General features: G+C 63.5%; 106 protein-coding genes, 2 tRNA genes and 1 pseudogene (2 of these 109 running past the window's edge). 39 read left to right on the top strand and 70 right to left on the bottom strand.

The features are described from left to right. From C7I36_RS03365 to bioB, 6 genes are all read right to left on the bottom strand, one after another. Window positions 1–541, bottom strand: the 5' portion of a protein-coding gene (locus C7I36_RS03365) for a helix-turn-helix transcriptional regulator (RefSeq protein ID WP_106452316.1). It extends 296 nt beyond the left edge of the window; only the first 541 of its 837 coding nucleotides appear in the window; the start codon lies at window positions 539–541; its stop codon lies beyond the left edge, outside the window. 287 nt (window positions 542–828) lie between these two features. Beyond that, the gene (gene htpX / locus C7I36_RS03360; protein WP_106452315.1) at window positions 829–1704 is read right to left on the bottom strand and encodes a protease HtpX; all 876 of its coding nucleotides are present in this window, start codon (window positions 1702–1704) and stop codon (window positions 829–831) included. Window positions 1705–1780: 76 nt separating this feature from the next. Continuing rightward, on the bottom strand, window positions 1781–2461 hold the full coding sequence (gene bioD / locus C7I36_RS03355) for a dethiobiotin synthase (protein ID WP_106452314.1): 681 nt from the start codon (window positions 2459–2461) through the stop codon (window positions 1781–1783). Continuing rightward, window positions 2454–3209 carry a methyltransferase domain-containing protein gene (locus C7I36_RS03350; RefSeq protein WP_106452313.1) on the bottom strand — a complete coding sequence of 252 codons (756 nt, stop codon included), beginning with the start codon at window positions 3207–3209 and terminating at the stop codon, window positions 2454–2456. The genes bioD and C7I36_RS03350 overlap by 8 nt, the downstream gene beginning before the upstream one ends. 80 nt (window positions 3210–3289) lie before the next feature. Then, window positions 3290–4426, bottom strand: a complete 1137-nt coding sequence (bioF, locus tag C7I36_RS03345) for an 8-amino-7-oxononanoate synthase (protein WP_106452312.1) — start codon at window positions 4424–4426, stop codon at window positions 3290–3292. Between the two features lie 112 nt (window positions 4427–4538). Continuing rightward, window positions 4539–5570 carry a biotin synthase BioB gene (gene bioB, locus C7I36_RS03340; RefSeq protein ID WP_106452311.1) on the bottom strand — a complete coding sequence of 344 codons (1032 nt, stop codon included), beginning with the start codon at window positions 5568–5570 and terminating at the stop codon, window positions 4539–4541. Between the two features lie 108 nt (window positions 5571–5678). Between bioB and bioA the strand changes: the two genes are divergently transcribed. Further along, window positions 5679–6944 (top strand): adenosylmethionine--8-amino-7-oxononanoate transaminase, encoded by a 1266-nt coding sequence (gene bioA / locus C7I36_RS03335; protein ID WP_106452310.1) that lies wholly within the window; start codon window positions 5679–5681, stop codon window positions 6942–6944. A 547-nt stretch (window positions 6945–7491) separates the two neighbouring features. On the opposite strand, the gene C7I36_RS03330 is transcribed toward bioA, so the two are convergent. From C7I36_RS03330 to C7I36_RS03245, 18 genes are all read right to left on the bottom strand, one after another. Continuing rightward, window positions 7492–8433, bottom strand: coding sequence for a tetratricopeptide repeat protein (locus C7I36_RS03330; protein WP_106452309.1), 942 nt, complete (start codon window positions 8431–8433; stop codon window positions 7492–7494). A gap of 109 nt (window positions 8434–8542) precedes the next feature. Continuing rightward, on the bottom strand, window positions 8543–9484 hold the full coding sequence (locus tag C7I36_RS03325) for a type II secretion system F family protein (RefSeq protein ID WP_106452308.1): 942 nt from the start codon (window positions 9482–9484) through the stop codon (window positions 8543–8545). Between the two features lies 1 nt (window position 9485). After that, window positions 9486–10454: a type II secretion system F family protein gene (locus tag C7I36_RS03320; RefSeq protein WP_106452307.1), complete on the bottom strand. Its 969-nt coding sequence runs from the start codon at window positions 10452–10454 to the stop codon at window positions 9486–9488. Between the two features lie 12 nt (window positions 10455–10466). Next, window positions 10467–11774: a TadA family conjugal transfer-associated ATPase gene (locus C7I36_RS03315; RefSeq protein ID WP_106452306.1), complete on the bottom strand. Its 1308-nt coding sequence runs from the start codon at window positions 11772–11774 to the stop codon at window positions 10467–10469. Window positions 11775–11795: 21 nt separating this feature from the next. Further along, the gene (locus C7I36_RS03310) at window positions 11796–13007 is read right to left on the bottom strand and encodes a CpaE/TadZ family protein (protein ID WP_106452305.1); all 1212 of its coding nucleotides are present in this window, start codon (window positions 13005–13007) and stop codon (window positions 11796–11798) included. Beyond that, window positions 13004–13510: a TadE/TadG family type IV pilus assembly protein gene (locus C7I36_RS03305; protein ID WP_106452304.1), complete on the bottom strand. Its 507-nt coding sequence runs from the start codon at window positions 13508–13510 to the stop codon at window positions 13004–13006. The genes C7I36_RS03310 and C7I36_RS03305 overlap by 4 nt, the downstream gene beginning before the upstream one ends. Beyond that, on the bottom strand, window positions 13507–13977 hold the full coding sequence (locus C7I36_RS03300) for a TadE family protein (protein ID WP_106452303.1): 471 nt from the start codon (window positions 13975–13977) through the stop codon (window positions 13507–13509). Before C7I36_RS03300 ends, C7I36_RS03305 begins: the two co-directional genes overlap by 4 nt. Further along, window positions 13977–15278: a pilus assembly protein TadG-related protein gene (locus C7I36_RS03295; RefSeq protein ID WP_106452302.1), complete on the bottom strand. Its 1302-nt coding sequence runs from the start codon at window positions 15276–15278 to the stop codon at window positions 13977–13979. The genes C7I36_RS03300 and C7I36_RS03295 overlap by 1 nt, the downstream gene beginning before the upstream one ends. A gap of 14 nt (window positions 15279–15292) precedes the next feature. Continuing rightward, window positions 15293–15562 (bottom strand): addiction module component, encoded by a 270-nt coding sequence (locus C7I36_RS03290; RefSeq protein WP_106452301.1) that lies wholly within the window; start codon window positions 15560–15562, stop codon window positions 15293–15295. A 10-nt stretch (window positions 15563–15572) separates the two neighbouring features. Beyond that, complete coding sequence (locus tag C7I36_RS03285) at window positions 15573–16976, bottom strand: type II and III secretion system protein family protein (RefSeq protein WP_106452300.1); 1404 nt, start codon at window positions 16974–16976, stop codon at window positions 15573–15575. A 34-nt stretch (window positions 16977–17010) separates the two neighbouring features. Next, a complete protein-coding gene (cpaB, locus tag C7I36_RS03280; protein ID WP_106452299.1) occupies window positions 17011–17829 on the bottom strand; it encodes a Flp pilus assembly protein CpaB in 819 nt (272 codons plus the stop codon). Window positions 17830–17878: 49 nt separating this feature from the next. Continuing rightward, on the bottom strand, window positions 17879–19114 hold the full coding sequence (locus C7I36_RS03275; RefSeq protein WP_106452298.1) for an ATP-binding protein: 1236 nt from the start codon (window positions 19112–19114) through the stop codon (window positions 17879–17881). Between the two features lie 61 nt (window positions 19115–19175). Then, the gene (locus C7I36_RS03270; protein WP_106452297.1) at window positions 19176–19694 is read right to left on the bottom strand and encodes an A24 family peptidase; all 519 of its coding nucleotides are present in this window, start codon (window positions 19692–19694) and stop codon (window positions 19176–19178) included. Between the two features lie 58 nt (window positions 19695–19752). Continuing rightward, on the bottom strand, window positions 19753–19968 hold the full coding sequence (locus tag C7I36_RS03265) for a pilus assembly protein (protein ID WP_106452296.1): 216 nt from the start codon (window positions 19966–19968) through the stop codon (window positions 19753–19755). 437 nt (window positions 19969–20405) lie between these two features. Continuing rightward, the gene (locus tag C7I36_RS03260; RefSeq protein ID WP_106452295.1) at window positions 20406–21722 is read right to left on the bottom strand and encodes a L,D-transpeptidase family protein; all 1317 of its coding nucleotides are present in this window, start codon (window positions 21720–21722) and stop codon (window positions 20406–20408) included. Between the two features lie 69 nt (window positions 21723–21791). Beyond that, the gene (locus C7I36_RS03255) at window positions 21792–22103 is read right to left on the bottom strand and encodes a nucleotidyltransferase family protein (RefSeq protein WP_181256282.1); all 312 of its coding nucleotides are present in this window, start codon (window positions 22101–22103) and stop codon (window positions 21792–21794) included. Continuing rightward, window positions 22090–22479 carry an HI0074 family nucleotidyltransferase substrate-binding subunit gene (locus C7I36_RS03250; protein WP_106452293.1) on the bottom strand — a complete coding sequence of 130 codons (390 nt, stop codon included), beginning with the start codon at window positions 22477–22479 and terminating at the stop codon, window positions 22090–22092. The genes C7I36_RS03255 and C7I36_RS03250 overlap by 14 nt, the downstream gene beginning before the upstream one ends. 68 nt (window positions 22480–22547) lie before the next feature. After that, window positions 22548–22892 carry a hypothetical protein gene (locus C7I36_RS03245; protein WP_106452292.1) on the bottom strand — a complete coding sequence of 115 codons (345 nt, stop codon included), beginning with the start codon at window positions 22890–22892 and terminating at the stop codon, window positions 22548–22550. Between the two features lie 119 nt (window positions 22893–23011). Between C7I36_RS03245 and asnS the strand changes: the two genes are divergently transcribed. From asnS to C7I36_RS03230, 3 genes are all read left to right on the top strand, one after another. Further along, entirely contained in the window at window positions 23012–24412 is a 1401-nt protein-coding gene (gene asnS / locus C7I36_RS03240; protein WP_106452291.1) for an asparagine--tRNA ligase, read from the top strand. Window positions 24413–25447: 1035 nt separating this feature from the next. Continuing rightward, complete coding sequence (locus C7I36_RS03235) at window positions 25448–25768, top strand: type II toxin-antitoxin system RelE/ParE family toxin (protein ID WP_106452290.1); 321 nt, start codon at window positions 25448–25450, stop codon at window positions 25766–25768. Further along, window positions 25761–26048 (top strand): helix-turn-helix domain-containing protein, encoded by a 288-nt coding sequence (locus tag C7I36_RS03230; protein ID WP_106452289.1) that lies wholly within the window; start codon window positions 25761–25763, stop codon window positions 26046–26048. Before C7I36_RS03235 ends, C7I36_RS03230 begins: the two co-directional genes overlap by 8 nt. 200 nt (window positions 26049–26248) lie before the next feature. Here the strand turns inward: C7I36_RS03230 and C7I36_RS03225 are convergent, their stop codons facing one another. Together C7I36_RS03225 and C7I36_RS03220 are read right to left on the bottom strand one after the other, a co-directional pair. Then, window positions 26249–27541 carry an NCS2 family permease gene (locus C7I36_RS03225; RefSeq protein WP_106452288.1) on the bottom strand — a complete coding sequence of 431 codons (1293 nt, stop codon included), beginning with the start codon at window positions 27539–27541 and terminating at the stop codon, window positions 26249–26251. 104 nt (window positions 27542–27645) lie between these two features. Beyond that, on the bottom strand, window positions 27646–28089 hold the full coding sequence (locus C7I36_RS03220) for an urease accessory protein UreE (protein ID WP_106452374.1): 444 nt from the start codon (window positions 28087–28089) through the stop codon (window positions 27646–27648). 481 nt (window positions 28090–28570) lie between these two features. Between C7I36_RS03220 and C7I36_RS03215 the strand changes: the two genes are divergently transcribed. From C7I36_RS03215 to torD, 4 genes are read left to right on the top strand one after another with little or no spacing between them, the layout of a single operon-like run. Beyond that, the gene (locus tag C7I36_RS03215) at window positions 28571–28738 is read left to right on the top strand and encodes a periplasmic nitrate reductase, NapE protein (protein WP_106452287.1); all 168 of its coding nucleotides are present in this window, start codon (window positions 28571–28573) and stop codon (window positions 28736–28738) included. Between the two features lie 51 nt (window positions 28739–28789). Beyond that, complete coding sequence (gene torC, locus C7I36_RS03210) at window positions 28790–29974, top strand: pentaheme c-type cytochrome TorC (protein ID WP_181256281.1); 1185 nt, start codon at window positions 28790–28792, stop codon at window positions 29972–29974. A 12-nt stretch (window positions 29975–29986) separates the two neighbouring features. Continuing rightward, window positions 29987–32458: a trimethylamine-N-oxide reductase TorA gene (gene torA, locus C7I36_RS03205; protein WP_106452285.1), complete on the top strand. Its 2472-nt coding sequence runs from the start codon at window positions 29987–29989 to the stop codon at window positions 32456–32458. Next, window positions 32455–33132, top strand: coding sequence for a molecular chaperone TorD (gene torD / locus C7I36_RS03200; protein WP_106452284.1), 678 nt, complete (start codon window positions 32455–32457; stop codon window positions 33130–33132). Before torA ends, torD begins: the two co-directional genes overlap by 4 nt. A 158-nt stretch (window positions 33133–33290) precedes the next feature. On the opposite strand, the gene C7I36_RS03195 is transcribed toward torD, so the two are convergent. From C7I36_RS03195 to C7I36_RS03160, 8 genes are all read right to left on the bottom strand, one after another. Beyond that, window positions 33291–35270 carry a putative bifunctional diguanylate cyclase/phosphodiesterase gene (locus tag C7I36_RS03195; RefSeq protein ID WP_245880019.1) on the bottom strand — a complete coding sequence of 660 codons (1980 nt, stop codon included), beginning with the start codon at window positions 35268–35270 and terminating at the stop codon, window positions 33291–33293. After that, entirely contained in the window at window positions 35240–35767 is a 528-nt protein-coding gene (locus C7I36_RS03190) for a putative pterin-binding protein (protein WP_219899591.1), read from the bottom strand. The genes C7I36_RS03195 and C7I36_RS03190 overlap by 31 nt, the downstream gene beginning before the upstream one ends. Window positions 35768–35833: 66 nt before the next feature. Beyond that, the gene (locus tag C7I36_RS03185; protein WP_106452283.1) at window positions 35834–35983 is read right to left on the bottom strand and encodes a DUF2256 domain-containing protein; all 150 of its coding nucleotides are present in this window, start codon (window positions 35981–35983) and stop codon (window positions 35834–35836) included. 114 nt (window positions 35984–36097) lie between these two features. Continuing rightward, complete coding sequence (locus C7I36_RS03180) at window positions 36098–38041, bottom strand: bifunctional metallophosphatase/5'-nucleotidase (protein ID WP_106452282.1); 1944 nt, start codon at window positions 38039–38041, stop codon at window positions 36098–36100. Between the two features lie 61 nt (window positions 38042–38102). Next, window positions 38103–38972, bottom strand: a complete 870-nt coding sequence (purU, locus tag C7I36_RS03175; protein ID WP_106452281.1) for a formyltetrahydrofolate deformylase — start codon at window positions 38970–38972, stop codon at window positions 38103–38105. Between the two features lie 86 nt (window positions 38973–39058). Next, the gene (locus C7I36_RS03170; protein ID WP_106452280.1) at window positions 39059–39529 is read right to left on the bottom strand and encodes a GNAT family N-acetyltransferase; all 471 of its coding nucleotides are present in this window, start codon (window positions 39527–39529) and stop codon (window positions 39059–39061) included. Window positions 39530–39573: 44 nt separating this feature from the next. Then, window positions 39574–39888 carry a hypothetical protein gene (locus C7I36_RS03165; protein WP_146137300.1) on the bottom strand — a complete coding sequence of 105 codons (315 nt, stop codon included), beginning with the start codon at window positions 39886–39888 and terminating at the stop codon, window positions 39574–39576. After that, entirely contained in the window at window positions 39885–41516 is a 1632-nt protein-coding gene (locus C7I36_RS03160) for a Na/Pi cotransporter family protein (protein ID WP_106452278.1), read from the bottom strand. Before C7I36_RS03160 ends, C7I36_RS03165 begins: the two co-directional genes overlap by 4 nt. Before the next feature lie 480 nt (window positions 41517–41996). Between C7I36_RS03160 and C7I36_RS03155 the strand changes: the two genes are divergently transcribed. After that, a complete protein-coding gene (locus tag C7I36_RS03155; RefSeq protein WP_106452277.1) occupies window positions 41997–43250 on the top strand; it encodes a lytic murein transglycosylase in 1254 nt (417 codons plus the stop codon). A gap of 25 nt (window positions 43251–43275) precedes the next feature. Here the strand turns inward: C7I36_RS03155 and C7I36_RS03150 are convergent, their stop codons facing one another. Together C7I36_RS03150 and C7I36_RS03145 are read right to left on the bottom strand one after the other, a co-directional pair. Then, window positions 43276–45054: a methyl-accepting chemotaxis protein gene (locus C7I36_RS03150; protein WP_106452276.1), complete on the bottom strand. Its 1779-nt coding sequence runs from the start codon at window positions 45052–45054 to the stop codon at window positions 43276–43278. Window positions 45055–45200: 146 nt separating this feature from the next. Continuing rightward, on the bottom strand, window positions 45201–45812 hold the full coding sequence (locus tag C7I36_RS03145) for a LysE family translocator (RefSeq protein ID WP_106452275.1): 612 nt from the start codon (window positions 45810–45812) through the stop codon (window positions 45201–45203). Window positions 45813–45919: 107 nt separating this feature from the next. Here C7I36_RS03145 and C7I36_RS03140 point away from each other — a divergent pair, with 107 nt between their 5' ends. Next, window positions 45920–46930, top strand: a complete 1011-nt coding sequence (locus tag C7I36_RS03140) for a GlxA family transcriptional regulator (RefSeq protein ID WP_106452274.1) — start codon at window positions 45920–45922, stop codon at window positions 46928–46930. Here C7I36_RS03140 and C7I36_RS03135 read toward each other — a convergent pair. Then, a complete protein-coding gene (locus tag C7I36_RS03135; protein WP_106452273.1) occupies window positions 46839–47192 on the bottom strand; it encodes a cupin domain-containing protein in 354 nt (117 codons plus the stop codon). The two genes, C7I36_RS03140 and C7I36_RS03135, sit on opposite strands and share 92 nt — an antisense overlap. Before the next feature lie 99 nt (window positions 47193–47291). Here C7I36_RS03135 and C7I36_RS03130 point away from each other — a divergent pair, with 99 nt between their 5' ends. The 5 genes from C7I36_RS03130 (at window position 47292) to hepT (ending at window position 50458) form a co-directional block, all read left to right on the top strand. Then, window positions 47292–47483, top strand: a complete 192-nt coding sequence (locus tag C7I36_RS03130) for a hypothetical protein (RefSeq protein ID WP_106452272.1) — start codon at window positions 47292–47294, stop codon at window positions 47481–47483. Between the two features lie 110 nt (window positions 47484–47593). Continuing rightward, on the top strand, window positions 47594–48577 hold the full coding sequence (trhO, locus tag C7I36_RS03125; protein ID WP_106452271.1) for an oxygen-dependent tRNA uridine(34) hydroxylase TrhO: 984 nt from the start codon (window positions 47594–47596) through the stop codon (window positions 48575–48577). 147 nt (window positions 48578–48724) lie between these two features. Further along, window positions 48725–49609 carry a DMT family transporter gene (locus C7I36_RS03120; RefSeq protein ID WP_106452270.1) on the top strand — a complete coding sequence of 295 codons (885 nt, stop codon included), beginning with the start codon at window positions 48725–48727 and terminating at the stop codon, window positions 49607–49609. 44 nt (window positions 49610–49653) lie between these two features. Beyond that, complete coding sequence (gene mntA, locus C7I36_RS03115; RefSeq protein WP_106452371.1) at window positions 49654–50055, top strand: type VII toxin-antitoxin system MntA family adenylyltransferase antitoxin; 402 nt, start codon at window positions 49654–49656, stop codon at window positions 50053–50055. After that, a complete protein-coding gene (hepT, locus tag C7I36_RS03110; protein ID WP_181256280.1) occupies window positions 50042–50458 on the top strand; it encodes a type VII toxin-antitoxin system HepT family RNase toxin in 417 nt (138 codons plus the stop codon). Before mntA ends, hepT begins: the two co-directional genes overlap by 14 nt. Here the strand turns inward: hepT and C7I36_RS03105 are convergent. The 3 genes from C7I36_RS03105 to C7I36_RS03095 form a co-directional block, all read right to left on the bottom strand. Further along, window positions 50455–51318 (bottom strand): oxygenase MpaB family protein, encoded by an 864-nt coding sequence (locus tag C7I36_RS03105; protein WP_106452269.1) that lies wholly within the window; start codon window positions 51316–51318, stop codon window positions 50455–50457. The genes hepT and C7I36_RS03105 overlap by 4 nt on opposite strands. Window position 51319: 1 nt before the next feature. Next, window positions 51320–52210, bottom strand: a complete 891-nt coding sequence (gene rarD / locus C7I36_RS03100) for an EamA family transporter RarD (protein WP_106452268.1) — start codon at window positions 52208–52210, stop codon at window positions 51320–51322. A 147-nt stretch (window positions 52211–52357) separates the two neighbouring features. Beyond that, window positions 52358–52780 carry a VOC family protein gene (locus C7I36_RS03095; RefSeq protein ID WP_106452267.1) on the bottom strand — a complete coding sequence of 141 codons (423 nt, stop codon included), beginning with the start codon at window positions 52778–52780 and terminating at the stop codon, window positions 52358–52360. Window positions 52781–52888: 108 nt separating this feature from the next. Between C7I36_RS03095 and C7I36_RS03090 the strand changes: the two genes are divergently transcribed. The 8 genes from C7I36_RS03090 to C7I36_RS03055 all read left to right on the top strand — a co-directional run bounded on the left by C7I36_RS03090 (window position 52889) and on the right by C7I36_RS03055 (window position 61470). Beyond that, on the top strand, window positions 52889–53737 hold the full coding sequence (locus C7I36_RS03090; protein WP_106452266.1) for a hypothetical protein: 849 nt from the start codon (window positions 52889–52891) through the stop codon (window positions 53735–53737). A gap of 76 nt (window positions 53738–53813) precedes the next feature. Next, window positions 53814–55595, top strand: coding sequence for a bifunctional diguanylate cyclase/phosphodiesterase (locus tag C7I36_RS03085; protein WP_106452265.1), 1782 nt, complete (start codon window positions 53814–53816; stop codon window positions 55593–55595). 203 nt (window positions 55596–55798) lie between these two features. Then, the gene (locus C7I36_RS03080) at window positions 55799–56818 is read left to right on the top strand and encodes an amino acid ABC transporter substrate-binding protein (protein WP_106452264.1); all 1020 of its coding nucleotides are present in this window, start codon (window positions 55799–55801) and stop codon (window positions 56816–56818) included. Window positions 56819–56893: 75 nt separating this feature from the next. Continuing rightward, on the top strand, window positions 56894–58075 hold the full coding sequence (locus tag C7I36_RS03075; RefSeq protein ID WP_106452263.1) for an amino acid ABC transporter permease: 1182 nt from the start codon (window positions 56894–56896) through the stop codon (window positions 58073–58075). Between the two features lies 1 nt (window position 58076). Continuing rightward, window positions 58077–59177, top strand: a complete 1101-nt coding sequence (locus C7I36_RS03070) for an amino acid ABC transporter permease (RefSeq protein WP_106452262.1) — start codon at window positions 58077–58079, stop codon at window positions 59175–59177. Between the two features lie 27 nt (window positions 59178–59204). Then, entirely contained in the window at window positions 59205–59957 is a 753-nt protein-coding gene (locus C7I36_RS03065; protein ID WP_425445025.1) for an amino acid ABC transporter ATP-binding protein, read from the top strand. 244 nt (window positions 59958–60201) lie between these two features. Beyond that, the gene (locus C7I36_RS17385) at window positions 60202–61143 is read left to right on the top strand and encodes a collagen-like domain-containing protein (RefSeq protein ID WP_181256279.1); all 942 of its coding nucleotides are present in this window, start codon (window positions 60202–60204) and stop codon (window positions 61141–61143) included. A gap of 21 nt (window positions 61144–61164) precedes the next feature. After that, window positions 61165–61470 carry a hypothetical protein gene (locus C7I36_RS03055; RefSeq protein ID WP_106452261.1) on the top strand — a complete coding sequence of 102 codons (306 nt, stop codon included), beginning with the start codon at window positions 61165–61167 and terminating at the stop codon, window positions 61468–61470. Between the two features lie 126 nt (window positions 61471–61596). On the opposite strand, the gene yiaY is transcribed toward C7I36_RS03055, so the two are convergent. Then, on the bottom strand, window positions 61597–62748 hold the full coding sequence (yiaY, locus tag C7I36_RS03050; RefSeq protein ID WP_106452260.1) for an L-threonine dehydrogenase: 1152 nt from the start codon (window positions 62746–62748) through the stop codon (window positions 61597–61599). 120 nt (window positions 62749–62868) lie between these two features. Then, window positions 62869–64386 carry an acetaldehyde dehydrogenase ExaC gene (exaC, locus tag C7I36_RS03045; RefSeq protein ID WP_106452368.1) on the bottom strand — a complete coding sequence of 506 codons (1518 nt, stop codon included), beginning with the start codon at window positions 64384–64386 and terminating at the stop codon, window positions 62869–62871. A gap of 240 nt (window positions 64387–64626) precedes the next feature. Between exaC and C7I36_RS03040 the strand changes: the two genes are divergently transcribed. Next, entirely contained in the window at window positions 64627–66318 is a 1692-nt protein-coding gene (locus C7I36_RS03040) for a sigma-54-dependent Fis family transcriptional regulator (RefSeq protein ID WP_106452259.1), read from the top strand. Here C7I36_RS03040 and C7I36_RS17940 read toward each other — a convergent pair. The 17 genes and pseudogenes from C7I36_RS17940 to C7I36_RS02960 all read right to left on the bottom strand — a co-directional run bounded on the left by C7I36_RS17940 (window position 66315) and on the right by C7I36_RS02960 (window position 86571). After that, entirely contained in the window at window positions 66315–66689 is a 375-nt protein-coding gene (locus C7I36_RS17940; RefSeq protein ID WP_425445027.1) for a CZB domain-containing protein, read from the bottom strand. The two genes, C7I36_RS03040 and C7I36_RS17940, sit on opposite strands and share 4 nt — an antisense overlap. Before the next feature lie 30 nt (window positions 66690–66719). Then, a pseudogene (locus C7I36_RS17935) lies at window positions 66720–67028 on the bottom strand (methyl-accepting chemotaxis protein); the annotation flags it as partial. 499 nt (window positions 67029–67527) lie between these two features. Further along, the gene (locus C7I36_RS03030; protein ID WP_245880018.1) at window positions 67528–68139 is read right to left on the bottom strand and encodes a L,D-transpeptidase family protein; all 612 of its coding nucleotides are present in this window, start codon (window positions 68137–68139) and stop codon (window positions 67528–67530) included. Between the two features lie 323 nt (window positions 68140–68462). Further along, a tRNA-Leu gene (locus C7I36_RS03025) sits at window positions 68463–68549 on the bottom strand. Between the two features lie 23 nt (window positions 68550–68572). After that, window positions 68573–68646, bottom strand: a tRNA-Cys gene (locus C7I36_RS03020). A gap of 109 nt (window positions 68647–68755) precedes the next feature. Next, window positions 68756–69310 (bottom strand): CDP-diacylglycerol--glycerol-3-phosphate 3-phosphatidyltransferase, encoded by a 555-nt coding sequence (pgsA, locus tag C7I36_RS03015; RefSeq protein ID WP_106452257.1) that lies wholly within the window; start codon window positions 69308–69310, stop codon window positions 68756–68758. Window positions 69311–69358: 48 nt separating this feature from the next. Further along, a complete protein-coding gene (gene uvrC / locus C7I36_RS03010; protein ID WP_106452256.1) occupies window positions 69359–71188 on the bottom strand; it encodes an excinuclease ABC subunit UvrC in 1830 nt (609 codons plus the stop codon). A 6-nt stretch (window positions 71189–71194) separates the two neighbouring features. Further along, on the bottom strand, window positions 71195–71836 hold the full coding sequence (gene uvrY, locus C7I36_RS03005) for a UvrY/SirA/GacA family response regulator transcription factor (protein ID WP_106452255.1): 642 nt from the start codon (window positions 71834–71836) through the stop codon (window positions 71195–71197). A 210-nt stretch (window positions 71837–72046) separates the two neighbouring features. Next, complete coding sequence (locus C7I36_RS03000) at window positions 72047–73945, bottom strand: SurA N-terminal domain-containing protein (RefSeq protein WP_106452254.1); 1899 nt, start codon at window positions 73943–73945, stop codon at window positions 72047–72049. A gap of 130 nt (window positions 73946–74075) precedes the next feature. Then, window positions 74076–74348, bottom strand: coding sequence for a nucleoid-associated protein HU-beta (gene hupB / locus C7I36_RS02995; protein WP_106452253.1), 273 nt, complete (start codon window positions 74346–74348; stop codon window positions 74076–74078). A 210-nt stretch (window positions 74349–74558) separates the two neighbouring features. Continuing rightward, window positions 74559–76910 carry an endopeptidase La gene (gene lon, locus C7I36_RS02990; protein ID WP_106452252.1) on the bottom strand — a complete coding sequence of 784 codons (2352 nt, stop codon included), beginning with the start codon at window positions 76908–76910 and terminating at the stop codon, window positions 74559–74561. A 137-nt stretch (window positions 76911–77047) separates the two neighbouring features. After that, on the bottom strand, window positions 77048–78328 hold the full coding sequence (gene clpX, locus C7I36_RS02985; protein ID WP_106452251.1) for an ATP-dependent protease ATP-binding subunit ClpX: 1281 nt from the start codon (window positions 78326–78328) through the stop codon (window positions 77048–77050). 79 nt (window positions 78329–78407) lie between these two features. Then, window positions 78408–79031: an ATP-dependent Clp endopeptidase proteolytic subunit ClpP gene (clpP, locus tag C7I36_RS02980; protein WP_106452250.1), complete on the bottom strand. Its 624-nt coding sequence runs from the start codon at window positions 79029–79031 to the stop codon at window positions 78408–78410. A gap of 87 nt (window positions 79032–79118) precedes the next feature. Further along, window positions 79119–80429 carry a trigger factor gene (gene tig / locus C7I36_RS02975; protein WP_106452249.1) on the bottom strand — a complete coding sequence of 437 codons (1311 nt, stop codon included), beginning with the start codon at window positions 80427–80429 and terminating at the stop codon, window positions 79119–79121. Between the two features lie 287 nt (window positions 80430–80716). After that, window positions 80717–83383 (bottom strand): bifunctional acetaldehyde-CoA/alcohol dehydrogenase, encoded by a 2667-nt coding sequence (gene adhE, locus C7I36_RS02970; RefSeq protein ID WP_106452248.1) that lies wholly within the window; start codon window positions 83381–83383, stop codon window positions 80717–80719. A 290-nt stretch (window positions 83384–83673) separates the two neighbouring features. After that, the gene (locus C7I36_RS02965) at window positions 83674–85371 is read right to left on the bottom strand and encodes an NAD-dependent malic enzyme (protein WP_106452247.1); all 1698 of its coding nucleotides are present in this window, start codon (window positions 85369–85371) and stop codon (window positions 83674–83676) included. Window positions 85372–85485: 114 nt separating this feature from the next. Further along, complete coding sequence (locus C7I36_RS02960) at window positions 85486–86571, bottom strand: GGDEF domain-containing protein (protein ID WP_106452246.1); 1086 nt, start codon at window positions 86569–86571, stop codon at window positions 85486–85488. A 269-nt stretch (window positions 86572–86840) separates the two neighbouring features. Between C7I36_RS02960 and C7I36_RS02955 the strand changes: the two genes are divergently transcribed. Genes C7I36_RS02955 through C7I36_RS02940 form a run of 4 tightly spaced genes read left to right on the top strand, consistent with a single transcriptional unit; the run spans window position 86841 to window position 89233 of the window. Then, window positions 86841–87191, top strand: coding sequence for an ArsC family reductase (locus C7I36_RS02955; protein WP_106452245.1), 351 nt, complete (start codon window positions 86841–86843; stop codon window positions 87189–87191). 12 nt (window positions 87192–87203) lie between these two features. Next, window positions 87204–88337 (top strand): succinyl-diaminopimelate desuccinylase, encoded by a 1134-nt coding sequence (gene dapE / locus C7I36_RS02950; RefSeq protein ID WP_106452244.1) that lies wholly within the window; start codon window positions 87204–87206, stop codon window positions 88335–88337. Further along, window positions 88334–89008 carry a M15 family metallopeptidase gene (locus C7I36_RS02945; RefSeq protein ID WP_106452243.1) on the top strand — a complete coding sequence of 225 codons (675 nt, stop codon included), beginning with the start codon at window positions 88334–88336 and terminating at the stop codon, window positions 89006–89008. Before dapE ends, C7I36_RS02945 begins: the two co-directional genes overlap by 4 nt. Window positions 89009–89011: 3 nt before the next feature. Next, window positions 89012–89233 carry a hypothetical protein gene (locus C7I36_RS02940; protein WP_106452242.1) on the top strand — a complete coding sequence of 74 codons (222 nt, stop codon included), beginning with the start codon at window positions 89012–89014 and terminating at the stop codon, window positions 89231–89233. Window positions 89234–89279: 46 nt separating this feature from the next. Here C7I36_RS02940 and C7I36_RS02935 read toward each other — a convergent pair whose 3' ends face one another. The 3 genes from C7I36_RS02935 to dapA all read right to left on the bottom strand — a co-directional run bounded on the left by C7I36_RS02935 (window position 89280) and on the right by dapA (window position 93609). Then, a complete protein-coding gene (locus C7I36_RS02935; protein WP_106452241.1) occupies window positions 89280–91628 on the bottom strand; it encodes a DNA polymerase II in 2349 nt (782 codons plus the stop codon). Between the two features lie 102 nt (window positions 91629–91730). Then, entirely contained in the window at window positions 91731–92717 is a 987-nt protein-coding gene (gene bamC / locus C7I36_RS02930; RefSeq protein WP_245880017.1) for an outer membrane protein assembly factor BamC, read from the bottom strand. A 4-nt stretch (window positions 92718–92721) separates the two neighbouring features. Beyond that, on the bottom strand, window positions 92722–93609 hold the full coding sequence (gene dapA / locus C7I36_RS02925; protein ID WP_106452239.1) for a 4-hydroxy-tetrahydrodipicolinate synthase: 888 nt from the start codon (window positions 93607–93609) through the stop codon (window positions 92722–92724). Window positions 93610–93743: 134 nt separating this feature from the next. Here dapA and C7I36_RS02920 point away from each other — a divergent pair, with 134 nt between their 5' ends. Beyond that, the gene (locus C7I36_RS02920) at window positions 93744–94292 is read left to right on the top strand and encodes a glycine cleavage system transcriptional repressor (RefSeq protein WP_106452238.1); all 549 of its coding nucleotides are present in this window, start codon (window positions 93744–93746) and stop codon (window positions 94290–94292) included. After that, the gene (bcp, locus tag C7I36_RS02915; RefSeq protein WP_106452237.1) at window positions 94289–94756 is read left to right on the top strand and encodes a thioredoxin-dependent thiol peroxidase; all 468 of its coding nucleotides are present in this window, start codon (window positions 94289–94291) and stop codon (window positions 94754–94756) included. Before C7I36_RS02920 ends, bcp begins: the two co-directional genes overlap by 4 nt. Window positions 94757–94863: 107 nt before the next feature. Here bcp and C7I36_RS02910 read toward each other — a convergent pair whose 3' ends face one another. Continuing rightward, on the bottom strand, window positions 94864–95292 hold the full coding sequence (locus tag C7I36_RS02910; protein WP_106452236.1) for a DUF6691 family protein: 429 nt from the start codon (window positions 95290–95292) through the stop codon (window positions 94864–94866). Between the two features lie 2 nt (window positions 95293–95294). Continuing rightward, on the bottom strand, window positions 95295–95714 hold the full coding sequence (locus C7I36_RS02905; protein ID WP_106452235.1) for a YeeE/YedE family protein: 420 nt from the start codon (window positions 95712–95714) through the stop codon (window positions 95295–95297). 171 nt (window positions 95715–95885) lie between these two features. Between C7I36_RS02905 and C7I36_RS02900 the strand changes: the two genes are divergently transcribed. Further along, window positions 95886–98870 carry a sensor domain-containing phosphodiesterase gene (locus C7I36_RS02900; protein ID WP_106452234.1) on the top strand — a complete coding sequence of 995 codons (2985 nt, stop codon included), beginning with the start codon at window positions 95886–95888 and terminating at the stop codon, window positions 98868–98870. A 65-nt stretch (window positions 98871–98935) separates the two neighbouring features. On the opposite strand, the gene tkt is transcribed toward C7I36_RS02900, so the two are convergent. After that, complete coding sequence (tkt, locus tag C7I36_RS02895; protein ID WP_106452233.1) at window positions 98936–100933, bottom strand: transketolase; 1998 nt, start codon at window positions 100931–100933, stop codon at window positions 98936–98938. 242 nt (window positions 100934–101175) lie between these two features. Between tkt and metK the strand changes: the two genes are divergently transcribed. The 8 genes from metK (at window position 101176) to ruvX (ending at window position 106860) form a co-directional block, all read left to right on the top strand. Then, on the top strand, window positions 101176–102333 hold the full coding sequence (gene metK / locus C7I36_RS02890) for a methionine adenosyltransferase (protein WP_106452232.1): 1158 nt from the start codon (window positions 101176–101178) through the stop codon (window positions 102331–102333). 50 nt (window positions 102334–102383) lie between these two features. Then, window positions 102384–102878: a SprT family zinc-dependent metalloprotease gene (locus C7I36_RS02885; RefSeq protein WP_106452231.1), complete on the top strand. Its 495-nt coding sequence runs from the start codon at window positions 102384–102386 to the stop codon at window positions 102876–102878. Window positions 102879–102891: 13 nt separating this feature from the next. Continuing rightward, window positions 102892–103362, top strand: coding sequence for a peroxiredoxin (locus tag C7I36_RS02880; protein ID WP_106452230.1), 471 nt, complete (start codon window positions 102892–102894; stop codon window positions 103360–103362). A gap of 103 nt (window positions 103363–103465) precedes the next feature. Beyond that, entirely contained in the window at window positions 103466–104170 is a 705-nt protein-coding gene (locus tag C7I36_RS02875) for an endonuclease (protein ID WP_106452229.1), read from the top strand. Then, window positions 104148–104879: a 16S rRNA (uracil(1498)-N(3))-methyltransferase gene (gene rsmE, locus C7I36_RS02870; protein WP_106452228.1), complete on the top strand. Its 732-nt coding sequence runs from the start codon at window positions 104148–104150 to the stop codon at window positions 104877–104879. The genes C7I36_RS02875 and rsmE overlap by 23 nt, the downstream gene beginning before the upstream one ends. Further along, window positions 104876–105823: a glutathione synthase gene (gene gshB / locus C7I36_RS02865; protein WP_106452227.1), complete on the top strand. Its 948-nt coding sequence runs from the start codon at window positions 104876–104878 to the stop codon at window positions 105821–105823. The genes rsmE and gshB overlap by 4 nt, the downstream gene beginning before the upstream one ends. A 69-nt stretch (window positions 105824–105892) precedes the next feature. Next, window positions 105893–106447 carry a YqgE/AlgH family protein gene (locus C7I36_RS02860; RefSeq protein WP_106452226.1) on the top strand — a complete coding sequence of 185 codons (555 nt, stop codon included), beginning with the start codon at window positions 105893–105895 and terminating at the stop codon, window positions 106445–106447. Beyond that, a complete protein-coding gene (ruvX, locus tag C7I36_RS02855; protein WP_106452225.1) occupies window positions 106444–106860 on the top strand; it encodes a Holliday junction resolvase RuvX in 417 nt (138 codons plus the stop codon). Before C7I36_RS02860 ends, ruvX begins: the two co-directional genes overlap by 4 nt. A 149-nt stretch (window positions 106861–107009) precedes the next feature. Here ruvX and C7I36_RS02850 read toward each other — a convergent pair whose 3' ends face one another. The 5 genes from C7I36_RS02850 to bamJ all read right to left on the bottom strand — a co-directional run. After that, the gene (locus tag C7I36_RS02850; protein ID WP_094038042.1) at window positions 107010–107213 is read right to left on the bottom strand and encodes a cold-shock protein; all 204 of its coding nucleotides are present in this window, start codon (window positions 107211–107213) and stop codon (window positions 107010–107012) included. 271 nt (window positions 107214–107484) lie between these two features. Beyond that, complete coding sequence (gene carB, locus C7I36_RS02845; protein ID WP_106452224.1) at window positions 107485–110712, bottom strand: carbamoyl-phosphate synthase large subunit; 3228 nt, start codon at window positions 110710–110712, stop codon at window positions 107485–107487. 19 nt (window positions 110713–110731) lie between these two features. Beyond that, window positions 110732–111868 (bottom strand): glutamine-hydrolyzing carbamoyl-phosphate synthase small subunit, encoded by a 1137-nt coding sequence (gene carA, locus C7I36_RS02840; protein ID WP_106452223.1) that lies wholly within the window; start codon window positions 111866–111868, stop codon window positions 110732–110734. Between the two features lie 415 nt (window positions 111869–112283). Then, the gene (dapB, locus tag C7I36_RS02835) at window positions 112284–113096 is read right to left on the bottom strand and encodes a 4-hydroxy-tetrahydrodipicolinate reductase (RefSeq protein ID WP_106452222.1); all 813 of its coding nucleotides are present in this window, start codon (window positions 113094–113096) and stop codon (window positions 112284–112286) included. Between the two features lie 139 nt (window positions 113097–113235). Then, window positions 113236–113426, bottom strand: partial view of a BamJ family beta-barrel-assembly machinery protein gene (gene bamJ, locus C7I36_RS02830; protein ID WP_106452221.1) — the 3' portion only. The gene runs 421 nt beyond the window's last position; the window shows 191 of its 612 coding nt (coding positions 422–612); its start codon lies beyond the right edge, outside the window; the stop codon is at window positions 113236–113238.

Genomic DNA, 113426 nt, shown 5'->3' with positions numbered 1-113426 from the left:
GAAAGCGGCTCAGCACAAAATCCCGGTAGCCCCGGGCCTTTTCGCACCAGGCGCGCAGGTGCCAGCGCCGGCCGGTGTTAACGAAGCGGATCGGCACTATGATGCGGCCATCCCGGTCCGGCTTGCTGACGGCGCCGTAGTCCACCTCCAGCCGGTAGTGATGGCGCAGGGCATGCACCAGTGGCCGTATTACCCTGGGGCTGACGTTGCGCGGTGGCGGCGCCAGAATGGCGTGCTCCAGCCGATAGCCGGGCTCAACAGGCATGGTATGGGCGCGCTGGCCACTCATCCAGTTGAGGTATTCGGTTACGTCGCCGGAAATAAAACCGGGTTTGAAGGCAGGGCTGGGCAAATGCCCTTTGCGTGAGGAACAGTAATAAAACTGCCCGGGATTATCCTGCAGATACTGGTTGATGTCCTTGCTGGCCTGCTGCCGGCTCAGGCCAAAGAACTGCTGCAAATGGTTGGCGGTAAGCCGCCCTTCCCAGTAGGCGATCAGCTCCATCAGCCAGTAACGGCGTTGGGGTTCGGTTTTTATCATGGCGTCCGTGCTTTTTTGTTTTTTGTCATTAAAGCCATAACCCGAATTCAATATCAATCACTAACTGGGCTGGGTGGCCGGCCTTTGATCCCTATCAAAAATAAGCGACCCCGGAGAAATCCGTTTCATTATTGAATTGGCAGGGGCACAGCGTTGCGTCGCGTAAAAAGGCGGGCGGGCCGCCCGCGCCCCAGGGTTATTCTCTCGCGTCCTTCTCACCACCGCTTCGGACATAAAAAAAGCCCCGGCAATGCCGGGGCGAAATAGAGACCAAACTACAAAGGGGATTAACGCAATTCGCGCAGGCTCTGGATGCGCTTTTCAAGGGGCGGGTGGCTCATAAACAGCTCGCTGTGGCGCTTGCCGTTGATGCCGAAGGCGGCCAGCGAGCCTTCCAGCTGGGATTCGGGGCCACGGCGCAGGCGCTCGAGGGCGGCGATCATCTTGTCCTTGCCGACCAGGCGGGCGGAGCCTTCGTCGGCGCGGTATTCGCGCTGGCGGCTGAACCACATGACGATGATGGACGCCAGTATGCCGAACACCAGCTCCAGTACCATCACCACCGCAAAGTAGGCAATACCGCCCAGGCCGCCGCCTTCTTCCTGCTCGCCACGGCTCAGGAAACTGCTGATCAGGTTGGCCACAATGCGGGCAAAAAAGATAACGAAGGTGTTCACCACGCCCTGGATCAGGGTCAGGGTCACCATGTCGCCGTTGGCCACGTGGCTTACCTCGTGGGCCAGCACGGCCTCGGCTTCGTCGCGGCTCATGCCGTACATCAGGCCGGTGGACACGGCCACCAGCGAGTTGTTGCGGCTGGCGCCGGTGGCGAAGGCATTCATGTCGGGCGCGTCGTAAATGCCCACTTCCGGCATACCGATACCGGCCTGCTGGGCCTGGCGGGCCACCGTGGTCATCAGCCAGTGCTCCACTTCGTTGCGGGGCTGGTCGATCACCTGCACGTTGTAGGCGCGCTTGGCCATCCACTTGGACATAAACAGGGAAATGGTGGCGCCACCAAAACCGAACACGGCGGAGAACACCAGCAGTCCGCCCACACTGCCACGGTCTACACCCAGCACCGAGAATACTATGTTGAGCACCACGCCCAGCACCAATACCACGGCCAGGTTGGTGGCAATAAACAGCAGAATGCGTTTCATAACCTTTTCCTTACTTGGGGGTTGTCTGCAGACATAATATGTCCGCAGCGATGAATTTCAAGACGCACATCATGAATTATTTGAGCAAAGGTGCAAGATCAATAAATCCCGCCGCCGTGCCGCCGTCGTCGGGCAGCCAGGGCAGTTCGCCCAGCAGGGGGGCCGAGATCATCGCCTTCAGGGTCTCGGCGTTGTCCTTATAGTGGCTCATTTGCGGATCCACCCGGTTCAGCACCCAGCCGGCCACCACCAGGCCGTCGTGACGGATGGCCTCCAGAGTGAGCAGGGCGTGGTTGATGCAGCCCAGCCGGGCGCCCACCACCAGGATCACCGGCAGGTGCTCCTTCTTCGCCCAGTCCGACAAAAAGTGCCGCTCGTCCAGGGGCAGGCGCCAGCCCCCCGCGCCTTCGGCGAAAATCCAGTCGGCGGCAGTTTCCTTGAGCCGGGCCAGGCCCTCGCCAATGCGCGCAATGGAGATGGGCTCGTTGGCCTCCCGCGCGGCAATATGGGGGGCGATGGCCGGGGCGAAGGCATAGGGGTTGTGCATGGCATAGGGCAGGAGCAGGGAGGATTCGGCCCGCAGGGTCAGGGCATCGCTGTTTTTCAGCTCGCCCTCCACCAGCTCGCAGCCCGAAGCCACCGGCTTGTAACCCAGGACTTTCTTGCCCGCTTCCCGGGCGGCCCGCATCAGGGCTCGGGTCACGAACGTCTTGCCCACTTCGGTGTCGGTGCCGGTAACAAAAAAGGTCTTAGCCATATATCACTCCATAGGCCAGGCGGTAGCTGGCCACACAGTCGCCATGTTGATTTTTAGGATAGGTCAGATTGAGCCGTTGCCAGGCCGCGCGGCCAAGCAGGCCCGGGCGGCGGTTGTCGTTGATGCGGTTGGCGCCGATGCCTTTCAGATCCAGCAGCAGTCCCTTCAGTTCGGGATAGGCCAGGCGGATGTCGGCCTGCTCCAGCCGCCAGCGCCGGCCGGTGGCGGCCAGGTGGGCCGCCAGCGGCTCAGGCTCGATAAACCGGTTGATATGGGCATGCTGGTCCACCTGGCGCCAGGCGGCTTCCAGCTCGTGCAGGCTGCCCGCCAGCAGGGTGGAAAACACCATAACGCCGCCGGGTCTGAGCCGGTCGCTCCACTGGGCAAGCCAGGCGGCGGGGTCGGCGCTCCACTGCAGGCAGAGGTTGGCGAAGATAAAGTCCAGGCTGTGCCCGGGCAGCGGCGGCCGGTCCATGTCGGCGCAGATGGGCTCCACCGCGCCCTTGGTGCAGGCCTGTTGCAGCATGGCCGGCGACAGATCCAGCGCCAGCAGGCGCTCGGCCCGGCGTGCCAGCTCCGGTACAAACCAGCCGCTGCCGCAGCCCAGATCCAGCCCCACACCGGCGCGGGCCGGCAGCCACGGGAGCAATGCCTCGCCGCTTTGGCGCTGCAGGCCGTTGTGGCGTTCATAGCTACGGGCGGCCCGGCCAAACGCCTCGGCCACCTTGAGTTTGTCGACCTGTTGCATGGTGTTCTCCGGATATCAGCTGTCAACCATAAGCTGTCAGCGGTAAGAGGTATCGCCGGCTGGCCCGGCTGAAGCCGGGCTTACAGTACGCGGTGCAACGCCTCGATAAGTTGTTGTACGTCGGCCCGGGTGTGGGCCGCGCTCAGGGTAATGCGCAGCCGGGCCGAGCCTTTGGGCACGGTGGGCGGACGGATAGCGCCCACCCAGATGCCGCGTTCCTTAAGCCGCGCCGACAGGGCCAGGGTGCGGGCCTCATCGCCGATCACCAGGGGCTGGATGGCGGTGGCGGAGGGCAGCAGCTCGAACGGCAAGGATTGCACACCGGCGCGGAACTGTTGCACCAGCTGGTTCAGGTGCATGCGCCGGTCGTCGGCCCGGCGCGCCAGGCGCACGGCGGCCAGCACGGCGGCGGCCTGGGGCGGCGGCAGGTGGGTGCTGTACACATAGCCGCGGCCAACATTGAGCAGGTAGTCCACCAGTTCGCGGCTGCCGCCCACAAAGGCCCCGCCCACCCCCAGCGCCTTGCCGAAGGTGCCCATAAAGATCTGCACCTGTTCCGGTGCCACGCCCAGCTCATCCAGGGTGCCCCGGCCCTCCCGGCCGAGCACGCCCAGGCCGTGGGCGTCGTCTATCATCAGCCAGTTGCCACTCTGCCCGGCCAGGCGTAAAAGCCCCGGCCAGTCGCCCAGATCGCCGTCCATGCTAAATATCCCTTCCGAGACAATCAGGCCCGAGTTGGGCTTGAGCCTGGCTTCCAGCGCGGCCATGTCGTTGTGGGCAAAACGCACCATGCGCGCCGGGCTGAGCAGGCCCGCCTCCTGCAGGGAAGCGTGGTTGAGCCGGTCCTGCCACAGCAGGTGCTCCTTGCCGAGCAGGGCTTTGATCACCGCCTGGTTGGCACAAAAACCGGAGCCAAACAGCAGCACCGCCTCCAGCCCCAGCCAGTCGCACAGCTCCGCTTCCAGCTCCCGGTGCACGGCCTGGTACCCCACCACCAGCGGCGAGGCCACGGCGCCTGCGCCAAACTCCAACGCCGCCCGGTCGGCGGCCAGGCGTAGCTCGGGCGCCTGGCTTAAGCCCAGGTAGTCGTTGCCGGCAAAGTTGAGGTAGCTCTGGCCGGCGGACCACAGCCGCCGGCCCGCCACCTTGTCGATAAGGGGCAGGCTGCGTTTCAGCCCCGCCGCTTCGCGCCCGGCCAGGCTTAAGTGAAAGGGCATGCGGCTCTCCTAAATAAAAAGGGGTCGGAGTCAATTTTTGAAAAAGGGGTCGGAGTCAATTTTCCAGGTGCAATTAAAAAATTGACTCCGACCCCTTTTCCTGAGCTGCGTTTTACGCTTCGTAATACAGCGGCTTGGGCGCGTTCTGGGCGGCCAGTTGCTCGTGCAGTTCGATTTCGGTCATTTCGTCCGGTTTCTGGCTCACACCGCTCGGGCGCAGCCCCAGGCGTTTGAACAGCTGCATGTCGCTGTTTTCGTCCGGGTTGGGGGTGGTGAGCAGCTTGCAGCCGTAGAAGATGGAGTTGGCGCCGGCCATAAAGCACAGGGCCTGCATCTGATCGTTCATCTTTTCCCGCCCGGCGGACAGGCGCACATGGCTTTGGGGCATCAGGATGCGAGCCACGGCGATGGTGCGGATAAAGTCGAAGTCGTCCAGGTCTTCCTGGTTTTCGAGCGGGGTGCCCTTCACCTTTACCAGCATGTTGATGGGCACGCTCTCGGGCTGGCGCGGCAGGTTGGCCAGGGCCAGCAGCAAGCCGGCGCGGTCTTCCGGGCTTTCACCCAGGCCGACGATGCCGCCGGAGCACACCTTCATGCCGGCGCCGCGCACGTTTTCCAGGGTGTTGAGCCGGTCGGCGTAGGTGCGGGTGGTGATGATGTCGCCGTAAAATTCCGGGCTGGTGTCCAGGTTGTGGTTGTAGTAATCCAGCCCCGCCTCGGCCAGGCGGTCGGCCTGGGAGGCATCCAGCATCCCTAAGGTCATGCAGGTTTCCATCCCCAGCGACTTCACCTCCTGCACCATCTTCAGCAGGTAGGGCATGTCCCGTTCCCTGGGGTTGCGCCAGGCGGCGCCCATGCAAAAGCGGCTGGAGCCGTTGGCCTTGGCCTCCCGCGCCCGCTCCAGCACCTTTTCCACTTCCATCAGCCGCTCGGTTTCCAGCCCGGTGTGGTAACGGGCGCTCTGGGGGCAGTACTTGCAGTCTTCCGGGCAGGCGCCGGTCTTGATGGAGAGCAGGGTGCTCACCTGCACCTCGTTGGCGTCGAAGTGGGCCCGGTGCACCTGCTGGGCTTCAAACAGCAGATCGAAAAAGGGGCGTTCAAACAGCGCGAGCACCTGCTCGCGGGTCCAGTTCTGGCGGCTCATGGTCACCCTATGTCCTTAAATTCAAGCGGGGTTTTGCTTGGCTAGTGTAAGGACGGATGCTAGCCTGTCAACCAACAAGATCACCATCAGTTTACGTTTGAACAATTTATGACCAACCAAGAATTCGATCTGCACCACCTCTGGCACCCCTATACCTCCCTCACCCGTCCCCTGCCCTGCTACCGGGTCGAGCGCGCCAGCGGCGTTTACCTGGAACTGGCGGATGGCCGCCGGCTTGTCGACGGCATGTCGTCCTGGTGGGCATGCCTGCACGGCTATAATGTGCCGGAGCTGAACGCCGCCGCCACCGGGCAATTGGAGAAGATGTCCCACGTGATGTTCGGCGGCCTTACCCACGATCCCGCCGTCCAGCTGTGCCGGGCACTGGGCCAGGTGCTGCCGGCGGGGCTGGATCGCTTCTTCCTGGCGGACTCGGGCTCGGTGTCGGTGGAGGTGGCGCTGAAAATGGCCATCCAGTACTGGCACGGCCGGGGCACGCCCAAAACCCGCTTCGCCGCGCTCAGCCACGGCTACCACGGCGACACCTTCGGCGCCATGAGCGTGTGCGACCCCAACGGCGGCATGCACAGCCTGTACCAGGGCTTTTTGCCGGAGCATATTTTCGTGCCCACGCCCCGGAGCCCCTTCGGCGGCGAGCTGGATCCGGCCGATCTGCAGGCGCTGGAGGCGGTGTTGGCCGAACACCACCGGGAGCTGGCGGCGCTTATCCTGGAGCCGGTGGTGCAGGGCGCCGGCGGCATGCGCTTCTATCATCCGGATTATCTGAAAGGCGCGCGGGAGCTGTGCGACCGTTACGAGGTGCTGCTGATCGCCGATGAAATCGCCACCGGCTTCGGCCGCACCGGCAAGCTGTTCGCCTGCGAGTGGGCCGGCATCCGGCCGGACATCATGTGCATCGGCAAGGCGCTCACCGGCGGCTATATGACCATGGCCGCCACCATCACCACGCAAGCGGTGGCCGACACCATCTGCAACGGCCCGGCCGGAGTACTGATGCACGGCCCCACCTTTATGGCCAACCCCCTGGCCTGCGCCGTGGCCCTGGAAAGCCTCAGGCTGCTGCTCGCCTCCCCCTGGCAAGCGCGCATCCTGGCCATCGAGGACCAGCTCAAGCGCGAACTGGCACCGGCGCGGGATCTGCCCCGGGTGGCGGAGGTGCGGGTACTGGGCGCCATCGGCGTGATCGAGATGAAAGAGCCGCTCGCGGTGGCCGAGGTGCAAAAGCAACTGGTGGAGCTGGGCGTGTGGATCCGCCCCTTCGGCAAGCTGTTCTACGTGATGCCGCCCTACATCATAAAACCCGACGAACTCAGCCGGCTGACCAGTGCCATGAAGGTCATCGCCGGGCAGTAGGTGCCGGCGCGCCATCCTGCGGCATGACGGCGAGTACCCATCCCCGGAGCGCAGGCGGCTCGCCTGCATTCCCGCAGAGCGGGAACCTGCGAGATTAAGCGCAGTGCCTTGACCACCGGCGTATCTCCTTTGCGGGCGGGCCGCCCGCGCCCCACACAGTGCCATCCTGCGGCATGACGGCGAGCCCCCACCCCCGGAGCGCAGGCGGCTCGCCTGCATTTCCGCGCAGCGGGAACACGCGAGATTAAGCACTGTGCCTTGACCACCGGCGTTCCCCCCTGCGGGCGGGCCGCCCGCGCCCCACACAGTGCCACCCTGCGGCCTGACGGCGAGTACCCATCCCCGGAGCGCAGGCGGCTCGCCTGCATTCCCGCAGAGCGGGAACCTGCGAGATTAAGCACTGTGCCTTGACCACCGGCGTTCCCCCCTGCGGGCGGGCCGCCCGCGCTCCAAAAAAACCATGCGGGCGGGCCGCCCGCGTCCCACACAGCGCCGCCCGCGCCCCAAAAACGGGTTGTCCGCGCTCCAAAAGCGGCCTGGGGTCGGGTTAGCGTTTGCCCACGGCCGACATGGTTTTGGCCTGGCCGAGGTTTTCCACCGCCTTGGGATAGTAGCGGGGCGAGGCGTCGATGGCGCGCTGGAACAGGCCGGCGGCTTCTTCGTATTCCCCTTCCATCATGGCGATGTATCCCAGGTCGTTGAGCGCCTCGGCCTGGCTCATCACCTTGCGCAGGGCGCTCAGGGCCTCGGACTTGCGCCCCCAGCGGTAATACAGCAGGCCCAGGTTGCTCCAGCCGCGCTGGTATTCCGGGTCCTGGTTTACCGCCCGGGTCAGGGCCCGCTCGGCCTGGGGATATTCGCCGTCCAGGTAATAGGAAAAACCCAGGTTGCCGTGCAGCATGGCAAGCCCGGGCTGGATGGCCAGGGCGCACTGGTAATGCTCCCGGGCCCGGCTGCCCTGCTCCATAATGTCGGCAAGCAGCCCAAGGCCGTTGTAACTGCGCCAGGGCGACTGATTGTCGGTGCGGCACTGGCCCTCGGCGGACGCCCCCAGCCGGGCCTGATCGGCGGCCACCACTTCCTGCAACAGGCTCTCGGCCTCCTGGTGGCGCTTCATGTCCACCAGCAGCAGGGCCAGCCCTTCCTTGGCGTCCTGGCGCTTGCCATCGGCGGCCAGGGCCTCGCGATAGGCCTGCTCGGCCCGGCTGTTGTTGCGCCGCTGCTGCTCCAGCCGGGCAATGGCAAGGTAGAGATCGGCCTTGTTGAACTCGCGAAAGGCCAGCGCCTGGCTGTAGGCGTAGATCATGGCGTCCGGATTGCCGGAGGTTTGCGACTGGGAAATCAGCATGCGGGCTTCGGCCGCGCTGGACGGCTTGATCACCCCGGCGCCGGGCGCGGTGGCGTCGGGCAGGGTTTCCTGGGGAGAATCCGAGGTGGCGGCACAGCCACTGAGCAGCAACAGCACCAGCGGTATGGTGATTTTTTTCATGGTGGTTCCTTAAGCCAGTCCCTGGCTACAGGTTGGAATTGCCCTAAGGCTAGTTCGCGCCCGGCGCACCGGCCAGTGCGGTTGCCCGAAAATTGACTCCGACCCCTTTTTACATGTTGCCGAAAACGCGGAACACCTTGATCAGGGCCGGGCCGATGGCCACGATAAAAAAGGAAGGCCAGATAAACAGCACCAGGGGAAAAATCATCTTGGTGCCCACCTTGGCGGCCAGCTCTTCGGCCTCCTGCTTGCGCTTGATGCGGTATTCGTCCGCGTATACCCGCAGGGTTTCGGCAATGCTGGTACCCAGCTGGATACACTGGTTGATGGCCACGTTGAGGCTGCGAAAATCCTCCAGCCCGGTGCGCAAAATAAACTCGTCAAACGCCTGCTGCATGCTCAGCCCCGCCCGCAGCTTGGCGGAAATCAGCGTCAGCTCGTGGGCCAGCTCCTCGTGGCTCATGGTCACTTCCTGGGCCACCCGCTGCAGGGCGGCCTTAAACCCCAGCCCCGCCTCGGTGCACACCACCAGCAGGTCGAGGGCGTCGGGCATGGCCATTTTCATCCGGGCCATGCGCTTGTTGGCCAGCCGCTCCAGCACGAACACCGGCAGCACATAGGCCACATAGCCAATGGCCACCAGCAGCAGGAAGATAATATTGATGGGCAACTGGGTCAGCAGGCTGAGCGCCACAAAGCCCAGGGTAACCGCCAGCAGGATAACAATGACCCGGATACCGTTGAACACCCGGTAGGCCGACTCCTTGTGAAATCCGGCATGCACCAGCAGGGTACGGATACGGTGGCCGTTAAAGCCGCTGCCGTGCTGGCGAGCCACCACCATGCGCTGCTCCAGGGTCTGTTCGCTGTCGTCCGCTTCCTGCTGGATGTCGCGCAGCTGGCGGCGATAGGGGCTGCGGATACCGCTGGCCACCAGGGTCACGCCCCAGAACAGGGTAATGGCCGACAACCCCACTATGCCGATCAGCAGCCACTGGCGCAGTTGCGGGTCCGACAGCGCCTGCCCCAGCAATTGGTTGAGTGCGTCCATGTCACACCTCTATCTTGATGATTTTGCTGATCCACCAGGTCCCCACCATCATGCCGATACCGCCGAAAATCAGCAGCCGGTTGCCCTCGGGGGTGCTGACCAGCTCGGTGATATAGCTTGGCGTGGTGGCAAAAATCAGTGCAAACAGCACAAAGGGCGTCAGCACCAGTACCCAGCCCGACATCCGGCCCTCCGCCGACAGGGTGCGCAGCTGGCGGTTGAACTTGAAGCGATCGCGGATAATGGTGGCCAGTTTGTCGATATTTTCCACCAGGTTGCCGCCGGTTTCCCGCTGCACCTGCACGGCGCTGACCAGCGCCATGTTGGAAATGCTGGGCACCCGTTCCAGCAGCCCGGTCATGGCCTTGCGCACGTCCTTGCGGTAGTTGATGTCGGCAAACACCAGGGCAAACTCGCGTCCCATGGGGTTGGGCATCTGCTCGCTGATAAGCTTGATGGTGTCGGCAAAGGAATAGCCGGCCTGCAGGCCCCGCTTCATGATGTCGAGCGCCTCCGGCAGTTGCTGCTCATACAGCGCCAGCCGTTGCAGGTAGTTGTGCCTGAGCTTGAAGCGCGCCGCCAGGGTCGGCAGCACCAGCGCCACCAGGGTCAGCAGCAGGTTGTGCAGCACCAGCCAGCACACCAGCACCAGCGCCAGCGTCACCAGCCCCACCAGCAGCACCAGTTGCCAGGCATACAGCCTGGATCCCGCCAGCTCCAGGGAAAAGGCGACCCGCTCGAACAGGGGCAGGGTTTCAATGCGCCGCATCAGCGGCGAAAGGGCGTCCAGCTTCTTGGTGCGATAAATGGAAGCCTGCCCCTGCTCGCGGTTTTCTTCCGCCAGCGCCTTGACCCGGCGTTTGAGCAGGGCCGAATGGTTGAGCCTGGGCTGGGTCACCGGCACAAACAGCGCCATGCTCAAAAACACCACCGCCAGCCCCACCAGGGCCAGAAAAATCACGGTATTCATGGCGACCTCCCGTTAAAAAATCCCTTTGTGCAGGTCTTCGTCCCCGAACAAACTGCGCGGCAGCACCATGCCCCGGCGCGCCAGCCGATCGTAGAAATTGGGCATAACCCCGGTGGGCCGGTGGCGGCCCTGCACATTGCCCTCGGCGTCGATGCCGGTGCGCTCGAAGGTAAAGATTTCCGACATGGTGATGGTCTCGCCCTCCATGCCGTGCACCTCCTGCATGCTCACCAGGCGCCGCTTGCCGTCTTCCTGGCGTTCGAGCTGGATAATCAGGTCGAGCGCCGAGGCCACCTGGGTGCGGATGTTTTTTACCGGCATATCAAAGCCGGTCATCGACACCATGTTCTCCAGCCGGCTCAGGGCGTCGCGCGGGCTGTTGGCGTGCACCGTGGTGAGCGAGCCCTCGTGGCCGGTGTTCATGGCGGTGAGCATGTCGAACGCCTCGGCGCCGCGCACCTCCCCCACCACAATGCGGTCGGGGCGCATACGCAGGGTGTTTTTCACCAGATCCCGCAGGCCCACCTCGCCCCGCCCTTCTATGTTGGCGGGCCGGCTTTCCAGCTGCACCACATGGGGCTGCTGCAACTGCAGCTCGGCGGAGTCTTCCACCGTAATGATGCGCTGGTTGGCGGGAATAAAGCTGGACAGAATGTTGAGGAAGGTGGTTTTACCGGTGCCGGTACCGCCGGAGATAAGAATGTTGAGCTTGCCCTTGACCACCGCCTCCATCACCTGGGCGATGGCCGGGGTAATGGTGCCGAAGTCGATAAGGGTGTCGATGGCCAGTTTTTCCACGGTAAAGCGGCGGATCGACAGGGTGGGCCCGTTCAGCGCCAGCGGCGGGATAATGGCGTTGACCCGGGAGCCGTCCTTCAGGCGGGCGTCCACCATGGGCGAGAGTTCGTCGATACGCCGGCCCACGCTGGATACAATGCGCTCAATCACCCCCATCAGGTGCTCGTCGTCGCGAAAGGTGAGCGGCACCCGCTCAATGCGCCCGCGCCGCTCCACATAAATGCTTTTGGCGCCGTTGACCATGATGTCGGCAATGGTGCTGTCCACCAGCAGCGGCTCCAGCGGCCCCAGGCCCAGCACTTCATCCAGGATCTGGCGCACGATTTTCTGGCGCGACACCATGGACAGCGGCACCGGCGAGTCCTGCATCAGTTGCAGGCAAAGGCGCTCGATTTGTTCGCTGGCCTGGGCCCGGGACACGGTTTGCAGCATGGGCAGGTCCAGCATGTCCATCAGCTTGCCGTGCAGGCGCTGTTTGTGGCCGTCCTCTTCCTGGTTGAGGATATAGTCTTCAAGGTTCATCCATGACCCTCCCGGCCGCGGTTATTTACCGAACAGCCTGCTGAAAAATCCCGGTTTGGTGTCCTGCTGCCCGGGCACCTGGGTAAGCGTGCGGAGCAGTTCGTTAAAGGCGTCCACCAGTTTGTGATGTTTTTTTTCTTCCGCCACCAGCCGGCCCAGGTCGGTGCAGGTTTCCGCCATGGCAAAGTCGTTGGGCAGGGTGATGATGCGGGGAATTTCGGTGGCTTTTTCGATTTCGGCCAGCGACACGTCCTTTTTCTTGTCGTAGCGGTTGACCAGCAGCAGGATGCGATCCTTGCCAATGCCCAGCTCGTGGCGCAGCTGGCGCAGCAGGTAGATGGTTTCGCGCAGGCCGCTCAGGCTTTGCTGCATCACCACCACCACCTGGGCGGCGTTTTCGAGCAGCGGCAGGTTCCAGCCCTCGGGCCCGCGCGACATGTCGACCACCACCCGCTGGTACTGGCCGCGCATCAGGTGCAGCAACTGGGCGCACTGGCGGGCGGTTACGCTTTTTTCATCGTGCAGCGGCTGCACCGAGGCGGGCATCACGTCCAGCCCCTCCCTCGCCCGGCTGACCATGCCGCCCAGGGCCATGGCGTCCAGCTCGCCGGCCCGTTGCAGGGCATCGCTCAGTCCTCCCTGCTTTTCGCGCACATTGAGGTAGTCGGCCAGGGAGCCGTAGCGCATGTTGGCATCGAGCAGCAGCACTTTCTGGTCGTCGCGGCTAAAGGCATGGCCCAGGTTAACGCACACAAAGCTGGCCCCGGAGCCGGCCTTGCCGTTGAGCACCACGGTAACCGGCGCCAGGCTGATGCTGGCGGAAATGTGCGCCGAAATACGCACCAGCGCCGACCACAGTTCGACCGGGTCGCTTTCAAAAGGCAAAAAGTCCGCCGCCCCCATGCGCATGGCGCGGCGCACCAGGGCGGTGTTTTTGGCGTCGCCCACAAAAATCAGGTGGCGCGATTCGTCCTGCTTGCGCTCCAGCTCGTCGTATACCGGCGCCATGATGGGGTGGTCCACCAGCAGCAGCACCTGGCGCTCGCCCTTGGGCAAAAAGTCCTGTTCGCCCAGTTTTTTGAGTTGCAGCTGGTGGCTTGGGTGCAGCCGGACCTTGAGCAAGGGCCACAGCCGCTCTTCCGGATCCATCACATTGAGCTGCAACGGGCAGGACAACGCCGGCAAGGGGTGCATCTTGTCACGCTCCAGTTCAACTACTTTGGCGTCTGTCATAAACTTACTCCTCCCGCCGTATCGCAAATCGCATTTCCCTGGCGGGTTTTACCCAGGCTTTCGGCCCTGACGGTAGAGGCGAAATCCGGTGTAATTCCCGAAAAATCCACAGGCAGTGGCAAAATCATTTGGTAACTGTAGTTAACAATCCGGCTTCTCAGATAACGAATATTATTGAAATTGGTTGTTGCAGGATTGGATAAGGGTATTGAACTGGCACCATCCAGATAATCTATGACTATATTTTCGGGGGTAAAGCCCGGTAAAAAACCACCCAGCTGATTGACCACCGCCGTTGCCACCGTATTATCCAGAACCTGCTCCACCTGACAGACTGTTGCCATTCTCACCGCCCGGCGTGAAACCTCATTAAGCATACCCCATGTATGCATTACTCTGGTGACTTCCATTACGGCAAACAAAACCAAAAAAACCACACTACCTACAATGGCAAACTCAACTGTTGCCGTGCCCCTGTTTCGCCTTTTTACCGATATCTTCATAACAGCACCCTCATGGTCATGCTTGACTCAAGAGGAAAGGTCAGAGAGATGGTATCACCGAAAAAAGTGTTGAAACTATCCCCAAACACCGGCGTCCAGTCATAACTGACATGAATATCAACATACGTTTGGCCATTGATCTCCTTGGTATTGAAGGTAATATCATCGCCTTGCAGCCCGGGCAGTACAGGGGTTGTGCCGGCAACTTCTTGACCATAGAGGATCATATTACGGGTTTTGGCCTGAACCAGCGAAAGATCGAAGGTGCCCGGATTAGGACTGATGCTGGCGGTTCTGGCCCCCGCCCGGACAGCTTTGGTCAAGGTATTGTACTGATAGATCATCCTGCCGAACTCACCGATTGCCAGCAATAACAGCAGGATAACCGGTAGTACAATGGTCGCTTCAACTGCAGCCAGCCCTTTTTGCCTGCCCACCCGGCTATAGAAAGAACGCAACGGGCGCATTATGAATCTCCACTGTTGCTGTCTTTAAATAACACCAGCCGGTAGGGACCATTATTGAGGTTGCTATTGCCCACTCCATCTGCTGTACAGTTTTTTACAAACTCTGCAACAATAAACTGATCATTCCCTTGACCTGTCACCAACTGGCTTAGATACATACAGGCTGTTCCCATAGAAGGAATCGTTGTTTTCCCTTGATTCGTTCCACTACAGTTGCCTACGGGAACCTTGACCATTCTGCGCTTCGGCAGACAATATGCCGTTCCCGGATCCGTAGAATAGAGGCTATCCAGGCTTGCATAATCAGGATAGCTTTGCAGCTGATTCAGCAGTGTGGCATTGGTTAATATGGTGCTCCCAGTAGTTGATGAAAAATCAGAATCTTTAAAAACTACAGGATCAAGACTAGGTACTGCACAGTCAGAGTAAAAAGCATCGGATCCATCATCAGCCGGTGCACTCACTGGTTCTTTCATCGGACTCTTATAGTCGCCAAATCTAGTATTCAGACCAGAGGCTGTAGGTCCTATCATATTACCCGTTTCAGTCGTAATATCTTCACCGGGTGAAATGCACGATGCATCGGTCAACGCTCCAGCAAGACCATCCCGATATCCATCTGCACCAGATACACCAAGATCAACGGCAAGAAAATTTCCAGGACCAACTGGTGTTTTGTTGTTGGGCACTTTTATTACAATGACATCTCCTCTTTCATTTTCATCAGAAGGATTGAAGCCATAGTCATAATCATCAGGAATAGAGTCAAAAGAAGGAGGGTTAGCATCATTAACACACATCATCAGAGGTATTACTTGGCAAGGATCCTGTATCGTAGGGCTGGCACCGGCAACGGCCGATGCTCTCACTTGCCAGGTGTCTACCAACAACTGAGAAAAAAACTGATCCACTGGCACCTGTGTTAGTTCAACCCGGATATATTTGGCGGTTTCATCATTAACAGGCTCAAAAGGAACCGCATTAAAGGAAAACTCCACCGTTACTGCATCGCTGAGTGCGTCCAGATCAATATTGACACGATTGAATCCTTCGCCCTGAAAAATGGACGACAAGGTCGCTTCCACCGCATCCACTGCCTGTTGATGAGTGCCCCCCTTGTCAAGGGTTTCGGCACCACTCAGAGCGGCCGAGTCAACCGCGTCCTGCACCCGGGTTTTGTTAAGCAGCAAATACCCCCCATCCAGGGCCAGGGCGGTAAAGCCAAGCAGGGTAAAAAGCGCGACCGTCACCAAGATCAGCACGGCGCCTTTTTGCTGCTTGCGGTGTGATAGCGCTTTCATGGCGTTAACTCCTGCTAGTCGCCAAAGTTAAGGGTGACCTGGGTTTTCCCTTCGGCCGGGGTTTCGGCGCCGGCCACGTATTTGTTGTGCAGGGAAACACCGTATTCACCGTTGAGTGCCAGGGCGGCAATTTTGCCGTCGTTGCGGGCCGCGGCCCCGGGATCCATGATTTGCAGTTCGTCAAGCTGCTCCACGGTGTCGCCCATGGCAAAGTCGTAATAACGTTCGGTGGCGCAGCCGGCCAGCAGGGATGCGGCCAGCAGGCTCAAGGCCAGTTTGTTCATCTTGCGACTCCTACAATGACTGTCCATAGGTCTGCTCCATGCCGCCCTCGCCCATGGCGGGATTGAGGCCGGTGTTGCCGGAAGGCTGGGCCAGCGGCGTGCTGTCGCCCACCCGGGTGCGCTCGGACATTTTGCCGAGCAGGTAAAACTCCAGGTCGTTGGGCTCGATAAAGCCGTCGGTGGGCAGGGTGACCTGCTGCTTGTCGAAGGGGCGCACCAGCCGGGGGGTGACCATAATCACCAGCTCCGACTCGCCCTTTACATAGCTGCGGCTGCTGAACAGGTTGCCGAGGATGGGAATGTCACCGGCAAAGGGCAACTGGCTCACCGACTCGCGGGTGTTCTCGCTGAGCAGGCCGGCAATGCCGATGGTCTGGCCGTCGCCCAGCTCCACCGTGGTGCCGGCGCTGCGCTTGTTCAGGGCGGTAATGTTGCCAAAAATGGGGATTTCGGCGGTGTTGGCAGTGCTGGGCTCGCTCACCGCCACGTTGAGGTTAAGGTTGATTTTGCCGCTGTTCAGCACCACGGGGGTAAACTTGAGCCCCACCCCGAATTCCTTGAACTCCACCGCGATGCCGTCTTCGTTGGGCACCGGCACCGGGAATTCGCCGCCGGACAAAAACTCGGCGGACTGGCCGCTGATGGCGGTAATGCGCGGCTCGGCCAGCACCCGGGCCAGGCCGCGGGTTTTGGCCAGATCCAGCGCCACCTGGAAGATATTGTCCTTGCTGGTCCAGTTGCCGAGCAGGGTGTTGCTGCCAAAATCCGCCAGCTGCGACACGCTGTCGCGCAGCAGGGTAAAGCTGCCGCCGCGCAGGCTCAGGCCAAAGGCCGACTCCCAGTTGCGCGAGGTATCCCGCGCCACCTCGGCCACGGTGACCTCCAGCATCACCTGCTGGCCGCCGCCCACGCTCATCATGTTCATCACCTCGGAGCGGGCGGTGCCGCCCTCGGCGGCCACCACATAGCCCCGGGCCAGCTCGTAGGCGGCGTTGAGCTTGTCGAGATCCGACACCTCGCCGCTCACCACCAGTTGCCCCTGGGAGGTGTGCACCTGGATAGGCTCGTTGGGCAAAAAGCGATACAGCCGCTCCTTGAGCCCCTGCAGGTCGTGGCTGACTTCAATGTCGTACACCTGCATCAGGGCGTCGTTCATATCCCACACCATCAGGTTGGTGTGGCCGAGGGACTTGCCCACCAGATACAGCTCGCGGTCCTGCAGCACCAGCACGTCGGCGATATCGGGGTTGCCCACCGACACCCGGCTGGCGGGGCGGTCGAGCATCAGCGAGCGGGACTTGTGAATGGGCAGCTGCACCTCGTTGCCCGCCTGGCCGAGGTTGCCGCCGGCCAGCAAGGGCCAGGGCGCCACCAGCAATACCAACCCCATGAATCCGCTTAACAGGGTTTTCATAGCCACCTCCATGTGTGCCATTGTTATGGTCAACTCAGCTTTTTACCGGCACCTGCTGCTGGCTGGTGCCCTTAATCAAATCCACTGTGGTGGCCTGGCGTTCGCGCACCACCCGGGGCTCGGGCGCCGGCGCGGGCTCGGCCACCGGGGCCGGCTGGGGTTCGGCCACCGCCGCGGTCATGTCTTCGGCGGGCTCCAGGGCGAGATCCCGGTCGTCGTTGGGGTTGCGCAGGGCCAGCTGGATGCGGCCGTTGGAGCTGGCGTTAACCAGCCGCTCGGCCTGCTCGGGGTTCACCTCCAGGGTGACGGCGCGCACCAGCTTGGGCCGGTTTTCGTCGGTATGCTGGGTCTGGTCCACCGCCAGCACCTTGAGGTTTTTCAGCACGGTGCGGGTGGCGCTGCCCTCGGTAAACAAAATGTCGACCCGGTTGCCCGGCAGCAAAAAGCCGGCCACGCCGATAACGTCGTTCACCCGCACCGTCACCGCCCGCATGCCCGGCTCGAGCAGCACCGACAGGGTGCTGCCCTCGCCAATGGGCGCCAGCCGCTCCATGCGCAGCACGTCGCCCCGGTAGAGGTTGTTTTTGGCCACCATGTTCTGGGCCTGCTCCAGGCTGGTGAGGGCGCCGGGCGGCACCAGGCGGGTGTCGATGTCCTTGAGCTGGATATGCAGGGGTTCTATGGGCGCGCCGGGCATTAAATCCACCGCCGCCACCACCACCTGGGTGCTTTGGGCCTGGTTTTGGGCGGCCGCCGCGCGGCTTTGCTGGGTAAGCCAGTTGTTCGCCATCCAGGCCGCGGCCAGGCCGAAGACGATGGAAACAACAAACAACAGCAGGGTGCGTGTTTTCATAACCGTATCCTTGGTTTCCCTGTTGGATTAATCCTTTGCCTGAGTATAGTCAGTGCACGCAATACATGTTCCAGGCGCGACGCAAAATTTCCCGGCCAAGGGGTTCGCCGGCGCGGCCGCTGAAATGCATAATATCCCGGGCTATGCCCAGAATATCCCGGGGGTAACAGGCAATCAGCGGTTTGCCGCTGCCTTCGTGCAATTCGTCCACCATAAAGCGAAAGGCGGCGTCGTCCGCCACCAATTGGTATTGTTCCAGGTTCATGTTCCATATTTTCCGGTATAGCGGCTCCGGCATGGCCTGCAGGTGTATTTTATATCCCAGGCGGCGTAAAAAGGCCTCGTCGGCAATGGTTTCCGGGTCCAGGTTGGTGGAAAACACCAATATCTGTTCAAAGGGAATATCAAAGTGCAGGCCGTTGGGCAGGGATAAAAAGTCGCGCCGTTCTTCCATCGGCACTATCCAGCGGTTGAACAGTTCGTCGGCAGAAAAACGCTGGCGGCCCAGGTCGTCGATTAAAAACACGCCGTTATTGGCCTTGAGTTGCAGCGGCGGGCTGTATTGGCGGGACTGATGGTCGAAATGCACTTCCAGCATATCCAGCTTGAGTTCGCCGCCCACCATCACCAGCGGCCGCCGGCAACGCACATAGCGGCCGTCGGTGTCGGTGTCGTCGTCATTGAGCCGCCAGTGATAAAGGGGGTCGAACACCGGAATAATGGTGTTCTGCACCGCAATGGCATAAGGCAGGGCGATGCCCTCGTCGAAAATCCGGTTGAAGCGGCGGCACAAAAAGCTTTTGCCGGTGCCCGCATGGCCGTAAATCAGCAGCGGCCGGCGGGAGTTGAGCGCGGGGCCCAGGGTGTTGATCAGCTCTTCGTCCACCACCATGTCGCCGAGCGCCTTGAGCAGGGGCTCTCGGCGGATGCCGCGCTCGCCAAGGGACTGGCTCAGCACCAGGCGGTTGTAGTCGGCCAGGGGCACCGGGGCCGGGCCCAGGTAGCCGTCGCGGGCGGCAATATCCTGAGCCTCGGCCTGGCCCTTTTGGGTCAGGGCGTAGCGAATGGCGTCGTCCACCCGGCCGGAGGCGCGCACCTCCACCAGTTGCAGGGTTTTCAGCTCCTGCAGCAGCGGTTCGATAATGCTGCCGCGCAGGCACAGGCGATCGGCCAGGGCGGGCAGGGCCAGGGAGCCTTCTTCCTGGATATGGCGCAGCAGCAAACGGCCCAGCAGCTCGCGGGACAGGCCGGTTTCGGCCAGGGTTTTGGGTTTGGGCAGGTACATCCTTGTGACCTCCTTTTGCGCTGTAAGCTGTAAGCCGTCAGTCAAAGACCTCGTCTGACAGCTAGGATACCAGGGTAAAGATCTGGTACTTGTTCAGCACCACCGCCAGGGCGGCGCCCAGGGCCAGGGCCGGGCCGTAGGGCACCCTGAGCCCGGCCATTTCGCCGGGCACCGGCGCCAGGTAGCGGCGGGTGCCCAGTATGAGTCCGTAGCGGGTAAAGGTGGTTTTAAAGCCCTGCCAGCCCACCCGCCGCCAGGCCAGCACCAGCACCAGGGGCAGGCCCAGCATCAGGCCATAGAGCAGGGACTCCAGAAACACCTGCCAGCCCACAAAGGTGGCAATGGCCAGCCCCAGCTTGATATCGCCGCCGGCCATAAAGCGAAAGATAAAAAAGGGAAACAGCACAATAAAGGCATACACCAGGCCGGTAAGGGCAAAGGGAAAACCCTGGCCAAAATAGGAATGAAACAGCAGCGCCAGGGGAATAAAGCTTAAGGTCAGCCAGTTGGGGATTTTATGGCTGGTCAAGTCCATCCAGACCGCAGCCATTAAAAATAAGAGTAATGGTAGCTGTTCCATAGCGTCACCATTTAAAAATAAAAAAAGGGCGTCAAAAAACAGACGCCCTAAACCATAATTATGGTGTGGTTCTATCACATGTTACGCTAGCGTCAGAAACACCAGTACTAGCAGCATCACACAAACGTTCAACCTGAGCACCTACAGAATTACCAAGCTGAGTAAATGCAGTAACTACGGCAGCTGCAACAAGAGCCCCAGCAATTGCATATTCAACGGTAGTCAAACCTTCTTCATCATTAACCAGGCGAAGCAGTTCTTTTGCAATATTCATAAAAATACCCTCTATCCATGTTTGTATTTTCAGTTCCGTTACGGGAAACCTCTTAAGGTGTTGCCTGGCACCCGGGGTGCCTGTTGTGCATATAGTCGCGCCGCCTCCTTTCCGCTCGATTATATGTTCCGGCGGGTGCCGGGCCTTAAGCTGAATCGCTTGTAGTTAGTTATAGCCCAGCGGCGTGTATTTAAGAAAGGCGAAAAAGCGGACTTTTTCAGAAGGGTTGGCGCCCGGGCGGGGCACAACCTTTCTGTTTTTTCGACCATTGCTCAAAACCCCGCCAATAGCGGGATAAAAGGTTGCCAAATGAAAACTGACTCAAGCATTCACTCTTATCACCGGCGCCATATGGCCGCCATAAAAAACCCCGGCGCCGGCCGGGGTGGGGCAATAACACCGGCAAACATGCCGCCGGGCACCTTGCCGGGCCGGGCTCAGCCTGTTTCCCGTTCGTTTTTGCGGTAAATATCCCGGGCGAACACCAGCCGCCCCTGCTCCACCCAGGCGGTAAAATACACCAGATACACCGGCAGGCGCTCGGGCGCGGGCAGCAGCCGGGTGGCCTGGCCCTCGCCGGGCTGCCAGCCCAGGCCCCGGGCCAGGCGGGCGGGCTCGGCCAGGCGCACGCAGCCGTGGCTCAGGGCGCGCATCGGCTCGGCAAACAGGGCTTTGTCGGGGGTGTCGTGCAGGTAAACGTCGAACCGGTTGTGCATTTCAAACTTGAGCCGGCCCAGGGCGTTGCCCGGGCCCGGCGCCTGCACCAGGCGCACGCCCGGCGGCGGGGCCGACCAGTCGATGGCGGACGGCGACAGTTCGCCCTGATCCAGCCGGGCCGAAAAGCCGTTGCGGGCCAAAAAGCCCGGGCTGCGGCGCTCGGCGGGCAGCAAGTCTTCACGCACTATGTTGGCGGTGGGGGTCCAGTCGGGATTGACCTTGAGCGCGTGAATATGGGTGGCCAGCTCGGGGGTGGGCCAGTCGGGGCGGCCCACTATTACCTTCATGGCCAGGCTCGGCCGGCCCTGGCGCACCAGGGTGAGGCGGTAGGAGGGAATATTGACCAGCACATAGTCGCGGCTGGCGGGGGGCAGCAGCAGCCAGCGGCGCAGGTTGGCCCTGAGTTCGGCGCGCAGGGCGCCGGGCGGGCGGTCCAGCAGGGCGCGGGTGGCGGCGTCCAGCCGGCCGTGCTCCGGCAGGCCGGCGGCCTGTTGCAGGGCGCGCAGTTCGGCGCTCAGGGCGGGGTCGAGGGCGTCGGCCCGGCCGGCGGGCGCCGGGGCCGGGCGGCCCAGCTCGGCCAGGCGGCGGCGCAGGGCGGGAATGGCGGCGTCGCGCTCGCCGGGGCGCACCTCGGGCCCGGGAGGCAGCGGGGCCGGCTCGGGCCGCTCGCCCAGTTGCCGGTAATGCCGGTGCAGTTGCCGGTAGCCTTCGTAGTCGGGCACCTGGCCGGCCAGGTAGCCGGCCTGGCGGCCCTCGCGCAGGGCCTGTTCAAAGGCCGGGGCGCGCCAGTGGGCGGGCAGGGTGTATTGGGCAAAGCGCTCGCGCCCGGCCAGCACCCGGCGCCATTCGCGGGTTAGCCAGGCGTCCCGCCCGGCCGGGCCCAGGGCGGCAAAGGCGGCGGGCTCGGGCAGCAGCAAATCGTGCAGCACCCGCCCCGCCTCGTTCAGGCTGTCGCCCCGGTGCCAGTAAAGGGGCTCGCTCGCCGGCACCGCGGTGCTCAGCATCAATCCCCACAATAACCCCACTATACGCAGCATCGGTCTCCCTCCCGGCATCGGCTATTGCCTCAGTATATGCCCTGGCGGTCGTTCGGGCCGGACTGCCGGTTATTTCAGTTCCAGCGGGACAAGATCGGGGGCTATCGCCTGCCTGAATTCATCACTGACGGCGTTCAAGTCAATGACATCCACCCTGTAGGGCAAGTCCGACTCGCTCAGGGCGGATTGAAGCTGAAACAGGAGGCCGGGCGGCAGGGGGTGACTCGGATGTTCCAGTGCCAGATCCAGATCGGAATAAGGGCGAGCCTTGTAGGTGGCCCGGGAGCCGAACACATAAACACGAATGCCCTCTTGCACCGGCAGGGTGTGCCGAAGGCAGTGGAGCAGCAAGGTCAGATCGTCTGCATCAATCTGTGCCATTGCGTCGCTCCAGCTCGGCCAGCAGGGCCATGGCATCGTCATAAAAGGCAACAGCGACCTGATACACCTGCTCCGCTACCGCCTCATCATAGGTATGGGAAGTGATGTTGCGGGCATGGTGATAATCAAACCAGGGCAAGGGGCTTACGATAAGCCGCTTGTCGGCGGCGAGGCGGAACAGATCCTTGCGACTCAGGGGGGCCAGGGTTTCGGCCCCTACATCCTCAGCCAGATAGCGGCGCAATAGTTTCCACGCCAGCTCATAGCTGTATTCAAAACGCAGGATAACGGCGTCGCGGATAAACTCGTCCTTGGGCTGGTCAAGCGCCAGATGCAGGGTTGCCAGGGCTTTTTGTAGTGGACTTAGCAAAATCACGTTGTTCTCCGGCTGTTTTGCGCCAGTGTATTACGGCCCAAAGGTCATCCCAAGCCGCCCGGCTTTGGCTATTCGGGGTAGAAGTAATACAGCAGCAGGGTGAACACGGCGGCCGAGGCCAGCATGACCAGGTAGACCTTGAGGTACTGGCTGTGGCGGCGGCCCTTGAGGTGCACCAGGGTAAAGGTGGTCACCGCCAGCCCCAGGGCGCCCCAGATACCGAGGTGGAACCACAGGGTGGGCAGGGTCAGCCAGTGGGTGCGGACCTCCACTTCCAGGTAGCTGAGGTAGCCGAAACGGCGCTCCGGGCGGCCGTAGTGAAAGAGGATCAGCAGCAGCACATAGAGGGTCCAGCCGCCTATGGTGAGCCCGGCCAGCAGCCTGCCGAGCCAGTCCTTGCGCCTTGTTGCCATCGCCAACCTCCTCGCCATCTTTTGCTTGAGTCCTGAGACTACACGGGTAACATTAGCCCTCTTGTACAGAGTCTATCGGCCCCGGGCCGATTTTGTTTAACGCTGGAGAGCGACCCAAGATGACCCACGCATCCGTTACCGATGTGCTGGCGGGCAAGTATCCCGTTGGCACCACCCTGACCGTGAAGGGGTGGATTCGTACCCGCCGCGATTCCAAGGCGGGCATTTCGTTTTTGGCAATACACGACGGCAGCTGTTTCAATCCGGTACAGGCAGTGGTGCCCAGCGAAGTGGCGAATTATCAGTCTGAAGTGGTGCGTCTGACAACCGGCTGCTCGGTGGAAGTGACCGGCACCGTCACCGCCTCCCAGGGCCAGGGCCAGGATTTTGAGCTGCAGGCCACCGGGGTCAGGGTGGTGGGCTGGGTGGACGACCCGGATACCTACCCCATGGCCGCCAAGCGCCATTCCATTGAATACCTGCGCGAATACGCCCACCTGCGCCCGCGCACCAACCTGATTGGCGCCGTGGCCCGGGTACGCAACTGCCTGTCCCAGGCGCTGCACCGTTTCTTCCACGAACACGGCTATATGTGGGTCGCTACCCCCATCGTTACCGCCTCCGACTGCGAAGGCGCCGGGGAGATGTTCCGGGTGTCTACCCTGGATCTGCACAACCTGCCGCACACCGACAAGGGCGACATCGACTTTGGCGAGGATTTCTTCGGCAAGGAAGCCTTCCTTACCGTGTCCGGCCAGCTCAACGCCGAAACCTACGCCTGCGCCCTTAGCAAAATCTATACCTTCGGCCCCACTTTCCGCGCCGAAAACTCCAACACCAGCCGCCATTTGGCCGAGTTCTGGATGGTGGAGCCCGAACTGGCCTTTGCCGACCTGGACGACGCCGCCCGCCTGGCCGAGCAGATGCTCAAGTATGTGTTCAAGGCGGTGCTGGCCGAGCGCATGGACGATATGGCCTTTTTTGCCGAGCGGGTCGACAAGGACGCGGTGCGCCGGCTGCAGGAGTTTGTGGACACCGACTTCGCCCAGGTGGATTACACGGACGCGGTGCGTATTTTGCAAGAAAGCGGCCGGAGCTTTGAGTTCCCGGTGGAATGGGGCATAGACCTGTCTTCCGAGCACGAGCGCTACCTGGCCGAGGAGCACTTTAAGGCGCCGGTGGTGGTGAAAAACTATCCCAAGGACATCAAGGCCTTTTATATGCGCCTCAACGCCGACGGCAAAACCGTGGCGGCGATGGACGTGCTGGCCCCCGGCATCGGCGAGATCATCGGCGGCTCCCAGCGGGAAGAGCGGCTGGAGGTGCTGGACCAGCGGCTGGAGGAGATGGGCCTGAACAAGGAAGATTACTGGTGGTACCGGGATCTGCGCCGCTACGGCACCGTGCCCCACGCCGGCTTTGGCCTGGGGTTTGAGCGGCTGGTGGCCTATGTGACCGGCATGGGTAACGTGCGCGACGTTATCCCCTTCCCCCGTACCCCGCGCAACGCCGAGTTCTAACCTCCAGGGCCGCCTGCCTCCCCGGAGCGCAGGCGGCTCGCTCCTTATGCCAAAGCGGAGCGCCAAACCGGAGCGCAGGCGGCTCGCCTGCATTGGCGCAGAGCGCCAACCTGCTGCCCCGCCCCCGCCACGGCATGACCCCCTTGCGGGCGGGCCGCCCGCGCCCCATCAAGACCGGACACCATGCGCCCCATCAAGACCCAACCGGAGCGCAGGCGGCTCGCCTGCATTGGCGCAGAGCGCCAACCTGCTGCCCCATCCCCGCCAGGGCATGACCCCTTTGCGGGCGGGCCGCCCGCGCCCCATCAGGGCCGGGCACCATGCGCCCCATCAAGACCCAACCGGAGCGCAGGCGGCTCGCCTGCTTTGGCGCAGAGCGCCAACCTGCTGCCCCGCCCCCGCCACGGCATGACCCCTTGCGGGCGGGCCGCCCGCGCCCCATCGAGGCCGCACCCGGCTCGCCTGCATTGGCGCAGAGCGCCAACCTGGTGTCCTGCCCCCACCACGGCATGACCCCCTTGCGGGCGGGCCGCCCGCGCCCCATTAAGACCGGACACCATGCGCCCCATCGAGGCCGCAGCCGGAGCGCAGGCGGCTCGCCTGCATTGGCGCAAAGCGCCAACCCTGGTGCCCTGACCCCGCCACGGCATGACCCCTTTGCGGGCGGGCCGCCCGCGCCCCATTAAGACCGGACACCATGCGCCCCATCAAGACCCAACCGGAGCGCAGGCGGCTCGCCTGCTTTGGCGCAAAGCGCCAACCCTGATGCCCTGACCCAGCCAGGGCATGACCCCCTTGCGGGCGGGCCGCCCGCGCCCCATCAAGGCCGGACACCATGCGCCCCATCAGGGCCGCACCCGGAGCGCAGGCACGAGCCACCACACAAAAAGCCCCGGATTTCCGGGGCTTTTTTGTTGTCCGGGTGTGGAGAAAACGGCACCCACAGGAGCCGTACAACCATTGGGCAAAACACGCCTTGTGTTATGCGGAAGAAAAATACACAATTAGTATCAAAGTACGCCAATGACGTAGCCAATGATTTTTATCGAAACCCCGATCTTTACCGCCGATGTGAAGGAGCTGCTCCCTGATGACGAGTACCGTGCCTTGCAGGAACACCTGGCCAGTAACCCGCAAGCCGGGCCGGTGATCCAGGATACAGGCGGACTCAGAAAGGTGCGCTGGAGCGCGCAGGGCAAGGGCAAACGAGGTGGAGTAAGGGTGATCTACTACCACCTCAGCGCCGACAGCCAGATCAGGATGATATTCATCTACAAGAAAGGTATACAAGACGATTTAACGCCTGAGCAGAAGAAGGTTCTACGTACTATCAATGAGGGATGGAGTCATGGATAAAGCACTGTTTGACCGTCTGGTCGAGAGCATGACCCAGATGGATGAAATTGTTAAAGGGGAACGACAGCCTTCCCGCGAGGTGGTAATAGACGCCGTCAAGGTCAAGGCTATTCGCAAAAATACCGGCCTGACTCAGCAGCGTTTTGCCAAGTTGATCGATGTGAACGTGGGCACGCTGCGTAACTGGGAGCAGGGGCGGCGTGAGCCCACGGGTCCCGCCAAAGCCCTGCTGCGCGCCATTGAGCGTGACCCCAAGCATGTGCTTGCCGCCCTTTCGTAGAAGCACCGGCCAAAGCGCAAAAAGCCCCGGATTTCCGGGGCTTTTTTGTTTTCGCCTGGGGCTGTGAGAGCCGTAGGGTCGAATTTATTCGACCGAACCCGGCACCGGTGGTGGGAGGTCCATTGAAATGGACCCTACAGCCTCCTCCCACAGCGCCGGCCCGTAGGGTCGACTTCAGTCGACCAGGCCCCCGGCACAGGTTACAGGCCTACCGCAAACTTCACCACAAAGAGTGCCGCCAGCACCCAGACGGTGGTGCTTATCTCGGCCGCCCGGCCGGACAGCAGCTTGACCCCGACGTAACTGATAAAGCCGAGCGCAATGCCGTGGGCGATGGAGAAGGTAAAGGGCATCATGGCCACCACCACCACGGCGGGCACCGCTTCGGTGATGTCGTCCCAGTGCAGGTGGCTGAGCTGGGCCATCATCAGCACCGCCACGTATACCAGGGCGCCGGCGGTGGCGTAGGCCGGCACCATGCCCGCCAGGGGCGAGAACAGCAAGGCCAGCACAAACATCAGGCCGGTGACCACGGCGGTGAGGCCGCTGCGTCCGCCCACCGCCACCCCGGCGGCGCTTTCCACGTAGGAGGTGGTGGTGGAAGTCCCCAGCATGGAGCCGGTGATGGAGGCGGTGCTATCGGCCAGCAGGGCGCGGCCCAGGCGCGGCAGCCGGCCCTGTTCGTCCAGCAGTTTGGCGCGCTGGGCCACGGCAATCAGGGTGCCGGAAGTGTCGAACAGGTCTACAAACAGGAAGGCGAAGATCACCGACAGCATGCCCACGTTAAAGGCGCCGGCGATGTCCAGCTGCATAAAGGTGGGCAGGATGGAGGGCGGGGCCGACATGATGCCCGCGTATTGCACGTCGCCAAAGGCGATGCCGAGGCCGGTGATCACCAGGATGCCGATCATCACGGCCCCGCGCATGCCCCGTGCCGCCATGCCGATGATCAGGAAAAAGCCCAGCGCCGCCAGGCCCACGGGCAGGCTGGTAACGTCGCCTATGGTCACCAGGGTGGCCGGGTGATCGACAATGATGCCGGCGTTTTTCAGGCCGATCAGTGCCAGGAACAGGCCGATACCCGCGGCGATGCCGATTTTGAGCGGTTGCGGAATGGAGTTGATGATCCACTCCCGCACCTTGAACAGGCTGAGCAGCACAAAGATGCAGCCGGAGAAGAACACCGCCCCCAGGGCGGTTTGCCAGCTGTAGCCCTCGGTCAGCACCACCGTATAGGTAAAGAAGGCGTTAAGCCCCATGCCCGGCGCCAGGGCGATGGGGTAGTTGGCCAGCAGGCCCATGATGAAACAGCCGATGGCCGCGGCCAGGCAGGTGGCCACGAACACGGCTCCCCTGTCCATGCCCGCATCGGCCAGGATGGCCGGGTTGACGAAGATGATGTAGGCCATGGTCAGGAAGGTGGTGATACCGGCCACCACCTCGCGACGGACGTCGGTATTCAGTTCCTTTAAATGAAAGTATTTTTCAAGCATGGGGGATTGCTCTGAACAGGTTGTAGGAACCGGAAATTATCGACTCAAAAGGCGCCTTTGGCAATGAGAGGACCGGCCAGTTGACCGCCGGGACAGGGCTGGCGTCAGGGGTGTTCGTCTTCTTCCTCGTCCGGCGCCCGGCCTTCCGGATGAAAGGCCGCCCGGCCCCGCTCCAGCCGCAGGCCCAGTTGCTCGGCCTGGCGCTCCAGCGCATGGTCGGGGGCAAAGCGCAGCCAGAGCGGCCCCAGCTCCAGGCCGGCGTGGCGGTTGCCCAGGTGGTAGCAGGCGCGGGCAAAACTCGGCCAGTCCGGGGCATGGGCGGTCACCACCGGCTCCAGCCCGGCACGCACCCCGAACACCCGGCCGCACTCGCTTTTGAGCCGGTCGCCTTCGGCCAGCCATGGGCCGTGTTGCAAAAACAGCGCTACCTCGGCGCCGCTGTCGCTGAAAATACGCAGCCGCCCCTTGCGACGCAGCTCAAAAGGCAGGGTCAGGGTATCGTGCACCTTGTCCTGGGTCCGGCCCAGGTAATGGGTGATTTTCAGCATGGGATCGCTCCGGGTGGCCATCATGATGGTGTACATGCCGGGGAGAACGGCCCAGGGAGGTAAACAGGATCCGTGCCAATTATTTAAATCATAATAAAAACAACTGGTTGAAAACTTACGAAAGCAACGATAACAAGTATACCCCGGCCAGCCTCACCAAAGTGGTGCAAACCCGGGTGCAAGGGCGCCATTCTGGTGCAGTCCCGGGACTGTGCCAGGCGCTTCGCGCCCCCTGGCGCGAAGGGTCTGCTTAGCAGCCCCCGGTCGCTGTCGGCAGTGATCGACTATTCGGAACAGCTATTTATAAATTGGTAAAAAAACACCATTCAAGCTCCTGCCGCCACCCGGACTTGATAAAGATCAACTACTACTTGTTGGGTAGTCCTATACTGGAACTATTCCTTGTCCAACGGGCGCATCCCTCCGGTGCCCCACCGATGGCGGTTGCCATGCCGCCTTCCCTGCTTGTAAAGGTGCCCATATGAATAACCGGACCTCCACCAGCACTGCCAGCCGAAGCCGGGAGTGGCTGTCGTTGCTGTTTATTACCCTGGTGTTCTTCCCCCTGCTCAGCGTCGTCTTCGTCGGCGGTTACGGCTTTGTGGTGTGGATGCTGCAACTGGTGTTCGGCCCGCCGGGCCACGGCTGACGCCGGCTCCTTCCCTTTTTTCCAGTTTGTCGACCCTGAGCGAGCATCATCATGAACCTTATCCGTAAACTCTGGCATATCCTCAAGCGGCCTCCGGTCCACCTCAGCCTGGGCGCCGTTACCCTGGTCAGCTTTTTGGCAGGCATCATCTTCTGGGGCGGTTTCAACACCGCGCTGGAGGTCACCAATACCGAGCAGTTCTGTATCAGCTGCCACGAAATGGAAAACAACGTTTACCAGGAGCTGCAGGGCACGGTGCACTGGTCCAACCGTTCCGGGGTGCGCGCCACCTGCCCCGACTGCCACGTCCCCCACGACTGGACCGACAAGATCGCCCGCAAGATGCAGGCCAGCAAGGAGGTCTGGGGCAAGGTGTTCGGCACCATAGACACCCGCGAAAAATTCCTCGAAAAACGGCTGGAGCTGGCCCAGCACGAGTGGGCCCGGCTGTCCGCCAACGGCTCCCTCGAATGCCGCAACTGCCACGACTACAACAGCATGAACTGGGACAAAATGTCCGACAACGCCCGCCGCTTTATGCTGCCGGCGGCCGAGCGCAACCAGAGCTGCATCGACTGCCACAAGGGCATCGCCCACCACCTGCCCGAGCAGATGACCTTCAAGGATCCGGCCCTCGACCAGCTTGAGCAGCGGGCCCAAAGCCTGAACGCCGGTGCCGGCGAAGACTATTACACCGTCAAGGCCATTACCCTGTATCTGGATCAGAGTCTGACCCAGCGCGCCGGCGAACTGGAAGCCGCCACCCCGGTGCAGGTGCTGGAAACCCGTGGCGACAGCGTCAAGCTGTCCATCCCCTCCTGGCGCAAGACCCGCGGCTTTGGCCGGGTGCTGTATGAAGACTTCGGCATGAACATCACCAACCTGGTGCTGGAAAAAGAGGTTTCCCAGGACGCAAGCCTGGTCAGCGTGATCGGCGAGGCCAAGGTGGACGAAATGACCGGCCTGCCCTGGGAGCAGGTGGATATCGCCCTGTGGGCGGAAAAAGGCGCCCTGCTGCCGGAGGCGGACGATGTGTGGAACTATGCCCGGGAAACCTACCGCACCGCCTGCAGCGTCTGCCACTCGCAACCCGCCGAGGCCCACTTCGACGCCAATACCTGGCCGGGCATGTTCGCCGGCATGGTGGGCTTTACCAATATGGATGCCGCCACCCAGGCGCTGGTGCTCAAATATCTGCAAAAACATTCGTCCGACTTTGTCGACGGCGCGCATTAACAGGGGGAATTTATGGCACTCACTCGTAGACGTTTTCTGCAGGGCCTGGCGGCCGGCTCCGCCGCCGCCCTGATCGGCCCCGGCCTGCTGGTGCGCACCGCCCAGGCGGCGGTGTCCGCCGAGGGCAGCTGGAAAATGGCCGGCTCCCACTGGGGCGCCTTCAAGGCCCTGGTCAAGGGCGGCGTGGTCACCGAGGTCAAGCCCTTCGAGCTGGACCAGCACCCCACCGACATGCTCAACGGCATCAAGGGGCTTATCTACAATCCGTCCCGCATCCGCTATCCCATGGTGCGGCTGGACTGGCTGAAAAACCGCCACCGGAGCGATACGACCCAGCGCGGCGACAACCGCTTTGTGCGCGTGACCTGGGACGAGGCGCTGGACTTGTTTTACCAGGAGCTGGAGCGGGTACAAACCGAGCACGGCCCCTGGGCGCTCTACCCGGGCGCCACCGGCTGGCGCCAGACCGGCCAGCTGCACACCTGCGGCAACCATATGCAGCGGGCAGTGGGCATGCACGGCAACTTCGTGGACAAGGTGGGCGACTATTCCACCGGCGCCGGCCAGGTCATCATGCCCTATGTGCTGGGCTCGACCGAGGTGTACGACCAGGGCACTTCCTGGCCGCTGATCCTGGAGCACACCAAAACCCTGATCCTGTGGGCCAACGACCCCTATAAAAACCTGCAGGTGGGCTGGAACTGCGAAACCCACCAGGCCTACGGCTACCTGGCCGAGCTGAAGGAAAAAATCGCCGCCGGCGGCATCCGGGTGATCTGCATCGATCCGGTGCGCTCCAAAACCCAGCAATACCTGGGCTGCGAGCACCTGTACATTCATCCCCAGACCGACGTGGCCTTTATGCTGGCCATTGCCCATACCCTGTACAGCGAGGGGCTGCACGACGAAACCTTCCTCAATACCTACACCCTGGGGTTCGAGCCCTTTATCGACTATGTGCTGGGCAAAACCGAGGACCAGGTGGAGAAAACCCCCGAATGGGCGGCGGCCCTGTGCGGCATCGAGGCCGAGGACATCCGCGAGTTCGCCCGCCTGCTGGCGGCGGATCGCACCCAGCTGATTTTCGGCTGGGCCATCCAGCGCCAGCAGCACGGCGAGCAGCCCTACTGGGCCGGTGCCGTGGTGGCGGCCATGCTGGGACAAATCGGCCTGCCCGGCGGCGGCATCAGCTATGCCCACCACTACAGCTCCATCGGGGTGCCGGCCACCAATGCCAGCGCGCCGGGCGCCTTTCCCCGCAACCCGGACACCGGCAAGGCACCCAAGCACGACAACAACGACTACCGGGGCGCCAGCCGCATTATTCCGGTGGCCCGCTGGATCGACTGCCTGCTCAATCCGGGCGGCAAAATCCAGTACAACGGCAGCGAGGTGACCTTCCCCGACATCCGCATGTGCATCTTCAGCGGCTGCAACCCCTGGCACCACCACCAGGATCACAACCGCATGAAGCAGGCGTTTCGCAAGCTCGAAACCGTGGTCACCATCGATTACTCCTGGAACGCCACCTGCCGCTTTTCCGACCTGGTGCTGCCCGCCTGCACCCAGTTCGAGCGCAACGACATCGATATCTACGGCTCCTACGCCAAGCGCGGCCTGCTGGCCATGCACAAGCTGGTGGACCCCCTGTTCCATTCGCGCAGCGATTTCGACATTTTCACCGATCTGTGCCGCCGCTTCGGCCGCCACGAGGAATACACCCAGGGCAAGGACGAGCGCCAGTGGCTGGAGCAGTTGTATAACGACTGCAAGGCCGCCAACGAGGGCAGCTATGCCATGCCCTCTTTCGAGGAGTTCTGGGAAGCCGGCTATGTGGACTTTGGCGACGGGGAAAACTGGGTGCGCCACGCCGCCTTCCGGGAAGATCCCGAGGTCAACGCCGTGGGCACGCCTTCCGGCTTTATCGAGATCACCAGCCGCAAGATAGGCAACTACGGCTACGACGACTGCAAGGCCCACCCGGTGTGGATGGAAAAGGCCGAACGCTCCCACGGCGGCCCGGGCTCCGACAAGTACCCGCTGTGGCTGCAGTCGGTGCACCCGGATCAACGGCTGCACTCCCAGATGTGCGAGTCGGACGAATACCGGGCCACCTATGCGGTGCAGGGCCGCGAGCCGGTGTTCCTGAGCCCGGCGGATGCCGCCGCCCGGGGCATTGCCGACGGCGACCTGGTGCGGGTATACAACGACCGGGGCCAGCTGCTGGCCGGCGCCCGGGTGTCGGACCGCTTCCCGTCCGGGGTGATCCGCATCCACGAAGGTGCCTGGTACGGCCCGGTGGACGCCAGTATCGGCGCCCTCGACACCTATGGCGATCCCAACACCCTGACCCTGGATGTCGGCACCTCCAAGCTGGCCCAGGCCACCAGTGCCAACACCTGCCTGGTGGAGATTGAAAAATTCAGCGGCGAGGCGCCGGCGGTCACCGCCTTCGGCGGCCCCGAGATAGTGGAGGTGGGATGATGCACACGACAGCGGCGGGCACCTGCCCGCCCCTTTCAGCCGAGCACTTTCAGCGCCAGGCCCTGCTCTGCCAGTGGCTGGCCACCCTGCTGGCCCGGGAGCTGGACGAGCCGACCCTGCAGGCCTACCTGGCCGGCGACGCCGCCCCCCTGCTCGACTGGCTGGCCGAGGACGGGCTGGCCGCCGAGGCCCGGCGCCTGCGCCAGGCCCTGGCCACCCTGTCCCTGCTGGCCCAGCCCCGGCTGGAGCTGGCAGCGGACTTCGCCACCCTGTTTCTGGGCGATGCCCGCCACTGCGCCGCGCCCTATGCCTCCTGCTATCTGTCGGAGCGGGGCGGCTTTATGGCCGAGCCCGCCCAGCGCATGGCCGAGCGCCTGGCGGATGCCGGCGTGGCCCCGGCCGAGGACTTTAACGAGCCGGCGGACCACCTGGCGGTGATGCTCGACTACCTGGCCGGCGGCTATCGCCAGCTGGCGGAAACCCGGACTCCCGCCGAGCGGGACTCCGCCCTTGCGGGCATCGGCCAGTTTTTACGCCAGGAGCTGTGCTCCTGGTTGCCCGCCTTCAGCCAGCGGGCCGCCCGGCTTGCCCCCGCCAGCGCCTTCTATCCCGCCCTGGCGGCGCTGACCGAGGCCTTTTGCCGGCACCGGCTGGCGGAAGCAGAAACAACGTAAATAAAAATGGGATATTTGTTGTTGATTTAAAATTGTGATCTTTATCTCAATTTGAAAGGGAGCAACGGCAGGGCTGGCCGGGAACAAACCGGCCTGAAACACAGGGGTTGAGGATGGGCGCCCCGGCGCGTTGCCGGGGCAGACCGGGACGGCGCGGTTCAGCCGTCCCGGCCGGCCCCCGGCGGGCGGGCGCCGGCGACCAGCAGCGAGGGCAGTTCGGCCAGGGCCGGCGGGTATTCGAGCAGACGGCGGATTTCAATGATGCCGGCCGGGCGGGCCAGGTAATATCCCTGGAACAGATCGCACCCCAGGCTTTGCAGCATGGCCAGTTGGGCGGGTTCCTCCACGCCCTCGGCGGTTACCCTCATGTCCAGATGGTGGGCCAGGGCGATGATGGTACTGACCATGTTGACCGCCCGGGTGTCCCCCGGCAGATCCTGGATAAAGGACTTGTCTATCTTGAGCTTGTTCACCGGCAACTGGCGCAGGTGGCTGAAGGAGGAATAGCCGGTGCCGAAGTCGTCGAGGGCGATGCCCACCCCCATGCGCCGCAGCTCGGCCAGGGTGTCGACGGATGCCGCAGTGTCCCACAGGCTGGTGTCCTCGGTGATTTCCAGCACCAGGCAGTGGCAATCGATGCCCGTTTGCGCCAGGGTCTCGGACACCACCCGGGCCAGCCGTCCCCGGGCGAAGATATTGGGGCTGATATTGACGTTGACCTTGAGCCCCTCGAACCCTTCCCGGTGCCAGTCCCGCAACTGGCGGCAGGCACCGCGCAGCACCCATTCGTTGAGCGCCTCGGCCAGGCCGTGCTGCTCGGCCACCGCCACGATTTCGAGCGGCGGCACCTGGCCGTATTCCGGGTGCTGCCAGCGCAGCAGGGCCTCCACCGCCTCGACCCGCAGCGGCCCCAGGATGAAAATCGGCTGATAGTGGAAATACAGCTCGTTGCGCTCCATGGCGCCCTTGAGCTCCACCGCCAGCCGGCGGGCACGGATGCGCTGCTCGTTCATGCTCGGCTCGAATTCGCGGAAGGTGCCGCCCGCCTGGCCCTTGGCGTAATACATGGCGGTGTCGGCATGGCTGAGCAGCTCCGCCACCTTGCGGCCGTGCTCCGGATAGAGGCAACTGCCGATACTGGCCCGGGGCAGCAACTGGCCCGCCGGCAGGGTAATGGCCTCCCGCAGCAGGTGCCACATGCGCCGGGCCAGGGCCCGGGCGTCCCCTTCCCGGCGCAGCCCGGTCTGGATCACCACGAACTCGTCGCCGCCGATGCGCGCAACCAGCCCCTGCCCGGCCAGGCCGCGCTGCAGCCGTTCCGCCATGGCGCACAGCAGTTGGTCTCCCGCCTCGTGGCCCAGGCTGTCGTTGATTTCCTTGAAGTTGTCGAGATCGATCATGTGCAGGGCAAAGCGCCCCGGCTCCCTGCCCTGGCGCGCCAGCAATTGCTCCATGTACTGGTAGAAGCGGGCCCGGTTGGGCAGGCCGGTAAGGTTGTCGTGGTAGGCCAGGTAGTGGTTGCGCCGGTTTTCCCGCAACAGCAGCAACAGCAGCAGGCCCCCGCTCAGCAACAGGCCGCCCAGGTAGAACAGGGAACGCCGGCGGATGTCGTCGATCATGTCCAGCTGCTGCACCGAGCTGGTGGCGGAAAAATTGATGACGTTGAAATCGCGCGCCAGCTGGCGGACATGGTCCAGCTCCCGCTGCAGGGCCCGCACCGGCTCCGCCTGGCCGGCGGCCAGCCCGGCCACCGTCTCGTCGATGTCCGCCAGCCACTGCTGGATATGCTGCAACAGCGGCAGGGTGCCGGGCTGGGCCCGCAGGGGGGCGTTTTCGGCGCCGTGGAGCAGCACATCGATCCGGCTCCACAGCAGGTCGAAGCGCAGCTGCAGCTGGTCCGCCGGCAGCCGCCCGGTCGCCAGCCGGTCCAGCGCCTGGTCGAACTTGAGCAGCTCCATTTCCAGCTCGGAGCTGGCCCAGCCGATGGACTTGATGGTGGACGACACATAGCCGACCACCTCCAGATCCCGGTTGTAGCTGTATACCGAACTCAGCAGGAACAGCAGGCTGATCAGGGTGAGGATAAGCAGTTTGAAGCGCGCCACCGTCAGTACACTTCCATCCGGTTGATCTGCCACACCATCACCTCGTGGTACTGCTTGGTGTCCAGTTCGGGCACGTCCTTCAGGGGCAACAGCAGCCACAGCGGCCCCTTGTCGCGCACCCGCATCCGGATGCCGTCCTGATGGGTGGCCAGCAGCACCGGAAAGCGCTCGGCCAGGGCCACCGGCAGGTTGGCATGGAAGTCGTTGAGGGCGGTAATGCGTACCTGCCGGCCGCCGGCCTGCACCAGGGCGAGCAAATCCCGCACCAGCAGGCCCCGGTAATGGTGTTCGCCCCGGGTCCAGGGGGTATGGGTGGTGAACTCATGGCGGGGCAGCGCCTCCAGCATGGCCTGGTCGAATTCGGCGACGCCGGGGCTGTTGGTGTTGCCGATAAGGCCCGACACCCGCAGCACCACAGGGCCTTCGGCCGGCGGCAGCGCACCGGCCCAGGCGGGCAACAGCAGGCACCACAAGAGTCCCACCAGCCAGCGCCGGGCGGGCAGCAACGAAAAGGCGGCCTGGACGGACATGGGATCTCCTCTCTCGGGCGGTAACTGCCTAAAGTGTATATAGGGCCACCGTTTTTTGCCCGGAAATCACCTACCCGGCCGTCGCCGCGAACGGTTGCGCCGGCAGCGCTCGGAGCAGTAGCGTACCTGCTCCCAGTCCCGCGCCCATTTTCGGCGCCAATCGAAGGGCCGCCCGCACAGGGCGCAGAGTTTCGACGGCAGCGGCCTGTTGCCCATGCAATTTACTCCTTGGGAGATTTCGGCATCAGACCGCCCGCCGATCTGCCGGCTTGCACTAAAAAAAACGGGCCCGGCCGTGCAACGGCCGGGCCCGGGCACAAACACCCCGGCTCAGAGCCGGTTCAGGACCACCCCGGACTCGGGCAGGGCGGTCAGCACCGGTCGCTGCTCGCGGACATAGTCCACAAAGGCCTGGGCATCGGTGTTGCAGCGCACGCCGTCGGCCTGGCAGTCGAGCGGCTGGTTGATGTAGTGCACCTGAACGCCGCCGCCCTGGGTCCGGCTCAGCCTGGCCACCGGAAAGGCCGCCAGCTTGCCGTTGACCCAGGCCAGGTCGATGCGGTCGGTCAGCACCTGCTGGGCCTCGAACAGGGTGTTCCAGCCGTCGTTGCCGGAGGCGTGGTAGCCGTTGATGACCACCTGGTAGCTGGCATCCGGATCGAGCCGCTGCCACTGGCCCTGGTTGAAATACTCGATGCGCCGCAAAAAGCCCCTGTCCCTGCCGGTTTCGTCGAACTGGTAGCGCAGTCCGGCCACATAGGGGAATTTGCCGGTGTGGGCGCCCTCGGGCAGGGAGGCATTGATGGTTTCCAGCAGCAGGCCCGCCACCTGGCGCCCGGTGAGGGACACCAGGCTGAGGGCGTTGGCAAAGGGCAGCATATCCAGGGTGACGTCGCCTTCCTTGATCTCGCCGGGCGCAAGATCGGTGCGCACGCCGCCCGCGCCCAGCAGGGCGAAGTCGGCACGCCGTCCGGTCACCGCCTGCACCGCCGGGGTATTGACCCAGTACAGCTGGCTGGCGGCCACCAGCGGGGCGACGTCTGATCCCTGGCCGTCCACCGGCAGCCGGCGATGGCGCAGCAGCCCGGGCACATGGCCGATCACCTGGCCGTAAGCCTGCAGCAGGGCCGGCCGGTACTGTTCGTCGATATGGGCGCGCAGCGCCGGATCCTCTTCCACCAGGGCGATATTGGGCGCGGCCGCCACCGCCTCGGCCAGCCGCTGCTGGGTGGCGTCGTCAAACCGGTGTTGCTCCCCCCGGCGGATGTCCCGGTAGAATACCCGGTCCGCCAGCAGGGTGTTGCCGCCCTCGCAGCGGCTGACCCGGCCGTCGGGGGTGAAGGTCACCTGCACCCGGCCCATGGCCTGGGCATGCTGGCCGGCCTGCACCACACAGGTACGGCCCCGGCCGTCCTGGTTGGTGAACAGCCGGGCATAGGGTTCGCCCTCGCCCAAGCCCAGGTTGCTGAAATCCCCCAGCAGGCTGTGGGAATGGCCGCCGACGATGACGTCGATGCCGTTGACTTCCCGGGCCAGGCGCTGGTCCCGCTCCAGGCCGAGGTGGGTCACGGCAACGATGTGCTTGACGCCCTGCTCGCGCAGCGCCCTGACGGTGCGCTGGGCGGCCTCGACTTCCCGTTCGAACACCAGCTCGCCCACCGTGGCGGCTATCTCGGGCATGTCTTCCAGCACCAGGCCGATCACCGCCACCACGGGATCGCGGCCGGCGTCCTTCACCCGCTCGATGCGCTCCTTGTCGTGGCCGTCGAAGGCATAAAGTACATAGGGCCTGAGGTTGTCGAGTTCCGCCAGGTGCGGATCCCGGCCGGCATCCAGGTTGGCGGCCAGCACCGGGAAATCGACACCGGCGATAAAGGCCGCCAGCCGTTCGTTGTCGAGATCGAATTCGTGGTTGCCGAGCGCCATGGCGTCGAACTGCAGCCGGCTCAGCACATCGGCGTTCATGGCGCCCTGGTTGAGCCGGAAGTAGCCGCTGCCCTGCCAGGCATCGCCGCCGTGCAGCAGCAACAGCGGCTGGTCCGCTTCCCGGGCCTGGCGGCGCAGCTCGCCGGCGTATTGCTGCAGCCGGGGGTGGCCGCCCAGCCGGGTATAGACCTCGGTGCCGTCGAGCCGGAGCCGGGCGTCGCTGGGGTCGAAATGGGAGTGGGTGTCGTTGACATGGGCCAGGGTCAGGGTGAAGGGCTGGTCCGGCTGCTGACTGGCGCAACCGGTCAGCGCCAGGGCCAGTACCCCGGCCAGGATGGATTTGTTCATGAAAGCATAGGCTCCGTTGATTGAATCTTGCCGGGGCCGGGACGCGCGCCCCGGCGCCGGCTCAGCTGGTGAAGACCACCGTTTTGCCGTTGTGCAGGAACACCCGTCGTTCGATATGGTACTGCACCGCCCGGGCCAGGGTGATGCACTCTATGTCCCGTCCCTTGGCGATCAGCTGTTCCGGGTAGTGGCTGTGATCCACCATTTCCACCCCCTGGGTGATGATGGGGCCTTCGTCCAGATCATTGTTGATGTAGTGTGCTGTAGCCCCCACCAGCTTGACCCCCTTGTGATAGGCCTGGTGGTAGGGCTTGGCGCCCTTGAAGCCGGGCAGCAGGGAATGGTGGATATTGATGGCCCGGCCGCTGAGCTGCTCGCACAGGGCCGGGCTCAGCACCTGCATGTAGCGCGCCAGCACCACCAGGTCCGCCTCGCACTCGCGCACTATGCCGAGTACCTGGGCTTCCTGCTGCTCCCGGTTGGCCTCGCTCACCGGCAGGTGGTAATAGGGAATATGGTGCCAGTCGGCCAGCCGCTGCAGATCCGGGTGGTTGGAGATGATGGCCGGGATCTCGATGGCCAGCTGGCCAGTGCGGTAGCGGTACAGCAAATCGTTCAGGCAGTGATCGAATTTGGACACCAGGATCACCACATTGGGCCGGTAGCTGCTGGCCACCAGCTCCCACTGCATGCCGAACTGTTCGGCCCGGGGCAGGAAACCGGCGCGAAAGCCGTCTTCGTCGAAGGCGGTGTCCCGGGGCGGGCGGAACTCGGCGCGGATGAAAAAGTGCTCGCTGAGCACGTCGTCGAAGGTCTGCATTTCGACCACGTAACAGCCTTGCTCGCGCAGGTAGCGGGTCACCACATCCACGGTGCCCAGGCTGCCCGGGCAATGGGCGGTGAGGTAATAGGTGTCTTTCGGCTTGGCCACGACGGCTCTCCCTGTTGCTCGAATCACGTTGGCGGCGGGCCGCTATTGTGCGGTAAAGCGCCGCGTTTCGCCAGCCGCCAAGGGCACTAATCCAGGGCTTTTTCCATCAGGAAACGGGTGAAGGCCTGGCCGCCGCGGATCGCCTCCTGCTGGCTTACAAGGCGAAAACCGCGCTGCTCGAACACCGGCCGCGACAGCACGCTGGCGTCGGTGCCGAGCCGACTCACGCCGCGCCGCCGGGCCTCCTGCTCCAGTTCGTCGCACAACCGCCCGGCCAGGCCGCGCCCGGCATGATCGGCCAGCACATACAGCAGGGCCAGGTGGTGGTCCGGGTTCAGGGTGGCGAAGGCCACGGGGATATGGTGCAGCGTCATCACCCGGGTATAGCCGTGGCGCACCAGTCGGCTGAAATCCTCCGGGTACAGGTAGGGGTAGGATGCCCAAACCGATACCTGCTGGTCGCTGTAACCACGCCGTCCCTGTCCCATGACGGCGTCGTGATAGATAAGCTCCAGGCTGCTGTAGTCGGTTTCCTGATAGTCTCTGCTCAGGTACATGGCGGCGGTATGGCTCCGTGTCGGGAATATAAGAGTGGGCTGGGTTAATTCTTGCGTTTTGCCGCGGGCTTGTCCAACCATTGCAGCCGCAGTTCCCGGCGGCGGGCGCTGAAAGCCAGCACGCCGCCCGCCAGGCACACCATGAGGCCGAAGATCCAGGCCGGCGCCGGCCCCCACAGCATGACGCCGGAGCCGGACAACAGCAGCACAAAGCCCATCAGCTTGGCGCGGGTGGCCCGGCCGTTGACGCCCAGCCGGGCCTGGCAGTGGGGGCAGCGAAAATGCACATCGAGCCCCCGGCTTTCCCGTTCGGTTACCTGGGCGGGGCGGATCATTTGCTCACAACGGGGACATTTCACGCGGTTTCCTCATCGGCTAGGGGGTCGGGGCCGGCCTCGACCAGGCTGCCCGGGGGGATTTTGTCCTCACCGGCCAGGCCCTGCAAGTAAAACAGACAACGTTCGCCATGGTAACTGAGCCGCTCGCAGCTGCGGGCCAGGGTCAGCCCCTCCAGGGTGGCCTCCATCGCCCGCCGGCGGGTGGCCGAGGCCTGCAAAATGGACAAGCGGATATCCTGGTTGTGGCCGCGCAGGGCCTGCAGGGCCGGTTCTATTTCCTCTTCCTGCCGGTGGTCGGTCAGGGCCTGGGCGGCGTTGAGCAGCAAGCTGGCCAGCTCCCGGGCGTGCTGGCTGAGCGGGATGATGGCCTCGACCTCGGGCTGCCAGCGGATCTTGAGCGCCTCGTGGGCGCTCTGGCGCACATGATCGAGCAGGTGCAGGCAGGCGTTGAGCCGGTTCAGCACCTCCCCTTCCGCCTCCGGCAGCCGGGCCAGGTAGCGGGCCACCACCTCGGCGGCGTCCCGGGCCTCGTCCAGGTTGGCCACCACGAAACCGGCCTCCTCGTTGCGCAGCCGGGCGGCGGCGTTTTGCAGCACCACCTGGGCGCACTGGCGCAGGGTGCCGTGGGCCGCCTCCACCGCCAGGGAGGGCACCACCTGCATGCTGGCATCGAGGTGGCGGGTCAGGGCGGGCCGAGGCTCCGGCAACAGCCGTTCGGCCAGGGCCGCCAGCTGGGCGGTAAAGGGCAGGAACAACGCCGCCCCCAGCAGGTTGAACAGGGTATGGAAGGCGGCCAGGGTCAGGGCCTGGTGATCGCCCAGGCCGTCGCCGGTGAGCCAGTCGGCCAGCCAGATAAGCAGCGGCAGAATAAAGAAGGCCAGGGTGCCGGCCCCGATATTGAACAGGATATGGATAAGGGCGGTGCGCTTGGCGGCGACGGTGGCGCCGATGGCGGCCAGGGCGGCGGTGAAGGTGGAGCCCAGGTTCTGGCCGATCACCATGGCCCCGGCCTGCTCCAAAGACAGGGTGCCCGTGGCCAGGGCGGTCAGGGTGATGGCGAGGGCGGCGCTGGAGGACTGCATCAGCAGCGTCATCACCAGTCCCACCAGCAGCAGCATAAAGCGCGCCCCCAGGGTGGCGGCGCCGAACCGGCTGAGATCGATGCGCTCCGCCAGCCCGCCCATGCCGCCCTGCAGCAGGTCCAGCCCCACGAACAGCACCCCGAAGCCGGCCAGGGCGATACCGGCCGAGGCGAGCCGCCCCCGGCCCAGCAGCCGCAACAGCACGCCGACGCCGACCAGGGGCAGCAGCAGGCTGCCGATGGACAGCTTGAGCCCGAGCAGGGACACCAGCCAGCCGGTGCTGGTGGTGCCCAGGTTGGCGCCGATCACCACGCCGATGGCCTGGCTCAGGGACAGCAGGCCGGCGGACACGAAACCGATGGTGGCCAGGGTGGTGGCATGGGAAGACTGCACCAGGGCGGTGATGGCCGCCCCGCTCAGCACCGCCTTGAGCCTGGAGCCGGTGAGCCGGCCCAGGGTGGTGCGCAGCCGGTCCCCGGCCAGGGCGGTCAGCCCCTCGGTCAGCAGTATCATGCCCAGCAAAAACAGGCCGATGCCGCCGAGCAGGGTGCCGATGATGGTGAACATGGTGAAACAGCTCCACTGCCAATGATGCCCACGAACCGCCGCGGGCCCGACAAAACCGCGATGATAACAAAGCCTTGCCGGACTGGCTGCCGGGACGGGCGGATTTTGCCGTTTTTTTGCTAGGGTTAAGACAGGAGTCGGCACAGGAACCCGCCATGATCCCCTTTCGCCATCGACGCGCCGCCGGGGCGGCCCTGGCCAGGGCACTGCGCCATTACCGGGGCCGGCGCGGCTGGTGGTGGCGGTGCCGGTCGGTTCAACCGAGGCGGCGGCCCGGATCCGGGCCCTGGCGGACGAATTCGTCGCCCTGCGGGTGAGCCCGGCATTCGGCTCGGTCGGCCAGTATTATCTCGACTTCGGCTAGACCGAAGACCAGGAGGTCCGGGACCTGCTGGCTGAGGCGGCCACCCGCAATCCCCTTTAATTTTTTCCGGCTTGGGATATGCTGCGGGCAGTCAAGCCAACAGACGGGATAACAATGTGAAGCCTACCTACCTCAGTGCCCTGGTGATCGGCGCCGTGCTCAGCGGTTGCGCCGGCCAGGCCGAAACCTCCCAGCCCGCCGCGGCCACCGCCCCGGTCCCGGCCGCGCAGCCGACACTCGGCGCCGACAGCTACCGCGCCTTCGCCGACTGGCGCCGCGATTTTCGCCGCCGGGCCCTGGCCGAGGGGATCCGCCCCCAGGTGTTCGATCTCGCCTTTCGCGACGTCACCCTGAACCAGGAGGTAATGCGCCTGGACGGCCGCCAGGCCGAGTTTACCAAGCCGATCTGGGAATACCTGGACACCGCCGCCTCCGCCAGCCGGGTCGACACCGGTCGCCGGCAGTGGCAACGGCTGGCCGACACCCTCGACGCCATCACGGCCCGCTACGGGGTGGACGCCCAGGTGGTGCTGGCCGTCTGGGGCATGGAAACCAACTATGGCTCCTACCGGGGCAATACCTCCACCATAGAGGGGCTGGCCACCCTGGCCTACGAGGGACGCCGGCGCAGTTTCGCCGAAACCCAGCTGCTGGCGGCGCTGCGGATCCTGCAGTCGGGCGACACCGGCCCCGAGCAGATGCGCGGCTCCTGGGCCGGCGCCATGGGCCATACCCAGTTCATGCCCACCAGTTATCTGGAATACGCCCAGGACTTCGACGGCGACGGCAGGCGCGATATCTGGGGCGAGGATCCCACCGATGCCCTGGCCTCCACCGCCTATTACCTGAGCCGTTTCGGCTGGCGGCAGGGCGCGCCCTGGGGCCTGGAGGTGGTGTTGCCGGCGGGCTTCGACTACGCCCAGGCGGATCCCGATCGCCGCCGCCCGGTGGCCGACTGGCGCGCCCTCGGCCTGACCACCGCCGACGGCCGGCCGCTGCCGGATCACGGCCCGGCCTCCCTGCTGGTGCCGGCCGGCGCCCAGGGCCCGGCCTTTGTGCTGTTCGACAACTTCCGGGTGATCCGCCGCTACAACAACGCCACCGCCTACGCCCTGGGCGTGGGCCACCTGGCCGACAAGCTGGCGGGCGGCGGCGAGTTCCGCGCCGCCTGGCCGCGCCACGAGCGCACCCTGAGCCGGGCCGAAAAACAGGAGCTGCAACAGCGGCTGACCGCCCTCGGCTTCGATACCCGGGGCGCGGACGGCGTGATCGGTCCCAATACCATGAGCGCCATCCGCGCCTTCCAGCAGTCCGCCGGCCTGGTGGCCGACGGCTACGCCAGCGAGTCGCTGCTCAAGCAACTGCGCTGAGAAAGCCCGCAGGCGGCCCTGTTGTTCAGGCCGCCTTGTCCGCCAGCAGCAGGCCGGCTTCAAATCCGATGATGAGCGAACCCCAGTGGCGCCCGTCCACATAGAGGGGGATCGACAGATCGTTGAGCACCTCGCCGGTATTGCGGATATAGGTTTGCAGCAGGAAGGGCTTCTGGTGGTTGCAGCGCCGCCGTTCCTGGCGGCTGACGTTGAACATCCGCCGGTTGCGGCAGCGCAGGTTGTCCTGCTCGGGATCGCCGCCGGGCGGCTGGGAGCAGTGGCTGTGGTGCACCGGAATATAGCCCCGGGTGTCGACCGCCACCGCATAGATGAACTCGGGATGCTCGCGGATAAAGCTGTCGTACAGCGCCTGCAGGGTGGCTTCCACCCGATCCACGTACCCGGTGGTGAACTGGGCCGGCTGCCGCCCCGGGTTGAGGGGGCGGTATTGCTGGTCGAACAGGTTGACGCCGCCTTGCTGGAACTGCTCCATGGCGCGGCCGACCTGCTGCGCCCACCGCCGCCCGAGCCCGGTGATCCGCTCAAAATCCCCCTGGCCGACGATAAACTGGGACAACAGCTCCATGGTCGCCTCGGTCGAGCTTTCGAGCGCGTCGGAAAAGTCCCGGGAGTGGCTCATGCTGTCCTTCATGGTGCTCGACAGGCCGGCAATGGACTCCACGTGCTGGTGCGATTCCCGGTTGGTATAGGACAGCTCGTCGAGGGCGGCGGAAATGGTGGTGAGCTGCTGGTTCATCTGTTCGAAATCCAGCACCATGGCGCCGAACTGGCGCTGGTTGCGGTTCATGAAGGCGCCGGTCTCGCGGATATGCTCGCGGATCACCTCGGCGCCGTCCCGGGTCGACTGCACCAGGTCGGTCATCTCGCCGATGTTACGGTGGATTTCCTGGGTCGCCTCGCCCACCTTCCGGGCCAGGTTGCGCACCTCGTCGGCCACCACCGCAAACCCCCGGCCCGCCTCCCCGGCCCGCGCCGCCTCTATGCTGGCATTGAGCGCCAGCAGGTTGGTCTGCTCGGAAAAATCCCGCACCAGGCCGAGGATGCTCTCGATATTGCTGGAATTCTGGCTGAGGGTGGCCACGGTGCGGCCGAAGGCCTCGGTGAGTTCCTCCACCGAGCGGATTTTGTCGGTAGCCAGGCTGAGTTCTTCGCTCGACTGGCGCACCTCTTCCAGGTTGTGGGTGGTCTGCTGGCTGATCTGCACCGTGTTGGTGGCGATCTCCTCCACCGCCGCCGTGGCCTGGCGGCTGGACTCGAAGATGTGGCGGGCCATCTGCTCCTGCTCGGCGGACGAGCCCCCGGCCTGGGCGATCAGTTGCTGCAGCCGGGTGGCATTGACCGCCACGCTGACCGAGTTGCGCCTGGCCTCGCTGATCATGGCCCTCAGCTTGTCGGCAAACTCGTTGTAACTGCGCGCCATGGTGGAAATTTCGTCAAAGGTGTAATCGGGCAGGGTGGCGGAAATGTCGCCGTTCTGATCCTGAACCGCCTGCAGGGCGGCGGTGATATCCTTGATCGGGCGCACGAAAATCTCGCGCATGAACCAGATGATAAAACCGGCCAGCAGCAGGCCGGCGGCCAGCCCGGCCCAGATCCAGCCGCGCAGCTGGCCGATGAGCGGGGCCATCTCGGCGCCGGGCGCCAGCTGTTGCAGGCGGTCGAGGTAGAACAGGGTCAGTCCGGCCAGCAACAGCAGGGGCAGCTGCAAGGCCACCACATTGCCCACGATTTTGCGGGTCAGGGTATACCAGAAGGTTTTTTCTATGGTGCGGTAGAGGTTCATCCTGAGGCTCTCGTTGTCGGTCGTTCCTGGAAGAAGACGTAATTTTCCATTTCAATCGCAACATTCTATGCCATCCCCACGACCGCACCAGCTGCGATGGATCAAACTTTGACGCGGCTCCCGTCCCGCCGCCCGGGCCCCTGACCTCAGCGACTCAGGGGCAGCCAGGCACCGAGCAGCACGAACACGCCGCCGCAGGTGCGGTTGAACCCCCGTCCGGCCCGGGCCAGCCAGCCCGAAACCCGGCCGGCGCAGCCGGCAATCAGCCCTTCGGTCAGCGCCTCCACCAGCGCAAAGGTCAGCGCCATGATCAGGAACTGTCGCCACAGGCCGGCGGCGGGATCGATGAACTGGGGCAGAAAGGCGGCGAAAAACAGCAGCGCCTTGGGATTGGCCAGGGCCGACAGCAGTCCCTGGCGGGCCAGGGCCCAGCCGGTAGCCACGCCTGCCGGGGCGCCGAAACCGCCGCCCGGCGCCGGCGAACGCCAGACCTGGATGCCGAGCCACACCAGGTAAAGACCGCCCACCACCTTCATCACCAGCAGCAGCTCCGCCGCCAGGCTCAGCAGGGAAGCGATGCCGAACATGGACAGGCCGATCACCCCGATAAAACCGACAGCGCCGCCGGCGATGGTGGCCAGGGTACGACCCGGGCCGTAGAGGGCGCCATGGGTCAGGGCCAGCAGGCTGTTGGGGCCAGGGGTGAGGGACAGGCCGATGCTGGCGGCAAGATAGAGGAGCCAGGTGTCGAGGGTCATGAGGATTCTCCGTAACAGGTCAGGGCGCCATTATCCGCTTCGCTCGCTCTTGAAATACCAGCCAAAAAAGACATAAATAAGGCTTTTTTGGACATAACGGAGCGCCCATGGCCCCCGATGTTGGCTTTTTGCTGCTGCCCCTGCCCGGCTTTGCCCTGCTGCCCTTTGGCGGCTTTCTCGACAAGCTGCGCTTTTCCGCCGACGACGAGGACAACAGCCGCCAGCGCCACTGCCGCTGGCGGATCCTGGGCCTGACGGAAGGCGAAACGGTCACCGCCAGTTGCGGGGTGCAGGTGCTCACCCAGGCCGGCGCCCGGGAGGTGGACTGGTCCCGCTACCAGTACCTGGTGATCTTCGGCGGCCGGGAGGCCGAGTCGACCCGCCGCCTGGCTCCCCGCTACCGGGGCCTGCTGCGCCTGGCCCGGGCCCACGGCCTCAGCCTGGCAAGCATCGACAACGCCTGCTTCCTGCTGGCCGAGGCGGGGCTGCTGGCGGGCCACCGGGTGGCGGTGCACTGGCGCCATGCGCGGGAGTTCGCCACCGCCTTTGCCGACATTCCCATGGCGCGGGATCGCCTCTATCTGCTCGACGGCCGGCGCATCAGCTGTGCCGGCGGCACCGCCGCCATCGAGCTGGCCACCGAACTGCTGGCCCGCCACTGCGGCCGGGAGCGGGCGCTCAAGGGGCTGGCGGACATGCTGGTGGACGAAACCCGGGATCGGGGCCACCGGCTGCGCTCCCTCACCGCCGAGGCCGGCACCGATCGCCACCTGGTCTGCGCCCTGGCGCTGATGCGCCAGTACCTGGGCTCGGCCATGACGGTCGCGGCCCTGGCCGAGGAGGTGGGCGTGGGCCGGCGCCAGCTCGACCGGCTGTTTGTGGCCCGTTTCGGCCACCCGGCCCGGGCCCACTGGCAGGAGCTGCGCCTGCGTCACCTGGCCTGGCGACTGCTGCACAGCCCCCTGCCCCTGGCCCGCCTGGCCGAGGAGGTCGGCATGGGGGACGCCAATCACCTGGCCCGGCGGTTCAAGGACCGCTTTGGCCTGACGCCGGCCCGCTATCGCCGGCAAAAAACACCGCCAGCCACAGGGTATCCCGCTGGGGATGCGTCCAGTTGACCCGGTGCCGGCGATGGGCGGCGATGGTCAGCCAGTCGCCGGGGCCCAGGCGGCGGCGTTCGGCGGGTGCCTGCAGCTCCAGCTCCGCCTCCCCCGACAACAGCAGCACGAACTCGTGCTCGTCCTGGTCGTACCAGAATCCCTCGGGGGAGCCATGGCCCCGGGAGAGGATGCGCTCGATACGACAGCCGGCGCCGCCCGCCAGGACCTGGATCAGTTCCTCGGGCAACTCGGCGGGGATGTCCTTAAACACATTGTTCATAGGTCGCCTTTCAATGATCACAAAAATGAAACCTACGTTCGACACCGGGGCGCCGGACGTGCTCTACTGGCCACGATTCTGACCCGGGGAGGCCCTGCCATGAAAGAAAAGGATTTGCTGTTTTTCCAACCCCTGTGGCGGCGCCTGGCCGTTACCCTGTTCTGCGCCGGCTGGGCGAGCTGGGAATGGCTCAATGGCCAGACGCTGTGGGGCCTTATCGTCAGCGGCATCACCCTGTACTGCTACTGGACCCTGTTCCACACCTTTGAGCCACGGCGGGAACCGGACTAGCCCGCGGCGGGTGCCGCCCGCCGCCGCGCTCTGGTATGATGGCGCCGCCCGGGCCCGGCCGTCCGGCATCCCCCCACTGACGCGCCTGGCCGGCGCCGGAGAACTCGCCCATGCCCCAGATCGTGGTTTGCGCCCTGTACAAATTCGTTAGCCTGAACGACCACGAGGCGCTGCGCGAGCCGCTGCTCGCCCTGCTCGACGCCGAGCGGATCCGCGGCACCCTGCTGCTGGCGGCCGAGGGCATCAACGGCACCGTGGCCGGCTCCCGCGCCGCCATCGACCGGCTCCAGGCCTGGTTCGCCGCCGATCCGCGCTTTGCCGGCATCGACTACAAGGAATCCCTGAGCGAAACGCAGCCCTTCTACCGCACCAAGGTCAAGCTGAAGCAGGAAATCGTGACCCTGGGGGTCGAGGGCATAGATCCCCGCCGGGTGGTGGGTACCTATGTGGAGCCCAAGGACTGGAACGCGCTGATTTCCGACCCGGAGGTGGTGGTGATCGACACCCGCAACGACTACGAGGTGGAGATCGGCACCTTCAAGGGCGCCGTCAATCCCCATACCGAGAGCTTTCGCGAGTTTCCGGACTATGTGAAAAACAACCTGGATCCGGCCAAACACAAAAAGGTCGCCATGTTCTGCACCGGCGGCATCCGCTGCGAGAAGAGCACCGCCTACCTCAAGGAGCAGGGCTTCGACGAGGTCTATCACCTGCACGGCGGCATCCTCAAGTACCTGGAGGAAGTGCCCGAGGAAGACTCCCTGTGGCAGGGCGAGTGCTTCGTGTTCGACAACAGGGTGACGGTGGATCACCGGCTGCAGCCGGGCCATTACCAGCTGTGCTCCGCCTGCCGGGCGCCGTTGTCCCGGGACGACCTGCAAAGCCCCCATTATGAGCACGGCGTCAGCTGCCCCCGTTGCCACGACCGGCAGACCCCGGAGCAGCGCCGCCGCTACGCCGAGCGCGAGCACCAGCTGCAACTGGCGCAAGCGCGGGGCGAGGCCCATATCGGCAGCGACGCGGTCGAGGCCGCCGAGCGGCACCGGGCGGAAAAACTCGCCCGCAAGCGGCAGCAGCAGGCCCGCAAGGGCTGAGCACGGCGGTATTTTTCCTCGACGGAAAGAGCGAGTGTCAGCTATTGCGGCGTGTCGGCAGAGTTGGCCCTTTGGCCGACTTGCCTGGAAGATCAGGACATTGTCAATAAACAAAAGAATCAGAAATCACTAAATCAGAGCCCATTGATGTTGTGGATCCCCTTTACCCTGTTCGCCGCCCTGATGCAGGCCTGGCGCAACGCCTTCCAGAAACAGCTGAGCCAGGAGGCCGGCGCCACCGCCGTGACCCTGGCGCGCTTCGTGCTGGCCGGGCCCATCGCCGCCCTCTACCTGTGGCTGCTCTACCGCTGGCAGCCCCAGCAGCCGCTGCCCGATATCAGCCTCCCTTTCGTCGCCTACATAGTGGCGGCGGCGCTGAGCCAGATCCTGGCCACCGCCCTGATGGTGCGGCTGTTCCAGCTGCGCAACTACGCGGTGGGGGTGGGGCTGGCCAAGAGCGAGGCGATACTGGCGGCGGCCCTGGGGGTGTTCTTCTTCAGCGCCCCGCTCACGCCCCTGGGCTGGCTGGGGGTGCTGGTAGGCGGCCTGGCGGTGTGGCTGCTGAGCGGCCTGCGCCGGGCCGTGGGCGGCCCCGTCCCGCCGGCCACCCTGCTGATGGGCCTGGGCAGCGGCCTGGCCTTCGCCCTCACCTCCCTGTGGGTGCGGGAAGCCAGCCTGGTGCTGGGCCTGCCCTTTCCCTTCGGCGCCGCCTGGGTATTGCTGCTGGTGATTTCCCTGCAGACCCTGGTGCTGCTGCTCTGGCTGGGGCTGCGCGATCCCGCCGGCCTCACCGCCCTCTGGCGCCGGCCGGGGCTGACCTTGCTGATCAGCCTCAGCAGTTGCCTGGGCTCCATCGGCTGGTTCAGCGCCATGAGCCTGGAAAGCGTGGCCCTGGTCAAGACCCTGGGCCAGATAGAGGTGCTGTTCACCCTGATGATCTCGGCCTGGTACTTCCGGGAGAAGCTGGGCCGACAGGATCACTGGGGCCTGGCGCTTATCGTGCTGGCCGCCCTGTGCGTGATGTGGGCCTGAGCCGGTGCTAAGCTAAGCCCATTCGGAGCAAGGGGAGTACGATGATGTCATTTTCCTGTGAGCAACTGGCAGCACGGCTGGAGCAGCTCTGCCCCAGCCTGTCGTTCGCCTACCTGTTCGGCTCCCAGGCCAGCGGCCGGCAAAGGGAAGACAGCGACATCGACATCGCCATCTTTACCACCGAGCCCCTGTCGGCCCAGGCGCGTTGGCAACTGGCCCAGCAACTGGCCCGGGAGTGGAACCGGGAGGTGGATATCGTCGATCTGCGCCGTTGCTCCACCGTGCTGCGCCTGCAGATCGTCACCGAAGGCCGGGTCATCATCGACAAATACCGGCAAACCCCGGCATTCGACACCACCACCATCAGTATGTATCAGCACCTGCAGGAATCCCGTGCCGGGCTGATTGAAGACTTTGTGAAAAAGGCCACCCATGACCGCCATTGACGACGTCCTGCTCAACAAGGCCGCCACCATCAAGCGCTGCCTGCAACGTATCCAGGAAGAGTACCGGCAGGAGCCGCAGGCCCTGAAGCAGGACTTTACCCGCCAGGATTCGGTGATCCTGAACCTGCAGCGGGCCTGCGAAGCCGCCATCGACATGGCCAACCGCTACCTGCGCCTGCATCAGGCCGGCATTCCCCAGAGCGCCCGGGACGCCTTCCGGCTGCTGCATGAACAGGGGGTGATAGACGAAAACCTGAGCCACAGCCTGCAGGCCATGGTAGGCCTGAGAAACATAGCGGTGCATGACTACCAGGAGCTGAACCTGGATATCCTGATCAGCGTGCTGGACCACCACCTGGGCGATTTCGAGTCCTATCTTGCCGCCGTGCTGGGCCACGCCTAGCCCATCCGCCGCCATGCCCGGTGGGAGGCGCCGTTGCGTACCGCCCAACGCAGCACCAGGGCCAGGGCGTGCACGCCAAGGCGCACGCCGCGTCGCTCCAGCCCGCCCAGTTGCCGCCCGCTCATCGCCAGCGCCCAGGGCGGCAGCAGATCCATACCCGCCTTCATCAGGAGCCCCACCAGGGGCCGGGCCACCGGACTGGGCGCCGGTGCCGCCAGCAGCAGCCGGAAGATCTCGGCGGTGCGTTCATCGAACCGCAGCTCGGGACTCATCCGCTGCAGGTACAGCTCGATATCATGCCGGGTTTTGGGTACGCCTTGCGCCCCCAGGGCCTCGGCCACCCGGGCGGCCTCGGCGAAGTAGCGGTCCTGCCCGGCGATGCTCAGGCCGGGATTGCAGTAGCGCAGGTGGGCCGCCATAAAGCAGCTCACCTCCGCCACGTGCACCCAGGTCAGCAGGGCCGGATCGTCCGCCGCATAGGGCCGGCCGTCCGCCGCCACCCCCGTTACCCGGCGGTGGATGCCCTTCACCCGTTCGATCAGTCGCTCGGCGTCTGCCCGGGGGGCGAAGGTGGTGGCGGCGATAAACTGGCTGGTGCGGCGCAGCCGGCCCGGCATGTCTTCCCGGAAACGGGAGTGATCCCAGACCCCGGCCAGGGCCAGGGGATGCAGCATCTGCAGCATCAGGGCGCCGATGCCGCCGCACAGCATGGCGGTAAAGTCGCCGTGCACCCGCCAGATCACCGACGCCGGGCCGAACAGGCCCGGATCTCCCCTGGGGTGCTCGTAGTCGATGTCACCCAGCGCCAGCCCGGTCACTCCCATTACCTGGCGCTCAAGGCGTTGTCGCAGCCGTTCCATGTCAGCGGAAGGGATAGCGGCGGAAGGACCATACCCGGCGTACACCTTCCAGGATCAACAACCCCACCGCGAACCAGATGGCGATATAGGTCGGCCACTCCTCGGCGGCGATGCTCTCCCCCAGCAGCAGGGACACGAACACCAGCAGTATCGGCTCCACATAGCCGAGCAGGCCGAACAGGCTGAAGGGCAGGTAGCGGGTGGCGATAAGATAGCTGACCAGGGCCAGGGCGCTGAGCATGCCCAGCCCGATCACCAGCCAGATCAGGGCCGGCCGCTCGGCGAACAGGGCGAGCGGCTCGCCGCCCGCCAGCACGAACGCGCTGGCCGCCGGCAGCAGCAGCGTCATGTCGAGCCAGAGCCCGCCCAGGTTGTCGGAGCCCAGAAAGCGGCGCCAGACGAAATAGAACGGGTAGCCGATGGCCACCACCAGGGTCTCCCAGGACACGCCCCCCGCCTGCCACAGCTCATTGGCCACACCGACGGCGGCGCAGGCCACCGCCAGCCATTGCAGCCGGCTCGGCCGCTCCTTGTAGAGAAACCGGCCGAGCAGCACCAGTACCAGGGGCATCATAAAATAACCGAGCGACACCGGCAGGCCGCGGCCGTTGAGCGGCGCCCACATAAACAGCCACAGCTGCACCCCCACCAGGGCGGCGGACAGCGGCAGCCCGGCCAGCAGCCAGGGCCGCCGCCGGACCTTGTGCCACAGCGCCGGCAGCAGCCGCCAGTCGCCGCTCAGCCACAGGAACAGGCTGACACAGGGCAGGGTCAGCAACATGCGCCAGCCGAAAATCTGCTCGCCGCTCAGCGGCCACAGCAGGCTGGCATAGTAATACAGCACCGCAAACAACACCGACGACAGCACCGACAGCCCGACCCCTTTGCTCACCCTTTTCTCCCGCCTTGTGATAATTATTCTAAACGGGGCGCATGCTACCAGTTTTGTCGTAAAAGATTGAGCCGGCGCCAAAAATAAAGCCGGGTACGGAACCAAAACACAGCGGATATGGCTGGCCGGTGCGGCAACCGCAGCGCTTTAGTCGGTGGCGAACAGGCTGGCCGGATCGCGAAATGCCTTGAATTCCAGGGCATTGCCGCTGAAATCATGGAAAAACATGGTTTTTTGCTCGCCGGGCTGGCCGGCAAAACGCAGATAGGGCTCGATAACAAAGGGAACGCCGGCGGCGCGCACCCGCCCGGCCAGCTCATCGAAGGCCTGCCACGCCAGCACCACTCCAAAATGGGGCACCGGCACCTGCTGCCCGTCGACCGGATTATGGTGGGCCGTTTCCGGGGCCGGCGCGAGATGGGCCACTATCTGGTGGCCGAACAGGTTGAAGTCGATCCACTGCTCGCTGCTGCGGCCCTCGGCACAGCCAAGGATGTCGCCATAAAACCGGCGTGCCGCCGCCAGATCGTGCACCGGAAACGCCAGGTGGAAGGGGGATAATGTGGACATGCTGCCTCCTCGGTGAGGGTATGGGTGAATTTTCGGTTGAATCCCGCTACAACATAGCGCATATCTTCCTCATCCGGGTCTCGCCGGCAATGTTCAGGAAAGCCGACCATGCGTTTTTTTGCCTTTTTACTGCCCGCCCTGCTCGCCGGCTGCGCTGTCGCCGGGGCGCCCGTGCTGTCCCTGGTCCCTTTGGCGGAGTTTCCGCCCGCCCTGAGCGAAAGCTCCGGCCTGGCGCCCTGGGGTGATGGCTTTGTCAGCCACAACGACAGCGGCAACACCGCCGAGCTGGTGTTGTTCGACACCACCGGCGGTGGCCTCCGCCGGCTACCGGTCCCCGTCCCCAACCGGGACTGGGAAGACATTGCCCGGGCCGGTCCTCACCTTTACCTGGCCGATACCGGCAACAACGGCGGCCGGCGCCGGGACCTGCGGCTGTACCGGCTGAGCCTGGCCGAGCAGGGCGTGACCCGGGTCGACATCCTGCCCCTGCGCTATGAGGAGCAGCGCCATTTCGCCCCGCCCCGCCACCAGCACAATTTCGACGCCGAAGCTCTGGCCTGGGTGGAAGGCGAGCTGTGGCTGCTGACCAAGCGCTGGCTGGATCAATACAGCAGCCTCTATGTGGTGCCCGCCGGCAAGGATGAAGGGGCGCTGGCCGAACGACAGCGGTTCAACCCGCGCATGCTGGTCACCGGAGCCGACTACGACGCGGCCAGCCACACCCTGCTGCTGGTCGGCTACGAGCGCCGCTGGCTCGGGCGCCGGGCCTTCGTCTGGCTGTATCCGGTGCGCGACGGGCGCATCGACGAAAGCGCCGGGCAACGATGGGGACTGGAGTGGACCGGCCAGTTCGAGGCCATCGCCCTGGGGGCGGACGGCCACCTCTACCTGACCCGGGAAGGACGCGGGCCCCAGCTGTTTCGCAGCCAGGCCGCCCTGGCCGAGCTGTTGCCCTGAACCACCGCCGGATTGTCATATTGCCTTCATCCAACTGCCATATAGTGCCGCCCATAGTGTGGTAACTGGTGTGAATATGACGGTGTTGACCTGTGTGAGCGATTCCCTGCCCTCCCTGATAGCCCAGCGGCGGTTGCGGCCCCTGTTCCAGCCCATAGTGGACACCCGGGCCGGACGCATCCTCGGCCACGAGGCCCTGATCCGCGGTCCGGCCGGGCACCGGCTGGAGTTTCCCGGCGAGCTGTTCGCCGAGGCGCGCCACTGCGGCCTGCTGTCGGAGCTGGATCTGGCCTGTCGCGAGGCGGCGCTGCAGCGCTATCACGAGCAGGGCATGGAGGGGCTGTTGTTCGTCAACGTCAACCCCAATGTGCTGCTCGACAAACATCATCCCAGGGGCTCCACCCGCCGCCTGTCCCAGGCGCTCGGCATCGCCCCGGACCGCATTGTGATCGAGTTGTCGGAACAGTATCCGGTGCAGGACACCGAGGGGCTCAAGGCGGCGGTGCGCCGCTATCGGGAGCTGGGCCTGCGGATTGCCATCGACGACCTCGGGGCCGGTTATTCGGGCCTGCGGCTGTGGTCGGAAATCAAGCCCGACTATGTCAAGATCGACCGCTATTTCATCCAGCACATCCACCAGGATCCGATCAAACGGGAATTTGTGCAGAGCATCATCACCCTGGCCCGGGGCATGCAGTCGAAGGTGATCGCCGAGGGCATAGAAACCCGGGAAGAGCTGGAGCAGCTGCAGGCCATGGGCGTGGACTACTGCCAGGGCTACCTGCTCGGCCGCCCCGCCGCCGAGCCGGCCCGGCCACCCCGGGCGCTCGCCGCCGTACGCGACGACCGGGGCCTGAGCCGGCACCGGGAAACCGTGGCCATGCTGGCTCGCCCGGCCCTGGCGATGGGAGTGGACGACACCCTGCACCAGGCCTTTGAGCTGTTGCTGGCGGACGACCGGCTGCATTCGATTCCGGTGCTGGACGCGGGCCGTCCGGTGGGCATGCTGCGCCGGGCCAAGATCATGGAGCTGTTTTCCGCCCCCTTCGGCCGCGCCCTCTACGCGGGCAAGCCCCTGCGCCTGGCGATGGACGCCCAGCCCGTGGTGGTCGACTGGCAAACCTCCCTGGAGCAGGCCAGCGGCCTGATCACCGACGACGACGACGTCGCCGCCCAGCATTTTATCGTGACCCGGGACGGCGCCTATTACGGCCTGGGCTCGGTGCGCGGCCTGCTGCGCAACATTACCGAGCAGCGGCTGCTGCACGCCCGCTACGCCAACCCGCTCACCCTGTTGCCGGGCAACGTGCCCATCTACCGGGAAATCGACGATGCCCTGCAACAGGAGCGGGATTTTTATGTGGCCTATTTCGATCTCAACCATTTCAAGCCCTACAACGACGTTTATGGTTACGCCCAGGGCGACAGGGTGATCCAGTGGGTAGCCCGCCTGTTGCAGGAGATGATCGTCGGCGCCGGCCAGTTTCTCGGCCATGTGGGCGGCGACGACTTTGTGGCGGTCTTTGACGGCCAGTGCGGCTGGCAGACACTGTGCCGGCGCATCATCGAGCGTTTTGGCGAGGAAATCGGCCAGTTTTACCGGGCCGAAGACCGGCTGCGCCAGGGGATAGTGGCGCACGCCCGCAGCGGCGAGCCGCAATGTTTCCCGCTGCTCGGCATCGCCATCGGCGTGGTGCACCCGGATCCCCGCCGTTGCCAGTCCCACCACGACGTGGCGGCCCTGGCCTCGGCCGCCAAGCAGGCGGCCAAGCGCCATCCTCACAGCAGTTGTTGCTTCAGCGCCGAACGCTTCCCCTCTCCCGGTTACCGAAACACCATGATCAACGCCGTCCGCTGATAAAACCGCAACAACAGATTACTTTTTAACCAAAAAACTGACCAATCCGCCTGCCCGGGCGGATTTAACCAGATCCCCTTCTAATTTTTACCTAATTTTAACAACTTGTTGATACCGTTGTGCTAAAACTCTAGGCAGGCATCGGAGTGTTATGCCTTTAACGAATAAAGCTATCTGCCAACGCCATTCAAGAGGAAGTGACTATGACAGGCAAAGGAAAAACGGCTCTTTTTGTAGCGACCACCCTGGCCCTGGGACTGTCCCAGGCACAGGCCGCCACCCTCGACTCGGTCAAGGAAAGGGGCGTGCTCAAGTGTGGCGTCAACAGTGGCCTGCCCGGCTTTTCCAACCCGGACGACAAGGGCGCCTGGAAGGGACTGGACGTGGATCTGTGCCGGGGCATCTCCGCCGCCGTGTTCAATGACCCGGACAAGGTGCAGTACATTCCGCTCAATGCCAAGGAACGCCTCACCGCCCTGCAGTCCGGCGAAATCGACGTACTCTCCCGCAACACCACCTGGACCTCCAGCCGCGACACCGATCTCGGCGTCAACTTTACCGGGGTCAACTATTACGACGGCCAGGGCTTCCTCATCAACAAGAACCTGGGGGTGAGCAGCGCCAAGGAGCTGGACGGCGCCGCCATCTGCATCCAGTCGGGCACCACCACCGAGCTGAACGTGGCCGACTATTTCCGCCGCAACGGCATCGGCTATACCGCGGTCGTGTTCGATACCTCGGAACAAACGGTACAGGGGCTGGAAGCGGGCCGCTGTGACGTGCTGACCTCGGATCTGTCCCAGCTCTACGCCCTGCGCATCAAGCTGTCCAAGCCCGACGAGGCCGTGGCCCTGCCGGAAGTGATTTCCAAGGAGCCCCTGGGCCCGGCGGTACGCCAGGGCGATGACCAGTGGTTCAACGTGGTCAAGTGGGTGCATTTCGCCATGGTCAACGCCGAAGAGCTGGGCGTGACCCGCGCCAACGTGGACGAGATGCTCGCCAGCGACAACCCCGACATCCGCCGCCTGCTGGGCCAGGACGCCGACTTCGGCAAGGGCATGGGACTGTCCAAGGACTGGGCCTATCGCATCATCAAGCAGGTCGGCAACTATGGCGAGGTGTTCGAGGCCAACGTCGGCCAGGGCTCGCCGCTGAAGATAGAGCGCGGCCTCAACGCCCTGTGGACCGACGGCGGCCTGCAGTACGCACCGCCGGTACGCTGACGATCCGGTCTCTCCCGTCATGGGCCGTTCCGGTGGAGCGGCCCCTTTTGCCGACTTATGCGAGGACAGAGGCCTATGCCTGCACCGGCGACAACTCCCCCCCAGGTCAAGTTCTGGCGGGATCCGGCCAAACGGGCCCTGCTGTTCCAGGTACTGCTGGTCACCGTGGTGGCCGGCATCATCTGGTACATCGTTGACAACACCCTGACCAACCTCAGTACCCGCGGCATCACCACCGGCTTTGGCTTTCTCGACGATCCGGCCGGCTTTGCCATCGCCCAGTCGCTTATCCCCTATGCGGAAACCGACACCTATGGCCGTACCTTTGTGGTGGGCCTGCTCAATACCCTGCTGGTGTCCTTTCTCGGTATTCTCGGGGCGACGATACTCGGCTTTATCATCGGCGTGGCCCGGCTTTCCCCCAACTGGCTGATCAGAAAGCTGGCTTCGGCCTATGTGGAGGTTTTCCGCAACCTGCCGCTGCTGCTGCAGATGTTTTTCTGGTACTTCGCGGTGCTGCGCACCCTGCCCGGCCCCCGGGACAGCCTGAACATCAACGACACCCTGTTTCTCAACGTGCGCGGCCTCTACCTGCCCGAACCGGTGCCCGGCGAGGGGTTCGGCCTGGTCTGGCTGGCCCTGGCCGCGGCCCTGACGCTGTCGGTCTGGCTGCTGCGCTTCAACCGCCGCCGCCAGGAAGCCACCGGCCGGCGACTGCCCGCCTGGTGGATATCCCTCGGCCTGGTGCTGATCCTGCCCGCCCTTGCCTTTATGCTGCAGGGTTCGCCCCTGAGCTGGAACTATCCCGAGCTGCGCGGCTTCAACTTCCGCGGCGGCATGACCATCATCCCCGAGTTCCTGGCGCTGTGGCTGTCGCTGACCATTTACACCGCCGCCTTTATCGCCGAAATCGTGCGCTCCGGCATCCAGGCCGTGTCCCACGGTCAGACCGAGGCGGCCCATGCCCTGGGCATCAAGGACAGCCTGACCCTGCGGCTGGTGATCATCCCCCAGGCGATGCGGGTAATCATACCGCCGCTGACCAGCCAGTATCTCAACCTGACCAAGAACTCGTCCCTGGCCACCGCCATCGGCTATCCGGACCTGGTCTCGGTGTTCGCCGGCACCACCCTCAACCAGACCGGCCAGGCGATTGAGGTCATCGCCATCACCATGCTGGTGTACCTGACCATCAGCCTGTCGGTCTCCCTGTTCATGAACTGGTTCAACAGCCGTATGGCGCTGGTGGAGAGATAAGATGTACAAGGACACCCTGACCCCGGAGCGTCCCGCTCCGTCATCCAGCACCGGGCTGGTGGGCTGGCTGCGCGCCAACCTGTTTTCCGGCCCGGTCAACAGCCTGGTGACCCTGGCCGGGCTCTACGGCCTGTATCTGCTGCTGGTGCCGATTATCGACTGGGCCTTTGTCCGCGCCGACTGGTTCGGCGCCAGCCGCGAGGCCTGCGTCAGCGGCGGCGCCTGCTGGGTATTCATCACCAACCGGCTGCAGCAGTTCACCTACGGTTTTTACCCCACCGCCGAGCTGTGGCGCATCAACCTCACCTTTGTGCTGTTCGTGGCCCAGTTGCTGTGGCTGGCCCTGCCCCGGCTGCCGGGCAAGATGTGGCTGGCGCCCTTTATGGTGCTGGGCTTTCCCTTTGTCGCCTATGTGCTGCTGTACGGCGGCTGGTTCGGCCTGACTGTGGTGCCCACCCATCAGTGGGGCGGCCTGACCCTGACCCTGATCCTCGCCGTGGTCGGCATTACCGCCGCCCTGCCCATCGGTACCCTGCTGGCCCTGGGCCGGCGCTCCCGGATGCCGATAGTGCGCAGCCTGTCGGTGGTGTTCATCGAGTTCTGGCGGGGGGTGCCGCTGATCACCGTGCTGTTTATGTCGTCGGTCATGCTGCCGCTGTTCGTGCCCCAGGAACTGACCCTCGACAAGCTGATCCGCGCCATGATCGGCATCATCTTCTTCCAGTCAGCCTACATGGCGGAGGTGGTGCGCGGCGGCCTGCAGGCCATCCCCAAGGGGCAGTACGAAGCCGCCGAGGCCCTTGGCCTGAACTACTGGAAAATGATGGTGCTGGTGGTGCTGCCCCAGGCCCTCAAGCTGATGATCCCCGGCATCGTCAACACCTTTATTGCCCTGTTCAAGGACACCAGCCTGGTGCTGATCATCGGCCTGTTCGACCTGCTCGCCATCGTCCAGGCGGGGCTGGCCGATCCCAACTGGCTGGGCTATTCCACCGAAGGTTATGTGTTCGCCGGCCTGGTGTTCTGGATTTTCTGCTACGGCATGTCCAAATACAGCCAATACCTGGAGCGCAAACTGCATACCGGCCACAAAAAGCGCTAGCCGTTAATCCGTATCTGGAGTTGATGAATGGAACCACACAACAATGAAGCCATGGTCACCCTCAAGGGGGTCAACAAGTGGTATGGCGACTTTCACGTTCTGCGCGACATCGACCTGACCGTGACCAAAGGCGAACGCATCGTCATCTGCGGCCCCTCGGGCTCGGGCAAGTCCACCCTGATCCGCTGCATCAACCGGCTGGAGGAACACCAGCAGGGCGACATCACAGTGCGCGGCACCCCCCTGACCAATGACGTGAAAAACATCGAAACCATCCGCCGGGAAGTCGGCATGGTGTTCCAGCACTTCAACCTGTTTCCCCATCTGACGGTGCTGGAAAACTGCACCCTGGCGCTGATCTGGGTACGCAAGATGCCCAAGCGCGAGGCGGAAGAGGTTGCCATGAAACTGCTGGCACGGGTCAAGATCCAGGATCAGGCAAAAAAATACCCGGGCCAGCTCTCCGGCGGCCAGCAGCAACGGGTGGCCATCGCCCGCAGCTTGTGCATGAACCCGGAAGTCATGCTGTTTGACGAACCCACCTCGGCGCTCGACCCCGAGATGATCAAGGAAGTGCTGGACGTGATGATCGAACTGGCGGAAGAAGGCATGACCATGATGTGCGTGACCCACGAAATGGGCTTTGCCCGCACCGTGGCGGACCGGGTGATCTTTATGGACGCGGGCCAGATTATCGAGGAAAACGATCCGGAGACCTTCTTCCACCACCCCCAGTCGGAACGCACCAAGCTGTTCCTCAGCCAGATACTGGGGCATTGAGCAAGGCAACAGCGTCGAAAGGAAAACCGGCCGTACAAGAATCCATTCCTGTTGGCCGGTTTAACCGAAAAAACCAAAAATAAGAGCCAATTGAAGCAATAAGCCGGTTATTAACACGCACCTCCCCTCTCTTTTAGTGATTTCGTCCTGCCACTTTTTATCCTTTGGTCAATACTGATCTTCAAGCATGGCCAGGCTCATGCGTTAACCACCAACAATTCCATGCATATTAAGGATGATAGTGATGGATAAGTACCATGGACGTGATCTGCCCCCGCGGGCAAGCCAGGCAGCCCTGCCTGCACAACGCTCAATGTTTGCCACCCGGCTCCCCTCCGCTTACGGTTTTGCTGCTACCGCCCTGCTGTCCGTGGCCTTGATGAGCCACAGCACACCGGTATTGGCCGACCATGACACCGAGCACATGGTAGCCAACCTGAAAGGCGGGCTTGGTGCCTTGGAACAAAGGGTTTGGGACTGCGAAAACGGCCGGAATGGCTGTCAGGGCATAGTGGGCGAGCAAGGACCCCAGGGCGAACAGGGGCCCCAGGGTGAACAGGGACCCCAGGGCGAGCAAGGGCCCCAGGGTGAACAGGGGCCCCAGGGCGAGCAAGGCCCCCAGGGCGAACAGGGACCCCAGGGTGAACAGGGGCCCCAGGGTGAACAGGGGCCCCAGGGCGAACAAGGACCCCAGGGTGAACAGGGACCCCAGGGTGAACAGGGGCCCCAGGGTGAACAGGGGTCCCAGGGCGAGCAAGGACCCCAGGGTGAGCAGGGGCCCCAGGGTGAACAGGGGCCCCAGGGTGAACAGGGGCCCCAGGGCGAACAGGGGCCCCAGGGTGAACAGGGACCCCAGGGCGAACAAGGACCCCAGGGCGAACAGGGGCCCCAGGGCGAACAGGGACCCCAGGGCGAACAGGGACCCCAGGGTGAAACCGGGCTGACCGCTTGGGAAATGGTGTCAAATACCTGCACAACGACAGCCGCTAATATCAGCTGTACTGCAACATGCAGTAATGAGGAGAAAAGAGTGCTGGGTGGCGGGGTTGAAAACAGCAACAGCGCCTGGCGGGTAGTGCAGGGCTACCCAGGGACGGCCAGCAGCTGGAGTGTCTCACTGACACGGCAAACCGGCGGTGGCGGGCTCACTGTTACTGTGTACGCCATCTGCGCCTATACCAACTAAGCCGGAGCAAGGAGACGGGTTATGACCAACTATAGACTTCTGGCCTGCGCTTGCACGGCCTTGCTGCTGGCCTCACCGGCCAGTGCCAACCACTGCGACAACGATATGATTGAAGTGCAGTGGTTACTGGACGGCAGTGGCAATCTCGAGCCCAATCGGGTCGACGCCGCCGAACAGCTGCTGGTGCGCGCCGCTCAGGCCTGCCTGCAGGAAAACGAGCAGATAATGAGTGCCGAGCCGGATTCTCCCCTGCTGGAGCCGGGCTATGTGACCCTGGGCCAATCCATGCTGATCAATGCCAGGGAGCTGCTGAGCGACCAGCACTGAGCAATAAACTGCCGCTGTTCTGCTCTACCTCGAAACAAAGCCGCCGGTATTGCCGGCGGCTTTTTATATTCACCCCAGAAGATTCAGTGGCCGCCTCCTTTCCACTGGCAAGAGGCAGACCTCACCTCAGTAGGCGGCGCGGAAGATGGCGACCACTTCCTCATGGCTGGGTTGTATCGGGTTGGTCAGGCCGCAGGCGTCCTTCATGGCGTTGCCAGCCAGCACCGGGAAGTCCTCCTCCTTCACCCCGAGGCCGGCCAGGCCGGCGGGAATGCCCACCTGCTCCGCCAGGGCCACTATGGCCTGGATGGCGCGGTCGGCACCTTCCTCATCGGTCAGGTAATCCACGTCCTGGCCCAGGGCGGCGGCGATGTCCTTCAGCCGGGCGCCGGCGGCGCGGCTGTTGAAACGCTGCACATGGGGCAGCAGTATGGCGTTGCAGACCCCGTGGGGCAGGTCGTAGAAACCGCCCAGCTGGTGCGCCATGGCGTGCACATAGCCCAGCGAAGCATTGTTGAAGGCCATGCCCGCCAGCAGCTGGGCGTAGGCCATCTGGTTGCGGGCCGCCATGTCGCTGCCGTCCGCCACCGCCCGGGCCAGGTTTTGGCTGATCAGGGTCACCGCCTTCAGCGCGCAGGCGTCGGTGATGGGGTTGGCGGCGGTGGACACATAGGCCTCCACCGCATGGGTGAGGGCGTCCATGCCGGTGGCCGCGGTCAGCGACTTGGGCATCTTCTTCATCAGTTCGGGATCGTTGACCGACATGACGGGGGTGACGTGCTTGTCGACGATGGCCATCTTGATGTGGGTGTGCTCGTCGGTAATGATGCAGAAGCGGGTGATTTCCGAGGCGGTGCCGGCGGTGGTGTTGATGGCCACCAGCGGCAGTTGCGGCTTGGCGGACTTGTCCACCCCTTCGTAGTCGCGGATGTCGCCGCCATTGCTGGCCACCAGGGCGATGGCCTTGGCGCAGTCGTGGGGCGAGCCGCCGCCGAGGGAGATCACCGAGTCGCAGCCTTTCTGCCGCAGCAGTTCGAGCCCCGCCTCCACGTTGCCGGTGGTGGGGTTGGCCTGTACCTGGTCGAAGACGCTGGCCTGGATATCCTGGGCCGCCAGGGCCTGCTGCAGCTGGCCGGCATAGCCCAGTTCCACCAGGGGCTTGTCGGTGACGATCAGGGCGTGGCGGAATCCGGACTGGCTCAGTTTGGTGACCGCCTGTTCCACCGCGCCGGCGCCGATCAGGTTGACGGAGGGCATATAGAAAGTTGCTGTAGTCATGATGCTTCCCTATGAGTTATTCCAGGTTGAGTGTGTGGCCGCCTCTCCCCTGCGACCGGATAAAAACCGTGCTCTTGAAATGGGTCCGGCACCGCCGACCGACGGCGCCGGCATTTGTTATCAGAAGAAACCGAGCGGGTTGCTGTCGTAGCTCACCAGCAGGTTCTTGGTCAGCTGGTAGTGATCCAGCATCATCTTGTGGGTTTCCCGGCCGATGCCGGACTTCTTGTAACCGCCGAAGGCGGCGTGGGCCGGATAGGCGTGGTAGCAGTTCATCCAGATCCGCCCGGCCTGGATGCCCCGGGCCATGCGGTAGGCGCGGTTCACGTCCCGGGTCCAGACGCCGGCGCCCAGGCCGAACTCGGTGTCGTTGGCGATGGCCAGGGCCTCGGCCTCGTCCTTGAAGCGGGTCACCCCCACCGCCGGACCGAAGATCTCTTCCTGGAACACCCGCATCTTGTTGTCGCCCTGGAAGATGGTGGGCTGGATATAGAAGCCGTTTTCCAGGCCGCTGATGCGGTTGGCCTGGCCGCCGAGCAGCATCTGGGCGCCTTCGTCCCGGCCGATCTGCATGTAGCTCAGGATTTTTTCGAACTGTTCCTGGGACGCCTGGGCGCCGACCTGGGTCTCGGTATCCAGGGGGTTGCCCTGCTTGATCTGGCGACCGCGCACCAGCACCCGCTCCATAAAGTCGTCGAAGATGCTGTCCTGCACCAGGGCCCGGGACGGGCAGGTGCAGACCTCGCCCTGGTTGAAGAAGGTGAGCAGCATGCCCTCGATGCACTTGTCGACGAACTCCGGCTCGTAGCGCATCACGTCTTCGAAGAAGATGTTGGGGGACTTGCCGCCCAGCTCCACGGTGGAGGGGATCAGCCGCTCGGCCGCCGCCTTGAGAATATGCAGGCCGACCGGGGTGGAGCCGGTAAAGGCCAGCTTGCTGATGCCCGGATGGCGCAGTATGGCCTCGCCCGCCTCGGGACCCAGGCCATTGACCACGTTGATCACGCCGGGGGGCAGCAGGTCGCCAATCAGCTCCATCATCACCAGGATGGAGGCCGGGGTCTGCTCGGCGGGCTTCAACACGGTGCAGCAGCCCGAGGCCAGCACCGGCGCCAGTTTCCAGGCCGCCATCAACAACGGGAAGTTCCAGGGGATGATCTGCCCCACCACGCCCACCGGCTCGCGGAAATGGTAGCTGGCGGTATTGGCATCCAGCTCGGCGGCGGTGCCTTCCTGGGCGCGGATGGCACCGGCGAAGTAGCGGAAGTGATCCACCACCAGCGGGATGTCGGCGGCCAGGGTCTCGCGCACCGCCTTGCCGTTGTCCCAGGTTTCCGCCACCGCCAGCCGCTCGCGGTTCTGCTCGATACGATCGGCGATGCGCAGCATGATGTTGGCCCGCTCCGCCACGGCGGTCTTGCTCCAGGTCGCGAAGGCCTGCTGGGCCGCCTGCACCGCCAGATCGATATCCTCGGCATCGGAGCGGGGCACTTCGCAGAACACGGCGCCGTTCACCGGCGAGACGTTTTCCATGTAACGACCGTTGACCGGCGCCTTCCACTCGCCACCGATAAAGTTCTGATAGCGGGATTTGAAATGGACGATGGCACCGGCCTGGCCGGGTTGTTGATAAATCATCATGGCTCTCCTTGCAGCGAATGTTCCGGTTGACGTTGACGCCAGCCGGCGTTGGCAACAGAATGAAGTGCAAAGTCGGTGCCAGTTGCCGCAGAGCACACAGAAAAGGTTAAAAAGTCGTTACAACAACATCCCCGAAGGCTAGGCTAGGATAACGAGCTCCCGATGGGCGGGGCCGCCTGTCCGTTAACCGGACAGGTTGTTCAGTACAGGTGTTCAGTTTCTTAACAGGCAGGGATCATGACCATCAGCACACTGCTTATTCAGCCTCAGGATCCGGTATTACTTGAACGTTCATGGCAGCGTTGCCACGATTACGGACTGCGGCGGGACCAGCGCTCGGATCCCGGCTGCCTGGCCGACACCGAATTGCAGCAACGCCGGCAACAACACCAGGCATTGCTGCACAGCCTGCGCCACAGCCTGCCGTTGTTCGAGCAATTGCAGCAGGGGCGCCACTGCCGGCTGATCTTCGCCGACGCCGAGGGCACCATCCTCTTTACCGCCGGCGATCCCCACTTTGGTGATCGGGCGCAGAAGCTGGCCCTGGCCAGCGGCGCCAGCTGGCATGAGCAGAGCATGGGCACCAACGCCATCGGCACCGCCCTGAGTGAACGCCGGGAAGTCTGCGTGCTTGGCGGCCAGCATTACCTTGCCGCCAACCGGGACATCAGTTGCAGCGCCAGCCCGGTATTCGGCCCCGACGGCCAGCTGCTCGGCGTCATCGACATTTCCAGCGAAGCCGGCGGGCACAACACCGACATGCTGCTCACCGCCCGGCTGATGGCCCTGTCGGTGGAGAATGCCCTGGTGATGAACCACAGCGACGGCCACTGGCTGCTGAGCCTGGCCCCGGACGCGGGCAGCCTGCAACAACCCTGGACGGGGCTTATCGCGCTGGGGGAAGACGGCGAGCTGCTGGCCGCCAACCGCAGCGCCCGCCACTGGCTGGGCGAGCTGGATTTGCCGGCCATGGTGCGGCGCCTGCGCCAGGGTGAACTGACTCCCCTGGGCTCGGGGCTGGCCCTGCTGAGTCGCCGACCGGGACGACAAGCCGCTCCCCGACGCGCACCCGGCCTGGATGACACCGCCCTCAAATTGCTGAACCGCAATATTCCCCTGCTGATCCAGGGGGAAACGGGCACCGGCAAGGATCACCTGGTGCGCCGCCTGCACCGACAGAGCGGCCGGGTCCAGGGTCCGCTGGTGGCGGTAAACTGCGGTGCCCTGCCCGCCGAGCTGCTCGAAGCCGAGCTGTTCGGCTACCTGCCCGGCGCCTTTACCGGCGGCAGCCGTCAGGGCCGCCCCGGCTATATCCGCGCCGCCCAGGGCGGCATCCTGTTCCTGGACGAGATCGGCGAACTGCCGCTGGCGGCCCAGACCCGTCTGCTGCGGGTATTGCAGGAAAAAACCGTGACGCCCCTTGGCAGCCACCGGCCGGAAGCGGTGGATTTTGCCCTGGTAGCCGCCAGCCACCGGGATCTGGCGGCCATGGTGGCGGCAGGCGAGTTTCGCCAGGATTTGTTTTTCCGGCTCAATGGCTACCGGCTGATCCTGCCGCCCCTGCGGGACTATCCGCGGGCGGAACTGGTCCGCCTGCTGCAAGACTTGCTGGGGGAAGAGGCCGATGAGCGCCTGTCATCCGAGGCGCAGGAGCAACTGCTGGCCTATGATTGGCCGGGTAATGTACGCCAGCTCAAGCAGGTGCTGGAGGTGGCCGACGTACTGGCGGACGGTGGACCTATTGGTCCCGAACACCTGCCGGATCTGCCCCGTTTCCGGGACGAACCGCCGTCCGGGGCCGATCTGAAGTCCGCCGCCGACCGCCAGATCCGCGAGGTGCTGGCCGCCTGCGGCGGCAACGTGAGCGAGGCGGCGCGCCGGCTGGGCATCAGCCGGACCACCCTCTACGCCCGCCTGCGCCAGGGCTAGCGGGTCACTTCATATTCCAGGGCCGCCAGCACCCGGGTCACTTCCAGGCTGGCCGCTTCCATCGCCCGCAGGCTTTCCAGCCCCTGTTGATGCTGGCCGGCGGCAAAGGCCTGCAGCGCCCGCGCGCCCTCGCCATGTACCCGTTTGTGGCAGGCCTCCAAGTTGCGGAAGGTTGTGAGGTGACTGTAAAGCTGGGCACCCCGCCCCTGGTAATACCATTTGCCGAGCCGGCATTCGGTGTGGCTGCTGACCGGCTGCTCGAATCGCTGCTGTTCTATGCGCTGGTACACATCGGTTTTCCATACCGCATGATCCAGCTTTACCGCCTCCAGGAAGGAAACGGCGGCATTACGCTGGATCACCTGGCGCATTTCCTGAGCGTGGTTGACCACCTCCCGGGTGACTTCATCGATTTGCTGGGCGGAAGCGGCGATTTCGTCGGTACTTTCCACCGACTGGCTGACCATGACGTTAATGGCCTTGCTCTGCTCCAGCACCTGCTGCACCAGGACGTTGATTTTGCCGCTCGCCTCATGGGCCTTGCCCGCCAGGGTGCGCACCTCGTCCGCCACCACCGCGAAGCCCCGCCCCTGCTCGCCGGCCCGGGCCGCCTCTATGGCCGCATTAAGCGCCAACAGGTTGGTCTGCTCGGAAATCTCCTGGATCACCGACACAAAATTACTGATTTTGCCGGCGGTGTCGGTCAGCACGGCGGCACTTTGGGCGCTGCGCCCCACCTCGCTGTTGATCGTGGTAGAACGCTGCTTGAGCACGTCCGTAGCCTGGTAGGTGTGGGCAAACACACTTTCCATTTCGGTCAGTTTCTCCCGCTCCTCCAGCAGCGCCTCGGCATTGGACACCATGCCCTCGCGGATGGCGGACAGCATGTCCGAGCCCTGCAGCACTACCTGCACCAGGTTGTGGGACTGATCCGTACGGGCCCGCAAGACCTCCAGTTCCTGCTTCATTTCCGCCAGCTGGCTTTCCTTGGCCGCCAGCCGGGTTTCGTAATCGGCGATCCGAGCCGCCAGTTGTTGTTCCAGCTCCTGAACCCGCTTTTTGATTTTGGTACCGAACATGCTCCCCCCTGATACTGCTGTAATGCCTCCATTAAGCACCACTTAAGTAGTAACCACAATATGGAAAACCCGGCAAAGCCGGGTTTTTAGCAGTTCTGTGAAGCGGGAAGCCGTTGTCGGCCAGGGGCGTTCAGATATCACCTTCCCTGGGATACTTGGCGAACTCCCGGGAAATATCGGCATACAGCTCGACCGCCCACAAGGGCAGATGGGCGGCAAAGCCATCCAGCGGCCGGACCCGGGGATCATGGGGCGCGATCACCACGGAAACCCGTTCGGTGCCTATGGTGTTGACCAGCACGAACAACTCCTCGATGGCGATATCGCCGATAGCCAGGCAACCGGTGGACTCGGCCTTGCCGTGGATATAAATATCGCCACCCGGGTTATGCCGGCCCTCCTTGCGGGCCCGCATCAGATCATAGCTGTTGGGGTAATCGAGGCGCATCGACAGGTGAAACTGGCTGTTGGGATTGAGGTGGGTGATGCGGTAGATCCCCTCGGGCACCTGTTTATCCCCCTCCCGCAGCTTGGGGCCGGGTCCGCCGCTGGCCTTGCGAATCGGATAGCTGCGGATAAATCTGAACTCCCCCTCGTTGCGGGCCCACAGCTCCAGTGCCTTTTCCTCCTTGGTGGCCAGCAGCACGATATCACGCGGCGGATAGGTCACCTCGGCCCGCATAAAATAGGGCTTCATCCGTATCTCGGCCAGGGGGCCGTAGGCAGAAAGCACATTATCCATGGTGCCGTGGTAGGGGTTGGCCGAAAGCGAGGGGGCCGCGGCCAAAAGAGTAAAAAACAGGGCTGTGACAGAAAATCCGTTTAAAAGGCGCATAACGTTAAATAATGAGAGCGGGAACCGATAGGGAAATAATAGCCCGGGGCGGTTGCGGAAGGAATCGGCACCGGTAAATAAATACGGACGCAAGGCAACGCCCGATACCATGACCGGATCGGCCAGACTGCGCCGATATGGTTAGCGACAACAACCGGTGGACATATTCACCGGTTATTCCCCACCACAAAACCCGTTAGTGACTGTTTACCGCTGAAGCTTGTGTCATATGGTGCCCGGAGCCGGACTTGAACCGGCACGCTGTTACCAGCGAGGGATTTTAAATCCCTTGTGTCTACCGATTTCACCATCCGGGCAGTAGACGAACTCGAGGAGAAGATGGAGGCGCGTAGCGGAGTCGAACCGCTCTAAACGGATTTGCAATCCGCTGCATAACCGCTTTGCTAACGCGCCGAAAGAGGTGTTTCAGATGCAGTGCATTCTAACGGCCAAGGCCGGTCAGTCAACTGTAATCTGTGGTTCCGGGTCCGTTCGAACATTTTTTGTCCGGCCCCGCTACGGCTCAGGACGGCGTTGCCCGGGTCAGGTCGCCCCAGGCGGCACGCAGGTAATCGTAGGCCGAAAACAGGGTCAGGCCGGTGGCCACATAGAGCAACAGATAGCTGCCCCAGATCATATAGATGCTGTGCTGCCAGATAAGGCCGATCAGGGCCAGCATCTGGATGGTGGTCTTCCACTTGCCAATCCAGCTCACCGCCACCCGGGAGCGCTGGCCGATTTCCGCCATCCATTCGCGCAGGGCGGAAATGATGATTTCCCGTCCAATCATAAACATGGCCGGAATGGTCACCAGGGGGCTGCTGTAATCCTCCACGATCAACACCAGGGCGGCGGCGACCATCACCTTGTCGGCCACGGGATCGAGGAAGGCGCCAAAGGGGGTGCTCTGCTCCAGCTGGCGGGCCAGGAAGCCGTCGAACCAGTCGGTCACCGCCGCCAGGGTAAACACCGCCGCCGCCCAGAAATAGGCCCAGTCAAACGGCAGATAGAACAGCACTATAAATACCGGGATCAGCAGCAGTCGAAAAAAAGTCAGGGAATTAGGGACGTTTATCATTGTTATTCAAGCCGTGGAGTGACGCTGTTACATGGTGCATGATGCGCTTCAGTGATGCAACGCATCATGTATCTTTTCTGCCAGTGCCTGGCTGATGCCCGGTACCTTGGCCAGCTCGTCCACGCTGGCCCGTTTGACTTCCTGCAAACCGCCCAGGTATTTGAGCAGCGCCTGCCGGCGCTTGGCGCCGACCCCGGGAATGGTTTCCAGGCTGCTGGTGGTGCGCGCCTTGCCCCGCTGGGCGCGGTGGCCGGTGATAGCGAAGCGGTGGGACTCGTCCCGGATATGCTGGATAAGATGCAGCGCCGGCAGATCGGCGGGCAGGTGCCGCTCTTCGTGGCTGCCGCCCATCACGAGCGTTTCCAGTCCCGGCTTGCGGGTCACCCCTTTAGCCACGCCCACCAACAGGGGCTGTTTCGGGCTGTCGGCCAGCAGCCGTGCCAGTACGTCCTCGGCCCGGCTCAGTTGGCCCAGACCGCCATCGATAAAGAGCACGTCTGGCAGCTTGTCCGGCTCGGCCTGCTGAAACCGCCGCTCCAGCGCCTGGCCCATGGCGGCGTAGTCATCACCGGGGGTGATGCCGGCGATATTGAATCGGCGATACTCGCTTTTCAATGGCCCCTCCTGGCCGAACACCACGCAGGAGGCCACCGTTTTTTCACCCATGGTGTGGGAAATGTCAAAACACTCCAGGCGGGTGATATCGGCCAGCTCCAGGATCTCTTCCAACTGCCTGAGCCGCTGGCGCTGGGTGCTCTTGTGGGCCAGGCGGCTGGCGAGCGCGGTGTGGGCATTGGTTTGCGCCAGCCGGACAAAGCGCGCCCGCTCGGTGCGCAGACGGCTGCGTAGCCGGATGCGGCGGCCGAAGTGCTGGCTCAGAGTATCGCTCAGCAGGGGTTCGTCGGGCAGGGTGCGGTCAAGCAGGATCTCGGCGGGGGCTTCCCGGCCATTGATGCCGGAAAGATAAAACTGCAGCAGGAAGCTTTGCAGTATTTCTTCCGCCTCCGTGTCGGCCGGCATGGTGGGAAAATAACTGCGCCCGCCGAGCACCTTGCCCTGACGGATGAAAAGTACCTGCACGCAGGCCTGGCTGCGCTCCACCGCCAGGCCGATCACGTCCAGGTCGTCCAGGATGTTGCCGCTAACGAACTGCTGTTCCTGCACCCGGCGAAGGGCCTGCAGTTGATCCCGGAAGCGGGCCGCATCCTCGAAACGCAGCTCCCGGCTGGCCTGCTCCATGCTGTCGGCCAGATCGGTCAGTACCTGCTGGTTCTTGCCCTGCAGGAACAACCGTGCCAGTTGCAGCTGATGGGCATACTCCTCGTCGCTGACCAGGCCGGGCACACAGGGGCCGGCGCAGCGCTTGAGCTGATACTGCAGGCAGGGCCGGCTGCGATTGGCATAGACACTGTCTTCGCACTGGCGCACCGGGAACAGTTTCTGCATCAGGTGCAGGCTCTCGCGCACCGCATTGCCATTGGGATAGGGACCGAAATACTCCCCCCGTTTCTTGCGCGGTCCCCGGTGGATGCCAAGGCGCGGGTGACGGTGTTCGGTAATGAGGATATAGGGGTAGGATTTGTCGTCCCGCAGCAGCACGTTGTAGCGGGGCAGGTGCTGCTTGATCAGATTGTGTTCAAGGATCAGCGCTTCGGTCTCGGTGTGCGTCACCGTCACCTGCACGTCGGCAATCTGGCGCACCAGGGTCCGGGTTTTTTCGCTGCTGACGCTGGCCCTGAAATAGGAGGACAGCCGCTTGCGCAGATTCTTGGCCTTTCCCACATAAAGGATGGTGCCGGTGTCGTCGAACATCAGGTAGACACCGGGCTGCTCGGTCACCGCGCGCAGAAAGGCTTTGGCATCGAAGGCCTGGCTCATGACCCCTTAAATCTTCTCCGCGTCCAGCATGCCGTAGCGGATGGCCAGGTGGGTCAGCTCCACGTCGCCGTTGATATTGAGCTTGCTGAACAGGCGATAACGGTAGCTGTTGACCGTTTTCGGGCTCAGGTTAAGCTGCTCTGAAATATCGGTGACCCGCTGCCCCTTGGTGATCATCAGCATGATTTGCAGCTCCCGCTCGGACAACTGCTTGAAGGGGTTTTCATCGTTGGAAAACTGGCTCAGCGCCATGCGCTGGGCAATTTCCGGCGAAAGGTAGCGCTGGCCGCTATTGACCAGGCGGATGGCGTTGATCATCTCTTCCGGCCCTGCGCCCTTGGTCAGGTAACCGGCGGCGCCCGCCTGCATCACCTTGGTGGGAAAGGGGTTTTCGGTATGGATGGTCAATACGATAATTTTGGCGTCCGGGTTGAAACGCAAAATCTTGCGGGTGGCCTCCAGGCCGCCTATGCCCGGCATGTTCATGTCCATCAGGACAACATCGGGGTGATGTTCACGGCACCATTGCACGGCCTCTTCGCCGCTCTTGGCCTCCCCCACCACCTTCATTCCCTTGACGTCTTCTAGAATGCGTCGGATCCCTGTGCGCACTAACTCATGGTCATCAACCAGGAATACGTTAATCAAAGTTGTTCTCCGACTGCTGCAGCCTGCTTAGCATATAACACTTTGCCCAAGGTTGGCATCATAGCGGAAGATGCAGGCCGATAAAACCGCGGGCCAATCGGGCACATTTTAGTATCAAATAAGAAACAGCTTGGCAACAGGGAGGCAGGGCCAAGCCGGGGAGATCTTTCAAAAATGGGAGCGGGCGCCAGGGCGCCCGCTCGGAGGGTATCAGAAGAAACTGTCGCCCTGGTTTTCCAGGTTACGGTATTCGATCTTGGCTGCCGCCCTGAGGGCACCGATCAGGCTCTGATATTCCCGTTGGCCCTGCATGCCGCTCTGGCCCTGACGGATTTGCGCCAGCAGCTCGGAAGCCTGCTCGGGAGTGCTGACGGCAATCAGCCGCAGCACCGCCAGATCACCGTTGGCAAGGCTCACGGTTTTCAGGCTGGGCGCCTGTTGCGGCGCCGGCATGGCAAACAGGGCGTCGAGGATGGCCGGCTCTTGCTCACTCTCGCGGGTGACGCCGTCGAGCTCGCTCAACGTCATGCCGTGCTGATCCAGCCAGGCATCCTGCTCCCCCCGGCTCCAGGCCTGCTGCAGCTCGGCGGCGGCCTGGCGGGCCAGCTCGGCGGCCTTGTCCTGCAGGGCCCATTGCCGGGCCAGCTCGGCCACCTCGTCCAGTTCACGCACCGCCGCCGGGCGGTACTCGGCGACATGGATGACCACGGCCCTGTTGCTGCCCAGCTCAATCAGATCCGAGTTGACCCTCTGCTCCCGCAGCCGCTCGGAAAAGGCCTCGCTCAGAATGCGGGGATCGTTGATGTCTGCGGGCAGTTCGCCGGCCGCCACAAAATCGGTGCTGCGCACCTCCAGCCCCAGTTCCCGGGCTGCCATGTCGAGGGAGTCGGGAAACTCGAACGCCAGCTCTGCCAGCCGCTGTTCCTGGGCATAGAAGGCGTTGGCTGCCTGTTCGTCGGCCAGGCGCTGGGCGATGACATCGCGAACCTCGGCAAGGGGCTTGACCCGGGCCGGGCGCAACTCAAGCAGGGTGATGAGATGCAGGCCAAACTCGCTTTCCACCACCTCGGACACCTCACCCACCTGCTGCAGGGCAAAAGCCGCAGAGTCGAACGCCGGATCCATGGTACCGGCTTGCATCCACTCGAGTTCACCGCCGTTGCGGCCGGAAAACACGTCGTCGGACTCGGTTTTGGCCAGCTCGGCAAAATCCTCGCCGTTCGCCAGACGCTCGGCCAGGGCGGCGATCCGCTCAGGGGCCCCCTCGCCCTTGTTGACCATGATATGGGCCACCTTGCGGCTTTCGGGCTGGCCATAGGTCGCCTGGTTGGCCAGGTAGTAATCCTCGATGGCCTGGGGCTCCACCTCGGCGGCCGAGCCGGTGCCGCCATCCAGCAGCAGATAGTTGAGGCGAACCTGCTCGGGCCGCTGGAAGCGCTCCGGATGCTGGCGGTAATAGTCCTCGACCTCCTGCTCGCTGACGTCGGCCTGTGCGGCGAAAGTCGCCAAAGGCAGGGTAACATGCTGGGCATGCCGCTGCTGGCGGCTCAGCCGATCGAGCAGGCCGGCCTCATTGTTCAGGCTGAAGCTAGAGCCTATCAGCGCTTCCAGCAACAGCTGACGGTTAAGATCCTGGCGCACGCTGTCGCGCAGTTGTTCGGGGCTAAGCCCGCTGCGGGCCAGCAACTGCAAATAACGATCATTGTTGAAACGGCCGTCCTGCTGGAATTCGGGCATGGCGCGGATGGCGTTGCGCACCTGGTCATCGCTGACCCTGAGTTCCAGCTGGGCCACTTTTTGGTCGATCAGCCGCTGCTCCACCATCTGTTCCAGCACGGAGCGGCGGATTTGCTGCACATAGGCCGGATCGCCCAGCAACTGACTGAACTGGGCACCCAGCTGGCTTTCAAGCCGGGCGCGCTCGTTGCGGTAGGCATTTTCCAGCGCCTGGGCGCTGATTTCGTCGCCATTGACCACGGCCGCCACTTCCTGCACCGGGCGGGTGACATAGCTGCCAACCCCGGCCAGGGCAAAGGAAAGGATGATCAGGACCAGTATCACCTTGGAGACGGTACTCTGGGCTCCCGCCCTCAACTTGTCAAAAAACATAAATCGTCATTACTCCCGGTAGACGGCATCCGCCGCCCTGTCCGAAAAAAAAAGCGCACCTTGGGATGCGCCTTGTTCGGATACTTGACCAGCCGGACCGGACAGGACCGGCATACAGGGTCGCTTAGTCTCAGTTGACGGCGTCTTTCAGCGCCTTGCCGGCCTTGAAGGCAGGCGTCTTGGCGGCGGCGATTTCGATGGTGGCGCCGGTTTGCGGGTTGCGGCCGGTGCGGGCGGCGCGCTCGCGAACTTCAAAGGTACCAAAACCAACCAGCGACACGGATTCGCCCTCTTTCAGGGACTCGGTCACCGCATCCACAAAGGCATCCAGAGCACGACCGGCGGCAGCCTTGGTGATGTCGGCGCCGTCGGCAATCTTGTCAATCAGTTGAGATTTATTCACTGTCATTCCCCTTGTCTTATTTTTGCGTTGGTCAGATGACGCAACCCTGATGTTCGTTGTTGGCGTTATGGCCGGAGTCCCGGACCTGTCGCTCCAGCGACGGACCGCCGGCAGCATCCTCGCCGGCCGGCCCCCCGATAAAATCCACCCAAGGCTACTGCGAGTCATGGCCGCTGACAAGCCTCAAACCATGACTTGGCACGAAAAAGCTCACGCCGATGCGACGGAAAAGCCCTCGGGCGGCTGCTCCAGCGCCAGCTCCAGCACGTCCTCTATCCTGCGTACCGGGTGGATCTCCAGATCCTGCTTCACATTTTCCGGAATTTCTTCCAGATCCCGCTCGTTTTCCTTGGGGATCAGCACCCGCTTGATACCTCCCCGGTGGGCCGCCAGCAGCTTTTCCTTGAGGCCACCGATGGGCAGCACTTCGCCGCGCAGGGTGATCTCGCCGGTCATGGCGACATCGGCCCGCACCGGATTGCCGGTGAGGCTGGACACCAAGGCGGTGCACATGGCGATGCCGGCGCTGGGACCGTCCTTGGGCGTGGCGCCTTCCGGCACGTGTACATGGATATCGCGCTTCTCGTGGAAGTCGGCATTGATGCGCCATTTTTCGGCCCGGGAGCGCACCACCGTCATCGCCGCCTGAATGGATTCCTGCATCACGTCGCCCAGGGAGCCGGTGTAGCTCAGCTTGCCCTTGCCGGGGACATTGGCCACTTCTATGGTCAGCAGATCGCCGCCCACCTCGGTCCAGGCCAGGCCGGTCACCTGCCCCACCTGGTTGTGCTCCTCCGCCTTGCCGTAGTCGAAGCGGTGCACACCCAGGTAGTTCTTCAGGTTGTCGCCACTGATAACGACCTGCTTGATGTCCTTGTTGAGCAGGATTTCCTTCACCGCCTTGCGGCACAGCTTGGAAATTTCCCGCTCCAGGCTGCGCACCCCGGCCTCCCGGGTGTAGTAGCGGATAATGCCGATAATGGCGGAATCCTCTACCACCAGCTCGCCGTCCTTCAGGCCGTTACGGCTGATTTGTTTCTCCAGCAGGTGACGCTTGGCAATGTTGAGCTTTTCGTCTTCGGTATAACCCGACAGCCGGATCACTTCCATCCGATCCAGCAAGGGGCCGGGAATGTGCATGGAGTTGGAGGTGGCCACGAACATCACATCGGACAGATCGTAATCCACTTCCAGGTAGTGGTCGTTGAAGCTGTGGTTCTGCTCCGGATCCAATACCTCGAGCAGCGCCGAGGCCGGGTCGCCGCGCATGTCGGAGGACATCTTGTCAATCTCGTCCAGCAGGAACAGCGGGTTGCGTACGCCCACCTTGGCCATTTTCTGGATCAGCTTGCCGGGCATGGAGCCGATATAGGTGCGGCGGTGGCCGCGGATTTCCGCCTCGTCGCGCACCCCGCCGAGCGCCATGCGCACATACTTGCGCCCGGTGGCCTTGGCAATGGACTGGCCCAGCGAGGTCTTGCCCACCCCGGGCGGTCCCACCAGGCACAGGATGGGGCCTTTCAGCTTGTTGATCCGGCTCTGCACCGCCAGGTATTCGATAATGCGTTCCTTGACCTTTTCCAGGCCATAGTGGTCGGCATCGAGGATTTCCTCGGCCTTGGCCAGGTCCTTCTTTACCTTGGAGCGTTTTTTCCAGGGCACCGACACCATCCAGTCGATGTAGCCGCGCACCACGGTGGCCTCCGCCGACATGGGCGACATCATTTTCAGCTTGGCCAGCTCCGCCTCGGCCTTTTTACGGGCTTCCTCGGTCATGCCGGCGTCTTCGATTTTCTGCTGCAGCGCCTCAAACTCGTCGGGCACATCGTCCAGCTCGCCCAATTCCTTCTGGATGGCCTTCATCTGCTCGTTGAGATAGTACTCGCGCTGGCTCTTTTCCATCTGCTTCTTGACGCGGGCGCGGATACGGCGCTCCACCTGCAGCAGATCCATTTCCGATTCCATCATCGCCATCAGGAACTCGAGGCGCTCGCCCACCTGGGCAATTTCCAGCACCTTCTGCTTGTCTTCCAGCTTGAGCGGCATGTGCGCCGCCATGGTGTCGGCCAGGCGGGCCGCGTCCTCGATGGCGGACAGGGAGGTCAGCACCTCGGGCGGGATCTTCTTGTTGAGCTTGATGTAGCCTTCAAACTGGGTGATGGCGGAGCGCACCAGCACTTCCTGCTCGCGCTCGTCCAGCGGATCGGTGGCCAGATACTGGGCCTCGGCCACGAAATAACCGTCCTGCTCGCGCAGCTGCTCCAGCCGGGCCCGCTGGCCCCCTTCAACCAGCACCTTGACGGTACCGTCGGGCAGCTTGAGCAGCTGCAGCACATTGGCCACGGTACCGACCCGGTAGAGGTCGTCTGCCCCGGGATCATCGGTAGACGCATCTTTCTGGGCGATCAGCAGCACCTTTTTGTCCTGCTCCATGGCCGCTTCCAGGCAGCGGATGGATTTTTCCCGGCCTACGAACAGCGGGATCACCATATGGGGATACACAACCACGTCACGGAGAGGCAGGACGGGGGTTTCGATGCGTTCGGAACGCTCTAGGGTCATAGTGTCCTCTCGGCTTGAATGCAATTTGTTAGCGCTTGGGCAGTATATGGGGGCGGGATCGCAAGATTCAATCGCCACGGCGGGCAAAAACGGCAAAAGGGGCCAAAGGCCCCCTTATTCGGTCAAAAATACCCCATTCAGTCGCCGGAAGCGGCCTGGGCCTCGCCTTTCTGGTAGATGAGGATAGGCGCGGATTCGCCCTTGATCACGGTTTCGTCGATCACCACCTTGGCCACGTCCGTCATGGACGGCAGGTCGTACATGGTGTCGAGCAGCACCGCTTCCACAATGGAGCGCAGGCCCCGGGCGCCGGTCTTGCGTTCCATGGCCTTGCGGGCAATGGCGCGCAGGGCATCGTCACGAAATTCCAGTTCCACCTCTTCCAGGGAAAACAGGGCCCCATACTGCTTGGTGAGGGCGTTCTTGGGCTCGGACAGGATCTGCACCAGGGCATCTTCGTCCAGCTCGGTGAGGGTCGCCACCACCGGCAGACGACCGATGAACTCGGGGATCAGGCCGTATTTGACCAGATCCTCGGGCTCCACCCGGGTAAAGATGTCGCTCAGGCTGGCCTGCCGGCTCTTGGTCTTGACCTCGGCGCCAAAGCCGATGCCGGTGCCCTTGTCCATGCGCTGTTCAATCACCTTGTCCAGGCCGGCAAAGGCGCCGCCGCAGATAAACAGGATCTTGGAGGTGTCCACCTGCAGGAATTCCTGCTGGGGATGCTTGCGCCCGCCCTGGGGCGGTACCGAGGCAACAGTGCCTTCAATCAGCTTCAGCAGGGCCTGCTGCACCCCTTCGCCGGACACATCCCGGGTGATGGAGGGATTGTCGGACTTGCGGGAAATCTTGTCGATTTCATCGATGTAGACGATGCCGCGCTGGGCTTTTTCGACGTCGTAGTCGCACTTTTGCAGCAGCTTCTGGATGATGTTCTCCACGTCCTCGCCCACGTAACCGGCTTCGGTCAGGGTGGTGGCGTCGGCCATGGTGAAGGGGACGTCCAGCAGCCGGGCCAGGGTTTCGGCCAGCAGGGTCTTGCCCGAGCCGGTGGGGCCAATCAGCAGGATGTTGGACTTGCCCAGCTCGACGCCGTCGGTGGAGCCGGCGTTGCGCAGCCGCTTGTAGTGGTTGTACACCGCCACCGCCAGCACTTTCTTGGCATGCTCCTGACCGATGACATAGTCATCCAGGTGGGCGCGGATTTCGTGGGGCGTAGGCAGGGCACTGCCTTCCCGCTTGGGGGAAATGTCCTTGATCTCTTCGCGGATGATGTCTTCGCACAGCTCGACACATTCGTCACAAATATAGACGGAAGGGCCGGCGATCAGCTTGCGTACTTCATGTTGGCTTTTACCGCAAAAAGAACAGTACAGCAGTTTGCCGCCATCCCCTTCGCCCTTGCGTTTATCTGTCATTCAGTCACCTCGTATGCCTGCAGGACGGGAGCGCTGCCGACGCTTGAATAAAAGTGTACAGCAGCCCGTCCCGCTTTGCTCAGTCGCGCTTGAACAGCACCTCGTCGACCAGGCCGTATTCCTTGGCCTGGGCCGCCGACATGAAGTTGTCACGGTCGGTATCGCGCTCGATCACCGCCAGTTCCTGGCCGGTGTGTTCCGCCAGCAGGCGATTGAGCTTTTCTTTAATGTAGAGAATTTCCTTGGCATGGATCTGGATGTCCGATGCCTGGCCCTGGAAGCCGCCCAGGGGCTGGTGGATCATCACCCGGCTGTTGGGCAGCGCAAACCGCTTGCCCGCAGCCCCGCCCGCCAGCAGGAAGGCACCCATGGAGCAGGCCTGGCCCATGCACACCGTGCTGATGTCCGGCTTGATGAACTGCATGGTGTCGTAGATGGACATGCCCGCGGTCACCGAACCGCCCGGGGAGTTGATATACAGATAGATGTCCTTTTCCGGATTCTCGGACTCCAGGAACAGCAACTGGGCACAGATCAGGTTGGCCATGTGGTCTTCGACCTGGCCGGTCAGAAAGATCACCCGCTCTTTCAGCAGGCGCGAATAGATATCGTAGGAACGCTCTCCCTTGGCAGTCTGCTCCACCACCATGGGGATCAGGGCGGCCAGGGGCCCGTCCATCATCGGATTCTGATTGTTCGACATAAGATATTGTCCCTAAAACAAAATGGCCCAAGTGCACTCACACTGGGGCCATTATACGCAAGAGCTTATCGCTTAAGTCAAATCTTCTTAAGCGCCAACGCCCGGCTTGTTCATCACGTCATCGAAGCCGACCTGCTTCTCGGTGACCTGGGCCTGGGCCAGTACGAACTCGATGGCCTGATCTTCGATGGCCAGGTTGCGCACGCTCTCGAGCAGTTGCTGGTTCTCGTTGTAGTAGGCGACCACTTCGGCCGGATCTTCGTAGGCAGACGCCATGGAGGCGATGATTTCCTGCACCTTGGTGTCGTCGGCCTTGATCTCGTTTTGCTTGATCACTTCACCCAGCAGCAGGCCCACACGCACACGGCGCTCGGCCTGTTCCTGGAACAGCTCGGCCGGCAGTTGCGGGGCGTTTTTGGGGTCCATGCCGCCAAAACGCTGCAGCGCCTGCTTGCGCAGGTTGTCGATTTCGCCGTCGATCAGGGACTTGGGTACATCCACCGGGTTCTGGGCCAGCAGACCGTCGATCACCTGCTCCTTGACGGACGCCTTCAGTGCCTGGGCCAGCTCGCGCTCCATGTTTTTGCGCACTTCGGCCTTGAGGCCCTCGACGGAGCCGTCGGCGATGCCGAAGCGCTGCACGAATTCCTCGGTCAGTTCGGGCAGTTGCTGGGCCTCGACCTTGGTCAGGGCGATGGCAAACTGGGCCGGCTTGCCCTTCAGGTTTTCGGCGTGGTATTCCTCGGGGAAGGTCACTTCGATGGTGAAGTCGTCACCGACCTTCTTGCCCAGCAGGCCGTCCTCGAAACCCGGGATCATGCGGCCGGAACCCAGCACCAGCACGAAATCCTCGGCCTTGCCGCCTTCGAATTCCTCGCCGTCCACGGATCCCACGAAGTTCATGGTTACCCGGTCGCCATCGGCGGCCTCGCGCTCAACGGCAACCCAATCGGCGTGCTGCTTGCGCAGGGTGTCAATCATCTTGTCCAGATCGGCCTCGGTCACTTCGGCCTGGGGCTTTTCAACAGACACGGCGTCCAGTCCCTTCACTTCCACTTCGGGGTACACTTCAAAAATGGCGGTAAAGGTGAAGTCCTCGCCGGCCTTGATGGGCGCGGGCTCCATGGTGGGCATGCCGGCCGGGTTCAGCTTTTCGCTGATCACGGCTTCGAAGAAATTGCGCTGCATCAGGTCGCCGGCCACGTCGGCTTCGACGGAGGGACCGAACATTTTCTTGACGATGGCCAGCGGAGCCTTACCAGGACGGAAACCGTCGATACGACGGGTTTTGGCCAGCTGACGCAGGCGGCTGTTGACTTCGCCGGTCACTTTCTCAGCCGGAACGGTAATGGTCAGACGGCGCTCCAGGCCTTGGGTCGTCTCTACAGAAACTTGCATTCTTCTACCTCAATTTTCTTCAGCACCGTGGTGCTGACCCTGTGATTGGTTTTAAAACAGCCCGGGCTGCTTCCTTGAATCCTGGTGAAGACATAAGGTCTTCGCGGCAAATCAGACGCGGCATTATAGCGGGGCAACCCAGCAGCGTCGAGCGCCAGTAAGGCCGGTATTGGCCAATATGGGGACCAAATCGCGCTTTTCAGGCCCGCCGCCGCCCTAGCCCCACCAACGGCAAACCGCCGATCCAGGGACCGGCGGTTTGCCATGATAAGGCCAGGCTCCCGGGGTCAGTTTGCCCTGGCCTTAGGTTTTTTCACCTTGCCCTTGCGCTCTTCCGATGGCCCCCTGTCGTCCTCGCAAAAGGCCCGGCCATAAAAACTGTCTTCCAGCAGTTGCCTGAGTTCCGCAATCAGCGGGTAACGCGGGTTGGCGCCGGTGCACTGATCGTCGAAGGCGGCGATGGCCAGTTCATCGAGTTTGGCCAGGAAGTCGGCCTCGTTGACCCCGGCGTCGCGGATGGAAGCCGGCACCCCCAGCTCGACCTTGAGCCCGTCCAGCCAGGCCACCAGTTGCTCCACCTTGGTGTCGTTGCTGTCGTTCACCGCGGCCAGGCCCAGGTGCACCGCCACCTCGCCGTAGCGGCACTTGGCCTGGGGCCGGTCGTACTGGCTGAAGGCGGTCTGCTTGGTCGGGTTGTCATTGGCGTTGTAGCGAATGACGTTGCTGATCAGCAGGGCGTTGGCCAGGCCGTGGGGCAGGTGGAACTCGGCGCCGAGCTTGTGGGCCATGGAGTGGCAGACCCCGAGGAAGGACTGGGCGAAAGCCACCCCGGCCAGGGTGGCGCCATTGTGCACCTTCTCCCGCGCCAGCGGATCCCGGGCTCCCTTGTGGTAGGCCGCCGGCAGATGGTTCTTCAGCAGGGTCAGGGCCTGCAGCGCCTGGCCGTCGGCGTATTCGTTGGCCAGCACCGACACATAGGCTTCCAGGGCGTGGGTGACCGCATCCAGGCCGCCGAAGGCGGTCAGGGACTTGGGCAGGTTCATCACCAGATCCGCATCGATAATGGCCATGTCCGGGGTCAGCTCGTAGTCCGCCAGCGGGTACTTGATGCCGGTCTGGTCGTCGGTCACCACCGCGAAGGGGGTCACTTCCGAGCCGGTGCCCGAGGTGGTGGGGATGCACACCATGGCCGCCTTGCCTCCCATTTTCGGGAAGCGGTAGATGCGCTTGCGGATATCCATAAAGCGCATGGACAGCTCTTCGAAGTGGGTGTCGGGATGCTCGTACATCACCCACATGATCTTGGCCGCGTCCATGGGGGAACCCCCGCCCAGGGCGACGATGACGTCGGGCTGGAAGCGCAGCATGCGCTCGGCCCCCTGCCGTACCGTGGCCAGGGTCGGATCCGCTTCCACCTCATGAAACACCTCCACCTCCATGCCCTGCTGCTTCAGCAAGCGGCCGACCTTGTCGGCGTAACCGCTGTTGAACAGGAAGGCGTCGGTCACCACCATGGCCCGGCGCTTGCCGCCCAGGTCGGTCAAGGCCTCGGCCAGGCAGCCCCGGCGGAAGTAGATGGACTTGGGAAGCTTGTGCCACAGCATGTTTTCCGCCCTCTTGGCCACGACTTTACGGTTGATCAGGTGCTTGGGTCCCACGTTTTCGGAGATGGAGTTTCCGCCCCAGGAGCCGCAGCCCAGGGTCAGGGACGGCGCCAGCTTGAAGTTGTACAGGTCGCCGATGCCCCCGTGGGAAGCCGGGGTATTGACCAGGATGCGGGCGGTCTTCATCCGATCGCCGAACTGGCGGATGCGCTCGGCGTTGAGATCCTGGTCGGTATAGAGGGTGGAGGTGTGGCCGATGCCACCCAGGATCACCATCTGCTCCGCCATGTCCAGGGCCTGGGCGAAGTCCCGGGCGCGGAACATGCCGAGCGTCGGCGACAGTTTTTCATGGGCGAAAGGCTCATCGTGGCCGATGGCCAGCCCTTCGCCGATCAGGATACGGGTGCCGGCCGGCACCTCCACCCCTGCCATGGCGGCGATGGCCTGGGCCGGCTGGCCGACGATATCGGCGTTGAGGGCACCGTTTTTGAGGATCACCGCCCGTACCTTGTCGGCGTCGGCGGCAGGCAGCACATGGCCGCCGTGGCTCTGGAAGCGGGCCTTGACCTGGTCGTAGACCTGGTCCAGCACGATCACCGCCTGCTCGGAGGCGCAGACCACGCCGTTGTCGAAGGTCTTGGACATGACGATGGACGCCACCGCCCGCTTGATGTCGGCGGACTCGTCGATCACCACGGGGGTATTGCCCGCGCCCACGCCGATGGCCGGCTTGCCGGAGGAATAGGCCGCCTTTACCATGCCGGGCCCGCCGGTGGCCAGGATCAGGTTGATGTCCGGGTGCTGCATCAGGTGGTTGGACAGGGCCACCGAGGGGGTGTCAATCCAGCCGATGATGTCGCGCGGCGCGCCGGCCTCGACCGCCGCCTGCAGTACCAGGCGGGCGGCTTCGCAGGTGGCGCCCTTGGCCCGCGGGTGGGGCGAGAAGATGATGCCGTTGCGGGTCTTGAGCGCGATCAGTGCCTTGAAGATGGCGGTGGAAGTCGGGTTGGTGGTGGGTACTATGCCGCAGATCAGGCCCACCGGCTCGGCGATGGTGATGGTGCCAAAGTCACTGTCCTCCTCCAGCACGCCACAGGTGCGCTCGTCCTTGTACTTGTTATAGATGTACTCGGAGGCGAAGTGGTTTTTGATCACCTTGTCTTCCACCAGGCCCATGCCGGTCTCGGCCACCGCCTGCTGGGCCAGCGGAATACGGGCGTTGTTGGCGGCCAGGGCCGCGGCGCGGAAGATCTTGTCCACCTGCTCCTGGCTGAAGCCGGCATAACGGTGCTGGGCTGCCTTGACGCGGGCCACCAGGGTGTCCAGCTCTTGCAGGGTTGAAACGGCCATAGGGATACTCCTCACTCTAACGTAAAAACCTTGGCGAAACCCTGGCCCGCAGGGCTTGCCCAAGGATTTGATAGCAGTGTAGGAGATACCCTTTAATGGGTATTGATCCGGATCAGAATATCACCCTTAAACGTAATTTAATTACATAAGAGTAAATTCAGAAAGGGCAGGCAATTTATCGGGATTTAATGTAGTAAAATAACGAAAAGTATCTTCAGCGCACGTTGTCAGCCAAAACCAGGTATCAAGGCATGCCGGGGCATGCCTTGTGTTATCAAAGCCCCGGAGCCTTAGAAGGACACCCGGCGGTATTTGCGGTATTCCGCACTCCAGAAGTTGGCATCAATCGCCTGCTCGAGCACCTCGTCCGAGGTCTGCAGCGCCTGCCCCTGCAACTGGGCGGTTTTGGCTACCATTTTGGCAATCTGCCGGCTGACCAACTGGATATCCGACAGCGGCGGCAACAGCGCGCCCTCGCCGTCCTGGGCCAGGGGGGAACAGGCCGCCAGTGCCCGGCTCGACGCCATCAGCATGGCGTCGGTGACCCGACGGGCGCCGGCTGCCAGCACACCCAGGCCGATGCCGGGGAAAATATAGGAGTTGTTGCACTGGGCGATTTCATACAGCTTGCCCTTGTACTCCACCGGCGCAAAGGGGCTGCCGGTGGCCACCAGGGCCTGGCCGTCGGTCCAGTTGATGATGTCTTCGGGCGTCGCCTCCACCCGGGAAGTGGGGTTGGACAGGGGGAAGACGATGGGCCGCGGACAGTGGGCGTGCATGGTTTTGATCACCTCCTCGGTGAACAGGCCCGGCTGGCCGGACACCCCGATCAGGATGTCGGGCCTGGCATTTTGCATCACCTCCAGCAGGGAGATGTTCTCCCCCGCCACCTGCCAGTCCCGGATATTGTCGAGGGACTGGGCCAGGGGGCGCTGGAAGTCCACCAGGTTGGGCATGTTGTCGGTAATAAGGCCGAAGCGATCCACCATGAACACCCGCTCCCGGGCCTTGGTATCGCTCAGGCCCTCGGCCTTCATCTGCGCCACGATTTGCTCGGCGATACCACAGCCGGCGGAGCCCGAGCCGAGGAAGGCCACCCGCTTTTCGGACAGCTTGCTGCCGCTGGCCTGACAGGCGGCAATCAGCGATCCCAGGGTCACGGCGGCGGTCCCCTGGATGTCGTCGTTGAAGCAGCACAGCTCGTCCTTGTAGCGGTTGAGCAGGGGCATGGCGTTCTTCTGGGCGAAATCCTCGAACTGCAGCAGCACATTGGGCCAGCGGCGCTTTACCGCCTTGATGAAGGCGTCCACGAACTGCTCGTACTCCTCGCCGGTCACCCTGGGGTTGCGCCAGCCCATGTACATGGGGTCCTTCAGCAATTGCGGGTTGTTGGTGCCCGCATCCAGCACCACCGGCAGGGTATAGGCCGGCGAAATGCCGCCGCAGGCGGTGTACAGAGACAGCTTGCCGATGGGAATGCCCATGCCGCCGATGCCCTGGTCGCCCAGCCCCAGGATACGTTCGCCGTCGGTCACGACGATGACTTTGACGTTGCGCTTGGTGGCGTTTTGCAGGATATCGTCGATACGGTCCCGGTCCGGGTAGGAGATGAACAGGCCCCGGGCCCGACGGTAGATGTTGGAAAACTCCTCACAGGCCTGGCCCACAGTCGGGGTGTAGATGATGGGCATCATCTCGCTCAGGTGGTTCTGCACCAGGCGGTAGAACAGGGTTTCGTTGGTATCCTGGATATTGCGCAGGTAGATGTGCTTGTCGAGATCGTTCTGGAAGGAGGTGTACTGCTTGTAGGCACGGGACGCCTGCTCCTCGATGGTTTCGATATTGTGGGGCAGCAGGCCGTCCAGGTTGAAGGAAATCCGCTCTTCCTTGTTAAAGGCGCTGCCTTTGTTCAGCAGGGGGGTTTCCAGCAGGGCCGGCCCCGCATAGGGTACGTAGAGGGCACGTTTTTCCTGATGTGCTTTGGGCATAAGACATCTCGCTTTTTATTGTGGTCCCGGAGGGGGGATGATGGTGTTGTGGGGGCTTGGGCCGCAGTATAAGCCAAGGGCTGCCCCCAAACCACCACCGCCGGGACGGTTCGTTCACGCTTGCGCCACCACACAGTTTCGGCCCCGGCTCTTGGCCGCGTAGAGGGCTTCGTCGGCCCGCCTGAGCAGGCCCTGAGTCTCGCTGTCGGGCCTGCCCTCGACCACGCCGGCACTGATGGTGACCATCACCTCCCCCTCGCCGAGGGGATTTTCCACCGGCTGGGATTCCACCGCCAGGCGCAGGGTTTCGGCCTGCCGCTGTCCCTGTTCGAGCGGGGTATCGGGCAGCAACACCATGAATTCCTCGCCGCCGTAGCGGGCCACTATGGCCTCGCTCCCGAAAATGTCCATGATGGTATTGGCCACGCTCACCAGCACCTCGTCCCCCATCAGGTGGCCGTGATCGTCGTTGATGCGTTTGAACCTGTCCATGTCCATCAGGATCAGGGTGTAGGGCCGGTCGGGAGCGCTGTGGTAGCGCACATCTTCCAGCTGGCGCACAAACAACCGGCGGTTCATCAACCGGGTCAGAGGATCCCGGGTCGACTCTCGGTAGAGATCGAGCAGCATGCGCAACTGCCCCACCTGCACCCAGATCATGGTCAGGCTGAAGGCCAGCAGCAGCCAGATACGGTCGAGCAGGGCGCCGTTATCGAGGCTGCGGGAATCGAGCCAATAATCGGTGGCCAGCACCGACAGGGTGACCAGGATGGCCACCCGCAACCCCGACTTCACCGGCAGTGGCAACACGCTCAGCAGCGCCAGCAGAAAATAGGGAAAGGCGATATAGCCGACGGGAATGGGGGTGCCGTCGCGAAAGCTCCACAGGCTGACCAGGTTGAACACCAGCAGGATGCCGAGCAGGCAGTAAAGCGAGGCGAACATCCAGCGCCGGTTGAGCTTGCACAGGTAGCTTAACGGCAATAAAGGGGTGAGCATGACGCCAGTGATCAGACGGATTTTCCAGATCAGCTTGAAATGGGCCGGATCCAGCACCCACCAGTCTACCGCTATCCAGCCGGCAATGCCGATAATCAGCAGGGTAACCAGCCAGCGGAAACGAATGGCCACAAAACCGATGCGGGTGAGTTTAAAATCGCTGGAGTGACAGCGGTCGCTCCAGTACTCCTTGAGTTCCAAACCTTTCCCCTTTTCTCTTTAATCGTTGAACGGCGAACTGAATAAAGTGCCGCGACGAACAACGGACACGCACCGGGGTACGGACCTGTTTGCGGCTGCGACGGGAATTTTAAAAACGCTAACACTACCCAAAGCCCCGAGGATGCGCCAGTGTATTTTGGTATGACGGGGAAATCCTTGACCTGGCGCCATTTTGCGGCCGGGCGGGCCGGTTGCAGGCCCGGGGCTTAAGTGCCAAAATCCCGGCCAGGCTTTTACAGGACACACTCATGACCATTACCCTCTACGGCATCAAGAACTGCGATACCGTCAAAAAAGCCCGCAAATGGCTGGAACAGCAGGGCATCGACTACCGCTTCGTCGACCACAGGACAGACGGCCTGGAACCGGCGGAGCTGGACCTCTGGCTAACGGCACTCGGCTGGGAAGCGCTGGTCAATACACGGGGCACCACTTACCGCGCCCTGCCGGAAGCCGACAAGGCCGCCCTGGGCCCGGACACCGCCGCCGCCCTGCTGCTGGCCCATCCGGCCATGATCAAGCGCCCGCTGCTCAATCTCGACGGCGAGCTCCATCTGGGCTTCAAGCCCGAGCTTTACTCCCGCCTGTTCAACCGATAATCAAGGACTAGAATGACTGACTCCGCCGTGCTGGCCCTGGCCAGGGATCTGATCAACCGCCCCTCGGTCACCCCCGAAGACGAAGGCTGCCAGGAGCTGATGGGCGCACGCCTGCAAGCCCTCGGCTTCCGGCTCGAAACCATGGTGTTCGAGGACACCACCAACCTCTGGGCCCGCAAGGGTAGCGAGGGTCCGGTATTCTGTTTTGCCGGCCACACCGACGTGGTGCCGCCCGGCCCGCTCGACAAGTGGCACACCCCGCCCTTCGAGGCCACCGAGATCGACGGCTACCTGCACGGCCGGGGCGCGGCCGACATGAAGGGCTCGCTCGCCGCCATGGTGGTGGCCACCGAGCGCTTCGTCGCCGAGCACCCGGATCACCAGGGCTCCATTGCCTTCCTGATCACCAGCGACGAGGAAGGCCCCTTCATCAACGGCACCACCCGGGTGGTCGACACCCTGGAAGCGCGCAACGAGAAGATCACCTGGTGCCTGGTGGGCGAGCCCTCCTCCACCAGCGAGGTGGGCGACGTGGTCAAGAACGGCCGCCGTGGCTCGCTCACCGGCTCTCTCACCGTCAAGGGCGTGCAGGGCCACGTGGCCTATCCGCACCTGGCGGACAACCCGGTGCACAAGGCCGCGCCGGCCCTGGCGGAACTGGCCAACACCGTCTGGGACAAGGGCAACGAGTTCTTCCCGCCCACCAGCTTCCAGATCGCCAACATCCAGGCCGGCACCGGCGCCTCCAACGTCATTCCCGGCGAGCTGCAGGTGCAGTTCAACTTCCGTTTCAGCACCGAGCTGGACCAGGCCAAGATCCAGGCCAGGGTGCACAGCGTGCTCGACGCCCACGGCCTGGACTACGACATCAGTTGGCTGCTCAACGGCAAGCCCTTCCTCACCGACCAGGGCGATCTGCTGGCGGCCACGGTGGCGGCGGTGCAGGCGGTGCGCCACCAGGCGCCGGCGCTGCTCACCACCGGCGGCACCTCCGACGGCCGTTTCATCGCCCAGACCGGCGCCCAGGTGATCGAGCTCGGCCCGGTCAACGCCACCATCCACAAGCTCAACGAGTGCGTGAAAATAGCCGATCTGGAGCAACTCACCGACATGTATCAGGGCATACTGGAGCGCCTGCTGGCATGACCCCCGAGGCCCTGCTCGGCCTGACCGACGGCCACCTGGTGCCCCTGGCCGAGCCGGGCCACCGGCTGCAGCCGGAAGCGGCGGCGGCCTTCGCCGCCCTGCAGGCGGCCGCGGCCCGGGCCGGCTTTACCCTGGCTCCGGCTTCGAGCTTTCGCAGTTTCGAGCGACAGCTGGCCATCTGGAACGGCAAGTTCGAGGGCAGCCGCCCGCTGCTGGACGCGGACAGCCGGCCGCTGGACGCCCTCGCCCTGCCCGAGCCGGAACGCATCCTGGCCATCTTGCGCTGGAGTGCCCTGCCCGGCACCAGCCGCCACCATTGGGGCACGGATCTGGACGTCTACGATCCAACCCTGCTGCCGCCGGGGAAAAGGCTGCGGCTGGAGCCCTGGGAGTACCAGGAGGAGGGCTATTTTTACCCCCTCAGCCGGTGGCTGCAGGCCAATATGGGCCGCTTTGGCTTCTATCTGCCCTTTGCCCGGGACGGCGGCGGCGTGGCGATGGAGCCCTGGCACCTGAGCTACCGGCCCCTGGCCGACGCTTGCGCCGCCGCCCTGACCCCGGCCCTGGTGGCCGAGGCTATCCGCACCCGGCCGGTGGCCGGAAAAACGCATATTCTTAAGTTACTGGACGATATTTTCGCCCGCTTTATCCGCCCCACCACCGAGGATTAGACCATGAGCATCTGGCTCTGGATCGCCCTGCCCCTGTTGTTCGTCATCGGCCTGTTCGTCAGCGCCCTCAAGGACAGCAAGCGGGTTGAACAGCAGGTGATGAAAAACCGCGACAAAATGAAACTGCGCAACTGGGATGAGGAAGACGCGCGCAAGAAGGACGACGACTGGGGCGTGCCCCCGGGCAGTTACCACCCGGACGACAAGGATAGCGATAAAAAATAACAAAAACCCGGGGATTATCCGATCCCCGGCAGCCCTTTCCGGCGCGTTAGAACAACCCCAGTTGCTGCCCGCTCAGGGCATCGAAACTCAGGCCCGCGAAGGGCAGAATGGCATCGGCCACCGGTTTCAGCTGGCGGTCGATATAGTGCTGGTAGTCGATGGCCGACTGGCGGTATTCCTCGGGCTCTGGCCCGTTCACCGTCACGACATAACGGATAGCGCCCTTGTGCTGATAACGCAGGGGCAGCCCCCGCCGGGCGTTGTGCTCGTCGGCCAGGCGTGCCGCCCTCACCTGGGGCGGCTGGGATTTTACATACTGGGCCAGGGGCCGGCGCAACCGCTTTTGGTACACCAGATCCGCGTCCCGCTCCCCGGCCAGGATCTGGGCCAGGGTCCGGCGGATAAAGTCGCTGGGATCCCGGTCTGCGAACACCCGCCGGTACAGCTCGGTCTGGAACTGCCGGGCCAGGGGCGTCCAGTCGGAGCGCACCGTTTCCATGCCCTTGAACACCAGCTCACCGGCGCCGTTTTTCAGCTGCAGCCCCGCGTAGCGTTTCTTCGAGCCCTGCTCCCGGCCCCGGATGGTGGGCATCAGGAAGCGGGCGTAATAGCTCTCGAACTGCAGTTCGAGAAAGCTCTCCAGTTGCAGCTCCGCGGCCAGTTTCTCCCGCCAGCGGCCGCTGACCAGGGCCGCCAGCCGCCGTCCCTCGCGGCTGGCCGAAGCCTCGTCGTGATCGCCTTCCAGCAGCACGAACACCGAGTCGGTATCGCCGTAGATCACCTCGTGACCCTCGGCTTCGATCCAGCGCGCGCTCTGCTGCATGATCTCGTGGCCGCGCAGGGTGATGGACGATGCCAGCCGGGTGTCGAAAAAGCGGCAGCCCCCCGAGCCCAGCACCCCGTAGAAGGAGTTCATCAGGATCTTGATGGCCTGGGAGCGGGGTCCGTCCCGCTCCCGCTTGGCCTGGTCCCGCGCCTGCCATAGCCCCTCGATGATGGCCGGCAAAAAATGGTGGCGGCGGGAAAAGCGCCCGCCGCGAAAACCGGGAATGGCGTCCTCTTCCTCAAGGCCAAGCACCAGACCGAGGGGATCGATGCGGAAGGTGCGGATAATGGAGGGATAGAGGCTTTTGAAATCCAGCACCAGCACATGGCGATAGAGGCCGGGCCGGGAGTCCATCACATAGCCGCCGGGGCTGGCCAGGCCGCCGCCCGCCGGCAGGTTGGGGGCCACGAAGCCGGCCCGGTGCAGGTGGGGCAGGTAGACCTGGGTGAAGGCCGCCACCGAGCCGCCGACCCGGTCCAGCTCCAGGCCGGTAAGCTGGCTGCGCAGGCACAGGAAATCGAGCAGCCGGGTGTGCTCGAAGATGTCCCACACCAGGCGGCAGTCCTCCAGGTTGTAGGCGGCGAGTTTCGGCTTGTTGTGGCGAAAATCCCGGCTGATGGCCGCCAGCCGGTTGGCCACGTCCTCGGTCTGCTTGCCCCGGCCCAGCAGCCGTTGGGCCACCGATTCCAGGCTGAAGCTGTCGAACGGGTAGCAGGCGGTCTTGAGCGCCTCTATGCCGTCGATGGCCACCCGCCCGGGCAGGGTGAGGAACACCTGGCCGGTGAGTCGTTGCTCGCGCAGGTGCGCGACCTCGCCGCCCCGCCCCAGGCGCAGCGTCAGGCGGTGGCAGGCCGCCCGCGCCAGCAGGGTGCGGAAGTCGAAACCCACCAGGTTCCAGCCGATGAGGATGTCCGGATCATGGGCATGGATCTCCTGCTCCAGCGCCCGCAGCAGGGCCGGCTCGTCGGCCAGCCAGCGGATGTCGGTGGCGGCGGGCTCGGGCTCGCCTATCATCAGCACCCGGGCAAGCTCCTCGCCGTAGAGGCCGATGGAATAGAGCTCGCCCCGGGCGGAGCATTCGATGTCCAGGGACAGCACCCGAAAGCGCGGGCGCCAGTCGGCCGCCTTGAGCCGGGCACCGACCAACCGGCGGTAGCCGTCCCGCCGTTGCTCCTGGCCGGTGAAGGCCAGGCTGCCGCGGATAAAGCGGCTGATCAGAAAACGCTCATGCAGGCGGATGTCGTCCTCGTAGACCGCCACCCCTTCCCGGCTCAGCCACTGGGCCGCCGTCCGGTGCAGAGCCAGGGTGGGAAAGTAGAGCACCGCCACCGGTTGCTGCTCGAAGCTCTGCAGCCCGGGCTCGGCCCAGCAATAATCGATACCCGCCGCCGCCAGCAGCCGCGTCACCCGCTCCCGCTCCGCCACCGGCACCATAAACAGCGGCCGTTCGCCGGTCAGCAGCAGCTGCACCGGGCCCCGTTCGGTGCAGAGCCAGTAGCAGATTTCGGTGCGTCCCTGAAGGTCCCGGCTGTGGCGGCTGAGGATAAACCCCTGCTCTATCTGGTTCATGGACCCATTATAAGGAAGAACAAGGAGGAATCGCCTGGTGACGGGCGTGATAATAGCAAAGGGCCTGCCGGCCCTTTGCTATCCGGTGGCAACAGGTTCGCCTTAACGGATGAGATCGGTACGCTGGAAGGCCTCGCCCAGGGTGAGGGCGACCTTGCCCAACACCTCGGCCGACACCGGGATCCGGTCCTTGTCGCTCAGGGTGATGCTGCTCTGGTTGCCCAGATCGCCCAGCTGGATGCGGTATTCCTGCTCGGGAATATCCAGTACCGGCAATCCGAGATCACGCCATTTGCCGCTGCCCAGGCCGTCGAACTCCACGTCCACGTAACCCAGGGCCTGCTGACGGTTGGTCAGCTCAAAGCCCAGCTGGGGCAGCAGGGTGACCAGCCGTTTCCAGGTGCGGTCATAGCCCTCGGCGGCCAGCAGGCGACCCTGCTCACCATCCAGCTGCAAGCCGATAGGGCTGCGATCGAGCAGCTCCTGCTGGCGGCTCAGCGCCCGCTGGTAGGACAGGGAGAAGGCATTGAGCATGGACGCCTCGGCCCGCTGGCCGTCCTGGACCAGGCTGCCGGCCCGGTCGAGGGCACTCACCTGCACCGCCACCGCGCGGCGTCCGGCATCCAAAAGCAACTGCCAGCGAAAACGCTGCTCGGCGGCGCCAATAGCCCGGCCGTTGCTGACCCAGCTTCCAGCCTCGCGATTCGCAGCCGCCTCGTGCTGCTCGAAAAAGCGTTGAAGCGCCTCGGTCAGCTCCTGTTCCAGGGGCTGACCCAGCCGCTGCTGGTAAAACCACAGGCCACTGCCCTGCTCCATCAGCTCTGAACCACGCACCAGCGGCAACACCTGGGTAGGCGGACGGATATCCAGCGCCTTGCCGGTCACGCCCTTATCCTGTCCCTGGGGAATGACAAATTCGTTATTGAAAGCCGGCGCTTCCAGCCCGGCCGGGATCAGCAGCGGTGTGGTACGCAGGGTGGCGTCTTCGTAATCGAAGCCGCGGTTGGCCTGGCTGCGGGTTTCCAGATTGCTGCACCCGGCGAGTACACTGACGGCCAGCAGGCCCATTAGCATTTTTTTCGTTTTCAAAGGTTTATCCACGCCCTGTTAACTCCGCTTTGATTAACGCTGCCCTGACCCTTTCCTGCCCGTCGGGAGCAAGGGGAATCAAGGGCAAACGCGGCATAGGTGAGGCAATGAGCCCGAGTTCGGCACAGGCCCATTTCACCGGTATGGGGTTGGTATCACAAAACAAGGCCCTGTGCAGCGCCAGCAGCCGCTGCTGGCCCGCCTGGGCTTCGGCCGTGCGTCCGGCCAGGGCCGCCCTGAACAACTCCGCCATCTCGGCCGCCGCCACATTGGCGGTGACCGAGATCACGCCCTGGCCGCCCAGGCGCACAAAATCGAGCGCCAGGTCGTCGTCGCCGCTGAACAGCAGGAACTCATCGCCACAGCAGGCCCTGAGCTGGCTGACGCGCTCAAGCCGCGCGCTGGCCTCTTTGATACCGATGATGCCGGCAAGTTCCGCCAGCCGGCCCACGGTTTCCGGCAGCAAATCGCAACCGGTGCGCCCGGGCACGTTGTAGAGGATCTGGGGCAGGCCGGTGGCGTCGGCGATGGCGCTGTAATGGGCCACCAGCGCCGCCTGGGAGGGCTTGTTGTAGTAGGGGGTCACCGACAACCCCGCCGTTACGCCCATCTGCTCCATGGCCCGGCTCAGGCGGATGGCCTGGCGGGTATTGTTGGAGCCGCAACCGCCGATCACCGGCAGGCGGCCGTTGGCGTATTCCACCACCGCCCGCACCACCTCCAGGTGTTCGGCGGTGCTCAGGGTCGGCGATTCACCGGTGGTGCCCATGGCGGCGATGGCGCTGGTGCCCGCCGCCACATGGTAGTCCACCAGCCGGCGCAGGCTGGCGAAGTCGACTTCGCCGTCCCGGTCCATCGGGGTGATCAGTGCCACTATGCTGCCGCTGAACATGGGCAAATTCCGTTAAGTATCAAGTGTTCGCCATGGTAATGGCGGCGTGGGCGGAATACAAGAGAGGCGCTGGAGCCGCCGGGGTTTTGTGCTAACATGGCCGCTCTTTTCCACAGCATCTTTTCGGACCGCCGATGACCCATCATCTTGTGGTGACCGCCATAGGCGAGAACAGAGCCGGCATAGTGAACGAGGTGGCACGCCACGTCACCGACTGCGGCTGCAATATCGTCGACAGCCGGCTCGGTATCTTCGGCAACGAGTTCACCTTCATCCTGCTGCTGTCCGGCAGCTGGAACCAGATCACCCGGCTCGAAACTACCTTGCCCCTGTTCGGCCAGAGCCAGGAACTCATCACCATGATGAAGCGTACCCAGGTACTGAGCCAGCCCAGCTACGCCCTCAGTGCCGACGTGGCCATGGTGCTGGCCGACCGGCCCGGCATCGTCAACCGCTGCACCCAGTTTTTCAGCGACCGGGGCTGGGATATCCAGGCGATGCAGAGCCAGACCCTGTCCGGCGACGAAACCGGCAAGTTTCAGGCCCATTTCCAGCTCAACCTGCCCGAGCAACTGAGCGACGAGGAAGCCGGGGACACCTTCGACCGGCTGTGCCGCGAACTGGAGTGTGAACGGCACAGCTTTCGCCTTAAACGCAAACAACCTACGGAAAACAGCAGATGAGCTATCTGAAAGAAGGAAACCAGGCTCCGGCCTTTACCCTGTGCGATCAGAACGGCCAGTCGGTCAGCCTGAGCGACTTTGCCGGCCGCAGGGTGCTGGTATATTTCTATCCCAAGGCGATGACGCCCGGCTGCAAGGTGCAGGCCTGCGGCCTGCGCGACAGCCGGGCCGAACTTGACGCCCTGGGCGTGGCGGTGCTTGGCATCAGCCCGGATCCGGTGGCCCGGCTCAAGAAATTCGAGGAAAAGGACGGGCTTAACTTCACCCTGCTGTCCGACGAGGATCACGCCGTGGCCGACGCCTTCGGGGTCTGGGGACCGAAAAAATTCATGGGTAAAGAATACGATGGCATCCACCGCATCAGCTTTCTCCTCGACGAGGCAGGCAAGGTGGTCAGGGTGTTCGACAAATTCAAGACCAAGGATCACCACCAGGTAGTGCTGGATTACCTGAACCAGGCGTAAGCTGGAAGGACATGATAAAGGCTGCAGATCCCTTGCCAAGGGTTAGCAGCCTTTTCAGTTGATTGATTCCTTAACAGCATCCACCAATGGCGCGATCGGCTTCAAGCTTATGACTTCCCGCTTCCAGCTGATTGAAGGCGCCCCGCCAGCCAGAGGCCGGCCACCATGGCGGCGATAAACACCCCGGCCTGCCACTGCAGGCTGCCCGCCAGGCCGATGGCCGGCCCCGGACAGATCCCCGCCAGGCCCCAGCCGATGCCGAAGATCAGCGCCCCGCCGACCAAGCGCGCGTCTATGGTCGCCGCCGGCACTCTGGGCAGCTCGGAGCCCAGCACACAGCGACTGTGGCCCTTACGCCAGAGGAAATAGCCCGGTGCAAACACCGCCAGGGCCCCGCCCATCACCACTACCAGGCTGGGATCCCAGGCTCCGAACAGGTTGAGGAAGCCCAATACCTTGGCCGGGTCTATCATGCCCGAGACCACCAGGCCAAGCCCGAACAGGGCACCGGACAACAGCGCAATCAGCGTCAGCATGATCAACCTCCCAAACCAAGCAGGGTGACGGTGGCGATACCCGCGGCGATAAACACCAGGGTCGCGACCATGGAACGGGGTGACAGGCGCCCCATGCCGCAAATCCCGTGGCCACTGGTACAGCCGTTGCCAAGGCGGGTGCCGATGCCCACCAGCAGGCCGGCCAGCGCCAGCCTGAATACCGGTATGCCGGCCAGGGACGGCGCCTCGGACAACCGGGTCGAAAACAGCATAAAGGGAACGGCCACCAGGCCGATAACAAAGGCGATACGCCAGCCCTTGTCGGGCTGGCTGCCGATACCGGCCAGAATACCGCTGATACCGGCAATGCGTCCGCCGACAATCAGCAACAACAGGGCGCCGCCGCCGATCAGCATGCCGCCGAGCAACGCGCTCCAGGGAGTGAAATTAACGATGGTCATGGCATCACCTCTATCGAGTCAAGCTTCAGCCATAATACACAACAACAATTAATTAGAAAACACTAATATATAAAATCCCGGCTGGATCCCGCCCCGGTTTACAACCACGGCGGCAACCGTCAATATGTGACGCTCCCGCCGGCACCGACCAGAACAAGGACAGAAGCCATCATGCAGTTGCCTGCGCTCAACCAAGCCCAGCACCGTTTGTGTTTTTTCAGGCTGGATCCCCAGTTTCGACTCGCCCCGCTTACGCCGTTGCCGATCGACAGCCTGCCCCTGCCCGACCCGGCCATTTCCCTGCTCGATCAGTTGCCCGATGCCGATCGCCTGCGCCTGGAACAGGCCTGTGCCCGGGGCCAGGCTAGCCGCCTGGGACTGACCCTGGCGGGACATCGCTGGCAGTGTCATCTGGCCCCTGCCGATCGGGGCCACTGGCTGCTCAGCGCCGATATGGGCTATCCCACTCGGGCCGACGAACTGGGCCTGCTGGAATGGCAACTGCAGCAGGAGTGGGACCGCCAGCCCGGGCCCCTGCTCGATCGCCTGCCGGCGCTGATGGATACCCTGCTCGGCCAGTTACAGGCCGACCGGGTCATTCTCTGGCGTTATTATGACACCGAGGAACTGCTGCGCCCGCTCTACAGCCAGGGCTTGCCCTTCGTCCTGCGTCCGGTGCGCGGCGAGCGTCGCTACCTGCGCACCCTGCAGCAACGGGGCGGGCTCAGTTACAGCCATTGCGCCCAGCAGCCCCTGCTCAGCGCCTTTGACTACCTCGCCGCCGACGGCATCCAGCACCGCCTCGACGTCCCCCTACCCGCGGGCAGCGGACAAACCGGGCTGCTCAGCCTGGAATACAGTCATCCGCGCAGCCCGGTGACTCCCGCCGACCTGCAGTTCGTCGCCACCATCGCCGCCCGGGTTGCCACCCTGCTCGACTCGGCGCCGGCCGGCGACCCCCTTCCTCTCGACGGCGAGGGCCTGCTGGCCAGGCTCACGCCCCTGCTGTGCCGCCATACCGGCCAGGATTTTTTCAACCAGCTGATGGTGCAGCTGGCCGGGCTCACTGGTGCCGCCATGGCCCTGGTCGGGCTGCAGCACAGCCGCACCGATCAGATACGGGTACTGACCTGCTACCGGGACGGCCAGTTGCAGGCCCCCTTCAGCTACCGGCTGGCGGGCACGCCCTGCTCCTTCAGCCACAGCGGCAGCAGCCAGGTTTGCGTCTACCCCTCGGGCATCGCCGCGCGCTTCCCCGAGGATACCCTGCTGGCCGAACAGGGTTTCGAATCCTATATCGGCCTGTCCCTGAAGGACGAAACGGGTCTGCCCATGGGCATTATGGCGCTGCTGTTCCGCCATTCCCTGGCCGAGCCGGCCCCCCTACGCCAATTGCTGGAGCAGCTTGAACCCAGGGTCAGGGCGGAGTTGCTGCGCCGGCGGGATCAGGAAGCGTTGATGGTGGCAGCAGCGGCATTTGAAACCCAGGAAGGTATCTTCATTACCGATGGCCGGCTCCATATCCAGCGGGTCAACCAGGCCTTCGCCCGCATGAGCGGATACCAGCCGGAAAGCCTGATCGGCGAGTCCGCCCTTGCCCTGCGCATCGACTGTCCCCATACCGCGGGCGTCGAGACCATCACCCAGGCCATAGAGCACAAAGGGTGGTGGCAGGGCGAGCAACGCCTGCTGCGTGCCGACGGGGTCGAGCTGCCGGTCAGCGTTCGCTTCAGCCAGATGCGCGACGGCCTGGGCGTGGTGCATCACGTGGGCTGCGTCGAGGACATCTCGGGCCAGAAAGCCGATAAACAGCGTATCGAACAGATGGCCTATTTCGATGAGCTGACCGGCCTGCACAACCGTCGCTTTATGGTCGAGCATATCGCCCACACCGTGGCCCTGGCCGAGCATGAGTCCAGCCGCGGCGCCTTACTGCTGATCGACCTGGATGACTTTAAAAACATCAATGATTCCCTGGGTTACGCCAGCGGAGACAGCTTGCTCGGCCAGGTTGCCGAACGGCTCGGCGCCTTTTGCCGGCAGCAGGAGGGCAGTAGCCTGGCCCGAATTGGTAGCGACGAGTTCCTGCTGCTCTGCCCCAACCTCGGCCACGGCTTTACCGCCGCCAAGACCCGTGCCGAACAGCTGGCCAACGCCCTGCGCGAACAGTTTTTGCTGCCTTTTCAGCTCGACGGTCTGCGCCTGCACCTGAGCGCCAGCCTGGGAGTCAGCCTGTTTCCGGTGGCCGGGCTGGAGCTGGAGGAGTACATGCGCCAGGCCGATACCGCCAACCACATGGCCAAGCGTATTGCCCCGGGCAGCCATGTATTCTTCAGCCAGGAAATGGCCGACGAGGTGCAGGAACGTCTGCGCCTGTCCAACGCCCTGCAGCAGGCGCTCAAGGATCAGGAACTCGAGCTGCATTTTCAGCCCCAGTTCGGGGTCAGCGACAACCGCCGGCTCGGGGTCGAAGCCCTGCTGCGCTGGCAGCCTCCCGGCCGCAAGGCCGTGCCGCCCGGGCACTTTATCCCGGTGGCGGAAGAAACCTCGCTGATCTGCGACATCGGCGACTGGGTGCTGCGCCAGGCCTGCGCCCGCATCCAGGACTGGCAGCGCGAGGGCGTGGACGCGGGCCGGGTATCGGTCAATATCAGCGCCCGCCACTTCCACAGCCAGGATTTCGTCTCCCGCCTGGCCCTGTTGCTGCAACAGTTTCCCGCCAGCCCGGGCCGGCTGACCCTGGAAGTCACCGAAGGAGTGATCCTCGAAAACCTGCAGGAAAGCCGGGCCCGCATGTCCCAGATCAAGGCTCTGGGGGTGGGGTTGTCCATCGACGACTTCGGCACCGGTTATTCCTCCTTCGCCTACCTGCGCGAATTGCCGGTGGACGAAATCAAACTGGATCGATCCTTTATCCAGCACATCGACCAGCGTCCCCAGGACAAGGCCATTATCGCCTGCCTGCTGGAGCTGGCGGCCATCCTCCAGTTGACAGTGGTGGCGGAAGGGGTGGAAACCGAACAGCAACTGGCCAGTCTGGCCGAGCTCGGTTGTCCCGCCTACCAGGGCTTTCTGCGCGCCCGTCCCATGACCGAGCCCCAGCTGAGATCCTGGCTGGCACAACAGAAAAATGAAAAAGGGGTCGGAGTCAATTAATAATTGACTCCGACCCCTTTTTATCAAAAACCGGCGCGGACGCCGGTTTTATATCATCCTTTTGCTCAGCCCAGCAGGGCTTCGGCCTTCTCTACCACGTTGTCGGTGGTAAAACCAAACAGCTTGAACAGCTCGCCGGCCGGAGCAGACTCACCGAAGCTGGTCATGCCGATGATGTCGCCGCCAAAACCCACATACTTGAACCAGTAGTCGCGAATGCCGGCTTCCACCGCCAGCCGCTTGGTGACGGCGGCGGGCAGCACGCTTTCACGGTATTCGGCAGACTGGGCATCAAACACATCGGTACAGGGCATAGACACCACGCGCACGGCGCGGCCCTTGGCGCTCAGTTGCTCGGCGGCGGCCATGGCCAGCTCCACCTCGGAGCCGGTGGCGATGATGATGAGCTCAGGAGTGCCGGCGCAATCCTTCAGCACATAGCCGCCCTTGGCCACGTCGGCCAGCTGGGCGTCGGTGCGCTCCATCTGTCCCAGGTTCTGGCGGGAGAAGATAAGGGCGGTCGGACCGTCCTGGCGCTCGATGGCGTGTTTCCAGGCCACGGCGGACTCGACCTGGTCACAGGGGCGCCAGGTGCTCATGTTGGGGGTCAGGCGCAGAGAGGCGATTTGCTCCACCGGCTGGTGGGTGGGGCCGTCTTCGCCCAGGCCGATAGAATCGTGGGTATAGACGAAGATGGAGCGCTGCTTCATCAGGGCCGCCATGCGTACCGCGTTGCGGGCATATTCCACGAACATCAGGAAGGTGCCGCCGTAGGGCACGAAGCCGCCGTGCAGGGCAATGCCGTTCATGATGGCGCTCATGCCGAACTCGCGCACCCCGTAGTGCAGGTAGTTGCCGGAAGCGTCTTCGGCGCTGATCGGCTGGGAGCCCTTGTGCATGGTCAGGTTGGACGGCGCCAGGTCGGCGCTGCCGCCGAGCAGTTCGGGCAGGATGGCACCAAAGGCGTCCAGGGCGTTCTGGGAGGCCTTGCGGGTGGCAATCTTGGCCGGGTTGGCCTGCAGGGTGTTGATGAAGTCAGCGCTCTGGGCGGCCCAGTCGGCGGGCAGTTCGCCGTTCAGGCGGCGCTGCAACTCGGCAGCCAGCGCAGGATGGGCGGCGGCGTAGGCGGCGAATTTTTCGTTCCAGGCGGCTTCGGCGGCCTGGCCCTTGGCCTTGGCATCCCACTCGCCGTACACCTCGGCGGGGATCTCGAAGGGGGCATGGCTCCAGCCCAGCTGTTCGCGGGTGGCGGCGATCTCGGCATCGCCCAGGGGCGCGCCGTGGCAGTCGTGGCTGCCGGCCTTGTTGGGTGAGCCGAAACCGATCACGGTGCGGCAGCAGATCAGGGTCGGACGCGCGGTGTCGGCACGGGCGGCCTCGATGGCGGCGGCCACGGCGGCGCTGTCATGGCCGTCAACGGCGGGGATCACCTGCCAGCCGTAGGCTTCAAAGCGCTTGGGGGTGTCGTCGCTGAACCAGCCGTCGACGTGACCGTCGATGGAGATGCCATTGTCATCCCAGAAGGCGATGAGCTTGCCCAGCCCCAGGGTACCCGCCAGGGAGCAGGCTTCGTGAGAGATGCCTTCCATCAGGCAGCCGTCGCCGAGGAAGGTATAGGTGTAGTGATCGACCACTTCATGGCCGGGCTGGTTGAACTGGGCGGCCAGCGCCTTTTCGGCAATGGCCATGCCCACGGCATTGGTGATGCCCTGGCCCAGGGGGCCTGTGGTGGTTTCCACGCCCGGCGCATAGCCGTACTCGGGGTGGCCCGGGGTCTTGGAGTGCAATTGGCGAAATTGCTTGAGATCGTCGATGGACAGCTCGTAACCGGTCAGGTGCAGCAGGGAGTACAGCAGCATGGAGCCGTGGCCGTTGGACAGGATGAAACGGTCGCGGTCGGCCCAGTTGGGGTTGGCGGGGTTGTGCTTCAAGTAATCGCGCCACAACACCTCGGCGATATCCGCCATGCCCATGGGGGCTCCGGGGTGACCGGAATTGGCTTTCTGCACCGCATCCATACTCAATGCGCGCACGGCATTGGCCAGCACTTTACGAGAAGGCATCGACATCTCCTGAGAACATTCACATGTAGGGTTAAATAGACGGCGGTATTGTCCCAAAGACTGCCAATGGGCGCAAATCTATTATCCCGGCGGGGCCATGGCCAAACCGCGCGCCGGACACGACTTTTTACTGGCATTCATGCTGGGGCCTCTCTAGAATAGCCATCCAGATGTTAATACCGCCGTGCGCTCCGACGGGGTGGCAACACACCAGATTAATTCAAGTTAGGAACCCAAGCATAATGGCCAGACTGTTTACCTCCGAGTCCGTATCCGAAGGTCATCCGGACAAGATTGCCGACCAAATTTCCGACGCCGTGCTGGACGCCATCCTCAAGCAGGATCCCAAGGCCCGGGTGGCCTGCGAAAGCTACGTCAAAACCGGCATGGTGATTGTCGGCGGCGAAATCTCCACCAGCGCCTGGGTCGATATCGAAGAGCTGGCCCGCCGTACCGTACGCGACATCGGCTACACCAGCTCCGACATGGGCTTCGACGGCGACAGCTGCGCCGTGCTCAACGCCATCGGCAAACAGTCCCCCGACATCGCCATGGGCGTGGATCGCAAGGACGAAGATCCCTACGCCCAGGGCGCCGGTGACCAGGGCCTGATGTTCGGCTACGCCTCCAACGAAACCGACGTGCTGATGCCCGCCCCCATTACCTACGCCCACCGCCTGGTCAAGCGCCAGGCCCATGTGCGCAAGGCCAAGGAGCTGCCCTGGCTGCGCCCGGACGCCAAGTCCCAGGTGACCTTCGTTTATGACGACGGCAAACCGGTGGCGATCGACGCCGTGGTGCTGTCCACCCAGCACGGTCCCGACATCGACCAGGCCACCCTGCGTGAAGCGGTGATGGAACTGATCATCAAGCCAGTCCTGCCCGCCGAGTGGCTGACCAGCAAGACCAAGTACTTCATCAACCCCACCGGCCAGTTCATCATCGGCGGCCCCATGGGCGACTGCGGCCTGACCGGGCGCAAGATCATCGTCGATACCTACGGCGGCATGGCCCGCCACGGTGGCGGTGCCTTCTCCGGCAAGGATCCGTCCAAGGTGGACCGCTCCGCCGCCTACGCCGCCCGCTACGTGGCCAAGAACATCGTCGCCGCCGGCCTGGCCGAGCGCTGCGAGATCCAGGTGTCCTACGCCATCGGCGTGGCCGAGCCCACTTCCATCAGCGTGGAAACCTTCGGCACCGGCAAGGTCTCCGAGGAACTGATTGACGCCCTGGTGCGCGAACACTTCGATCTGCGCCCCTATGGCCTCATTCAGATGCTGGATCTGAACCGGCCCATCTACCAGGCCACCGCCGCCTACGGCCACTTCGGCCGGGACGAGTTCCCCTGGGAAGCCACCGACAAGGCCGAGCTGCTGCGCGACGCCGCCGGCCTCAAGTAACCATCAAGGGGAAGCGCGAGCTTCCCCTTCGTTTATCCGCCTCCATCGCCATGAGCCAACCCACCGACGCCCTGTGCCAGCAGGTGCAAGACAGAGTCGACCAGTGCCTGGCCCTGGCCGGGCAACGGCTGGGGCGGGATTTCCCCGCCCCCCGGGTACGCTTCGATCAGCGCGGCCGCATCGCCGGTTCCGCCTGGCTGGAACGCGGCGAATTGCGCTTCAACCCGGTACTGCTGGCCGACAACGCCGCCGAGTTTCTCACCGAAATCGTGCCCCACGAAGTGGCCCATCTGGTGGTGTTCTACTGCCATGGCAAGGTCCGCCCCCACGGCGCCGAGTGGCAGACGGTGATGCGTGACATTTTCGGGCTCGAACCGCGCACCCGCCACCGCTTGAATACCGCCAAGGTTGCCCCCACTTTTAGCTACGACTGCGGCTGCCGCCTGCACCGGCTGAGCCTGCGCCGTCACAACAGCATCCGGCGCGGCAAGCAGCGCTATCAGTGCCTGCACTGCGGCCGACTGCTCAAACCCCACACTCCATGACAAGGAAAGATCCATGATCCAGATTGGCGACCGCCTGCCCGAACAGGAATTCACCTTCATCACCGAGGCCGGCAAAACCACCGCCACCAGCGCCGAACTGTTCGGCGGCAAGAAGGTAGTGATTTTCGCCCTCCCCGGCGCCTTTACACCCACCTGCTCCCAGGCTCACCTGCCCGGCTTTGTGGTGCTGGCCGACCAGTTCCGGCAAAAAGGCATCGAGCTGTTCTGCCTGTCGGTCAACGACGCCTTCGTGATGCGTGCCTGGCAGCAGGCACAGAATGCCGACGCCATCACCATGCTGGCCGATGGCGACGGTGCCTTTTCCCAGGCACTGGGCCTGGCCAAGGATACCGGTGCCTTCGGTGGCCTGCGGGCCCAGCGCTTTGCCCTGGTGGCCGAAGACGGCGTGGTCACCGAGTTGCAGGTGGAGGCCCCGGGCAAGTTCGAGGTGTCTTCCGCCGAGGCCATGCTGAAACGGGTCTGAGCCGGTCCCGGCGGCACACCGCCGCCGGGTTGCCGCCCTTTGCCCCGCCCCGTCCCCAATGGTAAGCTTGCCCCGCGTTAACATCACCACATAATAATGAGTCGTGCGCTATCTAATTTTACTTTTGGGCCTGAGCTCCTGGCTGGCCTATGCCGAGGTATTGACCTTCAGCCAGGCCAAGCGGGTTGCCCCGCAGATTTATCAACACCATCCGCTTTCCTTTTACTGCGGCTGCCCCATAACACGGCAAGGCAAGAAACTGGTGCCGGATCTCGAGCGCTGCGGCTACCAGGTGCGCAAGCAGCCGGTGCGCGCCAGCCGTATTGAGTGGGAGCACGTGGTTGCCGCCTGGGAATTCGGCCACCAGCGCCAATGCTGGCAAAACGGTGGGCGCAAGAACTGCGTACGCAGCGACGAGGCATTTCGCCGGATGGAAGGCGATCTGCACAACCTGGTGCCGGCGGTGGGCGAGGTCAATGGCGACCGCTCCAACTATCGCTTCTCCGAGTGGAATGGCAAGCCCAACCAGTACGGCCAGTGCCGGATGCTGGTGGATTTCAAGGGCCGTCGTGCCCAGCCGCCGGCAGAAACCCGCGGCGCCATCGCCCGTACTTATCTTTATATGCAGCAGCAGTACCGGCTGGATATCGCCCGCCAGCAATTGCGGCTGTTCGAGGCCTGGAACCGTCAGTATCCCCCCACCGACTGGGAGTGCGAGCGGGATCATCGCATCAATGAGGTACAGGGCAACCGCAACCCCTTTGTAAAGGAGCAGTGCGAACACTATGCGTATACCCCGAATCCATGAACCCGGCCCGCTCGCTCCCGGGCTCGAGCTACCGCTCTCAGAAGACGGCGCCAACCATGTAGGACGGGTACTGCGCATGCAGCCCGGCCAGGCGCTGGTGCTGTTCGATGGCCGGGGCGGCCAGTATGACGCCGAGATCCTGCGCACCGATAAAAAATCCGTCCATGTGCGGGTGGGTGACTTCAGCCCTGGCGAAGTGGAGTCGCCGTTGCACTTTCATCTGGGCCAGGTGATCAGCCGGGGCGAGAAGATGGAATTCACCATCCAGAAATCGGTGGAGCTGGGGGTCAATGTCATTACTCCGCTGTTTTCCAGCCGCTGCGGGGTCAAGCTCGGCGGCGAACGGCTCGACAAGAAGCTGCAGCAGTGGCAGAAGATCGCCATCGCCGCCTGCGAGCAGTGCGGGCGCAACCGCATCCCCGAGATCCGCCCGGCCATGGATCTTTCGCACTGGCTGGCGGAAGAAACCACCGAACTCAGGCTCAACCTGCATCCGCGCGCCCATTACAGCGTCAATACCTTGCCCCCGCCCGACGGCGGCGTTAGGCTGCTGGTAGGCCCGGAAGGAGGCTTGTCCGACGAGGAAATCGAGCAGGCCCGCCGCCTCGGTTTTGTCGATATTCTGCTCGGCCCCCGGGTACTGCGCACCGAAACCGCGGCCCTGACCGCCATCACCGCCCTGCAATGCCGTTTTGGAGATCTCGCATGACCATCAAGTTGGGAATCGTGATGGACCCCATCCAGTCCATCAATATCAAGAAAGACACCAGTTTTGCCATGCTGCTGGAAGCCCAGCGACGAGGCTACGAGCTGTGGTACATGGAGATGAGCGATCTCAGCCTGCGCGACGGCGAGGCCTATGGTCACATGGCCCGGCTGTCGGTAAAGGAAGATGCCAGCGGCTGGTTTACCCTGGCCGAGCCACAACGTCTCCCGTTGCACAGTCTGGACGCCATACTGATGCGCAAGGATCCTCCCTTCGATACCGAATATATCTACGCCACCTACCTGTTGGAGCGGGCCGAGGAAGAAGGCGTGCTGATCGTCAACAAGCCCCAGAGCCTGCGCGACGCCAACGAAAAACTCTATACCGCCTGGTTTGCCGAGCACACCCCCACCACTCTGGTCAGCCGTCGGGCCGCCGACATCCGCGCCTTCCACTCCGAGCACAAGGACATTATCCTCAAGCCGCTGGACGGCATGGGCGGCGCCTCCATCTTCCGGGTAAAGGAAGACGATCCCAACCTCGGCGTCATCATTGAAACCCTGACCGAGCACGGCAGCCGCTACTGCATGGTGCAGAGCTACCTGCCCGCCATCAAGGACGGCGACAAGCGGGTACTGGTGGTGGACGGCGAGCCGGTGCCCTACTGCCTGGCACGCATTCCCCAGGGCGGCGAAACCCGTGGCAACCTGGCCGCCGGCGGCCGGGGCGAGGCCCGCCCCCTGAGCGACAGCGACCGGCGCATCGCCGAAGCCCTGGGCCCGGTGCTCAAGGCCAAGGGGCTGATCTTTGTGGGCCTCGACATTATCGGTGATAAACTCACCGAGGTGAACGTCACCAGCCCGACCTGCGTGCGCGAAATCGAAGCCGCCTTCCCGATCAATATCAGCGGCATGCTGATGGATGCCATCGAAAAACGGCTATCCTGACAACAGAGCATCCCCTAGAGCGCGGCCGGATCCACCGGCCGCCAGGCACAACACCGATACCGAGACAACATGGATTCACTGGAACACCATTTTCTGATCGCCATGCCCAGCCTGAAGGATCCCTTCTTTGCCGGCTCGGTCACCTACATCTGCGAGCACAACGACGACGGCGCCATGGGACTGGTCATCAATATTCCGGTCGACATGCCGCTGCATGAGCTGCTGCACCAGCTGGAAATGTCTCCCGAGGACAGGCCCGAGCTGGATCAACCCGTCCTCCAGGGCGGCCCGGTAGCGGCGGATCGGGGCTTTGTACTGCACAGCCCCATGGCCGGCTTCAGCTCCAGCCAGCAGCTGGCGGACGATCTGATGATCACCACCTCCCGCGATGTGCTGGAAGTGCTGGGCACCGACAAGGCGCCGGAAAAATACCTGGTTGCCCTGGGCTATGCCGGCTGGACCCCGGGCCAGCTGGAGCAGGAACTGGTGGAAAACAGCTGGCTGACGGTCCCCGCCGACAGCAGCCTGATCTTCGATATCCCCATTGGCCAGCGCTGGCACCAGGCCATCGGCCGGCTCGGGGTGGACTCGCGCCAGCTGTCTTCCCAGGTAGGGCACGCATGAACCGTACCCTGATCGGCTTCGACTTCGGCCTGAAAAGCATTGGCGTGGCTGTGGGCCAGGAACTGACGGCCACCGCCCGTCCACTGACCGCACTGAAAGCCAACGACGGTGTACCCGACTGGGGCAGAATAGAGACGCTGCTAAAGGAATGGCAGCCGGCGCTGCTGGTGGTGGGGCTGCCCCTCAATATGGACGGCACCGAGCAGGACATCAGCCGGCGGGCGCGCAAGTTCGCCAACCGGCTGCACGGCCGCTTCGGCCTGGCTGTCGAGCTGCAGGACGAGCGCCTGACCACCACCGACGCCCGCGCCCGGCTGTTCGAGGCCGGAGGCTACAAGGCCCTGGGCAAGGATGCGGTGGACGCGGTCTCCGCCCAGCTGATCCTCGAATCCTGGATGGAAAGCCGGCTATAAGGAAGCTGGAAGCTGGCATCATGGATATGCTGTGATCCACAGTCTGTCCAGCACCGTTCGCACCAGTAACAGCCTCTCTGTCCCGGTTAGGGGAACAAAAAAAACCCGCCGAAGCGGGTTTTTTTTGTTCCGGTATTATCCGAAGATAATTACAGAACCTGGATTTGGGAAGCCTGGGGACCCTTGGCACCCTGGGACGGGGTGTAGGAAACCTGCTGGCCTTCGGCCAGGGTTTTGAAACCGCTGCCGACGATTTCGGAGAAATGGGCGAACAAGTCCTTGCTGCCGTCAGCGGGAGTGATGAAACCAAAACCTTTTGCTTCGTTGAACCATTTTACGGTGCCGTTAGCCATTTTATCTTACCTTTATTTATTTCAATGAGGAGCCACACTCGGCTCGGTAACGCAACAACAATCAAATAAGGGAAGCTTGGTGACTGAAGAACCGCAAAGGAACCAACAATATACAAAGGCCGCGCTGACTTGAAAATCTTGCTGGAGTGCACTCTACGGGAGTCGTGGGGTGGCGTCAAACACTATCGCCAACATCTTTGAATAAATTTTATACAGCAGCAAAAAGGCGCCCGCGGGCGCCTTTCCATTTCCGATCAGAGAGACCACAGGCTTACTTGCCGTTGGCCACCCGCTCGTGCATTTCCTGTACCGAGATCACCGAGGCGGTGGCGTCGTAGGCCATGGCCATCACGGTGGCAAAGGCCCCGTTCAGGGTGGTGGTGTAGGACACCTTCTGGCTCAGGGCACCCCGGCGCAGCTGTCGGGAATCCTCGATGGCCTGGCGGCCCTCGGCGGTATTCACGATGTAGCTGTACTCGTTGTTCTTGATCCTGTCCAGAATGTGCGGACGACCTTCGTGTACCTTGTTCACCAACCGCGGGTTGATGTTGGCTTCGCCCAGCACCACGGCAGTGCCGTGGGTGGCATCCAGCTGGTAACCGGCTTCCACCAGGCTGGCGGCCAGATCGACCACCCGCTGCTTGTCGCTGTGGCGAACCGACAACAGGGCGCGGCCTTCCTTCGGCACCGCCTTGCCGGCACCCAGGTGGGCCTTGCCGAAGGCTTCGGCGAAGGTTTCGCCCACGCCCATCACCTCGCCAGTGGAGCGCATTTCCGGCCCCAGCAGCGGATCCACGCCCGGGAACTTGTTGAACGGCAGCACCACTTCTTTGACCGAATAGTAGGGCGGGATGATTTCTTTGGTCACGCCCTGTTCGGCCAGGGACTTGCCGGCCATCACCCGGGCCGCTACCTTGGCCAGGGGCACGCCGGTGGCCTTGGACACGAAGGGCACGGTACGGGCCGCGCGCGGGTTCACCTCGATAAGATAAATGTCGTTGCCCTTGACCGCGAACTGCACGTTCATCAGGCCGACCACGCCCAGTTCCAGGGCCAGCTTGCGCACCTGCTCGCGCATCTCGTCCTGGATCGCCTTGGAGAGGGTGTAGGGCGGCAGGGAGCAACCGGAGTCGCCGGAGTGCACGCCGGCCTGCTCGATGTGCTCCATGATGCCGCCGATGACCACATCCTTGCCGTCGCAGATGGCGTCGATGTCCACCTCGGTGGCGTCATCCAGGAAGCGATCCAGCAGCACCGGCGACTCGTTGGACACACTCACCGCCTCGTTGAAGTAGCGACGCAGATCCTGCTCGTCGTAGACGATTTCCATGGCCCGGCCACCCAGTACGTAGGAGGGACGCACCACCAGCGGGTAGCCGATCTTCTCGGCCAGGGACACGGCCTGCTCCAGGGCGGTCACGGTGGCGTTCTGGGGCTGCTTGAGGCCCAGACGCTCCACCGCCTGCTGGAACCGTTCCCGGTCCTCGGCCCGGTCGATGGCGTCCGGGCTGGTGCCGATCACCGGCACACCGGCCGCTTCCAGGGCGCGGGCCAGTTTCAGCGGGGTCTGGCCGCCATACTGGACGATCACGCCCTTGGGCTGCTCGACCCGCACGATTTCCAGCACGTCCTCCAGGGTCACCGGCTCGAAGTAGAGGCGGTCGGAGGTGTCGTAGTCGGTGGACACGGTTTCCGGGTTGCAGTTGACCATGATGGTCTCGAACCCGTCCTCGCGCAGGGCCAGGGCCGCGTGCACGCAGCAGTAGTCGAACTCGATGCCCTGGCCGATGCGGTTGGGGCCGCCCCCCAGGACGATGATCTTGTCCTTGTCGGTGGGGTTGGCCTCGCACTCCTCGTCGTAACTGGAGTACATGTAGGCGGTATTGGTGGCGAACTCGGCGGCGCAGGTGTCCACCCGCTTGTACACCGGGAAGATCTCGTGGCGGTGGCGCAGCTTGCGCACCTCGCCCTCGCTCACGCCCAGCAGCTTGCCCAGACGCGCATCGGCAAAGCCCTTGCGCTTGAGCGCCCGCAGGAATTCGGGGGTCAGGCCGGCGAAGCCGCCTTCCTTGACCTGCTCTTCCAGCTTGATCAGCTCTTCGATCTGCACCAGGAACCAGCGGTCGACATTGGTCAGCTTGAACACGCCGTCCACGCTCATGCCGGCCCGGAAGGCATCGGCGATGTACCAAATTCGCTCGGCGCCGGGCTCCTGCAGCTCGTGGCGGATGCGGGCCAGGCTCTCGGGATCGTTCAGGTCGACGATGGGATCGAAACCGTGCATGCCGGTCTCCAGGCCGCGCAGGGCTTTCTGCACCGACTCCTGGAAGTTGCGGCCGATGGCCATCACCTCGCCCACCGACTTCATCTGGGTGGTCAGGCGGTCATTGGCGCCGGCGAACTTCTCGAAGTTGAAGCGCGGCACCTTGGTGACCACGTAGTCGATGGCAGGCTCGAACGAAGCCGGTGTCAGGCCACCGGTGATGTCGTTCTGCAGCTCGTCCAGGGTGTAGCCGATGGCCAGCTTGGCTGCCACCTTGGCGATGGGGAAGCCGGTCGCCTTGGAGGCCAGGGCGGAGGAGCGGGACACCCGCGGGTTCATCTCGATGATGACCATGCGGCCATCCTTGGGGTTGATGCCGAACTGGACGTTGGAGCCGCCGGTTTCCACCCCGATTTCACGCAATACCGCCATGGAGGCGTTGCGCATCAGCTGGTATTCCTTGTCGGTCAGGGTCTGGGCCGGCGCAACGGTGATGGAGTCGCCGGTGTGCACCCCCATCGCGTCGAAGTTCTCGATGGCGCAGACGATGATGCAGTTGTCGTTGCGATCCCGCACCACTTCCATCTCGTACTCTTTCCAGCCGATCAGGGACTCGTCGATGAGCAGCTCATTGGTGGGCGACAGGTCCAGGCCGCGGGTACAGATTTCCTCGAACTCTTCGCGGTTATAGGCGATGCCGCCGCCGGTGCCGCCCATGGTGAAGCTGGGACGGATGATGCAGGGGAAACCCACCTGATCCAGCACCCCGTAGGCTTCGTCCATGTTGTGGGCGATGCCGGCGCGGGGGCACTCCAGGCCGATGCTCTTCATCGCCTGATCGAAGCGGTAACGATCTTCGGCCTTGTCGATGGCGTCGGCGGTGGCGCCGATCATTTCCACGCCGAACTCGGCCAGTACACCGTGCTTTTCCAGCTCCAGGGCGCAGTTGAGCGCGGTCTGGCCGCCCATGGTGGGCAGGATGGCGTCCGGACGCTCCTTTTCGATGATCTTGCGCACCACTTCCCAGTGGATGGGCTCGATGTAGGTGGCGTCGGCCATCTCCGGATCGGTCATGATGGTGGCCGGGTTGGAGTTCACCAGGATGACGCGGTAGCCTTCTTCCCGCAGGGCCTTGCAGGCCTGGGCGCCGGAGTAGTCGAATTCACAGGCCTGACCGATCACGATGGGGCCAGCGCCCAGGATCAGAATGCTCTGTATGTCTGTACGTTTTGGCATGACTCTTCCCTACTCCTAATTACGCGCGGTACTGCTTAATCAAATCGATAAAATGGTCGAACAGGTCGGCGGCTTCGTGCGGACCCGGGCTCGCTTCGGGGTGGCCCTGGAAGCTGAACGCCGGCCTGTCGGTGCGGTGGATGCCCTGCAGGGTGCCATCGAACAAGGATACATGGGTCGCACGCAGGTTATCGGGCAGACTCGCTTCATCGACCGCAAAACCATGGTTCTGGCTGGTGATCATCACCACGCCCTTGTCCAGATCCTTGACCGGATGGTTGGCACCATGGTGGCCGAGACCCATTTTCACGGTCTTGGCGCCACTGGCCAGGCCGAGCAACTGGTGGCCCAGACAGATACCGAACACCGGAATATCGGTCTCGAGGAAGGTCTTGATGGCACTGATGGCATAATCACAGGGCTCGGGATCGCCGGGACCGTTGGACAGGAAAATGCCGTCCGGCTTCATGGCCAGCACTTCGGCGGCCGGGGTCTGGGCCGGCACCACCGTCAGGCGGCAACCGCGGTCGACCAGCATGCGCAGGATATTGCGTTTGACGCCGTAGTCGTAGGCCACCACGTGGTAGGGCAGCTCGCTCTCGGCCGGCTGGCTGTGGCCCTGGCCCAGGGTCCAGCTGCCTTCACGCCAGGCATAGGGCTCACGGGTGGTCACTTCCTTGGCGAGGTCCATGCCCTTGAGGCCGGGAAACGCCTTGGCCTCGGCCAGGGCGCGGGCTTCGTCCAGCTCGGGACCTGCCAGAATGCAGCCGGCCTGGGCGCCTTTCTCGCGCAGGATGCGGGTCAGCTTGCGAGTATCGATATCGGCAATACCCACTATGTTATGGGCCTTGAGGTAGTCGGACAGGGAACGCTGGTTGCGGAAGTTGGAGGCGATGATGGGGAGATCGCGGATGATCAATCCCTGGGCATGGACCCGATCGGACTCTTCATCTTCGGCGTTAGTGCCGGTATTGCCTATATGAGGATAAGTAAGCGTAACGATCTGGCGGGAATAGGACGGGTCGGTAAGGATTTCCTGGTATCCCGTCATCGACGTATTGAATACCACTTCACCTACGGAACAACCGTCGGCACCGATGGCTGTACCGCGGAAGACCGAGCCATCTTCCAATACGAGCAGCGCTGAGTGAGTCAAGACAACCTCCAAGTTAATTCTTATAAATCAACAATTTACCTGGCTGTCCCGAGTTACAGACAAAAAAATTTTACTGCATCTCGGCTAATACTGGGCAAATTCTGCGTATTTTATATAAAAGCGCCGTTTTCGACAAACTTTTTTGTGCGGAGGATGGAACGAAGAGAAAAGAAGTACAATGGATGAATTTTAAAAACAAAAAAATGAATAAAAACGCAAACGAAATTCGATGAATATGTAAAATGGCAGTTTGGTTTACTTCATGTGAAAACTTTCGACAGGAATACAATAAAATCAAAAAACAACAATAAAAACAAAAACATAAAACCTAAACCAAACACATCTTCCTATTGAAAAAAGTGGCTGGGCCGGTGGCTTGACAGCCAACCGGCCCGGATAGCGGCGCCCGAGTCCGTTATTTCAGGTTCAGCACGTCCTGCATGTCGTACAGGCCCGGTTGCTGACCGGCGATCCAGGCGGCGGCCCGTACCGCGCCATTGGCGAAGGTCAGGCGGTTGGACGCCTTGTGGGTGATCTCCACCCGCTCGCCGATGTCCACGAACATGGCGGTATGTTCGCCCACGATGTCCCCGGCCCGTACGGTGGCGAAGCCAATGGTGTTGCGATCCCGCTCACCGGTGATACCTTCCCGGCCGTAGACGGCGCACTGCTTCAGATCCCGTCCCAGGGTGCCGGCGATCACCTCGCCCATGCTGAGCGCCGTGCCGGACGGCGCATCCACCTTGAAGCGGTGATGGGCTTCCACAATCTCGATATCGGTGTAATCCCCCATCACTCGGGCCGCCTGCTCCAGCAGCTTGAACACCAGGTTGACCCCCACGCTGTAGTTGGAGGCCATCACCATGGCGGTGTCGGCGGCGGCAGCGTGAATCTCGGCCTTTTGCGCCTCGTCGAAGCCGGTGGTGCCGATCACCAGTCGCTTGCCATGCTGACGGGCCAGGGCGATATTGGCCAGGGTCGCCTCTGGGCGGGTAAAGTCGATGATGACATCGATCTGGTCGATCACCCTTGCCAGATCGGCGCTTACCGCCACCCCCAAACGGCCCACATTGGCCAGCTCACCCGCATCCACGCCCAGTACGCTGGAGCCCGCATGCTCGATGGCGGCGGTCAGGACGACGCCCTCCATCCGGGTCACGGACTCCACCAGTACCTTGCCCATGCGTCCGTTACAGCCGGCGACGGCGATGCGAACCGGATTTGTCATGCTGTTGTTTCCTTAAAGTGTGCGATTAACAAGAATAGTCAGAAGTTTGCCAGATCAGCGCCCGCTTGCAAATTTTCCGTTTGCCCCGGTGCGGGCGTAAAAAAACCGGCGGCTGCCGGTTTTTTAAGACGCTGCCGGATCAGGCGATCTCGAGCAACTCGACTTCGAACACCAGGGTGGAGCAGGGCGGGATGGAGCCGGCACCCTGTTCGCCATAGGCCAGGTGATGGGGTACATACAGCTTCCATTTAGAGCCGACCGGCATCAGTTGCAGGGCTTCGACCCAGCCCTTGATCACGCCGTTGACCGGGAACTGTGCCGGCTCGCCGC

The sequence above is a fragment of the Zobellella taiwanensis genome, from assembly GCF_003012795.1.
GTDB lineage: Bacteria > Pseudomonadota > Gammaproteobacteria > Enterobacterales > Aeromonadaceae > Oceanimonas > Oceanimonas taiwanensis.
This window is presented reverse-complemented; position numbering and strand designations above follow the sequence as displayed.

What these genes read in the sequence shown, in the direction of transcription:
- C7I36_RS02885 (WP_106452231.1), top strand. Translation starts at nt 102,384, where the DNA reads ATGAGCCAACCCACCGACGCCCTGTGCCAGCAGGTGCAAGACAGAGTC.
- C7I36_RS17940 (WP_425445027.1), bottom strand. Translation starts at nt 66,689, where the DNA reads ATGCGCCAGGTGATCCAGCGTAATGCCGCCGTTTCCTTCCTGGAGGCG.
- asnS (WP_106452291.1), top strand. Translation starts at nt 23,012, where the DNA reads ATGACCCACGCATCCGTTACCGATGTGCTGGCGGGCAAGTATCCCGTT.
- tkt (WP_106452233.1), bottom strand. Translation starts at nt 100,933, where the DNA reads ATGCCTTCTCGTAAAGTGCTGGCCAATGCCGTGCGCGCATTGAGTATG.
- C7I36_RS03220 (WP_106452374.1), bottom strand. Translation starts at nt 28,089, where the DNA reads ATGCTGAAAATCACCCATTACCTGGGCCGGACCCAGGACAAGGTGCAC.
- C7I36_RS02910 (WP_106452236.1), bottom strand. Translation starts at nt 95,292, where the DNA reads ATGCTGACGCTGATTGCGCTGTTGTCCGGTGCCCTGTTCGGGCTTGGC.
- C7I36_RS03310 (WP_106452305.1), bottom strand. Translation starts at nt 13,007, where the DNA reads ATGACAGACGCCAAAGTAGTTGAACTGGAGCGTGACAAGATGCACCCC.
- gshB (WP_106452227.1), top strand. Translation starts at nt 104,876, where the DNA reads ATGACCATCAAGTTGGGAATCGTGATGGACCCCATCCAGTCCATCAAT.
- C7I36_RS03145 (WP_106452275.1), bottom strand. Translation starts at nt 45,812, where the DNA reads ATGACCCTCGACACCTGGCTCCTCTATCTTGCCGCCAGCATCGGCCTG.
- C7I36_RS03135 (WP_106452273.1), bottom strand. Translation starts at nt 47,192, where the DNA reads ATGAACAATGTGTTTAAGGACATCCCCGCCGAGTTGCCCGAGGAACTG.
- torC (WP_181256281.1), top strand. Translation starts at nt 28,790, where the DNA reads ATGAACCTTATCCGTAAACTCTGGCATATCCTCAAGCGGCCTCCGGTC.
- C7I36_RS03130 (WP_106452272.1), top strand. Translation starts at nt 47,292, where the DNA reads ATGAAAGAAAAGGATTTGCTGTTTTTCCAACCCCTGTGGCGGCGCCTG.
- dapA (WP_106452239.1), bottom strand. Translation starts at nt 93,609, where the DNA reads ATGTTCAGCGGCAGCATAGTGGCACTGATCACCCCGATGGACCGGGAC.
- C7I36_RS03260 (WP_106452295.1), bottom strand. Translation starts at nt 21,722, where the DNA reads ATGCTGCGTATAGTGGGGTTATTGTGGGGATTGATGCTGAGCACCGCG.
- C7I36_RS03270 (WP_106452297.1), bottom strand. Translation starts at nt 19,694, where the DNA reads ATGGAACAGCTACCATTACTCTTATTTTTAATGGCTGCGGTCTGGATG.
- C7I36_RS03300 (WP_106452303.1), bottom strand. Translation starts at nt 13,977, where the DNA reads ATGCGCCCGTTGCGTTCTTTCTATAGCCGGGTGGGCAGGCAAAAAGGG.
- C7I36_RS02900 (WP_106452234.1), top strand. Translation starts at nt 95,886, where the DNA reads ATGCAGTTGCCTGCGCTCAACCAAGCCCAGCACCGTTTGTGTTTTTTC.
- bioF (WP_106452312.1), bottom strand. Translation starts at nt 4,426, where the DNA reads ATGCCCTTTCACTTAAGCCTGGCCGGGCGCGAAGCGGCGGGGCTGAAA.
- C7I36_RS03080 (WP_106452264.1), top strand. Translation starts at nt 55,799, where the DNA reads ATGACAGGCAAAGGAAAAACGGCTCTTTTTGTAGCGACCACCCTGGCC.
- C7I36_RS03275 (WP_106452298.1), bottom strand. Translation starts at nt 19,114, where the DNA reads ATGTACCTGCCCAAACCCAAAACCCTGGCCGAAACCGGCCTGTCCCGC.
- ruvX (WP_106452225.1), top strand. Translation starts at nt 106,444, where the DNA reads ATGAACCGTACCCTGATCGGCTTCGACTTCGGCCTGAAAAGCATTGGC.
- C7I36_RS03305 (WP_106452304.1), bottom strand. Translation starts at nt 13,510, where the DNA reads ATGAAGATATCGGTAAAAAGGCGAAACAGGGGCACGGCAACAGTTGAG.
- C7I36_RS03090 (WP_106452266.1), top strand. Translation starts at nt 52,889, where the DNA reads ATGCGTTTTTTTGCCTTTTTACTGCCCGCCCTGCTCGCCGGCTGCGCT.
- C7I36_RS03285 (WP_106452300.1), bottom strand. Translation starts at nt 16,976, where the DNA reads ATGAAAACCCTGTTAAGCGGATTCATGGGGTTGGTATTGCTGGTGGCG.
- C7I36_RS02880 (WP_106452230.1), top strand. Translation starts at nt 102,892, where the DNA reads ATGATCCAGATTGGCGACCGCCTGCCCGAACAGGAATTCACCTTCATC.
- bioA (WP_106452310.1), top strand. Translation starts at nt 5,679, where the DNA reads ATGACCAACCAAGAATTCGATCTGCACCACCTCTGGCACCCCTATACC.
- trhO (WP_106452271.1), top strand. Translation starts at nt 47,594, where the DNA reads ATGCCCCAGATCGTGGTTTGCGCCCTGTACAAATTCGTTAGCCTGAAC.
- tig (WP_106452249.1), bottom strand. Translation starts at nt 80,429, where the DNA reads ATGCAAGTTTCTGTAGAGACGACCCAAGGCCTGGAGCGCCGTCTGACC.
- bioD (WP_106452314.1), bottom strand. Translation starts at nt 2,461, where the DNA reads ATGGCTAAGACCTTTTTTGTTACCGGCACCGACACCGAAGTGGGCAAG.
- C7I36_RS03055 (WP_106452261.1), top strand. Translation starts at nt 61,165, where the DNA reads ATGACCAACTATAGACTTCTGGCCTGCGCTTGCACGGCCTTGCTGCTG.
- C7I36_RS03085 (WP_106452265.1), top strand. Translation starts at nt 53,814, where the DNA reads ATGACGGTGTTGACCTGTGTGAGCGATTCCCTGCCCTCCCTGATAGCC.
- C7I36_RS03330 (WP_106452309.1), bottom strand. Translation starts at nt 8,433, where the DNA reads ATGAAAAAAATCACCATACCGCTGGTGCTGTTGCTGCTCAGTGGCTGT.
- C7I36_RS03105 (WP_106452269.1), bottom strand. Translation starts at nt 51,318, where the DNA reads ATGGAACGGCTGCGACAACGCCTTGAGCGCCAGGTAATGGGAGTGACC.
- C7I36_RS02955 (WP_106452245.1), top strand. Translation starts at nt 86,841, where the DNA reads ATGACCATTACCCTCTACGGCATCAAGAACTGCGATACCGTCAAAAAA.
- pgsA (WP_106452257.1), bottom strand. Translation starts at nt 69,310, where the DNA reads ATGATAAACGTCCCTAATTCCCTGACTTTTTTTCGACTGCTGCTGATC.
- C7I36_RS03325 (WP_106452308.1), bottom strand. Translation starts at nt 9,484, where the DNA reads ATGGACGCACTCAACCAATTGCTGGGGCAGGCGCTGTCGGACCCGCAA.
- C7I36_RS03235 (WP_106452290.1), top strand. Translation starts at nt 25,448, where the DNA reads ATGATTTTTATCGAAACCCCGATCTTTACCGCCGATGTGAAGGAGCTG.
- rsmE (WP_106452228.1), top strand. Translation starts at nt 104,148, where the DNA reads ATGCGTATACCCCGAATCCATGAACCCGGCCCGCTCGCTCCCGGGCTC.
- C7I36_RS03075 (WP_106452263.1), top strand. Translation starts at nt 56,894, where the DNA reads ATGCCTGCACCGGCGACAACTCCCCCCCAGGTCAAGTTCTGGCGGGAT.
- C7I36_RS03215 (WP_106452287.1), top strand. Translation starts at nt 28,571, where the DNA reads ATGAATAACCGGACCTCCACCAGCACTGCCAGCCGAAGCCGGGAGTGG.
- C7I36_RS03120 (WP_106452270.1), top strand. Translation starts at nt 48,725, where the DNA reads ATGTTGTGGATCCCCTTTACCCTGTTCGCCGCCCTGATGCAGGCCTGG.
- htpX (WP_106452315.1), bottom strand. Translation starts at nt 1,704, where the DNA reads ATGAAACGCATTCTGCTGTTTATTGCCACCAACCTGGCCGTGGTATTG.
- C7I36_RS03315 (WP_106452306.1), bottom strand. Translation starts at nt 11,774, where the DNA reads ATGAACCTTGAAGACTATATCCTCAACCAGGAAGAGGACGGCCACAAA.
- C7I36_RS03295 (WP_106452302.1), bottom strand. Translation starts at nt 15,278, where the DNA reads ATGAAAGCGCTATCACACCGCAAGCAGCAAAAAGGCGCCGTGCTGATC.
- dapE (WP_106452244.1), top strand. Translation starts at nt 87,204, where the DNA reads ATGACTGACTCCGCCGTGCTGGCCCTGGCCAGGGATCTGATCAACCGC.
- metK (WP_106452232.1), top strand. Translation starts at nt 101,176, where the DNA reads ATGGCCAGACTGTTTACCTCCGAGTCCGTATCCGAAGGTCATCCGGAC.
- C7I36_RS03245 (WP_106452292.1), bottom strand. Translation starts at nt 22,892, where the DNA reads ATGGCAACAAGGCGCAAGGACTGGCTCGGCAGGCTGCTGGCCGGGCTC.
- C7I36_RS03185 (WP_106452283.1), bottom strand. Translation starts at nt 35,983, where the DNA reads ATGGGCAACAGGCCGCTGCCGTCGAAACTCTGCGCCCTGTGCGGGCGG.
- C7I36_RS03350 (WP_106452313.1), bottom strand. Translation starts at nt 3,209, where the DNA reads ATGCAACAGGTCGACAAACTCAAGGTGGCCGAGGCGTTTGGCCGGGCC.
- C7I36_RS03065 (WP_425445025.1), top strand. Translation starts at nt 59,205, where the DNA reads ATGGAACCACACAACAATGAAGCCATGGTCACCCTCAAGGGGGTCAAC.
- torD (WP_106452284.1), top strand. Translation starts at nt 32,455, where the DNA reads ATGATGCACACGACAGCGGCGGGCACCTGCCCGCCCCTTTCAGCCGAG.
- C7I36_RS03150 (WP_106452276.1), bottom strand. Translation starts at nt 45,054, where the DNA reads ATGAACCTCTACCGCACCATAGAAAAAACCTTCTGGTATACCCTGACC.
- clpP (WP_106452250.1), bottom strand. Translation starts at nt 79,031, where the DNA reads ATGTCGAACAATCAGAATCCGATGATGGACGGGCCCCTGGCCGCCCTG.
- C7I36_RS02940 (WP_106452242.1), top strand. Translation starts at nt 89,012, where the DNA reads ATGAGCATCTGGCTCTGGATCGCCCTGCCCCTGTTGTTCGTCATCGGC.
- C7I36_RS03265 (WP_106452296.1), bottom strand. Translation starts at nt 19,968, where the DNA reads ATGAATATTGCAAAAGAACTGCTTCGCCTGGTTAATGATGAAGAAGGT.
- dapB (WP_106452222.1), bottom strand. Translation starts at nt 113,096, where the DNA reads ATGACAAATCCGGTTCGCATCGCCGTCGCCGGCTGTAACGGACGCATG.
- C7I36_RS02905 (WP_106452235.1), bottom strand. Translation starts at nt 95,714, where the DNA reads ATGACCATCGTTAATTTCACTCCCTGGAGCGCGTTGCTCGGCGGCATG.
- C7I36_RS02935 (WP_106452241.1), bottom strand. Translation starts at nt 91,628, where the DNA reads ATGAACCAGATAGAGCAGGGGTTTATCCTCAGCCGCCACAGCCGGGAC.
- C7I36_RS02945 (WP_106452243.1), top strand. Translation starts at nt 88,334, where the DNA reads ATGACCCCCGAGGCCCTGCTCGGCCTGACCGACGGCCACCTGGTGCCC.
- C7I36_RS03255 (WP_181256282.1), bottom strand. Translation starts at nt 22,103, where the DNA reads ATGGCACAGATTGATGCAGACGATCTGACCTTGCTGCTCCACTGCCTT.
- lon (WP_106452252.1), bottom strand. Translation starts at nt 76,910, where the DNA reads ATGACCCTAGAGCGTTCCGAACGCATCGAAACCCCCGTCCTGCCTCTC.
- C7I36_RS03160 (WP_106452278.1), bottom strand. Translation starts at nt 41,516, where the DNA reads ATGTTCACCATCATCGGCACCCTGCTCGGCGGCATCGGCCTGTTTTTG.
- adhE (WP_106452248.1), bottom strand. Translation starts at nt 83,383, where the DNA reads ATGGCCGTTTCAACCCTGCAAGAGCTGGACACCCTGGTGGCCCGCGTC.
- C7I36_RS03095 (WP_106452267.1), bottom strand. Translation starts at nt 52,780, where the DNA reads ATGTCCACATTATCCCCCTTCCACCTGGCGTTTCCGGTGCACGATCTG.
- C7I36_RS03170 (WP_106452280.1), bottom strand. Translation starts at nt 39,529, where the DNA reads ATGTACCTGAGCAGAGACTATCAGGAAACCGACTACAGCAGCCTGGAG.
- C7I36_RS02860 (WP_106452226.1), top strand. Translation starts at nt 105,893, where the DNA reads ATGGATTCACTGGAACACCATTTTCTGATCGCCATGCCCAGCCTGAAG.
- C7I36_RS17385 (WP_181256279.1), top strand. Translation starts at nt 60,202, where the DNA reads ATGGATAAGTACCATGGACGTGATCTGCCCCCGCGGGCAAGCCAGGCA.
- C7I36_RS03190 (WP_219899591.1), bottom strand. Translation starts at nt 35,767, where the DNA reads ATGTCCGTCCAGGCCGCCTTTTCGTTGCTGCCCGCCCGGCGCTGGCTG.
- cpaB (WP_106452299.1), bottom strand. Translation starts at nt 17,829, where the DNA reads ATGAAAACACGCACCCTGCTGTTGTTTGTTGTTTCCATCGTCTTCGGC.
- C7I36_RS03040 (WP_106452259.1), top strand. Translation starts at nt 64,627, where the DNA reads ATGACCATCAGCACACTGCTTATTCAGCCTCAGGATCCGGTATTACTT.
- yiaY (WP_106452260.1), bottom strand. Translation starts at nt 62,748, where the DNA reads ATGACTACAGCAACTTTCTATATGCCCTCCGTCAACCTGATCGGCGCC.
- C7I36_RS03140 (WP_106452274.1), top strand. Translation starts at nt 45,920, where the DNA reads ATGGCCCCCGATGTTGGCTTTTTGCTGCTGCCCCTGCCCGGCTTTGCC.
- torA (WP_106452285.1), top strand. Translation starts at nt 29,987, where the DNA reads ATGGCACTCACTCGTAGACGTTTTCTGCAGGGCCTGGCGGCCGGCTCC.
- bcp (WP_106452237.1), top strand. Translation starts at nt 94,289, where the DNA reads ATGAGCTATCTGAAAGAAGGAAACCAGGCTCCGGCCTTTACCCTGTGC.
- C7I36_RS02850 (WP_094038042.1), bottom strand. Translation starts at nt 107,213, where the DNA reads ATGGCTAACGGCACCGTAAAATGGTTCAACGAAGCAAAAGGTTTTGGT.
- bioB (WP_106452311.1), bottom strand. Translation starts at nt 5,570, where the DNA reads ATGAGCCGCCAGAACTGGACCCGCGAGCAGGTGCTCGCGCTGTTTGAA.
- C7I36_RS03000 (WP_106452254.1), bottom strand. Translation starts at nt 73,945, where the DNA reads ATGTTTTTTGACAAGTTGAGGGCGGGAGCCCAGAGTACCGTCTCCAAG.
- C7I36_RS03320 (WP_106452307.1), bottom strand. Translation starts at nt 10,454, where the DNA reads ATGAATACCGTGATTTTTCTGGCCCTGGTGGGGCTGGCGGTGGTGTTT.
- C7I36_RS03070 (WP_106452262.1), top strand. Translation starts at nt 58,077, where the DNA reads ATGTACAAGGACACCCTGACCCCGGAGCGTCCCGCTCCGTCATCCAGC.
- uvrC (WP_106452256.1), bottom strand. Translation starts at nt 71,188, where the DNA reads ATGAGCCAGGCCTTCGATGCCAAAGCCTTTCTGCGCGCGGTGACCGAG.
- carB (WP_106452224.1), bottom strand. Translation starts at nt 110,712, where the DNA reads ATGCCAAAACGTACAGACATACAGAGCATTCTGATCCTGGGCGCTGGC.
- C7I36_RS02920 (WP_106452238.1), top strand. Translation starts at nt 93,744, where the DNA reads ATGACCCATCATCTTGTGGTGACCGCCATAGGCGAGAACAGAGCCGGC.
- exaC (WP_106452368.1), bottom strand. Translation starts at nt 64,386, where the DNA reads ATGATTTATCAACAACCCGGCCAGGCCGGTGCCATCGTCCATTTCAAA.
- C7I36_RS03290 (WP_106452301.1), bottom strand. Translation starts at nt 15,562, where the DNA reads ATGAACAAACTGGCCTTGAGCCTGCTGGCCGCATCCCTGCTGGCCGGC.
- C7I36_RS03180 (WP_106452282.1), bottom strand. Translation starts at nt 38,041, where the DNA reads ATGAACAAATCCATCCTGGCCGGGGTACTGGCCCTGGCGCTGACCGGT.
- C7I36_RS02965 (WP_106452247.1), bottom strand. Translation starts at nt 85,371, where the DNA reads ATGCCCAAAGCACATCAGGAAAAACGTGCCCTCTACGTACCCTATGCG.
- mntA (WP_106452371.1), top strand. Translation starts at nt 49,654, where the DNA reads ATGTCATTTTCCTGTGAGCAACTGGCAGCACGGCTGGAGCAGCTCTGC.
- hepT (WP_181256280.1), top strand. Translation starts at nt 50,042, where the DNA reads ATGACCGCCATTGACGACGTCCTGCTCAACAAGGCCGCCACCATCAAG.
- C7I36_RS03225 (WP_106452288.1), bottom strand. Translation starts at nt 27,541, where the DNA reads ATGCTTGAAAAATACTTTCATTTAAAGGAACTGAATACCGACGTCCGT.
- C7I36_RS03030 (WP_245880018.1), bottom strand. Translation starts at nt 68,139, where the DNA reads ATGGATAATGTGCTTTCTGCCTACGGCCCCCTGGCCGAGATACGGATG.
- clpX (WP_106452251.1), bottom strand. Translation starts at nt 78,328, where the DNA reads ATGACAGATAAACGCAAGGGCGAAGGGGATGGCGGCAAACTGCTGTAC.
- C7I36_RS03230 (WP_106452289.1), top strand. Translation starts at nt 25,761, where the DNA reads ATGGATAAAGCACTGTTTGACCGTCTGGTCGAGAGCATGACCCAGATG.